This is a genomic window from Pseudomonas karstica, from assembly GCF_009707515.1.
GTDB lineage: Bacteria > Pseudomonadota > Gammaproteobacteria > Pseudomonadales > Pseudomonadaceae > Aquipseudomonas > Aquipseudomonas karstica.
Genome location: NZ_WLYI01000013.1, coordinates 57,672 through 139,312, shown reverse-complemented (window position 1 = coordinate 139,312; position 81,641 = coordinate 57,672). Strand labels below are relative to the sequence as shown.

The 81,641-nt window shown below is 59.3% G+C and carries 79 protein-coding genes, 1 tRNA gene and 1 pseudogene (1 of these 81 only partly in view); 42 read left to right on the top strand and 39 right to left on the bottom strand.

Features of this window, described 5'->3' with window-relative positions; genetic code table 11:
* Positions 1-135: 135 nt before the first annotated feature.
* Positions 136-1,683 (bottom strand): phosphoenolpyruvate carboxykinase, encoded by a 1,548-nt coding sequence (locus tag GIR22_RS11700; RefSeq protein WP_154743475.1) that lies wholly within the window; start codon positions 1,681-1,683, stop codon positions 136-138.
* Between the two features lie 179 nt (positions 1,684-1,862).
* Positions 1,863-2,765: an Hsp33 family molecular chaperone HslO gene (gene hslO, locus GIR22_RS11695; RefSeq protein WP_154743474.1), complete on the bottom strand. Its 903-nt coding sequence runs from the start codon at positions 2,763-2,765 to the stop codon at positions 1,863-1,865.
* A gap of 126 nt (positions 2,766-2,891) precedes the next feature.
* Between hslO and GIR22_RS26400 the strand changes: the two are divergent.
* Positions 2,892-3,056: pseudogene (locus tag GIR22_RS26400) on the top strand (phosphatase PAP2 family protein); the annotation flags it as partial.
* A 19-nt stretch (positions 3,057-3,075) separates the two neighbouring features.
* Here the strand turns inward: GIR22_RS26400 and GIR22_RS11690 are convergent.
* A complete protein-coding gene (locus GIR22_RS11690; RefSeq protein WP_246208253.1) occupies positions 3,076-3,435 on the bottom strand; it encodes an RNA-binding S4 domain-containing protein in 360 nt (119 codons plus the stop codon).
* Positions 3,436-3,780: 345 nt separating this feature from the next.
* Between GIR22_RS11690 and rimB the strand changes: the two genes are divergently transcribed.
* The gene (gene rimB / locus GIR22_RS11685) at positions 3,781-4,263 is read left to right on the top strand and encodes a retropepsin-like aspartic endopeptidase RimB (protein ID WP_154743473.1); all 483 of its coding nucleotides are present in this window, start codon (positions 3,781-3,783) and stop codon (positions 4,261-4,263) included.
* Positions 4,260-5,165, top strand: coding sequence for a 30S ribosomal protein S6--L-glutamate ligase (gene rimK, locus GIR22_RS11680; RefSeq protein ID WP_154743472.1), 906 nt, complete (start codon positions 4,260-4,262; stop codon positions 5,163-5,165). Before rimB ends, rimK begins: the two co-directional genes overlap by 4 nt.
* 82 nt (positions 5,166-5,247) lie before the next feature.
* Here rimK and GIR22_RS11675 read toward each other — a convergent pair whose 3' ends face one another.
* Positions 5,248-6,561, bottom strand: a complete 1,314-nt coding sequence (locus GIR22_RS11675; protein WP_154743471.1) for an ATP-binding protein — start codon at positions 6,559-6,561, stop codon at positions 5,248-5,250.
* A 117-nt stretch (positions 6,562-6,678) separates the two neighbouring features.
* Positions 6,679-7,419 (bottom strand): osmolarity response regulator transcription factor OmpR, encoded by a 741-nt coding sequence (ompR, locus tag GIR22_RS11670; RefSeq protein WP_154743470.1) that lies wholly within the window; start codon positions 7,417-7,419, stop codon positions 6,679-6,681.
* Positions 7,420-7,777: 358 nt separating this feature from the next.
* On the opposite strand from ompR, the gene GIR22_RS11665 reads away from it, so the two are divergent.
* From GIR22_RS11665 to tauD, 7 genes are all read left to right on the top strand, one after another.
* Positions 7,778-10,111, top strand: coding sequence for a Tex family protein (locus tag GIR22_RS11665; protein WP_154743469.1), 2,334 nt, complete (start codon positions 7,778-7,780; stop codon positions 10,109-10,111).
* Positions 10,111-10,494, top strand: coding sequence for a PaaI family thioesterase (locus GIR22_RS11660; RefSeq protein ID WP_154743468.1), 384 nt, complete (start codon positions 10,111-10,113; stop codon positions 10,492-10,494). Before GIR22_RS11665 ends, GIR22_RS11660 begins: the two co-directional genes overlap by 1 nt.
* 215 nt (positions 10,495-10,709) lie before the next feature.
* Complete coding sequence (gshA, locus tag GIR22_RS11655) at positions 10,710-12,293, top strand: glutamate--cysteine ligase (protein ID WP_154743467.1); 1,584 nt, start codon at positions 10,710-10,712, stop codon at positions 12,291-12,293.
* Between the two features lie 208 nt (positions 12,294-12,501).
* Positions 12,502-13,479, top strand: coding sequence for a taurine ABC transporter substrate-binding protein (gene tauA / locus GIR22_RS11650; protein WP_154743466.1), 978 nt, complete (start codon positions 12,502-12,504; stop codon positions 13,477-13,479).
* Between the two features lie 18 nt (positions 13,480-13,497).
* The gene (tauB, locus tag GIR22_RS11645) at positions 13,498-14,277 is read left to right on the top strand and encodes a taurine ABC transporter ATP-binding subunit (protein WP_154743465.1); all 780 of its coding nucleotides are present in this window, start codon (positions 13,498-13,500) and stop codon (positions 14,275-14,277) included.
* Positions 14,274-15,110, top strand: a complete 837-nt coding sequence (gene tauC, locus GIR22_RS11640) for a taurine ABC transporter permease TauC (RefSeq protein WP_154743464.1) — start codon at positions 14,274-14,276, stop codon at positions 15,108-15,110. Before tauB ends, tauC begins: the two co-directional genes overlap by 4 nt.
* Positions 15,111-15,165: 55 nt before the next feature.
* Positions 15,166-16,002: a taurine dioxygenase gene (gene tauD / locus GIR22_RS11635; RefSeq protein WP_154743463.1), complete on the top strand. Its 837-nt coding sequence runs from the start codon at positions 15,166-15,168 to the stop codon at positions 16,000-16,002.
* A 49-nt stretch (positions 16,003-16,051) separates the two neighbouring features.
* Here tauD and mgrA read toward each other — a convergent pair whose 3' ends face one another.
* The 3 genes from mgrA to epsC form a co-directional block, all read right to left on the bottom strand.
* Positions 16,052-17,089, bottom strand: a complete 1,038-nt coding sequence (mgrA, locus tag GIR22_RS11630; RefSeq protein ID WP_154743462.1) for an L-glyceraldehyde 3-phosphate reductase — start codon at positions 17,087-17,089, stop codon at positions 16,052-16,054.
* Between the two features lie 128 nt (positions 17,090-17,217).
* Complete coding sequence (gene betT / locus GIR22_RS11625; protein ID WP_178122212.1) at positions 17,218-19,179, bottom strand: choline transporter BetT; 1,962 nt, start codon at positions 19,177-19,179, stop codon at positions 17,218-17,220.
* Between the two features lie 300 nt (positions 19,180-19,479).
* Complete coding sequence (gene epsC / locus GIR22_RS11620; RefSeq protein WP_154743460.1) at positions 19,480-20,403, bottom strand: serine O-acetyltransferase EpsC; 924 nt, start codon at positions 20,401-20,403, stop codon at positions 19,480-19,482.
* Positions 20,404-20,633: 230 nt separating this feature from the next.
* On the opposite strand from epsC, the gene GIR22_RS11615 reads away from it, so the two are divergent.
* The 12 genes from GIR22_RS11615 (at position 20,634) to GIR22_RS11560 (ending at position 32,689) form a co-directional block, all read left to right on the top strand.
* The gene (locus GIR22_RS11615) at positions 20,634-21,626 is read left to right on the top strand and encodes a D-cysteine desulfhydrase (protein ID WP_154743459.1); all 993 of its coding nucleotides are present in this window, start codon (positions 20,634-20,636) and stop codon (positions 21,624-21,626) included.
* Positions 21,627-21,791: 165 nt separating this feature from the next.
* Positions 21,792-22,592 carry a cystine ABC transporter substrate-binding protein gene (gene tcyJ, locus GIR22_RS11610; RefSeq protein WP_154743458.1) on the top strand — a complete coding sequence of 267 codons (801 nt, stop codon included), beginning with the start codon at positions 21,792-21,794 and terminating at the stop codon, positions 22,590-22,592.
* On the top strand, positions 22,592-23,257 hold the full coding sequence (gene tcyL, locus GIR22_RS11605; protein WP_154743457.1) for a cystine ABC transporter permease: 666 nt from the start codon (positions 22,592-22,594) through the stop codon (positions 23,255-23,257). The genes tcyJ and tcyL overlap by 1 nt, the downstream gene beginning before the upstream one ends.
* A 3-nt stretch (positions 23,258-23,260) precedes the next feature.
* A complete protein-coding gene (gene tcyN / locus GIR22_RS11600; RefSeq protein ID WP_154743456.1) occupies positions 23,261-24,010 on the top strand; it encodes an L-cystine ABC transporter ATP-binding protein TcyN in 750 nt (249 codons plus the stop codon).
* Positions 24,011-24,386: 376 nt separating this feature from the next.
* On the top strand, positions 24,387-25,163 hold the full coding sequence (locus GIR22_RS11595; protein WP_154743455.1) for a hypothetical protein: 777 nt from the start codon (positions 24,387-24,389) through the stop codon (positions 25,161-25,163).
* A 180-nt stretch (positions 25,164-25,343) separates the two neighbouring features.
* The gene (locus tag GIR22_RS11590) at positions 25,344-26,585 is read left to right on the top strand and encodes an SfnB family sulfur acquisition oxidoreductase (RefSeq protein WP_154743454.1); all 1,242 of its coding nucleotides are present in this window, start codon (positions 25,344-25,346) and stop codon (positions 26,583-26,585) included.
* A 41-nt stretch (positions 26,586-26,626) separates the two neighbouring features.
* Positions 26,627-27,820 carry an SfnB family sulfur acquisition oxidoreductase gene (locus GIR22_RS11585; RefSeq protein WP_154743453.1) on the top strand — a complete coding sequence of 398 codons (1,194 nt, stop codon included), beginning with the start codon at positions 26,627-26,629 and terminating at the stop codon, positions 27,818-27,820.
* A complete protein-coding gene (locus GIR22_RS11580) occupies positions 27,820-29,187 on the top strand; it encodes an LLM class flavin-dependent oxidoreductase (protein WP_154743484.1) in 1,368 nt (455 codons plus the stop codon). Before GIR22_RS11585 ends, GIR22_RS11580 begins: the two co-directional genes overlap by 1 nt.
* A gap of 228 nt (positions 29,188-29,415) precedes the next feature.
* On the top strand, positions 29,416-30,225 hold the full coding sequence (locus GIR22_RS11575) for a MetQ/NlpA family ABC transporter substrate-binding protein (RefSeq protein ID WP_154743452.1): 810 nt from the start codon (positions 29,416-29,418) through the stop codon (positions 30,223-30,225).
* Between the two features lies 1 nt (position 30,226).
* The gene (locus tag GIR22_RS11570; protein WP_154743451.1) at positions 30,227-31,345 is read left to right on the top strand and encodes a methionine ABC transporter ATP-binding protein; all 1,119 of its coding nucleotides are present in this window, start codon (positions 30,227-30,229) and stop codon (positions 31,343-31,345) included.
* Positions 31,335-31,979 (top strand): methionine ABC transporter permease, encoded by a 645-nt coding sequence (locus GIR22_RS11565; RefSeq protein WP_154743450.1) that lies wholly within the window; start codon positions 31,335-31,337, stop codon positions 31,977-31,979. Before GIR22_RS11570 ends, GIR22_RS11565 begins: the two co-directional genes overlap by 11 nt.
* A gap of 83 nt (positions 31,980-32,062) precedes the next feature.
* Positions 32,063-32,689, top strand: coding sequence for a class I SAM-dependent methyltransferase (locus GIR22_RS11560; protein ID WP_154743449.1), 627 nt, complete (start codon positions 32,063-32,065; stop codon positions 32,687-32,689).
* A gap of 30 nt (positions 32,690-32,719) precedes the next feature.
* Here GIR22_RS11560 and GIR22_RS11555 read toward each other — a convergent pair whose 3' ends face one another.
* Genes GIR22_RS11555 through GIR22_RS11545 form a run of 3 tightly spaced genes read right to left on the bottom strand, consistent with a single transcriptional unit; the run spans position 32,720 to position 37,934 of the window.
* Positions 32,720-35,767 carry an efflux RND transporter permease subunit gene (locus tag GIR22_RS11555; RefSeq protein WP_154743448.1) on the bottom strand — a complete coding sequence of 1,016 codons (3,048 nt, stop codon included), beginning with the start codon at positions 35,765-35,767 and terminating at the stop codon, positions 32,720-32,722.
* Complete coding sequence (locus GIR22_RS11550) at positions 35,764-36,834, bottom strand: efflux RND transporter periplasmic adaptor subunit (protein WP_154743447.1); 1,071 nt, start codon at positions 36,832-36,834, stop codon at positions 35,764-35,766. Before GIR22_RS11550 ends, GIR22_RS11555 begins: the two co-directional genes overlap by 4 nt.
* On the bottom strand, positions 36,831-37,934 hold the full coding sequence (locus GIR22_RS11545) for an efflux RND transporter periplasmic adaptor subunit (RefSeq protein WP_154743446.1): 1,104 nt from the start codon (positions 37,932-37,934) through the stop codon (positions 36,831-36,833). The genes GIR22_RS11550 and GIR22_RS11545 overlap by 4 nt, the downstream gene beginning before the upstream one ends.
* 135 nt (positions 37,935-38,069) lie before the next feature.
* Here GIR22_RS11545 and GIR22_RS11540 point away from each other — a divergent pair, with 135 nt between their 5' ends.
* A complete protein-coding gene (locus GIR22_RS11540; RefSeq protein ID WP_154743445.1) occupies positions 38,070-39,230 on the top strand; it encodes an AAA family ATPase in 1,161 nt (386 codons plus the stop codon).
* Positions 39,231-39,274: 44 nt separating this feature from the next.
* On the opposite strand, the gene GIR22_RS11535 is transcribed toward GIR22_RS11540, so the two are convergent.
* From GIR22_RS11535 to GIR22_RS11500, 8 genes are all read right to left on the bottom strand, one after another.
* Entirely contained in the window at positions 39,275-40,141 is an 867-nt protein-coding gene (locus GIR22_RS11535; RefSeq protein ID WP_154743444.1) for a transporter substrate-binding domain-containing protein, read from the bottom strand.
* A complete protein-coding gene (locus GIR22_RS11530) occupies positions 40,138-40,914 on the bottom strand; it encodes an amino acid ABC transporter ATP-binding protein (protein ID WP_154743443.1) in 777 nt (258 codons plus the stop codon). The genes GIR22_RS11535 and GIR22_RS11530 overlap by 4 nt, the downstream gene beginning before the upstream one ends.
* On the bottom strand, positions 40,911-41,570 hold the full coding sequence (locus tag GIR22_RS11525; protein ID WP_154743442.1) for an amino acid ABC transporter permease: 660 nt from the start codon (positions 41,568-41,570) through the stop codon (positions 40,911-40,913). The genes GIR22_RS11530 and GIR22_RS11525 overlap by 4 nt, the downstream gene beginning before the upstream one ends.
* On the bottom strand, positions 41,551-42,216 hold the full coding sequence (locus tag GIR22_RS11520) for an amino acid ABC transporter permease (protein ID WP_154743441.1): 666 nt from the start codon (positions 42,214-42,216) through the stop codon (positions 41,551-41,553). Before GIR22_RS11520 ends, GIR22_RS11525 begins: the two co-directional genes overlap by 20 nt.
* A gap of 829 nt (positions 42,217-43,045) precedes the next feature.
* On the bottom strand, positions 43,046-43,828 hold the full coding sequence (locus tag GIR22_RS11515; protein ID WP_154743440.1) for a MetQ/NlpA family ABC transporter substrate-binding protein: 783 nt from the start codon (positions 43,826-43,828) through the stop codon (positions 43,046-43,048).
* 150 nt (positions 43,829-43,978) lie between these two features.
* Complete coding sequence (locus GIR22_RS11510; protein ID WP_154743439.1) at positions 43,979-44,911, bottom strand: sigma 54-interacting transcriptional regulator; 933 nt, start codon at positions 44,909-44,911, stop codon at positions 43,979-43,981.
* Between the two features lie 48 nt (positions 44,912-44,959).
* A complete protein-coding gene (locus GIR22_RS11505; protein ID WP_154743438.1) occupies positions 44,960-45,541 on the bottom strand; it encodes an alpha/beta hydrolase in 582 nt (193 codons plus the stop codon).
* Positions 45,542-45,661: 120 nt separating this feature from the next.
* Positions 45,662-46,513, bottom strand: a complete 852-nt coding sequence (locus GIR22_RS11500; RefSeq protein WP_154743437.1) for a LysR family transcriptional regulator — start codon at positions 46,511-46,513, stop codon at positions 45,662-45,664.
* 106 nt (positions 46,514-46,619) lie between these two features.
* Here GIR22_RS11500 and GIR22_RS11495 point away from each other — a divergent pair, with 106 nt between their 5' ends.
* A complete protein-coding gene (locus GIR22_RS11495; RefSeq protein WP_154743436.1) occupies positions 46,620-47,081 on the top strand; it encodes a nucleoside deaminase in 462 nt (153 codons plus the stop codon).
* The gene (locus GIR22_RS11490) at positions 47,068-48,270 is read left to right on the top strand and encodes a CynX/NimT family MFS transporter (protein ID WP_154743435.1); all 1,203 of its coding nucleotides are present in this window, start codon (positions 47,068-47,070) and stop codon (positions 48,268-48,270) included. Before GIR22_RS11495 ends, GIR22_RS11490 begins: the two co-directional genes overlap by 14 nt.
* A gap of 100 nt (positions 48,271-48,370) precedes the next feature.
* On the opposite strand, the gene GIR22_RS11485 is transcribed toward GIR22_RS11490, so the two are convergent.
* The gene (locus GIR22_RS11485) at positions 48,371-48,565 is read right to left on the bottom strand and encodes a hypothetical protein (RefSeq protein WP_154743434.1); all 195 of its coding nucleotides are present in this window, start codon (positions 48,563-48,565) and stop codon (positions 48,371-48,373) included.
* Positions 48,566-48,679: 114 nt separating this feature from the next.
* Here GIR22_RS11485 and GIR22_RS11480 point away from each other — a divergent pair, with 114 nt between their 5' ends.
* Positions 48,680-49,684 carry an AraC family transcriptional regulator gene (locus GIR22_RS11480; protein WP_154743433.1) on the top strand — a complete coding sequence of 335 codons (1,005 nt, stop codon included), beginning with the start codon at positions 48,680-48,682 and terminating at the stop codon, positions 49,682-49,684.
* Here GIR22_RS11480 and GIR22_RS11475 read toward each other — a convergent pair whose 3' ends face one another.
* Together GIR22_RS11475 and GIR22_RS11470 are read right to left on the bottom strand one after the other, a co-directional pair.
* Complete coding sequence (locus tag GIR22_RS11475) at positions 49,685-50,050, bottom strand: response regulator (RefSeq protein WP_154743432.1); 366 nt, start codon at positions 50,048-50,050, stop codon at positions 49,685-49,687.
* A 37-nt stretch (positions 50,051-50,087) separates the two neighbouring features.
* Positions 50,088-50,774, bottom strand: coding sequence for a Crp/Fnr family transcriptional regulator (locus GIR22_RS11470; RefSeq protein ID WP_154743431.1), 687 nt, complete (start codon positions 50,772-50,774; stop codon positions 50,088-50,090).
* 83 nt (positions 50,775-50,857) lie between these two features.
* Here GIR22_RS11470 and GIR22_RS11465 point away from each other — a divergent pair, with 83 nt between their 5' ends.
* The gene (locus GIR22_RS11465; RefSeq protein ID WP_154743430.1) at positions 50,858-51,382 is read left to right on the top strand and encodes an Mpo1 family 2-hydroxy fatty acid dioxygenase; all 525 of its coding nucleotides are present in this window, start codon (positions 50,858-50,860) and stop codon (positions 51,380-51,382) included.
* Positions 51,383-51,421: 39 nt separating this feature from the next.
* Here GIR22_RS11465 and GIR22_RS11460 read toward each other — a convergent pair whose 3' ends face one another.
* The 5 genes from GIR22_RS11460 to oscA all read right to left on the bottom strand — a co-directional run bounded on the left by GIR22_RS11460 (position 51,422) and on the right by oscA (position 55,557).
* On the bottom strand, positions 51,422-52,402 hold the full coding sequence (locus GIR22_RS11460) for a sulfate/molybdate ABC transporter ATP-binding protein (protein ID WP_154743429.1): 981 nt from the start codon (positions 52,400-52,402) through the stop codon (positions 51,422-51,424).
* 3 nt (positions 52,403-52,405) lie between these two features.
* Complete coding sequence (cysW, locus tag GIR22_RS11455; RefSeq protein WP_154743428.1) at positions 52,406-53,278, bottom strand: sulfate ABC transporter permease subunit CysW; 873 nt, start codon at positions 53,276-53,278, stop codon at positions 52,406-52,408.
* A 13-nt stretch (positions 53,279-53,291) separates the two neighbouring features.
* Positions 53,292-54,110, bottom strand: a complete 819-nt coding sequence (gene cysT, locus GIR22_RS11450; protein ID WP_154743427.1) for a sulfate ABC transporter permease subunit CysT — start codon at positions 54,108-54,110, stop codon at positions 53,292-53,294.
* A gap of 176 nt (positions 54,111-54,286) precedes the next feature.
* Complete coding sequence (locus tag GIR22_RS11445) at positions 54,287-55,297, bottom strand: sulfate ABC transporter substrate-binding protein (RefSeq protein WP_154743426.1); 1,011 nt, start codon at positions 55,295-55,297, stop codon at positions 54,287-54,289.
* Positions 55,298-55,374: 77 nt separating this feature from the next.
* On the bottom strand, positions 55,375-55,557 hold the full coding sequence (gene oscA / locus GIR22_RS11440; RefSeq protein WP_029299482.1) for a sulfur starvation response protein OscA: 183 nt from the start codon (positions 55,555-55,557) through the stop codon (positions 55,375-55,377).
* Positions 55,558-56,025: 468 nt separating this feature from the next.
* Between oscA and desA the strand changes: the two genes are divergently transcribed.
* Complete coding sequence (desA, locus tag GIR22_RS11435) at positions 56,026-57,210, top strand: delta-9 fatty acid desaturase DesA (RefSeq protein ID WP_154743425.1); 1,185 nt, start codon at positions 56,026-56,028, stop codon at positions 57,208-57,210.
* Positions 57,211-57,425: 215 nt separating this feature from the next.
* Here the strand turns inward: desA and GIR22_RS11430 are convergent, their stop codons facing one another.
* Both GIR22_RS11430 and GIR22_RS11425 read right to left on the bottom strand, forming a co-directional pair.
* Positions 57,426-60,557 carry an efflux RND transporter permease subunit gene (locus tag GIR22_RS11430; protein WP_154743424.1) on the bottom strand — a complete coding sequence of 1,044 codons (3,132 nt, stop codon included), beginning with the start codon at positions 60,555-60,557 and terminating at the stop codon, positions 57,426-57,428.
* Between the two features lie 2 nt (positions 60,558-60,559).
* On the bottom strand, positions 60,560-61,723 hold the full coding sequence (locus GIR22_RS11425; protein WP_154743423.1) for an efflux RND transporter periplasmic adaptor subunit: 1,164 nt from the start codon (positions 61,721-61,723) through the stop codon (positions 60,560-60,562).
* Between the two features lie 115 nt (positions 61,724-61,838).
* Here GIR22_RS11425 and GIR22_RS11420 point away from each other — a divergent pair, with 115 nt between their 5' ends.
* Complete coding sequence (locus GIR22_RS11420) at positions 61,839-63,260, top strand: ATP-binding protein (protein WP_246208228.1); 1,422 nt, start codon at positions 61,839-61,841, stop codon at positions 63,258-63,260.
* A 4-nt stretch (positions 63,261-63,264) separates the two neighbouring features.
* Positions 63,265-63,939, top strand: a complete 675-nt coding sequence (locus tag GIR22_RS11415) for a response regulator (protein ID WP_154743422.1) — start codon at positions 63,265-63,267, stop codon at positions 63,937-63,939.
* 122 nt (positions 63,940-64,061) lie between these two features.
* On the opposite strand, the gene gabT is transcribed toward GIR22_RS11415, so the two are convergent.
* The 10 genes from gabT to GIR22_RS11365 form a co-directional block, all read right to left on the bottom strand.
* Positions 64,062-65,342: a 4-aminobutyrate--2-oxoglutarate transaminase gene (gene gabT / locus GIR22_RS11410; RefSeq protein WP_154743421.1), complete on the bottom strand. Its 1,281-nt coding sequence runs from the start codon at positions 65,340-65,342 to the stop codon at positions 64,062-64,064.
* Between the two features lie 184 nt (positions 65,343-65,526).
* Positions 65,527-66,969, bottom strand: coding sequence for an NADP-dependent succinate-semialdehyde dehydrogenase (gene gabD / locus GIR22_RS11405; RefSeq protein ID WP_154743420.1), 1,443 nt, complete (start codon positions 66,967-66,969; stop codon positions 65,527-65,529).
* A 290-nt stretch (positions 66,970-67,259) separates the two neighbouring features.
* Positions 67,260-67,574: a RebB family R body protein gene (locus tag GIR22_RS11400; protein ID WP_154743419.1), complete on the bottom strand. Its 315-nt coding sequence runs from the start codon at positions 67,572-67,574 to the stop codon at positions 67,260-67,262.
* A 54-nt stretch (positions 67,575-67,628) separates the two neighbouring features.
* Positions 67,629-67,943 (bottom strand): RebB family R body protein, encoded by a 315-nt coding sequence (locus GIR22_RS11395; RefSeq protein WP_154743418.1) that lies wholly within the window; start codon positions 67,941-67,943, stop codon positions 67,629-67,631.
* Between the two features lie 82 nt (positions 67,944-68,025).
* On the bottom strand, positions 68,026-68,496 hold the full coding sequence (locus tag GIR22_RS11390; protein WP_246208226.1) for a hypothetical protein: 471 nt from the start codon (positions 68,494-68,496) through the stop codon (positions 68,026-68,028).
* Positions 68,497-68,524: 28 nt separating this feature from the next.
* On the bottom strand, positions 68,525-69,163 hold the full coding sequence (locus GIR22_RS11385) for a hypothetical protein (protein ID WP_154743417.1): 639 nt from the start codon (positions 69,161-69,163) through the stop codon (positions 68,525-68,527).
* A gap of 82 nt (positions 69,164-69,245) precedes the next feature.
* Positions 69,246-69,818 (bottom strand): hypothetical protein, encoded by a 573-nt coding sequence (locus GIR22_RS11380; protein WP_154743416.1) that lies wholly within the window; start codon positions 69,816-69,818, stop codon positions 69,246-69,248.
* 18 nt (positions 69,819-69,836) lie between these two features.
* Positions 69,837-70,064 carry a RebB family R body protein gene (locus GIR22_RS11375; RefSeq protein WP_003187543.1) on the bottom strand — a complete coding sequence of 76 codons (228 nt, stop codon included), beginning with the start codon at positions 70,062-70,064 and terminating at the stop codon, positions 69,837-69,839.
* Between the two features lie 109 nt (positions 70,065-70,173).
* Positions 70,174-70,716, bottom strand: coding sequence for an RNA polymerase sigma factor (locus GIR22_RS11370; protein ID WP_154743415.1), 543 nt, complete (start codon positions 70,714-70,716; stop codon positions 70,174-70,176).
* An 88-nt stretch (positions 70,717-70,804) separates the two neighbouring features.
* Entirely contained in the window at positions 70,805-71,521 is a 717-nt protein-coding gene (locus GIR22_RS11365; RefSeq protein ID WP_154743414.1) for a Crp/Fnr family transcriptional regulator, read from the bottom strand.
* A 212-nt stretch (positions 71,522-71,733) separates the two neighbouring features.
* On the opposite strand from GIR22_RS11365, the gene GIR22_RS11360 reads away from it, so the two are divergent.
* From GIR22_RS11360 to GIR22_RS11305, 12 genes are all read left to right on the top strand, one after another.
* A tRNA-Arg gene (locus GIR22_RS11360) sits at positions 71,734-71,810 on the top strand.
* A gap of 167 nt (positions 71,811-71,977) precedes the next feature.
* Positions 71,978-73,213, top strand: coding sequence for a tyrosine-type recombinase/integrase (locus GIR22_RS11355; protein WP_178122209.1), 1,236 nt, complete (start codon positions 71,978-71,980; stop codon positions 73,211-73,213).
* A 489-nt stretch (positions 73,214-73,702) separates the two neighbouring features.
* Positions 73,703-73,951, top strand: a complete 249-nt coding sequence (locus tag GIR22_RS11350) for a helix-turn-helix domain-containing protein (RefSeq protein ID WP_083217929.1) — start codon at positions 73,703-73,705, stop codon at positions 73,949-73,951.
* Positions 73,952-74,043: 92 nt separating this feature from the next.
* Positions 74,044-74,304 carry a helix-turn-helix transcriptional regulator gene (locus GIR22_RS11345; protein WP_154743412.1) on the top strand — a complete coding sequence of 87 codons (261 nt, stop codon included), beginning with the start codon at positions 74,044-74,046 and terminating at the stop codon, positions 74,302-74,304.
* Positions 74,301-74,606, top strand: a complete 306-nt coding sequence (locus GIR22_RS11340; protein ID WP_154743411.1) for a hypothetical protein — start codon at positions 74,301-74,303, stop codon at positions 74,604-74,606. Before GIR22_RS11345 ends, GIR22_RS11340 begins: the two co-directional genes overlap by 4 nt.
* 47 nt (positions 74,607-74,653) lie before the next feature.
* On the top strand, positions 74,654-75,139 hold the full coding sequence (locus GIR22_RS11335) for a hypothetical protein (protein ID WP_154743410.1): 486 nt from the start codon (positions 74,654-74,656) through the stop codon (positions 75,137-75,139).
* A complete protein-coding gene (locus GIR22_RS11330) occupies positions 75,136-75,420 on the top strand; it encodes a hypothetical protein (RefSeq protein WP_048363503.1) in 285 nt (94 codons plus the stop codon). The genes GIR22_RS11335 and GIR22_RS11330 overlap by 4 nt, the downstream gene beginning before the upstream one ends.
* Positions 75,417-75,689, top strand: a complete 273-nt coding sequence (locus GIR22_RS11325; RefSeq protein WP_154743409.1) for a DUF3077 domain-containing protein — start codon at positions 75,417-75,419, stop codon at positions 75,687-75,689. The genes GIR22_RS11330 and GIR22_RS11325 overlap by 4 nt, the downstream gene beginning before the upstream one ends.
* The gene (locus GIR22_RS11320; RefSeq protein WP_154743408.1) at positions 75,686-78,574 is read left to right on the top strand and encodes a DUF927 domain-containing protein; all 2,889 of its coding nucleotides are present in this window, start codon (positions 75,686-75,688) and stop codon (positions 78,572-78,574) included. The genes GIR22_RS11325 and GIR22_RS11320 overlap by 4 nt, the downstream gene beginning before the upstream one ends.
* A gap of 98 nt (positions 78,575-78,672) precedes the next feature.
* Positions 78,673-79,515 (top strand): chromosome segregation protein SMC, encoded by an 843-nt coding sequence (locus GIR22_RS11315; RefSeq protein WP_154743407.1) that lies wholly within the window; start codon positions 78,673-78,675, stop codon positions 79,513-79,515.
* A 63-nt stretch (positions 79,516-79,578) separates the two neighbouring features.
* The gene (locus tag GIR22_RS11310; protein ID WP_154743406.1) at positions 79,579-79,779 is read left to right on the top strand and encodes a hypothetical protein; all 201 of its coding nucleotides are present in this window, start codon (positions 79,579-79,581) and stop codon (positions 79,777-79,779) included.
* Positions 79,780-80,181: 402 nt separating this feature from the next.
* Positions 80,182-81,641, top strand: the 5' end (the start) of a protein-coding gene (locus GIR22_RS11305) for a type ISP restriction/modification enzyme (protein WP_154743405.1). Its footprint extends 1,669 nt past the window's final position; only the first 1,460 of its 3,129 coding nucleotides appear in the window; it begins with the start codon at positions 80,182-80,184; the stop codon falls past the right edge of the window.

Sequence of the window (81,641 nt, the reverse complement as noted above, 5' to 3'; positions counted from 1 at the left end):
AGGACCTTCAGCGGTTTCAAGGCCCCCAGGCTGCGCCAGCGGCTACAAATGATCCCTGTAACCGCTGTCGACTAACCTTTCGCCTACAAAAAAGCCGCCCATAAAGGGCGGCTTTTTCAAACAGCTACCGAAATCTTACAACTTCGGACCAGCCGCCTTGATCGCATCGCTCACTTCAAACTTCTTGAAGTTCTCGATGAACAGACCCGCCAGCGCTTTCGCCGCTTCATCGTAGGCAGCCTTGTCAGCCCAGGTGTTACGTGGGTTCAACAGACCAGTCTCAACGCCCGGTACGGCCAATGGCACGTCGAGGTTAACGGTGTCCAGGTGCTCGGTCTCAGCACCAATCAGCGCGCCGCTCTGGATCGCTGCAATCACGCCACGGGTGGTCGGGATGTTGAAGCGCTTGCCAACGCCGTAGCCGCCGCCGGTCCAACCGGTGTTGACCAGGTAGACCTTGGAGCCGAAACCGCGGATGCGCTTGATCAGCAGCTCTGCGTATTCGCCAGCCGGGCGCGGGAAGAACGGGGCGCCGAAGCAGGTGGAGAAGGTCGACTTGATGCCGCTGCCGGAACCCATTTCAGTCGAGCCTACCAATGCGGTGTAGCCGGACAGGAAGTGGTAGGCCGCTTGTTCTTCGCTGAGGATGGACACTGGCGGCAGTACGCCGGTCAGGTCGCAGGTCAGGAAGATCACCGCGTTTGGCTCGCCACCGAGGTTTTTCGGTGCGCGTTTTTCGATCAGTTCACGGGGGTAAGCGGCGCGGCTGTTCTGGGTCAGGCTGTCGTCGGCGTAGTCGGCCTTTTTGTCGGCATCAAGTACGACGTTTTCTAACACTGCACCATGTTGGATGGCTTTCCAGATGACCGGCTCGTTTTTCTCGGACAGGTCGATGCACTTGGCATAGCAACCGCCTTCGATGTTGAAGACCACGCCCACGCCCCAGCCGTGTTCGTCGTCGCCGATCAGGTAGCGGCTTTCGTCGGCAGACAGGGTGGTTTTACCAGTACCCGACAGGCCGAAGAACAACGTCACGTCGCCTTCTTCGCCCATGTTGGCGGCACAGTGCATTGGCAACACGTCTACCGCAGGCAATAGGAAGTTCTGCACGGAGAACAGGGCTTTTTTCATTTCGCCGGCGTAACGCATGCCAGCAATCAGCACTTTCCTGGCCGCGAAGTTGATGATCACGGTGCCGTCGGAGTTGGTCCCGTCACGCTCAGGTTCGCAGACGAACTCTGGAACGTTGAGGATCTGCCACTCGCCCTTGTCGCCGGCGTTGTACTGGCCTGCTTCAGGGTTGATGAACAGGCAACGGCCGAACAGGTTGTGCCAGGCGGTACCCGTGGTCATTTTGACCGGCAGGTAGTGCGCAGGGTCGGAACCTACGTGAACGTGGGATACAAAACGCTCACGCTCGCCGATGAAGGCTTCAACGCGGTTCCACAGTGCGTCGAACTTGTCGGCCGGGAACTTGCGGTTGATCGGGCCCCAGGCAATAGCGTCCTGGGTGGAAGGCTCTTCAACGATGAAACGGTCGACCGGCGAACGGCCGGTCCGGTGACCGGTACGTACGACCAGCGCGCCAGTATCGGCAAGCTCGCCTTCACCGCGCTGCAGGGCTTCTTTGACCAGATCGTCAACACTCAGATCGGTGTATACGGCGTTATTGGCTTGCGTCATGAGGTTCCCCGTCGGCCAATGGCCGAGTGCTCCAAACGTTTTGTAGTAGAAAGTTGCGCACTACTACCGCGAAAAAAGTGGGCCGGATTATGCCAGAAAAGTCCAAAAAGAGTAGGGCCCTCCCGTCAGAACTGCGCTAATCCGGCATTTTTCAGGTGAATTACCTGTGCTTAAACGTTTTAGTGGCGGGTGCCTGAGGGGCTGTCGACACCCGCCCCGGCGAACAGTTGAACGATATCCGCAGCATCGAACAGATAGCGCTGGTTACAGAACTGGCAGTCGATTTCGATGTGACCGCCGTGTTCCACCACCAGGCTCTGGGCATCCTCCAGGCCCAGGCTCACCAAGGCGTTGGCCGAACGCTCGCGGGAGCAACTGCAGCGGAAACACAGGGGCTGCACGTCAAACATCCGCACGGCCTCTTCGTGGTACAGGCGGTGCAGAATGGTTTCGTTGCCCAGGCCCAACAACTCTTCGGCGGTCAAGGTGCCGGCCAGTGCAGTGATGTTACGCCAGCTTTCGACGCGATCATCGTCGTCCTTGATGCGATCGGCCGGCAACTGCTGCAACAGCAAGCCACGAGCGCGCTTGCCGTCGGCGTTGAGCCAGAAGCGGGTGCCCACTTGCTGGGACATCACGAAATAGTTGGTGAAACAGTCGGACAGTGTTTCGCCATCAAGATCGACGATGCCCTGATAGCGCTGGCCCTCGGTCGGGTCGACGGTGAGCGCCAGTACGCCGTTGGGCATGAGGTCGGCCAGGGTGGCGTCCGGTGCGATCTGGTCGGCTTCATAACGGGCCAGGCCACGGATTTCACGTTCGCTGGAACATTCGATCATCAACAACGGGATCGGGCCTTCGGAACGGGCCTGGAGGATCAGTAATCCATCGAACTTCATGGTGCCAACCAACAGCGCGGCGGCAGCCATCAGCTCACCGAGCAATTGCGCGACCGGCTCCGGATAGGGGTGCTTGGCGAGGACTTCGGCATAACTGCGCTCCAGGGCGACCAGTTCGCCACGGGCGTCGTTGTCGTCGAAGATGAAGCGTTGGGTGAAGTCGGTATCCGGTAAATCAGTCATAGGTCTGGGTATCTGAATTGATGACAAAATGATGGCAAACTTTATAGAGCTACGTGCGCTGGCACCATTTTGGTGCAACTTTTTACGGAGAAACGAAAAGCTTTCAGGGCAAAGAGCAAACAGTTTATGAACAATCCGGGTTTGTTCCAAGCCAAGTGGAACTTCAGGCGGTTGGCCTTGCGCAATTTACTTGTTCTGGGGTTGCTGTGTTTTTGGCTGTGGCCAGCGGGCCAGATGCTTTGTGTGATTTTCGACGAGTGGCTGTTTCATCTGTTCAACGAGCCTCTTGCGGCTCCGGTCAGTGAACCCATCAATCATCGTTGCCGCTGCCGCGAAATTTAAACAAGTCGCGCCGCTGCTTCTTACTCGGCTTGCCATCGGTACTGACACCGATGGATCCCGCCTTACGCATCGCCGCCGCTTTTTCGCGCTTGGCAATGCTGGCTTCGGTCTCGGCGTACAACGCCTGGGCTTCTGGTGCCCCGCGACGAACGATGGACAGTGCCTGGACCACTACGCTCCTCTCATCAAAACCGATGCGGATCTGGAACTCATCGCCAATGCGCGGCTCCTTACCCGGCTTGCAGCGTTCCCCACGGCAATGCACCTTGCCACTCTCGATGGCCGCCTTGGCCAAGGCACGAGTCTTGTAGAAACGCGCCGCCCACAGCTACTTGTCCAAACGGACTTTTTCGTCCTCTTCCTGCTTTTGAGCCACTTGAATTCCTCGCTCTGAAAAATGCCGCAACTTTACCGTTGAACCCCTTCGACGCATAAACCCTTGGGCTCACTTAAGATACGCCAGGTGTCACGCTGTTTCTGTGAGTTTGCAATGAACCACCTGTTTTCTGAAACCCGATAGATAACGGTCGCCATTTGCCGAATATTCTGCGTGAATACCGCGAATTCGGCGCGTCACCCACAGTGACGGTTTGGGGATTGTCACAATCCGTGAGCAGTTGAACGTTACTGTCCTCAAGGACAACGAAATATTTCTGATTGCCGGTTATCCATATTGAAGACATTTGACCATTTGACCGTTGTCGGTCTGCGTGAGTGGGTGGCCCTTCCCGAGCTGGGAGTAGCGGGCCTGCGCGCCAAAATCGACACCGGTGCCAGTACCTCAAGCCTGCACGCCACCGAGATCGAACCGTTCGAGCGCGACGGTGAAAAGTGGGTGCGCTTCACCGCACACCTGGGAAGTGTGGTGCAACTGCGTCACCGACGCTGCGAAGCACCACTGGTGGCGATGAAAACCATCAAGAGCTCCAACGGCCAGGCGCAGGTGCGCTATGTCATCAGCACAACCCTGGCCTTGGGTGATCGGGTGTGGCGAGTAGAGTTCACCCTCGCCTGCCGAAAAGCCATGCGCTATCGCCTGTTGCTCGGTTCCAAAGCCCTGATTGACGGCCAACTGGTAGTCAACCCAGGGCTCAAATACGTTCAAGACAAGCCGGTGTTCCCGGTCTCGAGTATCTCTGCCACAGGTGTTGCATGAAGATCGCTGTGCTGTCGCGTAACCCGCGTCTGTATTCCACCCGTCGCTTGGTCGAGGCCGGCACCGAACGCGGCCATGAAATGGTGGTGATCGATACATTGCGCGCCTATATGAACATTGCCAGTCATAAGCCGCAGATCCACTACCGGGGCAAGCCACTGGAAGGCTTCGACGCGGTCATCCCGCGGATCGGCGCCTCGGTGACCTTTTATGGCTGTGCGGTGTTGCGCCAGTTTGAAATGATGGGGGTGTTTCCGCTCAACGAATCAGTGGCCATCGCCCGCTCCCGGGACAAGCTGCGCTCGCTGCAGTTATTGTCACGGCGCGGTATTGGCTTGCCTGTGACCGGCTTTGCCCACTCCCCCGATGACATTCCCGACTTGATCGAGATGGTCAACGGCGCACCACTGGTGATCAAGGTGCTGGAAGGCACCCAGGGCATCGGCGTGGTGCTCTGTGAAACCGCCACGGCGGCAGAGTCGGTGATCGAGGCATTCATGGGCCTCAAGCAGAACATCATGGTCCAGGAATACATCAAGGAAGCCGGTGGCGCGGATATCCGTTGCTTCGTGGTCGGCGACAAGGTGATTGCAGCGATGAAACGCCAGGCCAGGCCCGGAGAGTTTCGCTCCAACCTGCACCGAGGCGGTAGCGCCAGCCTGATCAAGATCACCCCGGAAGAGCGCATGACGGCGCTGCGAGCGGCCAAGGTCATGGGGTTGAGTGTCGCAGGGGTGGATATCTTGCGCTCCAATCACGGACCATTGGTGATGGAGGTAAACTCTTCACCTGGCCTGGAAGGAATCGAGACCACCACCGGCAAGGATGTGGCGGGAATCATCATCCAGCATCTGGAGAAGAATGGTGGGCCGAACATGACGCGCACCAAAGGCAAGGGTTAGGGGAACAGCTACAAGCTGCAAGTTAAAAGCTACAAGAGAAGAGAGTCCCCGCTTTTTTCTTGTAGCTTGTGGCTTGCTTCTGCTACACCGCATCTCTGGGCAACATCAGCCCCAGCGGCAAGCGCACCCGCGCTTCCAGGCCACCGTCAACCCGGTTGCGTAGCTCAACATTGCCACCATGCATCGAGGCAATCCGCCGCACAATCGCCAACCCCAGGCCGGTACCCTTGCCGCCACGGGCACGGTCGCCACGGGTGAAGGGGTTGAAGATGCCTTCCAACTCTTGCGGATCGATGCCGGCACCACGGTCCATGACACTCAGCACCACATAAGGGGCGCTAGGGTCTCCCGATACGTAAGCGGCCACCTCCACATCAGAGCCGGCGTGATGCAAGGCATTGCCGATCAGGTTGTTCAGCAACCGCTTCATCGACACCCGGCGCAACGCAAACGGCTGGATCGGCTCCAGCCGCATTCGCACCTGCTCACCGTTCTGGTTATAGGGCGCCACCACTTCACGCACCAGGTCCGTCAGGTCAAGCTCCTCCACCACCTCGTCACGGCCATCACGGATAAACGCCAGGAACTGGTCGAGAATCGCATCCATGTCTTCGATGTCACGAACCATGTCATCGGTGAGGTCGGTATGGTTGCCCATTAGCTCCAGGGAGAGCCGCAAGCGCGTCAACGGTGTGCGCAAGTCATGGGATACACCCGCGAGCATCAACTCGCGCTCCCGACCGGCCTGTTCCACATCCTCGGCCATCTGGTTGAAGGCGCTGTACACCTCGGTCATTTCACTCGGTGTGTCGCTGATCGGCAAGCGCACACTACGCCCTTGCCCCAGTTGGCGAGCGGCAAAAACCAGGCGTTTAAGCGGTTGGTTGAGTTGGCGCACAAAAATCCACGCCGATGCAGTGGACAGCAAGCCGATAGCAAGGAACCAGCCCAGCACGTTCCAGATTTTCTGTCCTCGCAGCGGATGCGGATACAGTGGCACTTTCAGCCAGCCATCCCCCAGGCTCGGTGCCCGCACCCACAGTGCCGGCGACACATGCATGCGCAGCCGCACTTCGGTGTCTTCACCCAGTTCAGCCTGCATCTGGCGTTGGTAAATCTCACTGTAGGGCCAATGCTGTTCGCCTTCTGGCACACCAGCCCCCACAACTCGAGTCAGCGTTGCCGCCTTTGCGATCGTCTCGCGGTTCTCGGGGTCTGCAGCCCAGTAGGCACGCAAGGTCAAGGCCACGCCGTGGCTGTACTGCCGATCCACCAGCACGTCTTCGTTCATCAGCAGATAAACAAGGGTCAGCGCCTTGGAAAACAGAACAACAATCAGCACCAGCCAAAGGGTGCGAGAGAAAAAACTTTGCGGGAACCACAGCGGGGTTTTCATAGAAGACAGCTAGACACCTTGCAGGAGCGAGCGGTACTCGCAGAAATACAGATGCCGGGCATCCAGTCGCCCCTCAAGGGGACGAACTCCGGGATGCCCGCACCTGCAAATCATCGATCACTTGGTCGCAGTGCCGTCCGGCACGAATACATAACCCACGCCCCACACCGTCTGGATATAGCGCGGCTTGGATGGGTCCGGCTCGATCATCCGGCGCAGACGAGAGATCTGCACGTCGATGGAGCGCTCCAGGGCGTCCCATTCGCGACCACGGGCCAGGTTCATCAGCTTGTCACGGGTCAGTGGCTGGCGAGCGTTCATCACCAGGGCCTTGAGCACCGCGAATTCGCCGGTGGTGAGCATGTGGACTTCATCGCCACGCTTCAGCTCGCGGGTGGCCAGCGACAACTCATAGTCGCCAAAGGTCACGCTTTCGTCTTCGCTGCCCGGGGCTCCCGGCACCGGAGCGGCCTGGCGACGCAACACCGCCTTGACCCGCGCCATCAGTTCATCGGGATTGAACGGCTTGGCCAGGTAATCGTCGGCACCCAGTTCGAGCCCCTTGATACGGCTCAGCTCATCGCCCTTGGCGGTCAGCATGATGATCGGAATCTGGTTGTTCATGCCGCGTAGGCGCTTGCAGGCGGTCAGGCCGTCTTCGCCGGGCAGCATCAGGTCGAGTATGACCAGGTTGAATACTTCGCGCCCCAGGAGACGGTCCATTTGCTCGGTGTTTGGCACCGCCCGGGCACGATAGCCCTTGGAGTTGAAAAAACGCTCCAGCAGGCTACTCAGCCCAGGATCGTCATCAACGATGAGAATTTTTTCGCCTTCAGCAGTTGGTGCAGTGCTGCTCATTGGATGCTCCTCTTAGCTCGGTGCGCATTATGGCGTAGCTGCCGTTATACGCACCGTGTGCATTGTTAGCAGATTTTTCCTCTACCGCCAGCGAACCCTAGCCCTACAACTACCGGCTCAATCCCCCATAGGGCAGAACGCTGGTTATAATGCGCCGCCTTTGTGCAGGGCAACGTCAGATCATTACTGTTTACTGCAGGGCGTCTTTTTTCGCGGCCTTGCAGTGATTTTCCGATTTCGAGGGTCAATAGGCAGCCTCTTGACCCAGGCAGCGGCGCCAGTCGGGCCGCTCAACCAGCCTCGCAGGGCCTCGTTTTTCCGAGCCCACGAGCCTGCTTTCAGAATTTCAGGTGGTTTTATGGACAGCATCAACAGCCGCATCGCCGAGGAACTCGGTGTACGCCCACAGCAGGTCGAAGCGGCCGTCGCTCTACTGGATGAGGGCTCCACGGTGCCTTTCATCGCCCGTTACCGTAAAGAAGTGACCGGCAGCCTCGATGATATCCAGTTGCGGCATCTGGAAGAACGCCTGCGCTACTTGCGAGAACTCGACGAGCGGCGCATCAGCATCCTCGCCAGCATCGAGGAACAGGGCAAGCTGACCCCTGCACTTGAACGCGACATCAAGCTCGCCGACACCAAGACCCGCCTCGAAGACTTGTACCTGCCGTACAAGCAAAAGCGCCGCACAAAAGGCCAGATAGCCCTGGAAGCCGGCCTTGGCGAACTGGCCGACGGCCTGTTCAACGACCCGTCCCTGGCCCCGGAAAGCGAAGCTGCGCGCTTCATCGATGCTGAAAAAGGCGTCGCCGATGTCAAGGCCGCTCTCGAAGGCGCCAAGTACATCCTCATGGAGCGTTTCGCCGAAGACGCCAACCTGCTGGCAAAATTGCGCAACTACCTCAAGCAGGAGGCCACCCTCAGTGCCCGCGTCATCGCCGGCAAGGAAGAAGAAGGCGCCAAGTTCCGCGACTACTTCGAGCACGACGAACCGCTCAAGAGCATGCCATCCCACCGCGCCCTGGCGATTTTCCGTGGTCGCAACGAGGGTATTCTCAGCTCCTCGCTGAAAATTGGCGACGAGTTGCCAGGCACCATGCACCCGTGCGAAGGCATGATCGGTCAACAATTCGGCATCCAGAATCAGAATCGTCCTGCGGATAAGTGGCTCGGTGAAGTCGTGCGCTGGACCTGGAAGGTCAAGCTCTACACCCACCTGGAAACCGATCTGCTGGGCGAGTTGCGCGACGGCGCCGAAACCGAGGCGATCAATGTATTCGCCCACAACCTGCACGACCTGCTGCTGGCCGCCCCGGCCGGCCCGCGCGCCACCCTGGGCCTGGACCCGGGCCTGCGTACCGGGTGCAAGGTTGCAGTGGTGGACGCCACGGGCAAGTTGCTGGATCACGCCACCGTTTACCCTCACGTTCCTCACAACAAATGGGACCAGACCATCGCCATCCTCGCCGCCCTGTGCGCCAAGCATGCCGTGGACCTGATCGCCATCGGCAATGGCACCGCCAGCCGCGAAACCGACAAGCTGGCTGCCGAGCTGATCAAAAAGTACCCAGGCATGAAAATGACCAAGGTCATGGTCTCCGAAGCTGGCGCTTCGGTGTATTCGGCTTCGGAGCTGGCTTCCAAGGAGTTCCCGGACCTCGACGTGTCGATCCGTGGCGCCGTGTCCATCGCCCGTCGTCTTCAGGACCCGCTGGCCGAACTGGTGAAGATCGACCCGAAATCCATCGGTGTCGGCCAGTACCAGCACGATGTGTCGCAACTGAAACTGGCCCGCGGCCTGGACGCAGTGGTGGAAGACTGTGTGAACGCCGTCGGCGTCGATGTAAACACCGCCTCTGTCGCGCTGCTGGCGCGTATTTCCGGCCTCAACGCCACTCTGGCGCAGAATATCGTCAACCACCGTGATGAAAACGGCGCGTTCAAGACCCGTGCCGCGCTGAAAAAAGTGGCGCGCCTGGGTGAAAAAACCTTCGAGCAAGCCGCCGGTTTCCTGCGCGTCATGGCTGGCGACAACCCGCTCGACGCCTCGGCGGTTCACCCGGAAGCCTACCCGCTGGTGCAGCGCATTGCCGCTGAAACCGACCGTGACATCCGCTCGCTGATCGGGGACGCCGCGTTCCTCAAGCGCCTGGATCCGAAAAAGTACACCGACGAAACCTTCGGCGTGCCAACCATTACCGACATCCTGCAAGAGCTGGAAAAACCTGGCCGCGACCCGCGTCCGGGGTTCAAGACCGCCGAGTTCCAGGAAGGCGTCGAAGACCTCAAGGACCTGCAACTGGGGATGATCCTCGAAGGCGTGGTCACCAACGTGACCAACTTCGGCGCATTTGTGGACATCGGCGTGCATCAGGACGGTTTGGTGCACATCTCTGCGCTTTCCGAGAAGTTCATCAAGGACCCACGCGAGGCGGTGAAAGCCGGCGACGTGGTCAAGGTCAAGGTCATGGAAATCGACATCCCGCGCAAGCGTGTCGGCCTGTCGATGCGTATGAGCGACACCCCCGGCGAGAAAATCGACGGAGCCCGCGGCGCACGCCCAGGCTCGGCACCACGCCAGTCGCAAAACCGCTCTGAAAACAGCACGCCGCGCAAGGAAACCACTGCAGTCCCGGCCAATAACGCCATGGCTTCGCTGTTTGCCAACGCCAAACAACTGAAGAAGCGCTAATGGAACTGTCAGCCAGCTTGACCCAAAGTGCTTTCAGCAACTTAATCGGTTGCCGCCTGCAACGCCTTGAGCAGGGCGTTGCCGAGGTTGCCCTGACCCTGGAGCCAAACCTGCGCAATCGGTCTGGCAAGCTCCACGGCGGAGCGATTTTCAGCCTGGTGGACATTGCCATGGGGCTGGCCTGCTCCAGTTCCCATGGTTTCGACCAGAAGAGTGCGACCATCGAGTGCAAAATCAACTACATCCGCGCCGTGTCTGACGGCGACGTGCTGTGTACCGCCCGGGTAATTCATCCGGGCCGACGCACCCTGGTGGTCGAAGCCGATGTGTACCAGGACGAAAAATTGGTCGCAAAAGCGCAAGGCACCTTCGCTGTCCTATAGCCCCCTGTCATCGATTTGAGTTAGTTTCGGCGCTGCGAAAGTTGCGCCGAACTTTAACTTCGTGCGCGATAGCCAGATTCAAGGATGGAGCGGCGCTTTCAGAGTGGGGGGACTCCTGCTCAAAAACCAGGCGATAACGCCAGTTTCCACTTCACCCTTGTAGACCGTCCTGCCCACCCCCATATTGGGGCGACTGACGCGTGAAGGAATCCAACTTGAGCGAACTTCTCAACCGCCGCCTGGCACTGCTTGGCAAGCACGAACACCTCTCTTTGCTCGAGCAATGCCTGCACGGCATCGAGCGTGAATGCCTGCGCGTTACCGCTGAAGGGCGACTGGCTCAAACGCCACATCCCGAGGCATTGGGCGCCGCGCTAACCCACGGGCAGATCACCACGGACTATTCCGAGTCGCTGCTGGAGTTCATCACGCCGGCGCTGCCCAAGCCGGCCGACACCCTGAGCAGCCTCGACAAGATTCACCGTTTTGCCTACAGCAAACTTGGCAACGAGTACCTGTGGAGTCCATCGATGCCGTGCCCGTTGCCGGCCGAGGAAGATATCCCGATCGCCTATTACGGCACCTCCAACATCGGTCAGCTCAAGTACGTGTACCGCAAGGGCCTGGCCCTGCGCTACGGCAAGACCATGCAGTGCATCGCCGGGATCCACTACAACTTTTCCCTGCCGGAAGAGCTCTGGCCGCTGCTCAAGGAAGCCGAAGGCTTTGTCGGTACCGACCGTGACTACCAGTCCACGGCCTATATCGCGCTGATCCGCAACTTCCGCCGCTATAGCTGGTTGTTGATGTACCTGTTTGGCGCCTCTCCAGCCCTGGACGCGGGCTTCCTGCGCGGCCGCGCTCATCAGTTGGATGTGCTGGATGCCGACACCCTGTACCTGCCCTACGCCACCAGCCTGCGCATGAGCGACCTGGGCTACCAGAGCAACGCCCAGGCCGGCCTGACCCCGTGCTACAACGATCTGGCCAGCTACACCGACAGCCTGCGCACAGCGGTGGCAACGCCCTACGCGCCGTATGCCGAAGTCGGTACCCACAAGGACGGTGAATGGGTACAGCTCAACACCAACATCCTGCAGATCGAAAACGAGTACTACTCCAACATCCGTCCCAAGCGCGTGACCTACACCGGCGAACGGCCGATCCAGGCGCTGATGGCCCGAGGCATCCAGTACATCGAAGTACGCTGCCTGGACATCAACCCGTTCCTGCCGATGGGCATCGACTTGCAAACGTCGCGTTTCCTCGACGCGTTCCTGCTGTATTGCGCACTGAATGATAGCCCGCTGTTCGAGAACAACGAATGCAGCAACGCCACGTCCAACTTCCTCAGCGTGGTCAAGGAAGGTCGTCGTCCGGGCCTGCAACTGCAGCACAAAGGCCAGTCGGTGGACATGAAGGAATGGGCCACCGAGTTGCTGGAGAAGATTGCTCCGCTGGCGGCGTTGCTGGACCAGAGCCAGGGCGTTGACGAACACAGCCAGGCGCTGGACGCCCAGTGGGCGAAGATCAAGGACCCGTCCCTGACGCCGTCAGCCCAGGTGTTGGCGGCCATGAGCGAGCACAAGGAGAGCTTTGCGCAGTTCTCTCTGCGTCAGAGTCAGGCACACGCCGAATTCTTCCGCAATGAGCCACTGCCAGCTGACGAGCAAGCCCGCTTTGAAGAGTTGGCGCGCGACTCGCTGGTGCAACAGGCAGAGCTTGAACAGAACGAAGTGGGGGATTTCGACGTGTTTGTCGGGGCGTACCAGGCGAGTATCCTGGCGATCAGTAACTGACAGGCTACAGCCCACTGTAGGAGCGAGCTTGCTCGCGAAGAACGTCAACGATAACCCGTACTGTCTGGATGGGCGCGTTGTTTTCAGGTTTTCGCGAGCAAGCTCGCTCCTACATAAGCTAATGCGAAAAAGTTATTTATTTTCTTGTTCTTAGATCATTTAGTCTCATTACACGCCGATTTTCGGCCGCCTGATGAGGATCTTCCCCTTGAAAATGTTTCCCCCCCTACGCCTCCTGGCGGCACTTTCCCTGGCCGGTGCCAGCCTGTTTGCCCATGCAGCCGATGTCACCATTGCCTACCAGACCACCGTGGACCCGGCGAAAGTCGCCCAGGCCGACGGTGCTTATGAAAAAGCCACCAATGCCAAGATCGACTGGCGCAAATTTGACAACGGTTCCGACGTCATCACCGCCATCGCGTCCGGTGATGTGCAGATCGGCTACCTAGGTTCCAGCCCACTGACCGCTGCCATCACCCGCAAAGTCCCGGTGCAAACCTTCCTGATCGCCACCCAGATCGGTGGCGCCGAAGCCCTGGTGGCGCGTAACGGTTCCGGGATCAGCAGCCCGCAGGATCTGATCGGCAAGAAAATCGCCGTGCCTTTTGTTTCAACCGGCCACTACAGCCTGTTGGCGGCATTGAAGCACTGGAACATCGACCCCGCGAAAGTCACCATCCTCAACCTCGCGCCACCGGCGATCATCGCCGCCTGGAAACGCGGTGATATCGACGCCACCTACGTCTGGGACCCTGCCTTGGGCGTGGCCAAGGAAAACGGCAAGGTGCTGATCACCTCTGGCGAACTGGCGAAGTTCGGTGCGCCGACCTTCGATGCATGGATCGTGCGTAAAGACTTCGCCGAGAAGCATCCGCAAATCGTCACCGCCTTCGCCAAGGTCACGCTGGATGCCTACGCCGCTTACCGCAAAGACCCGCAAGCCTGGCTCGCCGACAAAGGCAACGTCGACAAACTGGTGAAGCTCTCCGGCGCCAAGGCCAGCGACATTCCCTTGCTGCTGCAAGGCAACGTCTACCCGCTGGCAGCTGACCAGATCGTCCTCCTCGGCGCGCCGACTACCAAGGCTGTCACCGACACCGCCGCGTTCCTCAAGGAGCAAGGCAAGGTCGACGCCGTACTGCCGGACTACGCCCCCTACGTCAGCCCGAAGTTCATCACTAACTGATATCAGGAGTTAACCGCGATGGCCTTGCTACAACTGGAGCGCATCAGCGCACAGTATCCAGGCGCCACGGCGCCTGTGCTGGCGGACATTTCCCTGAGCCTGGGGCCACAGCAATTGCTGGTCGCCCTTGGCCCTTCCGGCAGTGGCAAGACTTCGCTGTTGAACCTGATTGCCGGCTTCGTCGAACCCAGTGCCGGGCGTATCACCCTCGACGGCGTGCCCGTAAAGGGACCCAGTGCCGAACGTGGGGTCGTGTTCCAGGACGATGCCCTGCTGCCTTGGCAAGATGTGTTGGCCAATGTCGGCTTCGGCCTGGCGTTGGCTGGCGTGCCCAAGGCCCAGCGTGAAGTTCGTGCCCGTGAAATGCTCGCCCTGGTGGACCTGGCAGGTTTTGACAGCCGCCGTATCTGGCAACTGTCCGGCGGCCAGAAGCAGCGCGTCGGCCTGGCCCGGGCATTGGCCGCAGACCCTCGGGTGCTGCTGATGGACGAGCCTTTCGGCGCCCTCGATGCGTTCACCCGCGAACAGATGCAGGAGTTGCTGCTGCAGGTCTGGCGGCGCACGGCCAAGCCGGTGTTCCTGATTACCCACGACATCGAAGAAGCCGTGTTCCTCGCTACCGATTTGATTCTGCTGGCGCCCAACCCGGGCCAGATTGTCGAGCGCCTGAGCCTGGACTTCGGCCAGCGCTACGCCGCCGGAGAGTCCGCACGGGCGATCAAGTCCGACCCACACTTTATCGAAACCCGCGAACACGTGCTGGGCAAGGTGTTCTCCCAACGGCAGGTGTGTGCATGAGCAGCTATGAATTACCGGCCACGGCCACCAACCCTGTGCATAAAGCCGCCGCCCCCGTGCGCCGCAGCTTGAGTACCCGCTGGATCAGTGTGCTGACCCTGGTTGCCTTGTTGGCCATCTGGTGGGCCGTAACCGCCAGTGAATGGATCGAACCGCTATTCCTGCCACCTCCGTCTGCCGTGCTGCAAAAAGGCTGGTTGCTGGCGACCACCGGCTACATGGATTCCACCCTGTGGCAGCACCTGGGTGCGAGCCTCAGCCGCATCGGCCTGGGCCTGGGCTTCGCGGTGCTGACGGCGGTGCCGGTAGGCATCGCTATCGGCGCCAATCGCATCGCCCGCGGCATTCTTGATCCACTGATCGAGTTCTACCGGCCAATCCCTCCGCTGGCCTATTTGCCGCTGATCGTCATCTGGTGTGGCATCGGCGAGCTGTCCAAGGTGCTGCTGATCTACCTGGCGATTTTTGCCCCGATTGCCATCGCCACCGCAACTGGTGTGCGCACAGTCGACCCGGCCAAATTGCGTGCTGCGCAGTCTTTGGGCGCGACCCGGGCCCAGTTGATTCGCCATGTGATTTTGCCGAGCGCCCTGCCCGACATTCTCACCGGTGTGCGGATTGGCCTGGGGGTCGGCTGGTCGACCCTGGTGGCTGCCGAACTGATCGCCGCCACCAGCGGCCTGGGCTTCATGGTGCAGTCCGCGGCGCAGTTCCTGGTCACCGATGTGGTGGTGCTGGGGATCCTGGTCATCGCCATGATCGCCTTCGCCATGGAAATGGGCCTGCGTGCCCTGCAGCGCAAACTGGTGCCGTGGCACGGCCAGGCACATTAAGCACAACAGCACTGACTACGCCGACAGATCGGCGCCCAATATTCAAGAGAACCCCATGAGCAGCCTGACCGTAACTCCCCTCAGCACCGCCCTTGGCGCCCAGATCAGTGGCGTCGACATTGCCCAACCGCTGAACACCGGGCAGCGCGACGCCATCGAACAGGCGCTGCTCAAACACTCGGTGCTGTTCTTTCGCGATCAGCCGATCACCCCGCAACAGCAAGCACGATTTGCGGCCAATTTCGGCGACCTGCACATTCACCCGATCTACCCAAACGTACCGCAGCAACCCGAAGTACTGATCCTCGACACTGCCGTCACTGACGTGCGCGACAATGCCATCTGGCACACCGACGTGACCTTTTTGCCCACCCCGGCCCTCGGCGCAGTACTCAGCGCCAAGCTGCTACCGGAATTTGGCGGCGACACCTTGTGGGCCAGCGGCATCGCCGTCTATGAGGCGTTATCGGAACCGATGAAGGGGCTATTGAGCGGCTTGACCGCGACCCACGATTTCACCCGCTCCTTTCCTCTGGAGCGGTACGGCAACACGCCCGAGGACCTGGCGCGCTGGGAGGAAACCCGCAGAAAGAACCCGCCGCTGTCCCACCCAGTCATCCGCACCCACCCGGTGAGCGGGCGTAAATCACTGTTCGTCAGTGAAGGTTTCACCAGCAAGATCAACGAACTGGAACCTGCCGAAAGCGAAGCCATCCTCAAGCTGTTGTTTGCCCACGCCACCCGTCCGGAATTCACCATTCGCTGGCGCTGGCAGGCAAACGACGTGGCGTTCTGGGACAACCGCGTGACCCAGCACTATGCCGTCGACGATTACCGGCCACAGCGGCGGGTGATGCATCGGGCGACAATTCTGGGGGATGTGCCGTTCTAGATTGAGCCGCTGATCGCTCCCACGCTCTGCATGGGAACGATCCATTAGCTTATTGCGCCGTGGACGGCTTTTCCCACAAGTTGATCCCACCCTCCTGGGCAAACCGATCAATCTCCGCCAGCTCATCCGCACTGAAGCTCAAGTTCTTCAACGCCCCGACGTTTTCAATGATCTGCTCCGGCCGGCTCGCACCGATCAATGCACTGGTTACCCGAGGATCGCGCAGGGTCCAGGCCAGGGCCAGTTGGGCCAGGCTTTGCCCACGACGCTGGGCAATTTCATTGAGGGCGCGTACATGGGCGATGTTGGCATCGGACAAGTGCGAAGCCTGCAATGAACCACCTCCCGGTCGATTTACCCGCGCATCGGCCGGCACACCGTTGAGATATTTATCGGTCAACAAGCCCTGGGCCAGCGGCGTGAACGCAATCACCCCGGCACCGAGTTCGTCGGTGGCGTCCAGCAGGTCTTTTTCCACCCAACGGTTGAGCAGGTTGTAGGCCGGTTGGTGGATCAATAGCGGGACTTTCCACTCCTTGAGGAGCGCCGCCATTTCCCGGGTTTTCGCCCCCGAGTAAGACGAGATACCAATGTACAACGCCTTGCCCTGTTGCACGGCGGTGGCCAGGGCGCTGGCGGTTTCTTCCAGCGGGGTATCGGCATCAAAGCGGTGAGAGTAGAAAATATCCACATAGTCGACACCCAGGCGTTGCAGGCTCTGGTCCAGGCTCGCCAATACGTATTTGCGCGAACCACCGCCCTGGCCATAAGGGCCGGGCCACATATCCCAGCCAGCCTTGCTGGAGATGATCAGTTCGTCGCGGTAGTGCTTGAAATCTTCACGCAGCAAGCGACCGAAATTGATCTCGGCGCTGCCATAGGGCGGGCCGTAGTTGTTGGCCAGGTCGAAGTGGTTGATCCCCAGGTCGAACGCGGTACGCAGCAAAGCGCGCTGGGTGTCGATGGGAGTGCTGTCGCCAAAGTTGTGCCACAACCCCAGGGACAGTGCCGGCAGCACCAACCCACTGCGGCCTACGCGGCGATAGGGAATAGATTCATAGCGGTTTTGGGCAGCAATGTAAGTCATCGAATCCTCTCTGGTCTAAACAAGCAGGGCGCGAAGATAACCATACCTTCGCGCCCTTCAAGGACAGCTGAAACGCTTAAGTGTGCCGGTCCTTTTTACAGCAAAGAGCTACCCGCTCGCCATGTGCCTTAGCGAACCAGGTGCAGGAACTGCAGGTGGCGCTCGTACTGATCAAGGATGTCGTTGATGATCTGCTCCTTGGTGTAGCCCACCAGGTCGTAATCCTGGCTACCTTCACTCAAATGCACTTCCGCCCGGTAATAGCGACGGTTGTTGATCTCTTTGGAGCCCATGCCACCCCGGGCAAACGACGGCGTGAAGTAGCCGCGCATCTGCACCTGATAGACAAACGGATGCTCTTCGCCATGGCCGATCTCCAGGCTGACACTGTCGTTGACCGGATCGGGCTGGGTGACCACGCTCAGCCCCTTCTCGACGAAGACTGCCGTCACTTCTTCAATCGCCGGACGCACGGTGGTCTCGAGGAAACGGTACACCTCATCCCGCGACGGGAAGTGCACGGCCTGGGTCAAACGCTGGCGCCAACCACCACGGCCCTTGCGCGATCCCGAGACCGGCGCCAGGGAGTGCAGTTGCGCAATCTGCTTCTGGGATTCGAGGTAGAAAGCCTTGTGCAGCCCCCACATCATCAGCAGCAGGATCATCGAGAATGGTAATGAGGTCAGCACCACCGCCGATTTCAACGAATCGATACTGCCGGCAAACAGTAAGGCACTGGTCACCAGCGCGGTCATCGCGCCCCAGAACACCCGCAGCCATTTCGGCCCGTCTTCATCGGCGTTGCCACCTTTGGCTGACAGGGTCGACAGCACGACGGTGCCGGAGTCGGCGGAGGTAACGAAGAACACGAAGCTGATAAACACCGTGACCGTAATGACGACCTTGCTCCACGGGTAGGTTTCCAGCAACAGGTAGAGGCTCATCGACGGGTCATCGATAGCCGATGCACCCAAGGCGGTCATGCCGTGGTTGAGCACCTGATCGATGGCGCTATTGCCGAAAATCGACATCCACGCCAGGGTGAAACCCAGCGGGATCAACAGCACACCGAAGACGAACTCGCGAATGGTGCGGCCACGGGAAATACGCGCGATAAACAGGCCCACGAACGGCGACCATGCGATCCACCAGGCCCAATAGAACACGGTCCAGCCGCCGAGCCAGTCATTGGGCTTGTCATAGGCGTAAAGGTCGAAACTTTTGGTCGGCAAGGCGCCGAGGTAATCACCGATGTTCTGGATCAGGGTGTTGAGCAAGTGCTGGGTGGGCCCGGCGAACAGCACGAACAGCAGCAGCGCACAGGCCAGCAGCATGTTGATGTCGGACATTACTCGCACGCCCTTGTCGACGCCCGCCACGGCCACCAGGATCGCCGCCCCCATCATCAAGGTGATCAGGCCGACCTGGACCCACTGGGTGTGGGCCACGCCGAACAGGTAGTCGAGCCCGGAGTTGAGGTGCAATACGCCAAACCCCATATCGGCGCCGAGGCCAAACACTGTAGCGATAATGCCGAAGCCATCCACCGCGTAGCCAATAGGGCCGTTGATGCGCTTGCCGATCAGCGGATACAGCGCCGAGCGCAACGCCAGCGGCAGGTTATGCCGGTAGGCGAAATACGCCAGGGCCATGCCAACAAAGGCGAACACGCCCCAGCCGTGCAGGCCCCAGTGCAGAAACAGGATCTGCATGGCTTGGCGCGCGGCCTCGGCGGTACCGGCTTCGCCCTGGGGCGGTTGCACCAGGTGAGTCAAAGGCTCCGAGACGCAGAAGAAAAACAACGTGATGCTGATCCCGGCGGCGAACAGCATGCCGGCCCAGGACAGGTAACTGAATTCGGGCTCGTCGTGGTCGGCACCGAGCTTGATCTTGCCGTAGCCAGATAGCGCGGTGACCACCACGAAGACCAGATACAGGGTCATCGCCAGCATGTAGTACCAGCCGACCGTATTGGCCGCCCAGTTTTGCGCCGCCAGCAGCCAGGCCCCAGCTTGTTCAGGAATGGCGATAACCGTCAGGCCGAACAGCAGGATGAAGCTCGCGGCAAAGTAAAACACCGGCGGATTCATGCGGATCAGACCGCTTGAAGGGGTGGACGATCCACTCATGAAAGGTGCACCTCAAGGGTGTGGGATGTGGCTGTAAAAAACGGACTCGGCAAAGGTAAGCCTCCTGTTGTGAGCGGGCAGCGAACCACCTATTTAACTTGAACGAACAGTCAAGTTAAACATGAATAGGCGTTTTGAGACTAATCCCAGGGCCGAGCGGTAGGTCATTCCTACACTAGCTCAAGAATTGGTATGACGAGCGGGGATGGCAAATCGTTGATCGTTCCCACGCCCTGCGTGGGAGTTCAGCCTGGACGAGTCCTACTTCTGCGTCCCATCATCATGCTGCAAATTCGCCTGGGTCAGGTTGACACCCGCCGGCACGCTGCGAGTCAGCCAGACATTGCCGCCAATGGTCGAGCCCTGGCCAATGGTGATCCGGCCCAGGATCGTCGCCCCGGCATAGATCACCACGTCATCCTCGACAATCGGGTGACGCGGATGACCTTTCTGCAATTGCCCGTCCTCGTCCGCTGGAAACCGTTTGGCGCCCAAGGTTACGGCCTGGTAGATACGCACCCGCTCACCGATGATTGCAGTCTCGCCAATCACCACACCCGTGCCATGGTCGATAAAGAAGCTCTGGCCGATCTGTGCGCCAGGGTGGATGTCGATGCCGGTGGCCGAATGGGCGATTTCCGCGCTGATCCGCGCCAGCAGCGGCAACCCGGCACGATAAAGATGATGAGCCAGGCGATGGTGAATCACCGCCAGGATGCCGGGGTAGCACAGCAATACTTCATCGACGCTGCGGGCAGCCGGGTCACCGTGGTAGGCGGCCAGTACATCGGTGTCCAACAGGCTGCGCAAGGCCGGCAACGCCAGGGCGAAGTCCTGGATCAGGCGGATAGCGGTGGCATTGATCTCGCTGTCCTCTTGCCCGCCCTGGCGCGCCGCGTAACGCAGCTCCAACCGCGCCTGGGCCAACAGGGCATTCAAGGCTACATCCAGGGTGTGGCCAACGTAGAAGTCTTCACTTTCTTCACGCAAATCCACGGGCCCCAGGCGCATCGGGAACAATGCCCCACACAACGCTTCGAGAATCTGCGCCATAGCGTCCCGCGAAGGCAACTCGCGTCCGCCTTGCTCACCACTGACCCGCCCATTGCGCGTGCGCCACTGGTCCCGGGCGCTGCGCAACTGGCTGACGATGGTCTGTAACTGCCAATGAGAGCGCTCAGTCAATGTGGAAACTCCTGAAAAAAGGGGGTCGATGCTGCTGCAAGCCTCATCGACTTGAAGCTTATAGCTTGCAGCTTGCAGCTAAAACGGCCACTACTCTACGATATGCCACAGCATCCACCTTAAGAACCAATCATGCCAAGCACATAACCAAGCGACCTAAGCGATTGACGGTTGCTCGATGAAAAGTGCCTGCCTATAGTCGCTCAATCACTGGCCCTCTGTGCGTAACCATGATCAAACAACAGCTCGACCGTTTTAACCGCCTGGAACTGCTGGGCGGCGCCACTGCTCTGGAAAAACTCGAGCGACTGTCGGCCTGGCTGGGTCGCGATATCTACGTTAAACGCGATGACACCACGCCGTTGGCCATGGGTGGCAATAAGTTGCGCAAACTAGAATACCTCGCAGCCGATGCCCTTGCCCAAGGTGCCGACACCTTGGTGACTGCCGGCGCCATCCAATCCAACCATGTGCGGCAAACTGCGGCTTTGGCGGCCAAGCTGGGCCTGGATTGCGTGGCCCTGCTGGAAAACCCTGTCGGTACCGAAGACCCCAACTACCTGGGCAATGGTAATCGCCTGCTGCTGGAACTGTTCAATGCCAAGGTTGAGTTGGTGGAGAACCTGGATAACGCCGATGAGCTACTCAACGCCCTCGGCGATCGTTTGCGCAGTAATGGCAAGAAGCCGTACCTGGTGCCCATCGGTGGCTCCAACGCCCTCGGCGCCCTGGGTTATGTGCGGGCCGGGCTGGAATTGGCCGGGCAAATTGAAGACAGCGGCATTCAATTCGCCGCCGTGCTCCTGGCCTCCGGCAGCGCAGGCACTCACAGCGGCCTGGCTCTGGCGTTGAGTGAAGTGCTGCCGGACTTGCCGGTAATTGGCGTCACCGTATCGCGCACTGACGAAGCCCAGCGCCCCAAGGTGCAAGGGCTGGCCGAACGCACGGCTGAGCTGCTCGACATAGCGATCCCAAACAGCTTCAAGGTGACCTTGTGGGACGAATATTTTGCCCCCCGTTATGGTGAGCCAAACGCCGGCACCCTGGCGGCGATCAAACTGCTGGCGAGCCAGGAAGGCCTCTTGCTGGACCCGGTCTACACCGGCAAGGCCATGGCCGGCCTGTTGGATGGCATTGGCCGCCAGCGTTTCGAGGCCGGCCCGATCATATTCCTGCACACCGGCGGAGCGCCGGCGTTGTTTGCTTATGATTCGATATTCTGAACAATACCAATATTCAAATAACGAATAAAAAAATCAATTTATATTATTTTCAAGTCTTATAAGCTCGTTTTATAGTCACTCCGCAGACGCACACGGTGCTTTTAAGGCAGGATACGTTTACTGCTGTCACCTGCTTCGCTCACATAAAAAACACAGGGGCTTGTCATGACTATTTCTGTATTACGTCGCACGTTACTGGTTGGCACATTGGGGTTGGCACTCGGCGCTGGTTGGCTGGGCCAGGCGGTTGCCGGCGAGCAACTGGCGGCCATAAAAAAAGCCGGCGAGCTCAAAGTCGGCGTGGAAGGGACCTACCCGCCGTTCAGCTTCGTCGACGAGAGCGGCAAGCTGAGCGGTTTTGAAGTGGAGTTCTCAGAAGCCCTGGCCAAAGAGCTGGGCGTGAAGGTCAAGCTGCAAGCCACCAAATGGGATGGCATCCTTGCGTCGCTGGACTCCAAGCGCCTGGACGCGGTGATCAACCAGGTGACTATTTCCGAAGAGCGTAAGAAGAAATATGATTTCTCGCAGCCCTACACCGTTTCCGGGATCCAGGCCCTGGTACTGAAAAAGAACCAGGAAAAACTCAATATCAAGACTGCTGCCGACCTGGAAGGCAAGAAAGTCGGGGTAGGCCTGGGCACCAACTACGAACAATGGCTCAAGGACAACGTGCCAAAAGCCATCATCAGAACCTATGACGATGACCCAACCAAATACCAGGACCTGCGTGTAGGCCGTATCGATGCGATTCTGGTAGACCGCCTGGCCGCCCTTGAGCTGGCAAAGAAAGCCCCTGACACCGCCGTTGCCGGCGACGCCTTCTCCCGCCAGGAAGCCGGCGTGACCCTGCGCAAGGGCGAACCTGAACTGCTTGACGCGGTGAACAAGGCCATCGACAAATTGCGCGCTGATGGCACCTTGAAGAAATTGTCTGAAAAATACTTCAACGCTGACGTTACTCAATAATGGAAGCAGCTTTCCAACTCGCACTGAGCTCCGCGCCCTTTCTGCTCAAGGGCGCGTACTACACAGTGATTCTCAGCCTGGGCGGGATGTTCTTCGGTTTGCTGCTGGGCTTCGGCCTGGCCTTGATGCGCCTGTCGCGCCTCAAGCTGGTGAGCTGGATCGCCCGGGTCTACGTGTCGTTCTTTCGCGGCACGCCGCTGTTGGTGCAACTGTTCGTGATCTATTACGGCTTGCCGCAACTGGGCATCGAACTGGACCCGCTGCCGGCGGCACTGATCGGCTTCTCGCTGAACATGGCCGCTTATGCCTGTGAAATCCTGCGCGCCGCCATCGGTTCCATCGAGCGTGGCCAGTGGGAAGCCGCTGCCAGTATCGGCATGACCCGCGCGCAAACCTTGCGCCGGGCCATCCTGCCGCAGGCTATGCGTACGGCACTGCCACCACTGGGCAACAGTTTTATTTCGCTGGTCAAGGACACTGCCCTGGCCGCCACCATTCAGGTGCCCGAACTGTTCCGCCAGGCGCAACTGATCACTGCCCGCACCTTCGAAATTTTCACCATGTATCTTGCCGCCGCCTTGATCTACTGGGTTCTCGCAAGTGCCCTGGCGCACCTGCAGAACCGTCTGGAAGCGCGGGTCAATCGGCATGACCAGGAGTCTTGAAGCATGATCGTGGTTGAAAAACTGACCAAACAATTCAAGGGTCAGGTGGTGCTTGACGGTATCGACCTGGAGGTCAAGGAAGGCGAAGTCATCGCCATCATCGGCCCCAGCGGTTCCGGCAAGACCACCTTCCTGCGCTGTCTGAACTTCCTCGAAGAACCCACCAGTGGCCGGATCAAGGTCGGGGATATCGAGATCGACGGCAGTCGCCCGCTCAACCAGCAACAGAACCTGGTGCGGCGCCTGCGCCAACATGTGGGTTTTGTATTCCAGAACTTCAACCTGTTCCCTCATCGCACCGCCCTGGAAAATGTCATTGAAGGGCCCATGGTGGTCAAGAAGATGCCCAAGGACGCGGCTGATGCCCTGGGACGCAAGCTGTTGGCCAAGGTCGGCCTGGTGGGCAAGGAAGACGCTTACCCGCGTCGGCTGTCCGGAGGGCAGCAACAGCGGGTGGCGATTGCACGGGCCCTGGCCATGGAACCGGAAGTGATCCTGTTCGATGAGCCGACTTCGGCCCTGGACCCGGAACTGGTGGGTGAAGTACTGGAAACCATCCGCAGCCTGGCGCAAGAAAACCGCACCATGGTTATCGTCACCCACGAGATGAGTTTTGCTCGGGATGTGGCCAACCGAGTGATCTTTTTCGACAAGGGCATCATTGTCGAACAGGGTGAAGCCAAAGCATTGTTTGCCAACCCCAAGAAAGAACGCACGCAACAGTTTCTCAGCAAGTTCCTTAATAAAGACTGACTCCCTTTAAGAGCGAGGGCCTCCCCCTCGCTCTTACAACGGGCAATCGAACCGCCAATAAACCGTAAGAAACTTCGCTATATAACCCCTCTTCCACAATGTACCGAGTTTCGGAAAACCCCAATAATCATTGGGTAAAAGTCACCGCCGCCCTCCCCCTTTAAAGTGCACTCGCAGTAAGACCCTTCTGAATAATCCATAACTTCCTGTTTAGCCCGTACCCCCCCTTGACGCCAACTAACCAACCCTCTTATCTAACGCTCAGAGGATTGGATCCTATTCTGGCTTTTCATTAAATCGTTCCTTTCGGACTACGGCGCCCACCCGCGCTTAACGTTCGGAACGATCGCTGCTGGCTGCCTCAAGGAGAATACTAATGAAGTGTATTTCAAACCTGCCCATGCTCACCGCCCCGACCCTGCCCCAGGCACATCGACACGGCATCAACGCCCTCGCTGCCACGCAGTTGCAAGTTGATATTGCGCCTTACCCTGGCATGGACGAAGGAGACCTGATCGAGTTGTTCTGGAACGACTGTTTTATCGCTTCCCGGTGCATCACCGCCGGTAAAGTCGGCACATCCACCCGCCTGCGGATTCCGGAAAGTTTTATCCAAAGCGGTGCGGTGCGTATTCATTATCAAGTCATGCAGGTGGGCCATGGTCCGGCGCAATCGGCGGCCACTTGTGTACAGGTCAAGGTCGACTATCCCGGCGGCAGGCCCAAGGCTTTATGCAACGATGAGAACCAGAACCTGGCACCGGTAAACCTGCCCGAGATGATCCGCCGTTACGGCGTGAACAGTCGCCAGGTGTTGCGCGGTGTGCCACTGATCATCGAGCCCTACCTGAACATGGCCGCCGACGATGAAATCACCCTGCGTTGGGGAGACGCGCGCCTGGACCTGTCGCCCATCCAGGCGTGCGACATCGCAAAACCGATACAGGTCTGGGTACCTTCGGCGCTGATCCAGGAGGCCGGGGACGATCATCGGCTGGAAGTCACTTATTGCATTCTCGACTGGGTCGGCAACAACTCACGCTGGGCGCCCGCCCGAACCTTGCGCATCGCCGCCGCCCATCCGCACCCGTTGATCCAGACCGTATCGGCCTACCAACCACGTCGCCCCGGCTCTCCCTGTGAGGCTGGGTGACAGACCTTCTATGCATATTCCTAAAAGTTAGTTTATTTAAAAAATAAACATGTTTAGGGTATATAAACCGGACCACCGGACATTCCTGTTTTTTACTTTCAACGGATGCGAGGTCGGTATGGTCAGAATTACCCCGGTGTGCAACGCCAGGGCATTGCGTGCAGCCAAGGAGCGGCACTGATGTCTAACTTGGCAGAAACCCCCTTACAGAGTGATCTGGACATTGCCCCGCTGTTGTTGCCCGCCAAAGTGCTGCGCAACGACGCCGAGGCCCTTGATGCAGCCCGAGCCCTGGCTCAGGCTGCTCGCCTGCAAGCGGCGAGGCGCGATCAGCAACGTAAATTGCCTTGGGCCGAAATCGAACAGTTCACCGCCAGCGGCCTGGGCAGTATGTCCATTGCCCGAGAATACGGTGGCCCCCAGGTGTCCTTCGAGACCCTGGCCGAGGTGTTCGCAATCATCAGCGCCGCAGACCCGGCACTGGGGCAAATCCCTCAGAATCATTTCGGCATCCTGCACCTGCTGCAAGGAGTCGCCAGCGACCAGCAGAAAAAGCAGCTGTTCCAGAGCGTGCTGGACGGCTGGCGCATCGGCAATGGCGGCCCGGAACGTGGCACCAAAAACACCCTGGAACTCAAGGCCCGCATCACCGCCCAGGGTGACGGCTTCACCATCAGCGGCCAGAAGTTTTACTCCACTGGTGCACTGTTTGCCCATTGGGTAGCGGTCAAGGCGTTGAACGATCAAGGCCAGCAGGTCATGGCGTTCGTGCGTCGTGGCACGCAGGGACTGCGCATCGTCGATGACTGGTCGGGTTTCGGCCAGCGCACTACCGCCAGTGGCACGCTACTGTTGAACCAAGTCCCGGTGGAGGCCGAACTGGTGGTGGAAAACTGGCGCCTGGGCGAAACCCCGAATATCCAGGGTGCCGTCTCACAGTTGATCCAGGCAGCCATCGATGCGGGCATCGCCCGTGGCGCGCTCGACGACACCATCAGCTTTGTGCGCGAACGCTCCCGACCCTGGATCGATGCCAAGGTGGAACGGGCCAGCGATGACCTCTACGTCATCGCCGATATCGGCAAGCTGAAAATCGAACTGCACGCGGCTGAGGCGCTGCTGCGCAAAGCCGGCCAGGTGCTGGACCAGGTCAGCGCCGCGCCCATAACCGCCCAGTCTGCCGCACGGGCTTCAATTGCCGTGGCCGAAGCCAAGGTGCTGACCACTGAGATTTCATTGCTGGCCAGCGAGAAGCTGTTCGAACTGGCCGGCAGCCGCGCCACCCTCGCCGAATTCAACCTCGACCGCCACTGGCGCAACGCCCGGGTGCACACCCTGCACGATCCGGTGCGTTGGAAGTATCACGCCGTGGGCGACTACCACCTCAACGGTACGTTACCGGCCCGGCATTCCTGGATTTGACCGACCAGAACACTTTCTCGAACAAGCTTCTGGAGAAACACATGACGCTTTCTCACCACGTCGCAGTTATCGCCAGCGATGAACAAGCCCTTTTGGTCGCCAGCGATCTGGCTGAAGATTTTCGCCGTGACAGTGCACTACGCGACCGCGAGCGCCGTCTGCCCCTGCCTGAGCTCGATGCGTTTTCCCGATCCGGTTTGTGGGGCATCAGCGTGCCCAAGGAATATGGTGGCGCCGGGGTTTCCAACGTCACCCTGGCCAAAGTCACGGCACTGATTGCCCAGGCTGACGCCTCGCTGGGGCAAATCCCGCAGAACCACTTTTATGCCTTGCAAGTGCTGCGAGTGAACGGCAGCCCAGAGCAGCAAAAACGCTTGTACGCCGAAGTGCTCGCCGGCCAGCGCTTCGGCAATGCCCTGGCAGAACTGGGGACCAAGACCGCTCACGATCGCATCACCCAACTGACCCGCGATGGTGATGGTTTTCGTATTACTGGCCGCAAGTTCTACTCCACCGGCGCGATCTACGCCCAACGCATCCCCACCTCCGTGGTGGATGAAAACGGCATCCAGCAACTGGCCTTCGTCCCCCGGGACAGCCAAGGCCTGAGCGTGATCGACGACTGGAGCGGCTTCGGCCAGCGCACCACCGGCAGCGGCTCGGTAGTGTTCGACAACGTGTGGGTGGCCGCGGGCGACGTGGTTGCGTTTCAAAGCGCCTTCGAGCGCCCCACCACCGTTGGCCCGCTGGCGCAGATCCTTCATGCCGCTATCGACACCGGTATCGCGCGTGCCGCCCTGGAAGATGCATTGCATTTTGTGCGCACCAAGACCCGGCCGTGGATCGATTCCGGCAGTGACAAGGCCACCGAAGATCCGCTGACCCTGAAAAGCTTCGGCCACCTGAGCATCCGCCTGCACGCCACCGAGGCGTTGCTGGAAAGATCCGCTGGGTTCCTCGACCGCGCCCAGGCCGATAGCACTGCCGAGACCGTCGCGGCAGCCTCCATTGCCGTCGCCGAGGCCCGTGCCCTGAGTAGCGAAATTTCCCTCGCCGCCAGCAGTGTTCTGTTTGAACTTGCCGGCAGCCAGGCGACCCTGGCCGAGCATGGCCTGGACCGCCACTGGCGCAACGCCCGGGTGCACACCCTGCACGACCCGGTGCGCTGGAAGTACCACGCGGTGGGCAATTACTACCTCAACGATGAAAACCCACCATTGCGGGGCACCCTATGATGCCCGCGCGTGAAAAAGCCAGGAAAAAGATCCTGCTCAATGCCTTCAACATGAATTGCATCGGGCACATCAACCATGGCCTGTGGACCCACCCACGAGACAACTCGACCCACTACAAAACCATCGAGTACTGGACTGAACTGGCGCAACTACTGGAGCGCGGACTGTTCGATGGTTTGTTCATCGCCGACATCGTCGGGGTGTATGACGTCTATCAGAATTCGGTGGACGTCCCGCTCAAGGAGTCGATCCAGTTGCCGGTCAACGACCCGTTGTTGCTGGTCTCGGCCATGGCCGCCGTCACCCGCAACCTTGGCTTCGGCCTGACAGCCAACCTCACCTACGAGGCTCCGTACTTGTTCGCCCGGCGCATGTCCACACTCGACCACCTGAGCCGTGGCCGAGTGGGTTGGAACATCGTCACCGGCTATCTGGACAGCGCCGCCAAGGCCATGGGCCTGCACGAACAAGTCGAGCATGACCGCCGCTACGACCAGGCCGACGAGTACCTGGAGGTGCTTTACAAACTCTGGGAAGGCAGTTGGGAAGACGATGCGGTGATCAATGACCCCCAGGCGCGGGTTTATGCCCAGCCGGGCAAAGTGCACAAGATCGAACACCAGGGCGAGTTTTATCAAGTCGAGGGTTATCACCTCTGCGAGCCGTCGCCGCAACGCACCCCGGTGTTATTCCAGGCCGGCAGTTCGGATCGCGGCTTGCTGTTTGCCGGGCGCCATGCCGAATGCGTATTTATCAGTGGTCAGAGCAAGGCGACGACCAAGGTCCAGGTCGACAAGGTACGCAGCAGCGCGGTCAAGGCCGGGCGCAACCCGGATGACATCAAGGTGTTCATGGGGCTCAACGTGATCGTCGCCGCCACCGAAGAGCTGGCCTGGGCCAAGCATGCCGAGTACTTGAGCTACGCCAGCGCTGAAGCTGGCGTCGCGCATTTTTCCGCGTCCACGGCGATCGATTTTTCCCAGTACGAATTGGACGAGCCGATCCAGTACGTGAAGAGCAACGCCATTCAGTCCGCCACCAAAACCCTGCAAAACAACGATTGGACCCGGCGCAAATTGCTTGAGCAACACGCACTCGGTGGTCGCTACATCACCCTGGTCGGCTCGCCTGAGCAGGTGGCCGATGCGCTGGAGTCCTGGATCGACGAAACCGGCCTGGATGGCTTCAACCTGACGCGCATTGTTACGCCGGAAAGCTATGTGGATTTTATCGAGTTGGTGATTCCGCAGTTGCAGCGACGAGGGTCGTACAAGACCGCGTACGAGGCCGGGACTCTTAGGGAAAAGGTTTTCAACCGCTCGGCGCATCTGCCCAAGCAACACACCGGCTCTACCTACCGCCACTAACCCCCTGTAGGTGCGAGGGGGACGCCTGGTTCTTGCTCGCGAAGAACTCATAGTCGACGCGTTTATCCAGGATGCACACGTTATCGTTGACGTTTTTCGCGAGCAAGCTCGCTCCTACAGTGGATTGTGTTGTTCACAAAAATTGATCGGACGCACAGCGTCCATTGATGCATGCCTTTGTCGCGCATGGGAACGATTTTTTTAGCAATCAATGACTGGAAATCCATTATGAAAAATACCCTGCTCTCCCACCCAGTCAAAGCGCTGGCCCTGGCCCTCGGGCTTTTCAGTTCGGTGGTATTTGCCACCGACGCACCACTGAAAGTCGGCACCACCGCCGCCTTCGCGATTCCCCTGGAAGCCGCCGTCGAGGAGGCCGGTAAGCAAGGCCTAAAAGTCGAGTTGGTGGAGTTCACCGACTGGATCGCCCCGAACGTCAGCCTGGCCGCCGGCGATATCGACGTGAATTACTTCCAGCACATTCCCTTCCTGGAAAACGCCAAGGCAGCTGCCGGTTTTGATCTGGTGCCGTTCGCGCCAGGCATCATCAATAACGTCGGCCTGTACTCGAAAAACTACAAAAGCTTCGCCGAGCTGCCTGAGGGTGCCAGCGTGGCGATTGCCAACGACCCGATCAACAGCGGTCGCGGCCTGCAACTGCTGGCCAAGGCCGGCTTGATCACCCTCAAGCCTGGCGTCGGCTACAAGGCCACCGAAGAAGACATCATCACCAACCCGAAGCATCTGAAGATCCTGCAAGTGGAAGCGGTGCAACTGGTGCGAGCCTATGATGACGCCGACCTGGTGCAGGGCTACCCCTCCTATATCCGCCTGTCCAAGACCTTCGATGCCACATCCGCGCTGCTGTTCGACGGCCTCGACCACAAGGAATACGTGATCCAGTTCGTGATTCAGCCAAAAAGCAAAACCGACCCGCGGCTGATCAAATTCGTCGACATCTACCAACACTCGCCAGCCGTGCGCGCGGCCCTGGATAAAGCCCACGGCAAGCTCTATCAAGCCGGCTGGGAGAGCTGAAATGAGTGCCGCCAATGCCCAATTGCGCGCCCTGCACACGCGGCCCCGGGACGCCGAACACACCGAGCTGCATCCGGACCTCAATCGTGCCCATGTGCGCTTCATCAACCTGGGCAAAACCTACGACGGGCAATCGATACCGGCCCTGCAAGGCATCGACCTGGCCATTCAGCGCGGCGAAGTGTTCGGCATCATCGGTCGCAGCGGCGCCGGCAAGTCGTCGCTGATCCGCACCATCAACCGCCTGGAACAACCCAGCAGCGGCCGGGTATTGATTGATCAGGTGGACATCAGTGGCTTCGATGAAGACCGCCTGGTGGAGCTGCGCCGACGCATCGGCATGATCTTCCAGCACTTCAACCTGATGTCGGCCAAGACCGTGTGGCAAAACGTCGAGCTGCCGTTGAAGGTGGCCGGCGTACCCAAGGCCCAGCGCGAGGACAAGGTGCGTGAATTGCTGGACCTGGTGGGCCTGCAAGACAAGCACAAAGCCTACCCGGCGCAGTTGTCCGGGGGGCAAAAGCAAAGGGTGGGCATTGCCCGCTCGCTGGCGCACGACCCACAGATCCTACTGTGCGATGAGGCCACTTCGGCCCTCGACCCGCAGACCACACAATCGATCCTCGGCCTGCTGCGAGAAATCAACAAACGTCTGGGCCTGACCATCGTTCTGATTACCCATGAAATGGCAGTGATCCGCGAGATCTGCGACCGGGTGGTGGTACTGGAACACGGCAGGGTCGTCGAACAAGGCCCGGTGTGGGAAGTGTTTGGCAACCCTCAGCACGAGGTCAGCAAAACCCTGCTGGCGCCGTTGCAACACCGGTTGCCGGAGGAGCTTCAGGGCCGTTTGCAGGCCAAGCCATTCTCCACAGGCGCGGCCGTGGTACTGCGCTTGCAATTTACCGGCGCCAGCCACCACGAGCCGGACCTGGCCGCGCTGTTCAGCGCCCTCGGCGGGCGGGTTCGGTTACTGCAAGGCGGGGTCGAAAGAATCCAGGGGCATGCCCTGGGGCAATTGCTGCTGGCGGTGAGCGATTCATCCCTGGGCGTTGATGAACTGCGCACCCGTGCCGGGCTCTGGGCACAACAGGTGGAGGTGCTGGGTTATGTGGTTTGATCGTTTACTACAGGGCGCCATCGACACCTTGCTGATGGTCGGCGTGTCGTCGTTGATCGCGTTGCTGGTGGGGATTCCGCTGGCGGTGTTCCTGGTCACCAGCGACAAGGGTGGTATCTACCAGGCCCCAGCCTTGAATCGGGTGCTGGGGGCATTCGTCAATCTGTTCCGCTCCATTCCCTTTCTGATTTTGATGGTGGCGTTGATTCCTTTCACCCGGCTGATTGTCGGCACCACGTATGGGGTGTGGGCCGCCGTGGTACCGCTGACCATCGCCGCCACGCCGTTTTTTGCACGGATCGCCGAGGTCAGCCTGCGGGAAGTCGATCATGGGCTGATCGAGGCGGCGCAGGCCATGGGTTGCCGACGCTGGCATATTGTCCGGCATGTGCTGTTGCCGGAGGCGCTGCCTGGAATTGTCGGTGGGTTCACTATTACTCTGGTGACGATGATCAACTCCTCGGCCATGGCCGGGGCGATTGGCGCGGGCGGGCTGGGGGATATTGCCTATCGGTATGGGTATCAGCGCTTTGACAGCCAGATCATGCTGACGGTAATTGTGCTGTTGGTGATACTGGTGGCGGTGATTCAGTTGGGCGGGGACCGGTTGGCACAGGTTCTGAATAAGCGTTGAACTTGATCGAGAACGGAGGCGGAGCGTGGGAGCGATCGGTGTGAGGTATAGTCGGGCAATCTCTTTTCCCGGTGCCGCCCGCCATGAAACTCGCCCCCGACGATCTCCACCAGATCACTGCTACCACCCTCGGCCACTACAACAAAGTGGCCGAGGATTTTCGTGAAGGCACCCGCGATCACGATGTGAGCCAGAATATTGATGCGCTGTTACGGCATATCCAGGGCGCAGCGCCCTTCACCGTACTGGATTTCGGATGCGGGCCGGGGCGGGATTTGCAGGTCTTTACTCGCATGGGTCATATCGCGGTGGGGCTCGACGGCTCGGAGCGCTTCGCCCAGATGGCTCGCCAAGACAGCGGCTGCGAGGTATTGCAGCAGGATTTTCTGAAGCTCGACCTACCCACCGAACGCTTTGACGGGATCTTTGCCAATGCGGTGCTGTTTCATATTCCCAAGCAGGAATTGCCGCGCATTCTCGGGCAGATGCATGGCGCGTTGAAGTCCGGCGGCGTGCTATTCAGCTCCAATCCACGGGGTGAAAACCAGGAAGGCTGGAATGGCCCGCGATATGGCGCCTACCACGACCTTGAGACTTGGCAGGCATTGCTGACAGCGGCAGGTTTTGTGGAACTGGAGCATTACTATCGCCCGACGGGGCTGCCACGGGAGCAGCAGCCCTGGTTAGCAAGTGTGTGGCGCAAGGTTTAGTGCCACACACTCTAACCTGCGGCGTCAGGCTTACTCTTTCTTCGGCTCGCGAATCTTGTACCAGGCCACATACAGCGCCGGCAGAAACAGCAGCGTCAGCAAGGTGGCGATGATGATGCCGCCAATCATCGCGTAGGCCATAGGCCCCCAGAACACTTCGCGCGCGATGGGAATCATGCCCAGGCTGGCCGCGGCCGCCGTGAGCAGGATCGGCCGGCGCCGGTGTTCGGTGGCTTCCACCACCGCGTCCCACGGCGCATAGCCGTCGCGCTCGTAAGCGTCGATCTGCGTCACCAGGATCACCGAGTTGCGGATGATGATGCCGATCAACGCGAGAATCCCCAGGATCGCCACAAAGCCCATGGGCGTGCCGGTGGGTATCAGCGCCAGCACCACACCGATCAACCCCAGCGGCGCGACGCTGGCTACCAGGAACATCTTCTGCACGCTGTGCAGCTGGATCATCAGGAAGGTCGCCATCAAGAACAGCATCAACGGCACCACCTTGGCAATCGGGCCCTGGGCCTTGCCGCTTTCCTCCACGGTGCCACCCGTTGCGACCTTGTAACCCACCGGCAGGGTGGCGCTGAACGCGTCGATATCCGGTTGCAGCTGCTTGACCAGATCCGTCGGCTGCATCTCATCGCGCACCGCCGCCTTGATGGTAATGGTCGGCTTGCGGTCCCGACGCCACACCAAGGGTTGCTCAAGCTCATACCGCACCGTGGCAAACGCCAGCAGCGGAATCGAGGTGCCACTGGGCGTGACGATCTGCAGGTTCTGCAAGGTCTCGGGCGTACCGCGTTCGGCGTCCTCGGCGCGACCGACCACGTTGATCAGGTAGATATCGTCATGCACCTGGGTGACCGCCGCACCGCTGACCACGCTGTTCATCAACTGCGCTACGTCTTCGGAAGACAGGCCCAATTGCCGCGCCTTGTCCTGGGCGATGTCGATACGCAGGACTTTGCCCGGTTCGTTCCAGTCGTAGATGATCTCGCCCAAGTGGCTGTTTTTATCCAGCATCGTCGCCAGATCGATAGCGTGTTTGCGCACCTGGTCGATGTCCTTGCCAGACACTCGGTACTGAATCGGCCGGCCGACGGGCGGGCCCATTTCCAATGGTTGGACGAAACTGCCGACGCCGACAAAATCTTCCCGCAGGCGCTTTTGCAACCGCGCAATCAACGCGCTTCGCTCTTCCAGGCCCTTGCTGACAATCACCAACTGCGCGTAATACGGGTTCTCCAACTGTTGATCCAGCGGCAGGTAAAAACGAACGGCACCCTGGCCGATATAGGTGCTCCAGCGCGCGATGTCCGGGTCGTCCTTGATGATCGACTCCAGACGGTCCACTGCCTTGCGGGTTTCGTTTATCGAGGCGTTTTGCGGCAGGTTGAGGTCGACGAGGATTTCCGGACGGTCCGAGGACGGGAAGAACTGGTTCTGCACAAACTGCATGGAAAACACCGAGGCCACGAACAACAACACCGTGATGCCAATGGCCCACCAACGGTTGCGCATGGCCCAGAGCATGCCGCCATTGAAGGCCCGGCCAACTCGGCCTGGCTCGGCATTGTGGGGCTTGATATTGCTACTGAGGATATGCACGCCGATCACCGGCGCGAACAGCACCGCCACCACCCACGACACCAGCATCGCCACGGCAATCACTGCGAACAGGGTGAAGGTGTATTCGCCCGCCGAACTGGCGTTGAGGCCAATGGGCACGAAGCCGGCCACGGTTACCAGGGTACCGGTCAACATCGGGAACGCCGTGGAGGTGTAGGCGTAGGTCGCTGCCTGCTCCTTGGTTTCACCCTTTTCCAGCCGGGTGATCATCATCTCCACGGTGATCATCGCGTCATCCACCAGCAGGCCGAGGGCGATAATCAGCGCGCCCAACGACACCCGCTGCATGGTAATGCCGCTGTATTCCATGAATACAAAGACCAGCGCCAACACCAGCGGAATCGAGCACGCCACCACCAACCCGGCGCGCATGCCCAGGCTGATAAAACTCACCACCAGCACGATGATCACCGCTTCGAACAGGGCGCTGGTGAAGCCACCCACGGCCTCCTCCACCACTTCGGCCTGGTCGGAGACTTTGTGCACGCCCACACCCACCGGCAGGTCGGCGGTCAAATCGTCCATGCGCTGGTGCAGGGCCTTGCCGAAGGCCTGGATATTGCCGCCTTTCTGCATCGCGATGGCCAACCCAATGGCCGGCTGGCCATTGAAGCGAAACATCGGTCGGGCCGGGTCGACATAACCACGGCTGATGTCTGCGATATCCGCCAGCCGATAAAAACGGTCGTTGAGCCGCAGATTGACGTTGGCCAAGTCCTTTTCCGAAGCAAACTGCCCGGAAGTACGTACCGAAATCCGTTCCGGCCCCGCCTCGATCACCCCGGCCGGCGTCACCGCATTCTGCGATTGCAGGCTCTGTACCACTTGCCGCTGATCAATCCCCAGGGCCGCCAGTTTGCGGGTGGAGAAATTCAGGTAAATCACTTCGTCCTGCTGGCCGATCATCTCGACCTTGCCCAACCCTGGCACGGAACGAATCTCGGCCCGCGCCTGCTCGACGTAATCGCGCAGTTGGCGCATCGACAGGCCATCGGCAGTAAAGGCATACACCGAACCGAACACATCACCAAACTCGTCGTTAAACGCCGGCCCCTGTAACCCCTGGGGGAAGTTGCCACGAATGTCGTCGATCTTCTTGCGCACCTGGTACCAGATCTCGGGAATGTCCTTGGCGCTGGTGGTGTCGCGCAGGAACACAAACACCGTGGACTCACCGGGTCGGGTGTAGCTTTTTACGTAGTCGAGGGAATCCAGCTCTTCGAGTTTTTTCTCGATGCGGTCGGTGACCTGCTTGAGGGTTTCTTCCTGGGTCGCGCCGGGCCAACGGGTCTGGATGACCATGGTCTTGATGGTGAAGGACGGGTCTTCCTCACGGCCCAGGTTCATGTAGGAAAACACGCCCATCAGCAGCGCGACGAACATCAGGTACCAGACGAAAGACTGATGCTTGAGGGCCCAGTCGGATAAATTGAAACTCCCTTTCATCGCGGGCTGTCCTCGTCGACTTTGACTTTTTGCCCAGGCTTCAGGCTGTTGACGCCGGCGCTGACCACCCGTTCGCCGGGTTTGACGCCGCCGTGGAGCAACACGGTGTTCGCGTCACGGCTGATGATCGCCACATCTCGCGGTTGCACGGTCTGGTTCTGGGTGTCGATGACCCAGATGCGGGTTTTGCCGTCGGTTTCCTGCAGGGCGCTCAAGGGCAGTTCGATACGTGGCGCGATGGCCGAACTCAAGGTCACGCTGATCGCCGTGCCCAGGCGAAAGGCCGCAGGCGTCTGGGCCAGGGTCAGGCGCGCACGACGGGTACGGGTAGCGCTTTGGGCCTGGGGTTCGATCTCGCGGACGCTAGCGGTGGTGCTGACCTGCTCGTCCATTTGCCCGGCCACCCGGAACACCACATCCGGCGGCAAACGCTCGGCCAGGCCGGCGGGCAGGTCGATCACCGCTTCCTTGATGTCGGGCCGCGCCAGGGTCACCACTTGCTGGCCGACGCTGACCACCTGGCCGGCCTCGGCATTCCAGGCGGTGACGATGCCGGCGTGGTCGGTGTGCAATTCGCTGTAGTTGAGTTGGTCCTTGGCCTGGTTGACCGAAGCCCTGGCCTGGTCGAGAGAAGCCTGGGTGGTTTTCAGGTCGGTCTGGGCAATATCCAGCTGTGCCTGGGCACCGACACCCCGGTTGAACAACTCCTGCTGGCGCCGGGCGTTGGCCTGGGCGTTGATCCACTGGGCCTGGACCCGGGCCAAATCGCCTTGGGCGGCGCGCAATTGGTTCTGTTGATCGGTGGGGTCGAGAACGGCCAGCAGTGCGCCCTTCTCCACTTCGGCGCCCACATCGACGACGCGCCGGGCAATGCGACCGGGCACGCGAAACCCCAGGTTGCTTTCATAGCGGGCCTGAATGGTGCCGGCGAAACGGCCGAGGCTTTCGTGGTCCTCGGATTTCACTTCAATCGACAGCACCGGGCGCACCGGTTCAGGAGCGGGGTCTTCCTTGGAGCACGCCATCAGCAATAAACAGGCTGCCAGCACAACACTCGAGCGCTTCATGGTTGAGCGCCTTGTGCTTGCGCCTGGTCCGGCGGCTGGGCAACTTCCACAGCCATGCCAGGGTGTAGCAGTTGCCCGCCAGCCACCACGACTTTTTCGCCACCCTTGAGGCCGTCGCGGATGATCACCTTGCCGGTCAGGTAGCGGGCGACAGTGACCTTGTGCAACTGCGCCTTGCCATCGCCGTCCACCAGCCAGACGGCCGGCTCGTGGAGGTCTTTGGTCAACGCGGCCCAAGGCAATTCGACACTGGCCTTGGCTGGCGCATTGGCCGTGGCGCTGACCACCGAGCCCAACTGCATACCCTCTGGCAAGGCGCTCAGGGCGATCTTCACTTGCACTGTGCCGCTATTGGCGGCCACGGCAGGAGTGACTTCACGGACTTTGCCCATGGCCTTGATGTTCGGGTTATCCAGCAAGCGGACGGTGATCGGCGCATCGGGCTGCGGCTCCACCAGCAAGGACTCATAGACGTTGAACACCGCATCGCGCTCGCCATCCCGGGCCAGGCTGAATATCGGCATCGTGGCTTGTACCACCTGGCCAACTTCGGCCTGGCGAGCGGTAATCACCCCCGGCGCATCGGCAATCAACGCGGTATAGCCTAGTTGTTCACGAGCATTGGCCAACTGCGCCTGGGCGGCGGCCAGTGCGCTCTGACTGCTGCGCAAGGCGGCCTGGGCCGAATCGAATTCGCTGCGGCTGGTGTAGCCCTTAGGCAGGAGTTTTTCCTGGCGTACAAAGGCGGCGGCGGTCTGTTTGACCCGGGCCTGTTCGGCCACCACCTGGGCCTGGGCGGAATCGACGTTGGTTTGCAGGTCCTTGGGGTCAAGCTTGGCCAACACCTGCTTGGCCGTCACCCGGTCACCGACATCCACCCTGCGCTGGATAATCTTGCCACCGACACGGAACGACAGGTCGGTCTGCACCCGAGCCTGGATATCACCGGTCAAGGTCACCGCGGCGGCGAAATCGACGGGCTTGACGGTTTGCACGAATACCCGGGAATGTTCCTTGGGCTCGGCTTTTTCCTGGCCGCAACCGGTCAGAATCGCCAACAAGGCAAGGCTGAAAATGAATATCGAGGTGGGACCGCCCATGCAGGCTCCTTTTGCGTGACGCGCTGTATCAGTGTGTATGCGACTGTGAGCTTAGATCAGGGTTCCTTATCTGCATGGAGGATCCCATACTCATGAGCGTTTCCATGTGGGAACGCTCATGCAGACAAAATAACCATGCTCAAGACCCTCGCGGTGGCTAATTACCGCTCGATCAATAAATTGGTAGTACCGCTGGGTCGGTTGAACCTGATCACCGGCCCCAACGGCAGTGGCAAATCCAACCTGTACCGCGCCTTGCGCCTGCTGGCGGAAACCGCCCAGGGCGGGGTGATCAACGCACTGGCCCGTGAGGGTGGGCTGGATTCGACCTTCTGGGCCGGGCCGGAGCACATCAGTCGACGCATGCGCAACGGTGAAGTGGCAGTAGAGGCGACGGTGCGCCAGGGCGCCAAGCGCTTGCGCCTGGGGTTTGCCGGGGAGGATTTCAGCTATGCGATTTCCCTGGGGTTGCCAGAGCCAAGTCAATCGTTTTTCTCCCTGGACCCGGAAGTCAAAAAGGAATGCATCTGGGCCGGTCATATCTATCGCCCGGCGAGCTTGCTGGTGCAACGCTCAGGGCCGATGGTCCGCGCCCGGGATGGCCGCGCCTGGGATGTCCTGGCCCAGCACACGCCAAACTACAACAGCCTGTTCGATCAGGTCGGCAGCCTGCGGGGTTCGCCCGAAGTATTGCTGCTGCGGGAAAGCATCCGTGGCTGGCGTTTTTACGATCACTTTCGCAGCGACGTTGATGCGCCGGTGCGTCAGCCGCAACTGGGCACACGCACGCCAGTGTTACATCACGATGGCCGCGACCTGGCGGCGGCGTTGCAGACCATTCGCGAGATCGGCGATCCAGAAGCGTTGCGCAGCGCCGTCAGCGATGCGTTTCCCGGCGCACGGTTGAATATCGAACCGCTGCAGGGCGGGCGCTTTGCCATTGAGTTTTACCAGGAAGGTTTACTGCGCCCGTTATCGGCTGCGGAGTTGTCGGACGGGACCTTGCGTTACTTACTGCTGGTTGCAGCGCTGCTGACGCCACGCCCGCCAACCATGATGGTGCTGAACGAGCCGGAAACCAGCTTGCATCCAGACCTGTTACCGGCGCTCGCGAGGTTGATCATCAAGGCATCGGCGCAGTGCCAGGTGTGGGTGGTGTCCCATGCCAGCCGCTTGATTGCGGCGTTGCAACAGGATGAAGAGTGCAACTCCATTGTGCTGGAGAAGGTGATGGGGCAGACGCAGGTTGTCGGCCAGCGGGTGCTGGATGAGCCGGCCTGGCATTGGCCGAGTTGACGAGCGTTCCCACGCGGAGCATGGGAACGCTCGTCCGAGGGGACTCAACCCTGCCACTTACCGCCCTCGACAATCACGCTTTCCGGCTTGGTGTCATCACTCAGCTCCTTGCGAACATACTGGTCATACAGCTTGAGCAAGTACTTTTCTTCACCCAGCTTGGCCAACTCGGCATTCACCCAATCACGCAGCTCGATATTGCCCTTCTTCACTGCCGGGGCAATCGGCGCTTCATCACCCAACTTCTGCTCCAGCACGCGGTAGCCCGGGTTCTGCTTGGCCCAACTGAGCAGCACCAGATTATCCTGGGCATAAGCATCACCACGACCACTGGCCAGCGCTTGCAGGGACTCGGAATTTTTCTCGAACTTGAGCAGTTTCCAGTCCGGGTGGTTCTTGGTCAGCCATATGTCAGCGGTAGTGCCGGTGGTCACGATGGTGGTGCGGGTGGCCAGGTCATCCAGGCTGTTCACCGCACTACCGTCAGGCACCAGCGCCTGCACCGCGACTTTCAGGTTGGGGTTGGTGAACTCCACTGCCTCCTTGCGCTCCGAGGTCACGGTCATATTGGCGAGGATCAAGTCAACCTTGTCGCTTTGCAGAAACGGAATACGGCTCGCCGGTTCCACGGCAACAAATTCGACCTTGCTTTCGTCGCCCAGCAGGTCCTTGGCAAAACGCCGGCCGATGTCAGTATCAAAACCGACGTAGCGACCGGCTTCGTCGACAAAGCCGAACGGCGGCTTGTCGGTAAACACGCCGACAATCAGCTTGTCCCGTGCCTTGATCTTGTCGATGTAGCTCACCGTAGCAGCCGCAGGCTTGGCAGGTTCTTCGGTCTTGTTGCAGCCGGCAAGCAGTGCGAGGCCGAACAGTGGCAGTAACAGCAGTGAAGGCTTGGCAGTTTTCATAACAGCGACAGTTCCTTAGGTTGTTTGGGCAGTGTTGAAACGAAGGAGAACTTCTCCAGGAACTGCTGCGCACGTGCGGTTTGCGGGTTCGTAAAGAATGCTTCAGGGGTGTTTTGTTCGAGAATACGGCCGGCCTCCATGAACACCACACGGTCGGCGACGGCGCGGGCGAAGGCCATTTCGTGGGTAACGATCAGCAGGGTCATGCCGTCCCGGGCCAGGCCCTGGATCACCTCCAGCACTTCCTTGACCATTTCTGGATCGAGGGCAGCGGTGACTTCATCAAACAGCATGACCTGAGGGTTCATGCACAACGAGCGGACGATGGCGATGCGTTGCTGCTGGCCGCCCGAGAGCTGGCGCGGATAAGCGTCGCGCTTATCGGCAAGGCCCACCCGCGCCAGCAGTTGTTCTGCCTGGGCACGGGCTTCCCGGGGCTGGCGCTTCTGCACTTTGAGCGGGCCGAGCAAGATGTTGTCGAGCACACTCATATGGGGAAACAGGTGATAGCTCTGGAACACCATGCCCACGTCCTGGCGCACCTGGCGCCAGTCAGTGGCCTTGTCCAGCAGCTCTTTACCTGCGAAACGCAAATGCCCGCCATGGGCCACTTCCAGGCCATTGAGGCAACGTAGCAAAGTGCTTTTTCCGCAACCGCTGGGGCCAAGGATCACCACCACTTCGCCGCGTTCGACGCTCAGGTCAATGCCCTTGAGCACCTGTTGCTCACCGAAGAATTTATTGAAACCCTGGAACTCGATCAATGCGCTCATGTTTGGGCCCAGCGCCGTTCCAGCACCTTGGAGGCGGCCGACAACGGGTAGCAGATAAAGAAGAAAAACAGGAACAGCGCGCCGTAGATCAATACCGACTCGTAGGTACGCTCAATAATTTGCTGGCCGACCTTGATCACATCCACCACGCCGATCAGCACTGCCAGCGAACTGGTCTTGATGATGCGGGTGTAGACGTTGATGGTCGGCGGCGTCATGCGCTTCAAGGCTTGGGGCAACAGCACATAGCCATAAAGTTGCGGATCGGAAAGGCCAATCGACAAACCCGCCTCCCGCTGCCCGCGCGGCAGGGAATGCAAGGCGCCTCGTACTACTTCGCCGACTTCACTGGCACCCCACAACGACAACACCAGCACCGCGCACCAGAAGCTGGGAATGCTCAGGCCAAAGAAAATCGGCAGCCCGAAAAACAGCAGGTATAGCCACACCAGCACCGGAATCGCGCGAAACAGCTCCAGGTAAATCCGCAGTACCAGGTTGATCGTCTTTGAATTCAGTGTGCGCAGCACGCCATACAACACCCCTCCGACGGTGCTGAAGGCGATGCTCAAAAATGAGATCGACAGCGTTTGCGCAGCACCTTTGCCCAATTGCGGCAACGACACCCAGAGTAATTCAAGACCCGAACTGGCCATGCTGGAGCCTCCTTTCCAGGCGGCTGAGCAACAGTGACAGCGGCAGGAATAACAGCACGCAGATCAACGTCAGCACCGCGAGCATTTCGTAGGTTTTGTAGTAGAGGGCGATGTAGCTTTTGGTGGTGTAGAGAATCTCTGGCACCGCTACCGCCGAGACCACGGTGGTTTCCTTGAGCAGGAAGATGAAGTTGGCGAACAGCGCTGGCAGGCTGAGGATCCCGGCCTGGGGCAAGATCACGTAGCGCAGCAATTGCCAGCGGGACAAGCCGATGGATTTGCCCGACTCCAACTGCGCCTGTGGCACTGCCTCGACGCCGGCGCGCAGTACTTCGGTGAGGTAGGCGCCGCCGAGGAATGTCATGGTAATAATCGCCGCCCAGAACCCGGAGATATTCACCCCCAGTGCCGGCAAGGCGAAGTAGACGAAGAATAGCTGGATCAATAGCGGCGTGTTGCGGGCCAGTTCCACATACAACGCCACCAGGCGCCACAGGTACGGCGTGCGAAACACCAACAAAGTCGCGTTGATCAGCGCCACCAGCAGCGAAGTGCCGATGGCGATCAGGCCCACTTGCAGAGTCACACCCACGGCCTTGAGAAACGCCGGCAGGGTGCTGAAGATAAATGCGTAATCGAAGGTCATCTGAAAATCCCTGGCGCCGCGGGGGTAATGCGGCGTTGGTGCAGTCCGAATCGACGTGGGTAACGCCGAATAGCGATGACTTTAAAGGCATAAAAAATAAAATTTAAATACCCAAATAGAATATAGATATCACCCAAACAGCTAACCTGCGGATTCGTTGGATAAGCGGGTGACAGCTATGGTTTACGAGGTTGTAGGACGCTTCTTTTTATCCACGCTGCGCTACAGAGATGGCCAGTGTTTGGCCAGACTGAGGGCCATTTAACAGGCGAGGGAATGACCGATGGCCGAGACAAAACCGATTGATCCACAGGAACTGGTGAAGTGGCTGGTGGCCTTGCGCAGGGCGATCAATAGCCGAGATCTCTGAAACGCTGGAGATCACCTGTACGATCGGCTGCGTAGCAGTCGCTGGGGTCTTGAAATCGCTGAAGGTCCTGCGGCCCTTATCGCAGCCTCGTGCCTCGACAGCGGCTACAGGGACCGTCGATCACCGATCACCTGTAGCCGCTGGCGCAGCCTGCGATCGGCTGCGTAGCAGTCGCCTGGGCCTTGAAATCGCTGAAGGTCCTGCGGCCCTTATCGCAGCCTCGTGCCTCGACAGCGGCTACAGGGACCGTCGATCACCGATCACCTGTAGCCGCTGGCGCAGCCTGCGATCGGCTGCGTAGCAGTCGCCTGGGTCTTGAAATCGCTGAAGGTCCTGCGGCCCTTATCGCAGCCTCGTGCCTCGACAGCGGCTACAGGGACCGTCGATCACCGATCACCTGTAGCCGCTGGCGCAGCCTGCGATCGGCTGCGCAGCAGTCGCCTGGGTTTTGGAGTTCGATCAGAACGCCGGCACGACCGCGCCGTTGTACTTCTTCTCGATAAACGCTTTAACTTCCGGGCTGGTCAGGGCCTTGGCCAGTTTCTGGATAGCGTCGCTGTCCTTGTTGTCTGGGCGGGCCACCAGGAAGTTCACGTACGGCGACTTGGCGTCTTCGATGATCAGCGCATCCTTGGCTGGGTTCAGGCCGGCTTCCAGTGCGTAGTTAGTGTTGATCATGTCCAGGTCAACCTGGTCCAGCACCCGTGGCAGCAGTGCGGATTCAAGTTCTTTGAACTTCAGGTTCTTCGGGTTGCTCACGATGTCTTTTGGTGTGGCCAGGGCATTGTTTGGATCTTTCAGGGTGATCAAGCCCGCCTTTTGCAGCAGCAGGAGCGCGCGGCCACTGTTGCTACCTTCGTTCGGGATGGCCACGGTGGCGCCATCTTTCAAATCTTCCAGCTTGGTGACTTTCTTCGAGTAACCACCGAAGGGTTCAACGTGCACACCGATCACGGTGACCAGGTTGGTGCCCTTGCCCTTGTTGAAGTTTTCCAGGTACGGCAGGGTCTGGAAGTAGTTCGCGTCCAGACGTTTCTCGGCCACTTGCACGTTGGGTTGTACGTAGTCGGTGAAGACCTTGATTTCCAGGTCTACACCTTCCTTGGCCAGGGCCGGTTTGATCAACTCGAGGATCTCGGCGTGCGGGACCGGGGTGGCCGCGACGATCAACTTCTCGTTGGCCTGGGCGATGCCGGCAGTCAGGGCAGCCGCCAGTGCGGTAAACAACAGAACCTTTTTCATGCAGTGTCCTTATCGAAAAATCCGGGTCGTCAGCGACGGCCGCTTCTTATGTGATGTGCCAGCGAAATGCTATCGCGGTATGGCGTGGACAATACCGAGATTTTTTATTCCCGAACAATATCTTTTATTCACGTTGATATTCCATTTTATTCATACAGGCACCAACCCCTCCAGCAGACGCTTCAACGCACTTCGCTCGGTCTCGGTGCCGTGGTTCAGGATCTGCCGGGCCTGGTGTTCGATCTGCGCCAGCGACGGTGGGCTCACCGGTAAATTCAAATGCTCCGGCAAAATTTCATCGCCACTGCTGACCAGCAACGCAAAGTGAATGACGTTTTCCAACTCCCGGGTATTGCCCGGCCAACTGTGATGTTCCAACACCCGCTGGGCCGCGTCGCTGATCAACGGCACGGGCAGCTCCAGGCGCTGGCTATAGATGCCGAGGAAGTATTCGGCCAGGGCCAGGATGTCGCCCACCCGCTCGCGCAAGGCGGGCAATTCAAGCGGGCCTTCATTGAGGTAATGAAACAGGCGCTGGTGAAACTTACCAGCGGCCACAGCCTGGGCCAGGTCGATGCTGGTAGCCGCCACCAGGCGCACATCCACCGGGCTCGGCCGATGGGCGCCGACCCGGGTGACTTCATGATTCTCCAGGGCGGTCAGCAACTTGGCCTGGATCGGCAACGGCAAATCGCCGATTTCATCCAGGTACAAAGTGCCGCCGTTGGCCGAGCCGAACCAGCCGGCGCGACTGCTGGCAGCGCCGCTGTGGGCACCTGCGGCATACCCGAACAACTCGGCGTCGGCATAGGTGGGGCTGATGGCGCCGCAATTGACCGAAACGAACAAGCCGGTACGGTCGCTGCCACGGTGGATATGCCGGGCCAACAACTCCTTGCCGCTGCCGGTTTCCCCCCGAATCAGTACAGGCAAGGCACGCGGGGCAAGGCTTTCCAGGTCTTCGCGCAACTGTCGGGAACGGGGGTCGACGAACACCAGGGCCTTGGCGCGGATGCTCAGGGGGCTTTTATCGGCGTCGGGAAAGGTCAGCAGCGGCTGACCGTAGGTTTCATGCAGGCTCATGGCAGGCTCCCGCCCACATCCATGCAGGGACGGGGCGTTGAAAAAATGTTATGCACGCCGCCGGAGGTGCTGCTCCAGGCGACTTTGCAGGCGGTAAAGGTAGGCGAAACCCTGCTCCCAACGCTGGTGGCCAGACTTCACATTGATGTGCCCGGCACCTGCCAGGATCCCGGCTTCGGCGCCCCAGTGGCGCGCCAGCTCCATGGCCCGAGGAGCGCTGACAGCGCTGTCGTTGTCGGAACTGACGACCTGGCTGGGGAACGGCAACAGGTCGGTGGGAATCGGGGCAAAGTTACGCAGGGCGGGCGCACAGGCAGGCCGTTCGACATCGGCTGGCGCCACCAGCAAGGCACCGCGCACCTGACGCACAAACTGCACGGGCGCGCTGGCAGCCCAGTGGGCAACGGTGATGCAACCCAAGCTATGGGCGATCAGGATCACCGGCGTGCTATCGGCAGCAATGGCTTCGGCCAAGGCCGCCACCCAGTCTTCGCGGCGCGGGGTCAGCCAGTCGGCCTGTTCCACGCGGGCGCTGTTGGGCAAGCTGTTCTGCCAGTGACTTTGCCAATGGTTTTCTGGCGATCCTTGCCAGCCCGGCACGATCAAATAACGAATCGACTCGCTGTGCATGGGTGTGCCCTCCTGCAGCGTTTAACGTTGCTGATCAGTATAGGGACGGGTTATATATTCGTTAAGGAATAAGAAGATATTTATTAATAACTAAAAACTCAATTTTACGAAGGCATCGACTCAGCGCGGATTACTCCCGCACAAACCCAACAACTGACGCAGCAACGTCTGCCCTGCCGCCCCCAAGCCACTGCGCCCATACAGTGCCAGTCGCACACCCTGCACCGCAGGCAAACCGCTGTCTGGTCCAAGCATCACATGCCCCGCTTGCACCACTCGCACCGGCAGCAGGCTAATCCCAAGCCCTGCTGCCACGGCCGAGCAAACGCTGGCCAGGCTGGCGCTGGAATACCCGATGCGCCAACGCCAACCGCCAACCTCCAGGTGATGGAGCATTTCATTGCGATACAAGCCACCTACCGGAAACGCCACCAATGGCAACGGATCCCGCCCCAAAGCCGATGTACTGCGGCTGTCGACCCAACACAACGGCTCTGGCCATGACGCCAGGCAGTCATCGCTGTCGCCCATCTGCTTGACCAGCAATACGTCGAATTCACCACCGCGATACTGGCGCAGCAACTCGGGGCCCAGGCCACTGGTGACCTCCAGGCGCACCCGTGGATAAGCCACGACAAAGGCCGAGAGCAATGGCATCAGTCGCTCGGCCGCAAAGTCCTCGGGAACACCCAGGCGCAGCACGCCGTCACTTTGCTGATTGACCATGACATCGGCAGCTTCTTCATTCAGCGCCAGGATCCGCCGCGCATAGGCCAACAGGCGCTCACCCTCGGCGGTGGCGACCACGCGGCGCTGATCGCGGTCCAGCAGTACACAACCAAGGCCCGCCTCCAGGCGCCGAATCTGTTGACTGACGGTGGACTGGGTCAGGTGCAGGCGCTCGGCCGCGCGGGTGAAATTGCCGCAATCGGCGACGGCGACAAAACTGCGTAACAGCACGGAATCAAACATGAGCACCACCATTGCGCTTGCCACTGGTTTGCATGGTTATATTTAATTTCAGAATACTCCGCAGACTGCCCATACTTCACGCTTCATTGTGCCGTGAGGACTTTCCATGACTGACGATCAGCGCCATTTGCAGCGTGCCGTACAACTGGCCCAACACAATGTCGCCCATGGTGGCCGGCCGTTTGGTGCGGTGTTGACCCACAACGGCAACGTGTTGGTTGAAGCGGTCAACGAAATTCACGTGAGCCAGGACCCCACCGCCCACGCCGAAATGCTCGCGATCCGCACGGCCAGCCAGCGCTTGGGCGCCCGCCTGCAAGACTGCGTGATCTACGCCAGCGGCCAGCCCTGCCCGATGTGCTTGAGCGCGATGTACCTGAGCGGCATATCCCGGGTGGTGTTCGCCGCCAGCAATGAAGTAGCGGCGCCGTTTGGCCTGTCGACCGCAGCCATCTATCAGCAGGTCGCACTGCCCCTGGCCGGCCAACACCTGGCCATCGAACATTTGCCACAGGCCGCCATGGTCACCCTTTATCACGACTGGCAGGCCTTGCATGACGCTGAATAATTCATTCACAGGCAAACTCGCCGGCTGGGGTTTGCTGGTGGTGCTGGGGCTCAATCTGCGACCGATCCTCAGTTCCATCAGCCCATTGCTGGGGGAAATTCGCCTGGCCACCGGCCTGAGTTTCCAGAGCAGTGCCATGCTCACCAGCTTGCCGGTGATCTGCATGGGCCTGGTGGCACTGGTGGGTGTTCGACTGGAGGCACGGCTGGGCGAGCGTCGAGGCATTGCCCTGGGCTTGATGATGATTCTGCTGGCGTGCCTGGCGCGCTGGCTGTTTGGCCAGGCGTCGGCACTACTGGCGACAGCGTTGCTGGGGGGTGCCGGTGTGGCGTTGATTCAGGCGTTGGTGCCGGCGATGATCAAGCGCCAGTTTCATCAGCGTGTGCCGTTGGCAATGGGCGTGTATTCGGCTTCGTTGATGGCCGGTGGCGGGTTGGCGGCGTTGCTTAGCCCGCTGTTTGCCAGCCATTTCCAGGACTGGCAGGCCGGGCTCGGTATCTGGCTGCTGCCAGCACTGGGGGCTTTGTTGCTGTGGGCCTGGCTACCGCTGGGCGCAGCGAAAAGCCAGCAGGTGACGACACCCTTCAAAGGCCTGCGCAATCGTCGGGCCTGGTTGCTCGCGCTGTACTTCGGCCTGGTCAATTGCGGCTATATGAGCATGGTGGCGTGGCTGCCGGCCTACTATCAGCAACTGGGTTGGGGCGTGTTGCCCAGCGGTTCGCTGCTGGCGTTCATGACGATTTTCCAGGTAATTGCCGCGCTGCTGATGCCAGCCCTGGCCCAGCGAGGCATCGACCGTCGGCCATTGCTGGGCATCAGCCTGCTGGCCCAGGCCGTGGGTTATCTCGGCTTGCTGCTGGCGCCGTTGCAACAGCCACACCTGTGGGTGGCACTGATCGGTTTTGGCCTCGCCGCCTGTTTTGCCCTGAGCCTGTTGCTGACCCTCGACCATCGCCGCGACGCCCGGGAAGCTGGGCAACTGGCCGCGTTTGTGCAAGGCGTGGGGTTTTTGATCAACGCAATCTCACCGTGGCTGAGCGGCTGGTTGCGGGCACTGACCGGCAGCTTCGCCAGCGCCTGGGTGGTGCTGCTGGTAACCGTGTTGGCGATGCTGATGATGACACGGGTGTTCAGCCCCGCGACCTACCGTCCTGTGGATAGCGACCCAACGCTGAGAACAGCGTTGTAGCCGCTGCCGAGGCACGAGAATGCGATAAGAGCCGCAGGACCTTCGGCCATTTCAAGACCCAAACGACTGCTGCGCAGCCGATCGCAGGCTGCGCCAGCGGCTACAGGTGATCGACAGGCCTCTGTAACCGCGACAATCCATTGCCGCCTAGTGCCTCGGTAACGGCTATTGGCCGCTCAAACCGATTGGCCCGGGCAAAGGTCCCGAAATCGTTGAAGTACACGCCCATCTCGGCCATTACCTTGTGCGTCGCATTGGCGTTCATCTGCCGGGGGCTTGCAGAAGTACCGTTCATGCTTCCATTCTCTTGTTTATCAGTGCGTGGTTATCAATCTGTACATCCTGCCCTATGCGATCTGGTGGGACGCTAGCCCGGACGTCAACCTGTTGACCGCAAGCGCCAATTCACATGACTGAACCCACTTCCCTCGCCAGTTGGACTCGCGCCTTGCGCAAGCAGCTCGATGCCCTGGGCCTCGACAGCGCAGCCCTGTGCGTGGAAGCCGGGCTTGATCCACAGCAGATGGACGATCCCAACGCTCGTTATCCACTGTGGGCCACCACCCGCCTTTGGGAGCTGGCAGTGCAGGCCAGTGGCGATCCGGCCATTGGTTTGCGGGTGTCGCGTTTCGTCAGCCCCACCACCTTCCACGCCCTGGGCTATGCGCTGGTGGCCAGCGGCAGCCTGCGGGAAGTGTTCGAGCGGATCGTGCGTTATCACCCGGTGGTCAGCGACGCACTGACCCTGGAGCTTAGCCGGGACGGCGAGCGTTATCGTTTCCGCTTGCAACAGCCCAGCGGCAGCCAGGCGCCTGCGTTCGAAGCCATTGATGCTTTCGCAGCGATTTACGTGCGCACCTGCCGTAACCGCCTGGGTCGCGACTATGCGCCATTGGCGGTGTATCTGAGGCGACCGGAACCGGCTGATCCCGAGCCGTGGCACAGGGTGTTCCGCTCGCCGGTGTTTTTCGGCGCCGAGGAAGATCGCCTGGAGTTCGCTGCCCGTGACTTCGACAGACACCTGGACGATGCCAACCCGGAACTGGCCGAACACAACGAAACCGTGCTCAAGCGCAGCCTCGCCCAACTGCAACCGCTGACCTGGGAACGCAAGGTGCGCACCGCCATCGAAGCACAGCTGCCGGAAGGCGAACCGAGCGCCGAGCGCATTGCCCAGGCTTTGCACCTGAGCTTGCGCAGCCTGCAGCGACACCTGGCCGATGAGGGCTGTCGGTTTGATACGTTGCTCAATGAATGCCGGGAGAATTTGGCGCTGGTGCACCTGCGGGACCCGCAGCACTCATTGGCCCAGATCAGTCATTTGCTGGGGTTTGCCGATACCAACAGCTTCAACCGGGCGTTCAAGCGCTGGACGGGAATAACGCCGGGGCAGTTTCGGGATGGGCTGCGATAATCAGCGCCCGCGATCGCGCCGCAACAGCTTCCTCACCCGCGCCACCAGAGCCTTGGCCTCGAATGGCTTGAGCAAATAGTCATCCTCATGCAGCTCCAACCCACGCAGACGGTCTTCAATACCATCGGGAGTGGTCAGGAATAGCACCGGCGTCTCGCCCTTCTGGCGGATCGCCTGCTGCAACTTCCAGGCATTGAGCCCCGGCAGCATCACATCGAGGATCACCAGGTCGTACTCGGTGCTTTCGACAAAACGCAGGGCCGCCATGCCATTGGCCGCCACCTCTACCGTATAACTGGCCTCCTCCAGGCTCCGGCCCATCCACTCTGCCATTTGCGACTCGTGTTCCACTAACAGCACACGCATAACACACCTCGAATAATGTGATCGCAGGCTAACACCCTCAGGCGTGCGCCGCCTCGCGTAACCGTTGCACATCGAGAATTTCAATCTCGCCGTAGCCCAGGCGCACGATGCCCTGGCCTTGCAGGTCCTTGAGCAAGGCATTGGTGGTCTGGCGCGACAGGCTCAGCATCGCCGCCAGGTCCTCCTGGGGCAGTTGCAGCGTGCGCCGCGCCTGTTCGGTCTCCCCGTAGCCTTCGGCGATCATCAGCAGGCGGTGGGCCACGCGCACCGCCGCCGGCATCAGGCTCAGTTGTTCGATATTGATAAAGGTCAGGCGCAGCTTCTGGCTCATCAACAGAGCCATGTCGCGCCAATAAGCCGGGGTTTCTTCCAGTATGTGCAGCATCGCTGGCTGTGGCACCCGCAACAAGGTGCAAGGCCCGACGGCGCAGGCGTCATGGGTGCGCGGCAAACCGTCGAACAAGGAGATCTCGCCAAACCAGTGAGGCAGCTCCACCAGGCTCAGCACCGCTTCCTTGCCCTGCTCGCTCACCGCGCTGATCCGTATGGAGCCTTCCAGCACCGCATACAGACCACAGGGCGGGTCGCCACGCTTGAACAGATACTGGCCCGTGGTCAGTTGTCGCAGCCGTCCCTGTCGACACAAACTATCCTGAAAGACAGCGGGCAAGTGGCTGTACCAGTGACCGGTCGATAGCCGCTCGTGCCATTTCTCTAGGTCCATGAGAACTCCGAAGATTGTCGCCCAACTGACAGTTCGCCACAGGCATACAGGACATGATCAAACATTCTACAGGAGCAATAACAATGAAAAGCCTCGTCGACCATCTCAGCCAGTATGCCGCCTACCACCGCGACCCGCGCAATATCGCCAGCCACTTCATTGGCATTCCGCTGATCGTGGTGGCCGTGGCCGTCTTGCTCTCACGCCCCGAATGGTCGGTGGCCGGGCTCTGGTTGTCGCCGGCGGTGATGCTGGGGTTATTTTCAGCCTGGTTCTACCTGCGCCTGGAACTGGCTCTTGGCGTGCTGATGAGCGTGTTGATGGGCTTGTCGGTGTGGCTGGGTCATGTATTGGCGGCGCAAAGCACCCTGGTATGGCTCAGCAGCGGCATCGGGATGTTTGTGGTGGGCTGGGTAATTCAGTTTGTCGGCCATTACTACGAGGGTAGAAAGCCTGCATTTGTCGATGACGTTTCCGGACTAATTGTCGGGCCGTTGTTTGTGGTGGCGGAGTTGGCATTTCTGGTGGGGCTGCGGCACGACCTCAAGCAGCAGATTGAGGAGCGTTCGGGGCCGGTGCGCTTAAATCAAAAAAATATCGCGGCCTGATGAGCGTTCCCACACAGAGCGTGGGAACGCTCAGGAACGTCAGGGTTTTTGCCAGACTTTGGGTTTGAAGAACAAGGTCTGGCCTCGGTCTAAACCGGTGAGGCTGTCGTGGTCTTTCACCACTTCGGCTTCGATCAGTTCGCTCTGGCCTTCGACCTTCAGGGTGATCCGAGTCGTGGCGCCCAGCGGGCGAATATCCCGTACTTGCGCAGCATGGTGATCTTCCAGTTCATGGCGCGACAGCGACACTTCATGGGGGCGGAACAACACGTGCTTGTCCTCCCCCAGGTGCAGGCGGTTGGAATCGCCAAGGAAGTGGTAAACAAAATCACTGGCCGGGTTTTCGTAAACGTCCCCCGGCGAACCGATCTGCTCGATCACGCCTTTGTTCATCACCACAATGCGGTCGGCCACTTCCATGGCCTCTTCCTGGTCGTGAGTGACGAATACCGAAGTCAGGTTGATATCTTCGTGCAGACGCGCCAGCCAGCGGCGCAGTTCCTTGCGGACCTTGGCGTCGAGGGCGCCGAAGGGCTCATCCAGCAGCAGCACTTTGGGCTCCACCGCCAAGGCGCGAGCCAGGGCGATACGCTGGCGTTGACCACCGGAGAGTTGCTCCGGGTAGCGGTCGGCCAACCAGTCCAACTGCACCATGTTTAATAGCTCGTGGACCTTTGCCGCGATCTGGCTTTCGCTCGGGCGCTGGTTTTTCGGTTTCATGCGCAGGCCAAACGCGACGTTGTCGAACACGGTCATGTGGCGGAACAACGCGTAGTGCTGGAACACAAAGCCGACGTTGCGATCACGCACATCGTGGCCGGAGACGTCTTCGCCGTGGAACACGATGCTGCCGGCGTCCGGGGTTTCCAGCCCGGCGATGATGCGCAGCAAGGTGGTCTTGCCGCAGCCGGAAGGCCCAAGCAAAGCCACCAGCTCGCCACTCTGGATATCCAGGTTGATGCTGTCCAGGGCCTTGAAGGCGTTGAAATTCTTACTAACGTTACGGACTTCGATCGACATGACTTATTCCTCACCGCTACTGGCGCGCAGGCGGTTGATACGGTTCTCGCTCCACTGCTTGAGCAGCAGGATGAAGAGCGCCAGGATCAGCAACAGGCTGGCCACCGCAAACGCGGCAACGTGGTTGTATTCGTTATAGAGAATCTCGACGTGCAGCGGCAGGGTGTTGGTGACACCGCGAATGTGCCCGGACACCACCGACACCGCACCGAACTCACCCATGGCCCGCGCGGTACACAGCACCACGCCGTAGATCAAGCCCCACTTGATGTTCGGCACGGTGACGTGCCAGAACATCTGCCAGCCGTTGGCGCCCAGCAGGCGCGCGGCCTCTTCTTCCTGGGTGCCCTGCTCCTGCATCAGCGGGATCAGCTCACGGGCAACAAAAGGCACGGTGACGAAGATCGTCGCCAGCACGATGCCTGGCAAAGCGAAGACGATCTGGATGTCGTGATCCTGCAACCATGGGCCAAAGAACCCCTGGGCGCCGAACATCAGCACGTAGACCAGGCCTGCGATCACCGGCGAGACCGAGAACGGCAGGTCGATCAGCGTCACCAGCATGCTCTTGCCGCGGAACGAATACTTGCTCACGCACCAGGCGGCGCTGACGCCGAAGACGACGTTGAGTGGTACCGAAATCAGCACGGCAAACAGCGTGAGTTTCAGCGCCGACAACGCGTCGGGTTCGAAGATCGCGGCAAAAAACGCTCCCAGGCCCAGCTTCAGGCCCTGGGACACCACGATAAACAGCGGCAGCAATAGGAACAGGGCAAAGATCAGCCAGCCAAGGCCAATCAGAATGCGCCGGGACACCGCACTGCCACGCCGGGCAGCGTTGGCCGAAGACGCGGCGGTAATAGACGATTGGGACATGTTCCGCGCCTCCTTATGGGGTTTCGATGCGCCGCTGCAACAAGTTGATCAGCAGCAACAGGACAAAGGAAACCACCAGCATCAGCACGCCGATGGACGTAGCGCCGGTGTAGTCGTATTGGTCGAGCTTGACCATGATCAGCAACGGCAGGATCTCGGTTTTCATCGGCATGTTGCCGGCGATGAAGATCACCGAACCGTACTCACCGACGCCTCGGGCAAAGGCCAGGGCAAAGCCGGTGAGCCAGGCGGGCAGTAGCGCCGGCACCAGGATGTAGCGGAACACTTGCAGTGGCTTGGCGCCAAGGCAGGCGGCGGCTTCTTCGATTTCCCGGGGGATATCGGCCAGTACCGGCTGCACGGTGCGCACCACGAATGGCAGCGTGACAAAGGTCAACGCCAGGGTGATGCCCAGCGGGGTGTAGGCGATCTTGAAGCCCATGTCAGCAGCGAACTGGCCCACCAGGCCATTCGGCGCATACAAGGCGGTGAGCGCGATACCGGCCACGGCGGTGGGCAGGGCGAACGGCAGGTCGATCATCGCATCGATGATCTTGCGGCCTGGGAACGTGTAGCGCACCAGCACCCAGGCCAGCAACGTACCGATCACGCCGTTGATCAGCGCGGCGTACAAGGCAGTACTGAAGCTCAACTTCAACGCCGCCAACACGCGTGGCGCCGAGATGATGGCCCAGAATTGATCCCAAGTGAGTTGCGCAGCATGGACGAACATTGCCGCCAGCGGTATGAGCACAATCAGGCTGAGGTACACCAAGGTGTAGCCCAGCGTCAGCCCGAAGCCGGGTATGACGGGGGAGATACGACGCGACATAAAAGTCCTTGGTTAGCGGAACAGACATGCAAAACCCGCAAACGAATGCGGGCTCTCTACCCACTGCAGGAGCAGGCTTGCCCGCGAAGATCGTCAACGATAGCGCGGGCAGTCTGGATGCGCGCGGTGTCTTGAAGTTTTTCGCGAGCAAGCTCGCTCCTACAGTGATGGGGGTGTTACTGCGCCGTGTAGATCTGGTCGAACACGCCACCATCATTGAAGAATTTCGGTTGTGCAGTTTTCCAGCCGCCGAAGTCTTTGTCGATAGTCACCAGGTCCAGTTTCGGGAACTGCTGGGCGTATTTGGCGGCGACGTTTTCATCCCGTGGACGGTAAAAGTTCTTCGCTGCGATCTCTTGGCCTGCCGGGCTGTACAGGTGGTTTAGGTACGCAGTGGCGATCTCTGTGTTGCCCTTTTTCTCGGCGTTCTTGTCGACCACGGCCACAGGCGGCTCGGCGAGAATCGACAAGGACGGCACGATGATGTCGAACTTGTCGGTGCCACCGTCTTCCTTGAGGGCCAGGAACGCTTCGTTTTCCCAGGCCAGCAATACGTCGCCCTGACCGTTGTTGACGAAAGTAATGGTCGAACCACGAGCACCGGTGTCAAGGATCGGTACGTGCTTGAACAACTCTTTCACATATTCCTGGGCCTTGGCTTCGCTGCCACCGGCTTTCAGGCCATAGGCCCAGGCGGCGAGGAAGTTCCAGCGGGCGCCGCCGGAGGTTTTCGGGTTTGGCGTGATCACGGAAACGTCTTCCTTGATCAGGTCGCCCCAGTCCTTGATGCCCTTGGGGTTGCCCTTGCGCACCAGGAATACGATGGTCGAGGTATACGGGGTGCTGGCTTCAGGCAGGCGGGTCTGCCAGTTTTCAGGCAGGGTCTTGCCCAGCTTGGCGATTTCGTCGATGTCACCGGCCAGGGCCAGGGTTACCACATCGGCGCGTAGGCCATCGATCACCGCCCGGCCTTGCTTGCCCGAGCCCCCGTGGGATTGCTGGATCTTGACGTTGTCGCCAGGGTGCGCTTTCTTCCAGAAACTGGTGAACTCGGCGTTGTATTCCTGGTACAGCTCACGGGTCGGATCGTAGGAAACGTTGAGCAGTTCGTAGTCCTTGGCAACAGCGGAACCGGCAAACACAGCGCTGGCCAGCGCGGCCAGGGCATAACGGCGAATCGACGACATAGACAAGCTCCTGAAATTCTTGGGTGTTGGCTTTTTCTTATTAAGTGCTGGTCACACAACCGAATCGCCGATCTTGCTTAGCTCGGTTTGTTGCCCGGGCTCTGCAGACGAAATTTCTCTTTGCGTTCGATCTGTACCACTTGGGCGTTGTGTACCGTGATTTCCACCGCGCCAAACCGCAGATCGCGCAAGGCGCTCTGGATCTCGCGCAAAATGGCTGCTTCGTCCTGGCCGTCAACGCTACGTAGAGAGGCGCTCATGGTCGTGCTCCTGAAATGAGAAGTGCCTGGCAGTGGCGGCACTGCTTGCGGCGTGAGAGCAATAGTAGATAAGCGCAGATATTCTTAAAAATACTATTTAAGAATGTTTATATAACTAAAAATAATTTTCTGCCGGGACAGGGCCGCGAGGCAATCAGCACCGGCCCGCGCGTCCGAAGCCTGTGACCCAACTCCACCGGTTCATCGATAAAGTTGATCAATCTCGGCGGCTGAGCTGGATCCACACCCTCGAATTCAGCAGGTACATCAGCCCGCACACAGGGCGCTGGATATGAAAACAACAATGCTCCATAGGCCCTACTCTAAAACCAGATTCGCCCTACAAAGGCTACGAACCATAGAATAGGAAACATCCAGTCACTCCTATCTGAAAGGGTGGCTGGTTTTATCTGTTGGCTTAGTGATAATGCGTGAGCTGCTTTTCTTTATCTGAGGGCCATACAGCCTATGTGGTACAACGGTTTTCTTGACTTGTCAGCCTGGCAACTGGTAGCAGTCACCCTGTTGATGACCCACGTGACCATTGTTGGTGTCACGGTTTATCTGCACCGCTATTCAGCCCACCGCTCCCTGGAGCTCAATGCTGGCCTGAAACATTTCTTTCGCTTCTGGCTGTGGCTGACCACGGCGCAGAACACCCGCGAGTGGACCGCCATCCACCGTAAACACCACGCCAAGTGCGAAACCGTCGATGATCCCCATAGCCCGGTGATCAAGGGCCTGTCCACGGTCCTGCGCAAAGGCGCCGAGTTGTACCGCGCCGAAGCGGAGAACCCCGAGACCCTGCGTATCTATGGCAAGAATTGCCCGGACGACTGGGTCGAACGCAACCTCTACACCCGCTACCCGTTGCTGGGTATCATCCTCATGGGCGTCATTGACCTGCTGCTGTTCGGCACCATCGGCATCACCATCTGGGCCATCCAGATGATGTGGATTCCGTTCTGGGCCGCCGGCGTGATCAACGGCTTGGGCCATGCGATCGGCTATCGCAACTTCGAATGCCGTGACGCGGCGACCAACCTGATTCCCTGGGGCATCATCGTCGGTGGCGAAGAGCTGCATAATAACCATCACACCTACCCCAACTCCGCCAAGCTGTCGGTGAAGAAGTGGGAGTTCGACCTGGGCTGGGCCTGGATCAAGGTGTTCAGCTTCCTGCGCCTGGCCAAGGTCCAGCGGGTTGCGCCGATCGCCCACCGGGTCGAAGGCAAGGGGCATCTGGATATGGACACCGCCATGGCGATCCTCAACAACCGCTTCCAGATCATGGCCCAATACCGCAAGTTGGTGATCGCGCCGCTGGTCAAGCAGGAACTGGAGAAGGTCGATCACTCGGTCCGTCACCAGTTCCATCGCGCAAAGCGCCTGCTGTCGCGGGAAACCAGCCTGCTGGATGACCGCCATCACCTGCGCATCCAAAACATGCTGGAACACAGCCAGGCCTTGAGAGTGATCTACGAGAAGCGCCTGGCGCTGCAACAGATCTGGCTCAAGACCAGCACCAACGGGCATGACATGCTGGCGGCCATCAAGGAATGGGTCCACGAGGCCGAGGCCAGTGGGATTCAATCCCTGCGTGATTTTGCCCATCAGTTGAAAACCTATTCGTTGCGACCAGCAACGACCTGACTGATCGTCCCGCAGCAAAGGAATGCTGCCTCGGACGCTCCGTTATCCCGCTCATTCGCCCCCGATAACGCAACTAACCTGCACACTCCCCCTGTCAGCCCCTGCGGTACGCCAGGCAGGCGTCGGTTCCCTGTCCAATAAGTCCTCCCCGCCCTCACTGTAACTACCGATCAGCAGCCCGCCCATCAACAGCCAGATAACAAACCAGCGCCGATTCATTGCTCTGACTCCAAAGACACCGCAGTCGCCGGCTTGCGCGTAAAACGCCCGCGAATCAACACAAAAAACAGCGGCACAAAAAACACCCCCAACACCGTCGCACTGAGCATCCCGCCCAACACCCCGGTGCCGATGGCCTGCCGGCCTGCCGATCCTGCGCCGCTGCTCATGGCCAGCGGCAAGACACCGAACATAAACGCCAACGATGTCATCAAAATCGGCCGTAAACGCAGGCGTGCGGCGGTCAACGTGGCATCTACCAAGCTCTGGCCCTGCTCCTGTAAATGCTTGGCAAACTCGACGATCAAGATCGCGTTCTTGGCCGCCAACCCCACCGTGGTCAGCAGGCCGACCTGGAAATACACGTCGTTCGACAATCCCGTTACCCGCGTCGCCAACACCGTGCCAATCACTCCCAACGGCACCACCAGCATCACTGAGAACGGCACCGACCAACTCTCGTACAACGCCGCCAGGCACAAAAACACAAAGACGATGGACACCGCGTACAACAACGGCGCCTGAGTCCCCGCCTGACGTTCCTGATAGGACTGCCCGCTCCACTCGTAACCGATACCCTCGGGCAGTTGCTTGATGATTACTTCCACTGCCGCCATCGCCTCACCCGAGCTGACACCCGGCGCCGGATCACCCACCAGCCCCAGCGAAGCGCTACCGTTGTAACGTTCCAGTTGCGGCGAACCGTAACTCCAGGCCGCGCTGGCAAAGGAGGAAAACGGCACCATATTGCCCAGGCTGTTGCGCACAAACCAACGGTCCAGGTCCGCGACCTGCATGCGGGCCTCGGCCTCGCCCTGGATGTACACCCGCTTGACCCGGCCTTGATTAAGGTAATCATTGATGTAGTTGCCGCCCAGCGCCGCCGACAAGGTGCTGTTGATGTCGCTGGTGGACAGGCCCAGGGCTCCGGCCTTGCGATCATCAATATTGACCCGCAGTTCCGGGGTGTCATTCAACCCGTTGCTGCGTACCCGTTGCAGCAGCGGGTTCTGGTTGGCCTGGCGAATGAACTCGTCACGAGCCTTGACCAGTGCGTCGTGCCCCAAGCCGCCGAGGTCTTTGAGCTGTACATCAAAACCCGAGCTCTGCCCCAGCCCGCGGATCGCCGGGGGCAAACTGACAAAAATACTCGCATCGCGCACGCTATCCAGTGCCTGGCTGGCGCGCCGGGCAATCGAAGCCGAGTCCTGGCCGGGGCCTGTGCGCTCGCTCCAGTCCTTGAGTTTGATGAATGCCCGTCCGGTGCTTTGCCCATTACCGCCGATGCCCAGGCCGGCAATGCCGATCAGCGCCTCGACCTCCGGTTGCGCCAACATATAGTCCTCGAACTGACGCATGGCTGCATCCATACGGGTATTGGTCCCGCCCTCCGGCAGCTTGATTTGCGCCATCAGCGTGCCCTGATCCTCATCCGGCAAAAAGCCCGTGGGCAACTGCACGTAGACCAGGCCCATGGCACCGGCTATCAGCCCGTACCCCAGCAGCCCCATACGCTTGCGCTTGAGCATCTGCCCCACACCGACCTGGTAGCGCTCGGTATTGCGCGCAAACATGCGATTGAACCAACCGAAGAAGCCGCCACGGTTACCATGATTGACGTCGCCAGGCCGCAACAGCGTCGCGCATAAGGCTGGGGTCAGGGTCATCGCGACAAACACCGACAACAGCATGGCGACGACGATGGTCACCGAAAACTGCCGGTAAATGATCCCCGTAGAGCCGCTGAAAAACGCCATGGGAATAAACACCGCCGACAATACCAAGGCAATGCCCACCAGGGCGCCGGTGATCTCATCCATCGACTCGCGCGTCGCCTCCAACGCCGACAGGGCTTTCTCGGCCATGACCCGTTCAACGTTCTCCACTACCACAATCGCATCGTCCACCAGCAAACCAATGGCCAATACCATGGCAAACATGGTCAGGGTATTGATCGAATACCCCAGCAACGCCAGTACTCCGAAGGTTCCCAGCAACACCACCGGCACGGTCAGGGTGGGGATCAGCGTGGCCCGCAGGTTTTGCAGGAACAGGTACATGATCAGCACCACCAGCACGATGGCTTCGCCCAGGGATTTCACCACTTCATTGATCGACAGGCTGACAAAGGGTGTGGTGTCGTAAGCCACCACGGCCTCCAGTCGTAGCTCACTGGGAAAAAACTGCGCCAGCTCGTCCAGTTTGGCCTTCACTGCATCGCCCACCGATAAGGCGTTGGCGCCGGTCGCCAGGGTCACACCCATGGACGCCGCTGGCTGGCCATTGAGGGTGGTGATCACATCATAGCTCTCGGCGCCGACCTCAATCCGCGCCACATCGCTGAGCAGAACCAGGGCGCCGTCACTGGCCGACTTGACCACCACACCGCGAAACTCTTCCAGGGTCTGCAGCTTGTTGCGCGCAGTGATGGTGGCATTCAATTGTTGCCCCGCTACCGCCGGCAAGGCGCCCAATTGCCCGGCCGAGACTTCGGTATTCTGCGCTTGCAACGCAGCGCTGATGTCCGAGGGCATCAGTGCGTATTTGGCCAGCTTGGCCGGGTCGAGCCAGATACGCATGGCAAAGCCAGACCCGAGCAACTGCACCTCGCCCACGCCGTTGACCCGACTGAGCTGGTCGAGCAGAGTGCTGTCGATGTAGTCGCCGATCTCGTTGCTGGTGACCTGACTGTTCGCCGACTTCAGTGCCACCAGCATCAGGTAGTCAGAACTGCCCTTGGTCACCGTCACCCCTTGGCTCTGTACGGTTTGCGGCAAGCGCGACTGGGCCTGCTGAAGCTTGTTCTGCACCTGCATCTGTGCCACATCAGGGTCCGTGCCAGGGGCAAAAGTCAGGGTGATCGTCGCGGTGCCCGCCGAACTGCTGGAGGCGGACATGTACAGCAGGTTATCCAGGCCGGTCATTTGCTGTTCGATGATTTGCGTCACCGAGTCCTCCACGGTCTTGGCCGAGGCGCCGGTGTAGATGGCAGAAATGCGTACGCTGGGCGGCGCAATGTCCGGGTACTGCTCCAAGGGCAGTTGGCTGATAGACAGAGCACCGCCCAGCATGATGACAATGGCGATAACCCAGGCAAAAATCGGTCGATCAATGAAGAAGTGGGCCATGCTCAACCCTCCTTCTTCAGGACCGGGTTATCCACGATCGACACCGCTACGCCGGGCCTGACCTTCTGCCCCCCTTCAACGATCACCTGCTCACCGGCCACCAGCCCCGAGGCCACCCACCATTGATGGTCCACGGCCCTGTCAACCGTGATTTGCCGCTGCTCAACCTTGCCCTCGACCACCAGCAACACCGAGGTGGCACCACCGGCCGCACGGGTGACCGCTTGCTGTGGCACCAAAATCGCCTGGTCATCACGCGCCTGCTCCAATACACCGCGCACGTACATGCCTGGCAGCAACTGGCGATCGGGGTTGGCGATCTCTGCACGCAAGGTCACGGTGCCGGTGCCTTCGCTGACCTTGGCGCCGCTGAACTTCAGATGCCCAGTCTGGTTGTAAAGGCTGCCGTCCTCCAGGCGCAGTAACATGTCCGCTTCGCCCTCGGCGGCGCTGCGCAGGTTGCCAGCGGCCAGTTCACGGCGCAGTCGCAACAGCTCGGTAGTGGACTGGGTGACATCCACGTACAGCGGGTCAAGCTGCTGAATGGTGGTCAGCGCCGTTTCCTGATTGGCGACAACCAAGGCTCCAGGAGTGACAGTGGAGATTTCAATGCGTCCGGAAATCGGCGCGACAATGCGCGTGTAGGTCAGGTTAATCAGTGCGGTCTCAAGGGCCGCCTCGGCGAGTTTCACGTCCGCTGCTGCCGTATCCACACTGGCTTGGGCGTCGTCGTTGTCCTGATGGCTGACGGCCTCGATGCGCACCAATTCGGCCGTACGCTTGGCCGTGACTCGGGTCGCCTTGAGGCTCGCGCGCGACCTGGCCAGCGACGCTTCGGATTGCGCCACGGCGGCGCGATAGGGCGCTGCATCCAGCTCGTACAGCACCTGCCCGGCCTTGACCTCACTGCCTTCGACAAACAGGCGCCGCATCACCACACCCCCCACCTGCGGGCGTACTTGGGCCACCAAAAAGGCCTGGGCACGCCCCGTCAGCTCGGTGCGCAACACCTGGCTTTTCGGCTTAAGGATGACCACGCTGACCTGCGGCACAGCCGGTGCTGCTGGCGGCTTATCCGAGGAACAACCGTTCAGCTGTGAAAGCACCAGCAGTGCCATTACGAACGCGCACGTCACCAGGAATTTGGCGAGCAGTTTTGTCGACATAGATGCCTCAACAACAAAGGGGAAAGCTAGAGCGAGGCATCAGGATGAGAGGCAAATGTGCAGGAAAATTGAAGATTGGCGCACACCCTTGAAACCTGCACGCCAGGGGGCCTAAATGGACAGACATTCCGCGACTTGCCCGTACCCCATGAAGCTGAGTATTTCCACCAAACTGTTCGCCGCTGTCTTCGCCAGCGTGCTGCTGGTGATCCTGGCGATGAGTGCTGCCACAGGCTGGAGCTTTCAGCGCGGATTTATTGGCTACCTCAACGACCAGGGGATTACACGACTGGAGAAAGCCTTGCCAAGGCTGGCCGAGTTCTATGTCCAGGAGGGCAGTTGGGAACGCTTTCGCAATGACCCACGCCAACTGTTTGAACTGATGCTGCCCATTCCAGGTGTGGATTTCCCGCTGGATATTCCACCGGAGGAAGCCATGATGCCCGACTCCACCGGCGCGCTGTTTCGTACTGCCCTGCTGGATGCCCAACAACAGCGGGTGGCCGGCTACAGGAAGCCCGGAGCTGAAGCGATCTTGCGTCCCATCCTGCTGGATGGAAACACAGTGGGCTGGCTGGCCCTTGCACCTTTTCAGAGCGTTTCAGAAGGCGGTGGCGAAATCTTTCGACGCTACCATCTCAACACTAGCCTGATCGTCGGCCTCGGCTCGTTGCTGCTGGCCACACTGATCGCCTGGTGGATCTCCCGTACGCTGCTCGGGCCAGTCAAACGTATAGCCGCCGCTACCCATCGACTGGCAGCCGGTGAGTACAATTGCCGGGTGTCGGTGGCGTCCCAAGATGAAGTCGGGCAACTGGCCCGGGACTTCAATCAACTGGCCCTGACCCTTGAGCGCAACGAGCGCATGCGCCGCGACTTCATGGCCGACGTCTCCCATGAACTGCGTACGCCACTGGCAATCCTGCGTGGGGAGCTTGAAGCCCTCGAGGACGGTGTGCGCCCCCTGAACCGCACAGCCCTGTGGTCACTGCAAACCGAAGTAGGCCTGCTGGGAAAGCTGATCGAAGACCTTTATGAGTTGTCCCTGGCGGACGTCGGTGCCCTGACCTATCGCAAAAGCAAAGCCGACGTGGGCGCGCTGCTGAGCCAGAGCGTCGAGCTGTTTCGCGAGCGTAGCCTGGCTTGTTGCCTGAGCCTGGAGTTGAAACTTCCAGCCAGGCCCTATGTGCTTGAGGTGGACACCAGCCGCATGCAACAACTGTTCAGTAATCTGCTGGAAAATTCGATGCGCTACACCACCGCGGGCGGTGGTGTACACGTCAGCCTCAGGCCCGATCCCCACACGTTGATCATTGATATTTTCGACTCCGCTCCCGGGGTGAGCGCCGAGCAACTGCCACGGCTGTTCGAACGCTTCTATCGTGGCGACATTTCACGCAATCGAGCCAATGGCGGCGCGGGCCTGGGCCTGTCGATTTGTCGGAACATCGTCGAAGCGCATGGCGGCCAGATCAACGCAGCCCACTCGCCTGAGGGTGGGCTGTGGCTGAGCATCCAACTACCTTGGGAGAACTGAACCAATGTCAGGCGAAGCACCCATTCTGGTGGTTGAAGACGAGCCCAAACTGGCGGCGTTACTGCGTGATTACCTGATCAACAACGGTTACAAAGTGAAGTGCCTGAATAACGGTCTGGATGTCGTGCCCGCCGTGTCGGTGTACAACCCACGGCTGATCCTGCTGGACTTGATGCTGCCTGGGCGCGATGGCCTGGAGATCTGCCGTGAGCTGCGTACCTTCAGCGCGGTACCGGTGATCATGATCACTGCCAGGGTTGAGGAAATCGACCGCCTGCTGGGGCTTGAGCTGGGTGCCGACGACTATATATGCAAGCCTTTCAGCCCTCGGGAGGTCATGGCCCGAGTCAAGGCTATCCTGCGCCGCGGGACGCTGTTGGAGCCGCTCCACGCGCCACGCCTGTTCATCGATGAAGAACGCTACTGTGCTCAATTCGACGGTATCGCCCTGGACCTGACACCGATTGAGGTGCGCTTGCTCAAGACCCTCGCGAATACCCCGGGCCGGGTGTTTTCTCGTGATCAACTATTGGACAGGCTGTACTTCGATCACCGGGTCGTCACCGACCGCACGGTGGACAGCCACATCCGCAACCTGCGCCGCAAACTGGAACACGCTTGCCCCGGGCAGGATCCGATTCGCTCCATCTACGGCGTAGGCTACAAGCTGGAACTGTGAGGCGGGTCAGTGCCCCCGACGCAGGGCTTGCCACTTCCGACCGCGGCGCCGCCGCCAACAACGAAAAAGCCGCTGAGCGTTAGCATCAGCGGCTTGTTCGAACGAGCCTCACGGCTCAGGCATTACACCAGTTCAGCGAAGCACTCTTCGATGATCGCCAGGCCTTTGTCCAATTGCTCGTCCGGCGAGGTCAGCGGAACCAGCACCCGCAATACGTTGCCGTAGGTGCCGCAGGACAGCAGGATCAAGCCCTTGTCGCGTGCCTTGGCAATGACCGACGCCACGGCAGCGGCGTTCGGCTTGTGGCTGTCGCCATCCTCGAACAGCTCGAGCGCGATCATCGCGCCCAGGGCACGCACTTCACCGATCACCGGGTGCTTGGCCTGGATAGCTTTCAGGCCAGTGACCAGACGCTCGCCCACGGCCTTGCAGCGATCCAGCAAGTGCTCTTCTTCAAACACTTCCATCACCGCCAGGGCAGCGGCGCAAGCGATCGGGCTACCGGCGTAGGTGCCGCCCAGCCCGCCTGGCGCGATGGCGTCCATGTACTCAGACTTGCCACACACACCGGCCAACGGGAAACCGCCCGCGATGGATTTAGCGAAAGTGGTCAGGTCAGCCGCAACGCCCATTTGTTCCATGGCAAAGAAGGTGCCGGTACGGCCAGCGCCGGTCTGCACTTCGTCGGCGATCAGCAGGATGCCATGCTTGTCGCACAGTTCACGCAGGCGCTTCATGAAGGCTTTGGGCGCGACGTAGAAACCGCCTTCGCCCTGGACTGGCTCGATGATGATGGCGGCGATATCACGCGGCTCGGCATCGTTCTTGAAGATGCGTTCGATGCTGGCGATGGAATCATCCACGCTCACACCGTGCAGTTCGTTCGGGTATATCGCGCGGAAGATGCCGCCTGGCATCAAGCCCATGCCGGCCGAGTAAGGCACGACTTTACCGGTCAGGCCCAAGGTCATCATGGTGCGGCCGTGGTAGGCGCCGGTGAAGGCGATCACACCGGCACGGCCAGTGGCGGCGCGGGCGATCTTCACGGCGTTTTCCACCGCTTCGGAACCAGTGGTCACCAGCAGGGTTTTCTTGGCGAAATCACCCGGCACCTTGGCGTTGATTTTTTCACACAACTCCACGTAAGGCTCGTAGGCCAGGACCTGGAAGCAGGTGTGGGTCAGCTTGTTCAACTGCTCGGTCACCGCCGCGATGATTTTCGGGTGCAGGTGGCCGGTGTTCAGCACCGCGATACCGCCGGCGAAGTCGATAAACTCGCGGCCTTCAACATCGGTTACGGTGGCGTTCTTCGCCGACTCGGCGAAGATCGGGTGAATCTGGCCAACACCGCGGGGTACAGCGGCTTCGCGGCGTTTCATCAGGGAAGCGTTGGTCTTGCTCATCAAAAAAGTCCTCATGCACCGCTCATCGGGCGGCGTGGTCCAAGGAGTACGTGGCGGGAGGCAGCTACGGCAGCATGCGATGATCGACTGCCAGAGCTTTCCCGGCCACTCTGAAATAACCGGTAAACACGCAAAGGGACAGCGCTCTCGTGCCCTCTGCGTTTAACGCAATGCCTTGCCGGGCTCAGATGCCCAGGCAGAGGTATTTGATTTCCAGGTAATCCTCGATCCCATACTTGGAGCCTTCACGGCCAAGGCCCGAAGCCTTGATGCCGCCAAACGGCGCCACTTCGTTGGAGATCAACCCGGTGTTGACGCCGACCATGCCGTATTCCAGGGCTTCGGCCACGCGGAACACACGGCCCAGGTCGCGGGCGTAGAAGTAGGACGCCAGGCCGAACTCGGTGTCGTTGGACATGGCGATCACTTCGGCTTCGTCTTTGAAGCGGAACAGCGGCGCCAATGGGCCGAAGGTTTCTTCCTTGGCCACGGCCGCATTTTTCGGCACGTTGACCAGGATGGTCGGCTCGAAGAAGTTGCCTTCCATGACCTTGCCACCCGCCAGCAGAGTTGCGCCTTTGCTCAGGGCATCAGCGATGTGTTCCTGAACCTTGGCCACGGCTTTTTCGTCGATCAACGGGCCTGTGGTGGTGCCGTCTTCCAGACCGTTGCCGATCTTGAGCTTGGCCACCGCCACTTTGAGTTTCTCGGCGAAAGCGTCGTACACCGAGTCCTGGATATACAGGCGGTTGGCGCAGACGCAGGTCTGGCCGTTGTTGCGGTACTTGGAGATGATCGCGCCTTCGACGGCCTTATCCAGGTCGGCATCGTCAAACACGATGAACGGTGCGTTGCCGCCCAGTTCCAGTGAGACTTTCTTGATGTCCTTGGCGCACTCAGCCATCAGTTGGCGACCGATTTCGGTGGAGCCGGTAAAAGACAACTTGCGCACGATCGGGTTGCTGGTCAACTCGCCGCCGATGTCGCCGGCGCTACCGGTCACTACGCTCAGCACGCCTTTCGGAATGCCGGCACGGTGCGCCAGTTCAACCAGGGCCAGGGCCGAGAACGGGGTTTGCGACGCCGGCTTGATCACCATGGTGCAACCGGCCGCCAGGGCCGGGCCGGCTTTACGGGTGATCATCGCGGCCGGGAAGTTCCACGGGGTAATCGCTGCGGTCACGCCGATCGGCTGCTTGATCACGATCAGGCGTTTGTCGGGCTGGTGACCGGGGATCACATCACCGTAGATGCGCTTGGCTTCTTCGGCGAACCACTCGATAAAGGAAGCGGCGTAGACGATTTCGCCCTTGGCTTCGGCCAGTGGCTTGCCTTGTTCGAGGGTCATCAGGCGAGCCAGGTCGTCCTGGTTTTCGATCAGCAGTTCAAACCAGCGGCGCAGCTTGTTGGCGCGTTCCTTGGCGGTCAACGAGCGCCAGGCCGGCAAGGCCTTGTCAGCGGCTTCGATGGCGCGTCGGGTTTCGGCAGCGCCCATTTTCGGCACGCTGCCCAGGATTTCGCCGGTAGCCGGGTTGTTGACCTTGATGGTTTGACCGTTGTCGGCATCGACCCAAGCGCCATCAATGAAGGCTTGCTGGCGGAACAACTGGGTGTCTTTAAGCTGCATGTCGGCTTTCCTTAACAGCACCGCGTGCACGCGGGGCAAATTAGAGTTGTTGAAAGGCGCCTTGAAGGCTGCCGTCAGGGAAATCAGTCACTGGGCGCAAGCAAGTAATGAGCGCTCGGGAGACAGGGCGTTTGAAATCTCAAACGAATCCTAGGATCAATGGGGGTAAAGGACAATAGGATGTTCGAAAAAAAGAACGAAAACGGCGTCGCTTTCCAAGTTTTCCGATCAGCGCCTACAAAAAACCCCCGCGACCCTGAGGGCGGCGGAGGCTTCGTTTGCCGGCCGGCTTAAGGCTGGAATGACTTGAGCACGGACAGCAAGCTGGTGAGGTTGTCCGAAACGCCGCCTTGGGCGACCTTCTCGGTGGCGGCCGCGCCAGCAGTGGTGTCGACGCTGTAGATCTGCATCACGCCCTGGTTGGTGGCCGCCTGGGCCAGAGTGTTTTGCTGTTGCTGGGCCGAGACAGAGTTTTGGAACAGAATCGCGGTGGCCTGGCCCATGGATTGGTAAATGGTACCCATGGCCATTGCGGGTGCTTCAGCGACCACTTTGACGTTGGACTGGGTGACGGCATCGGTGATTTGCGGACTGACTGTACTCATGGTTGGAACTCCTGTTTTTCTGAAAAGAAACAACATCCGTCAACGCTCAGCCAATCAAGGCTGGAACGACTTCATCACGCTCAACAAGCTGGTGAGGTTATCCGCCACTCCGCCCTGGGCGACCTTCTCGGTGGCGGCGGCGCCAGCAGTGGTGTCGACGCTGTAGATCTGCATCACGCCCTGGTTGGTGGCGGCCTGGGCCAGGGTGTTTTGCTGCTGCTGGGCCGATACCGCGTTTTGGAACAGGATCGCCGTGGCCTGGGCCATGGACTGGTAGATAGTGCTCATTGCCATCGCTGGCGACTCGGCCACTACCTTGACGTTGGTCTGGGTGACCGCGTCGGTGATTTGCTCATTTACAAATGCCATGATCAATTTCCTTATTTAGAACACGGAGCATTCCGTGTTAATCAATGAACGTTGCAAAACAGCGGGTGTGAATGGGTCGACATCAACCGTTCGAGCCCTTGTCATTACCGCCGCCCAACTGCCCCAGGGCTCCTTCGATCTGCGCGATCAGACCTTTAAGTTGCTCATCGATGGCAGTTTTCACTTCCTGCTGGATCAGCGCCTTCAGGTCAGCATCCGCCGGTTTTTCCGTACCCGGTGAAGGTTGCGGTTGCTGCGCCTTGAGCCATTGCTGGATCAACGCTTCACGCTGCTCGGCGGTCTGGCGAAGCGTTTGCTCATTGGCCTTGGCCTGGTCGAGGATTTCGCCGGCACGGGCCCGCTCGACGTCGATCAACTGGCTGGTCTGTGCCCGGGCCTGCTCGATGACCGCTTGGGTGGTGCCGTCCAGGGTCTGCGGCTTGCTGCGCAGCAGGGCCTCCAGCACTTGCCGGTCGCCGGGAGACAGCGGCAGGTTGAGGGCCTCGGCCAGGCGGTAGATGTCGGCCACGGGGTTTTGTTGGGATTGCGTCATGTCAGCCTCCTGGACCGCGCCCGGCCCGCTAAAGTCGCACTTCGGTGTTGTCCTGCCAGAAGCCGGCGAAGTAGAAATCTTCGTCGTTGTCACAACTGGAGGCCAACTCCCACGGTGTCATGACGGTGGGCCGCGTGTCGAAAATCGGCGCGGGTACCGGCAGCAGGTTGGCATTGCTGTAGAGGTTGCCCACCTCATAGGTATTGGCGACAAACTGCGAACAGAATGCGGCATTGCTGATGGACACCGACTCGTTGATACGGCTCATGATGCCGGGCTCATAAGCTGACAGCTTGAAGATCGACAGCATCGCGTTCCACTTGCTGTAGCGCCCACTGATGTCCTTGTTGACCACGTCACCGTAGAACTGGCCAGCAGCATAGGCGGCCGCACGGGCCAGGTCGGGGTCGGTGCAAGTGAACACCATTGCCCCACGGGGCGGGGTTTCGGTGGTCAGGTCGGTCAGTTGAATGCCGTCGCCGACACTTTCGATCACCCGGTTGGCATCCACCGCAATGGCCGCATGCACCACCGGCACATTGGGATCGCCCGTGCCAAAGATTTTGGCTTTGAGCCACTGCCCTGCACGAATAAACGCACGGGGAATACTGGTGGACACTTTGTCATCCACTTGTGCCACTGAAAAAACAATATCTCCAGGCTGCATGATGTCGCTCCTCATTTAAGAAAAGTTGCTTGCAGGTTGCTGTTGCACCGTTCCAGAAGGGCTCTGAAACGCCGTGCTCGATTCAGGCCGCTGGCGCAGCCCGATTAGCCAAGGTGTTGGCGTACTTGGCGATGCTCTGGTCGATCTTGTCGATGGCCACGCTGGCGGCCTCGGCTTCCATCGCGCCGGCGGCGGCAGCCACGGCAGCGGCCGCACCCACCAGCAGATCGGTGGCCAGCGCGCCCAACGCATCCTCGGCGGCGGCCGGGAGGTTGTCCTTGACGATGTTTTCGGTCATTTGCTGGAGCAGCACGGCCTGGGCCGCCAGGGCGATTTTGCTGACCCCATCGAAATACCCCGCTGCCGACTGCGCGACCAACCCGGCGGCCTGGCTGATCATCATGTCGGCCGGCACCGCGATTTGCGCCGGCGCATAGGCGAAATTCTGCGCATTGGTGAACTGCACAGCCTGAACGATCTGGCTATTGAGTGCCGCCGTACTGTCCGCAGACGGCGTGCTCGCCTGGTTGAGCAGGTGCTCGTTCATGCGTTCCATGATTGAGCGTGTGGCCTTCGCCGGCGAGTCTGGTGCAGGTGCATCAGCGGCGGGCGGTGCTTGTGGAGTGGCGGGTTGCTTTCTGCTGAACCACGACATAATCAGTCCCCCCAGGGCTCAGCCCTTCTCGCCAATCTGCATGATCAACGCGACAGCCTTGGAGATCACCGCATTGGAAATCTGGTTCATCGCCTGTTGGCTGTTGACTGCGTTCTGCAACGACAGGCCCGCCGCACTGCTCGCCACTTGATACAACGACGCAATGGCCTGGGCCGGTGCCTCCGCGACCACCTTGACGTTGGTTTGAGTGACAGCATCGGTAATCTGGCTGTTGACCTCTGTCATACATCTCTCCTTGATGGAATCGGCCCGGCGAAAGTGCCGGTGGTTATCGCGTGAGGCGAAACGTGCTCATTGAACTAGAACGCCTCATCTCGTCAGCTGTGAAAAAGCCTTAGCGCAAGACCGCACGCAGCAGTTGCACGCGCTTGCGCACCAGAGGCATAGCGATGTGCAACTCCTCGGCGATTTGCAGGTACGGCAGGTCATCGACAAAGCGCATCTCGAACAACCGCCGCTGGAGGAGTGGCAGGTGCGCTACCTGCTCCTTCACCTGCTCCAGGCGCTCGACACACTCCGCTTGCTCCGTGACCGATGCGCAAGGAGCGGCAAGTAACGCCTGGTGATCGTGTTCAATATCGACCGAATAGTCGAACAACCGCCCCTCGCGCTTACTGCGCCGCAAGCTGTCGAGAAACACGTGGTCCAGTACCAGGAACAGAAACCCCTGAGGGTCGCGAATACGCTCCGGCGAGCGCCTGAAGAACACCAGGGCCTTGATGGCCGTGGCCGACAACCACTCCTGTCCCAGGTCCTGGTTACCCCGTGCGCGGCGGATGGCCCTGCGCTTGAGCTCATCTTGTACTGCCCGCCAACTGGCCTCGAATAACCGATCATCCGGGGCCACTTGATCCTTGTAGTGAATGGTCGCTTCCATCGCCTGCACTCCCTGTGCCTCTTTGGTGAGAGCCCAGTCTGTGGCGGGCTGGCAGGAGACGCTGTTACCTGGGTAACAGGGGCGACAATTAATTCAATACATAGGCCTTGCGGCGCAAATGGTCGAGATCGTTGATCACCATCTGCTCCAGATTGCCGCTGATCAGGCCGCTGCGGCGCCACAGCTGTAACTGCACATTGAGCTTGGGACGGCTGGTATTGAGCATCGCAGCCAACAAGCCTTGATTGGACGGTAATGACACACTGGGCAGGACCATGGCCAAGTCGATTTCATCCATGTTTGCCAACAGAAACCGTGCCAGGCGCGACTCCAGGCGATGCAGGCACACCAACTCCAGCAGCTCGATCACCTTGAGCAGGCGCGCCATGGTCAGCATCAGCAAACGTCTTAGAAACAGCGGCTCTTCATACAACGGGGCAAAATGCCGACGTCCCAGTTGCAACAGCCGCGTGGCGCCACTGGCAAAGGTAGAAGCCTCTCGGCCCAGCACCTCGATCATCGCCGACTCCCCCACCACCTGGCCCGCTCCGACACTGCCGATAATCTGTTCACGCCCATCCGGCCCGTGGATTACCGAATAGATCCGGCCTTCCACCACCAGCGCGACAAACTCGAGAGGGTCGTCCTTGAAATACAACAACTCTCGATCACTGAGGGTACGTTCCACCATATGGCCGGCAATATGGTTCAACAATGGTTCGGGTAAGCCTCGAAATAAATCGGAGCGAGCCAGCAGTTTTTGTCGCAACGAGCGATCGAACATCACGGTTCCTTTGGAATGCATGCGTTCACCTGATCTGACGGGAAAGGCCGCTTACACGGCGCAGAGGGGCTTGAAAGCCAACAGAGCAAAGCAAACAAAGGGACGTATGGCGCGAGGACTTGTGAATGAGGGGCCAGGATTGCCCTACGTGGCACCGCAACAGCCAGTAATCGCCACGGCAAAAACCGGCATGGACGCATCTAGCGGACATGGGTATGATGTCGCCCGCACAAGCATCCGTAGCTCAGCTGGATAGAGTACTGCCCTCCGAAGGCAGGGGTCGTGGGTTCGAATCCCGCCGGGTGCACCATATAGCAGTCTCAGGCTGTCTCAGACAGTCTACGAAACACCCCAAGAAGCCCGCCCCGTGCGGGCTTTCTTGTTTCTGGCTATCCGTCCCTGTCTACCCCTATAACTTCCCGCCGTGTATGCCCACGTGTATGCTTTGTTATTTTTATAACTGGAGGCATACAGGAAGTGAAGCGCACTGAAATCAAACGCCGCCCCTTAGCAGACACCACGCTTGCAGGCCTGGAGCCAGAGAACGCGACGTATCGGGAGCAGGATGGGAATGGCCTGTACTTCCGGGTGAAACCTAACGGGCAGAAATCATGGGAGCTGCGGTACAAAAAGCCAGACGGCAAATGGTCTTGGCTGGGGCTCGGCGGCTACCCGGAAATCAGTGGCTCATTGGCGAGACAGAAAGCAGCTCAACTGCGGGAGGACTCATCGACCGGCAAAAATCCATTGGTGAGCAAGCAAGCTCGGAAGGTTGCAGACCAGGCTGCTGCCAACAACACCTTTGAAGCGTTAGGCCGAGAGTGGTTTGAGGCCAGACGCACAAGTTGGGAAGCAGGTACATCGCGACGAGTGCTGGGCGCACTGGAGCTTCACGTGTTCCCTGTCTTCGGCAAGCGCGTGTACACAGAAATATTACCCCTGGAATGGATGGAGTTCCTACGCGGCATGGAGCAGAAGGGGATCATTGAACAAATGGGCCGAGTTCGTGCCTTTTGCAAAGAGATCTATGACCTGGCACGCGTAACAGGACGAGCCGTCCATAACCCCCTTGAAGGTCTCAGCAAATTCCTGCAATCACGTAGCGCTGAAAACTATGCACACGTTTCGATTGAAGAACTGCCTGCGCTACTTCGAGCGATCAACTCCTACCCTCACGCAAAGGACGTTCGTATTGGGCTTCGCTTGCTTTCTTTATTAGCATCGCGCCCGAGCGAGATCCGCGAAGCACGCTGGTCAGAAATCGACCTCTCCAAAAAGCTATGGACGATCCCAGCCGAGCGAATGAAACGTCGTCGCGAACATGTGGTGCCTCTCTCTCGACAGGCAATTGAAGCGCTCACTGAGTTACGAACACTGACAGGTGCGTACCCTCTCCTATTTCCAGGCAGGAAAGACAGGACAATCCCCCGTAGCAATACAGTCTTTCTAATGGCGCTCCGCAGACTGGGATATGCCGGTCGGCAAACAGGTCACGGCTTTCGTCACATCGCGAGCACCATACTCAATGAGCAGGGTTTCGATGAGAATCACATTGAGGCCCAGCTCTCTCACGCGAAGGAAGGAATTGCAGGGGTGTACAACAAGGCGGTTTACCTGCCTCAGCGCAGAGTGATGATGCAGTGGTACGCAGATCATCTGGATGAGCTAGTAGATGGCAACATTATTCAGGGACAGTTTGGAAAGGCGGGTTGAATACGCCAACCCCACACCCATCAAAAATCGGTGTTACTGGTGTTACGCGTGTTACGTATCTGACCAACCAATTGATTTTATTGAATAATAATCGTGTAACACGTATTCGAAGACGTTCGTACACCACGTGTTACGCGTCAAAAGCGTGTTACGCCTAAGGCGCCCGAAACCTCTGGCGGCCATCTCTTATTGGTCGCCCCACACTGAGGAGGCGCCGCTGTCATCGGACTACCAGAGGGGGCTCGGGGAGCTACCGTTCGTCTGATACAGACAGTTCGCAATCTTCTATTTTCGATTTTTTACTGTATGAAAAACCAGTAGGACAGGTGGGACAAATCCCATAAAGTTATAAACTTTGCAGCGATCCTGCCTAGTTTATTTGGGTTAATCGAGAAAACTGCGTCGAACAACGTAAAAATATAACTTTAAAAAAATAGAAAATCGTTTACATAGCTGGGGCCTGTACGAACTACGACAGGAAACTCCCCTATGACGCGCCACGACACTTTAGAACCTTCTGCCACCTCTCTTAACCCCGTCGATTTACTGACTACCGACCAAGTCGCTACCGCCCTAGGTCTATCCAGCCGAACGCTCGCCGCCTGGCGAAGTTCTCGCAGCAACTCACTTCCCTACGTCAAAACCGGGTCTCGGGTTCGTTATCGCTCCCAAGACGTGGTCGCGTGGCTTGAAAGCCAAGTGTGCTCACCTGCAAAAACCGCTGGAGACAGGACCTGATGAGCGCCCCAAAGCAATCTGCAAAAGTCGTGGGGCTTGCTCGCTCCACTCCACGAGAAAGTCACCAAATAGCCCCTAGCGGATCCGCATGCATGCCGATCATCGCGCCTCATACGGAAATGGGACAGTTCGATCCGGCCGCCACGCTGATACGCATCAATCAAGTCATGGCCCTGACAGGTATCGGCCGCGCAACGGTTTACAAACTTATGAGCCAGCCAGAGAGCGGCTTTCCGCAAGCCGTGAAGCTCACCGATAGCAATGCACGTGGTGCTCCGGTCGCTTGGGTATTAGCCGAAATTTTGAATTGGACTCGTGCGCGTATCGCGGCCCGCGACCGGGTGGCGGCATGACGAACCGTGTCGCTAATAACGCCATTTTGCAGCCCTTCTCTGTACTCAGAAAAGTCGGTTTCTCGTCGCGGTGGATGCAACGTTTTGAGCTTCACAGAACGCAACAAAAACGCCTGAATCGAGTAGTTGTAGTCATGCAATGGGCAGACGGCACTTGGTGTGCACTTTCAGTACCCAGCGAAGCTCCGCGTGCCGTGATCGTGGATGAAGGGCAACAAATCGACGCTTACGAAGATGCACGATCTTGCCTCGACGGCGACTTCCTCCCACTGCTCTCCCTGCTCTGGGAAGCCAATGCCTGAAACGAAAACGCCCCCGGCGGCAACCGGAGGCGTTGAGGTAAATCTACATGCCTGAGCAATTTATTCCCCACCGAAAAAATCCGCAAGTGATCCGCACGGTTGCGCTTTCAAAAAACGGACGTTACTCTCTGGTAGTCGCTGCAAATTCAGCGGACGGGCTTGGTAACCCGACGAAATCAAGGCGCAACAGCGCCCCCATTACGATTGCAGGCGCTTTTTTTGTGCCCGCAGTTACGTGTTATGGCGGCTGTGCGTGGGAGGCATTCGTGCCTGCCGGGTTCCTTGATTCCCGGTTTACCAACCTGCGCACAGCTGCCACCCATTCGCTTGGTAACGAACGTGGCAGCTCCTCAAATCAAGGAGCTACACAGATGAAACACGCCCTCAATCCGTCCAAAATTCGCGCCGCTGCTCATCGAGCTATGGCTCTCGCCGCTTTACACGCCAACTCCAGCCTCGCTACACGCCTCTCCCGTTACAACGCCCACATGTCCAAAGCGCGAGCTCTGGAAGCGGCAGGGGGTGCCCAATGAGCATGCTCCCAGGCTTTGCACTGCCCGAGGATCTGCTCTGCGTAAGCCAAGACGCTGAAGCCGGTCTGCCTATCGACGCCATCACCTGTGCGCTCGACCGTGCCGACTCCGTTCTCATGCTGCTGGAAGACCACTTAGACGGGGATAAACCCCTGCTCTCCAACCGCGTGCTGTCGTCAGTTATTTGGGACGTGCGCGGCACCTTGGGCTTAATCAAAACACTCGCCATGTACGGTGATGCCTCATCTGTGCCGATGGGCCAGAAAGGCGGTGCGCTTTGACCAACTCCAACACGCTTGGACGCTCCGAGTTTTCCCCTGCCAACGGTAATGGCCAAAACCTGTTTCGGGTGAATGCCGGTATCCCGCTGGAGGACGCACTTGAAGCCGTCTCCCAAATTTTGCACCACGCCAATCAACTGATCCTCGACTCCACCATCAGCGATGCGGGCGAGCGTTTTAGTTGGCCTGCGTTCTACCTCGGCGAGATGGCCAAGGCGCTGATCGACGACGTGAACGAGGCGCTGCTTGAGTCGAGGACCACACCATGACTCAGCGCACTGGCAACAACTCAAAACGTCCGAGCTTTGCCGACGTAAAAAATGCCGCCCTGAAGAACATCGACCGAGTTCTTACTCACTGGCTGCCGAACGGCAAACGCATCGACGGGGGCAAGGAATACACCGCACCTAATCCGACACGCACTGACAAACGCGCTGGCTCACTCAAGGTCAATTTGAGCAAAGGCACCTGGGCGGATTTCGCCACCGGCGATAAAGGCGGTGACCTGATCGACCTGGTGCGCTACATCGACGGTGGCACGGACGTTGAGGCCTGCAAAAAGCTGGCGGATCTGCTCAACGTTTCCGCAGGATTTGCGACCACCATAAGCGCAACGACCAAGAGCGCAGCACCGCAGTGGATCGCGATTCAGCCGATCCCGGCCGAGGCCATGAACAAGTGCCCTGCCAAGCACCGACAACACGGCACCCCGTCCAAGGTGTGGATCTATCGCGATGCTCAGGGCCAGCCGATCATGGTGCTGTATCGCTTCGACCTGGGCCCCGATGAAGACGGCAAGCCGCGAAAAGTCTTTGCGCCGTTGACCTGGTGCAAACGCTCCGATGGACAAACCACACAATGGCGCTGGCAAGGGTTGCCGGAACCTCGGCCCTTGCTGCGCCTGGACGAGCTGGCACAGCGCGCCGATGCGCCTGTGGTGTTGTGTGAAGGCGAAAAGGCTGCTGACGCCGCCGCCGAACTGATGCCGGACTACGTAGCCACCTGCTGGCCGAACGGCTCAAACTCTTGGCACAAGGTCGACCTAACACCACTCAAAGGGCGCACGGTGGTGCTCTGGCCGGATAACGATGCCAGCGGCAAGGCGTGCATGGACTCCATCGAGCTCAAGCTGATTGAGCTGGGCGCCGCTTCCGTACAGCGAATCTCGCTCGACGTGTTCAAGCTCAAGCCCAGCAGCAAAGGCGGCAAGCCGACGCTCGTCAAAGGTGGAAAATGGGCGGACGGCGACGATGCAGCGGACGCGTTAGCCAAAGGCTGGACCGCTGGCCACGTCGCCGAGCTGGTGCGCGACGGTGAGTTTTTCGGCAGCGTCGCTGAGACCACTGTTCCTCAACAACCGAAGGCTAAGGCGCCGGCCAAGCGCCCTGCGAAATTGAAAAATGACCTGCTGCCGGGTGGCTTTCGCCTGACGCCTGAAGGGGTGTTTTATTCCGGCGATGATGGTGAGGCGCGCCCCGTGTGCTCGCCTCTCGAAATCATCGCTCGCACTCGCGACGACAAGGGCCACAACTGGGGTTTGTTGGTCGAGTTCGATGACCCGGACGGCGCCAAAAAACGCTGGAACATTCCGGCCCGAACCATGACCGGCGACTTCGGCAAGGATGTACTCGGCCCCCTGGTAGACATGGGCTTGCGCCTAGCCGGAAGCCGATCAGGGCGCAACGCACGCAATGACCTGCAAAGTTACCTTGGCGGCTTCGATAGCGCCCAGCGCGCACGATTGGTGACGCGCTTGGGCTGGCACGACAATGCGTTCCTATTGCCCGAACAACAGATCGGCTCGCACGCAGAACACCTGCATTTTTACGAGGCCGGTGCGCAGTTGCCGCCGATCAGCGAGGCGGGTTCTCTGGAGCAATGGCAGCAGCAAATCGGCGCGCTGTGCGTTGGCAATCACCGCTTGGCGTTTGTCGTCTCTGTGGCCTTTGCAGGGCCTCTGCTGAACCTACTGGGGCATGAGTCAGGCGGCTTCCACCTGTATGGCGACAGCTCCGGTGGCAAGACCACTCATCTACAAGTCGCCGCCTCGGTTTATGGCGGGCCGCGCCTAGTGCGTTCATGGCGCTCGACAGACAACGCCCTGGAGTCCATCGCAGCCGCTCACTCAGACGGCCTCCTGGTGCTGGATGAAATCGGCATGTGCGACCCGCGCATTATCGGCGAGACGGTCTACATGCTCGGCAACGGCACCGGCAAGGCACGGGCGAATGATCGAGGACAAGCGGGCCGACAGGTGCAGGAGTGGCGTTTGCTGTTTCTCTCGACCGGCGAGAAGACGTTGGCGCAGCACATGGCAGATGCCAACAAGGAGCTGAAAGCCGGTATGGAGGTGCGCATGCTCGCCGTGCCTGCGGATGCCAGCAAAGGCCTCGGCATGTTCGATGTGCTGAACGGGTTTGAAGACGCAGCCGCCCTCTCCGATGCGCTCAAGGCCCGTGTCGCCAAATACTACGGCACACCCCTCACCGCCTTCCTGCACGCACTGTGTGCGCCTGGAGAAATGCTCAGGTGGTCGGTGATCGTTCGCCGTACGGTGGAGCAGTTCATCACCCAAAACTTGCCCGTTTCGGCCAGTGGTCAGGCGCAGCGCGCCGCCCTTCGCTTTGGCCTCTCAGCAGCGGCCGGAGAGTTGGCCACCGCCTTCGGCGTTACTGGATGGCCCGATGGTACGGCCACGACCGCCGCACGTGTGTGTCTGCATGCGTGGCTAGCAGAACGCGGCGGCGCCGGAAACTTCGAGGGCGATGCGATTTTGGCGCGGCTGAGGCAGGTCATCGAGCGATTTGGAGAAAGCCGCTTTACCCGCTGGGAATCTGCCGCCGCCAAGATCGATGAGCACGGCCCACGCACGATTGATCGGTTGGGCTTTCGCAAGACGATGGAACACGGCATGGGTGATGCCCTGCACACCACCAACACCTACTACGTGCTGCCGGAAGCCTGGAGGGCCGAAATCTTCAAGGGCATGAATATCAGTGCGGTGAACAAGGAACTGCTGCAACGGGGCGTGCTCGAGCCGGGAAGCGACGGAAAGGCGTACAGCTTGATTCGCTTGCCCGGGTTAGGGCCTCAACGCTGCTACGTGGTGAAGACCGTTCCAGGAACGAATGAAGGCGAGGCCAAGGCCGCCTGACGGCATGGCTGCTGATAGAGGTAGCGCCGGCTCATTCCCGGCCTCGCCAGCCGCTCGACAACCATCCCTATTAACCGCAGTACCCAGAGAAAATACAGATGAACACTATCCAAGACCTGAAAGACCGCCGTGCCAAACTGACCTTCGAAATGGAGAGCCTTCAACTTGAACTAGGCCCCCTCGAGGCAGAGTTGGAGAATCCCGAAGGTATGGCGAGAGGCCGAGAAAGCACCGTTCGCAGTGAAATCAGCACTCGCAACATCCGCATCAACTCTCTCGAACGTCAAATCGAGGCGCTGGATCGTGGAGTTAATCGTCAAGAAACTCTCGCGGATCGTGAAAACATAGCAGCAGGCTATATCAGTGCTATGGCGAACCGGAAAGCCGACGAGATGGAACTCAACGAAAAACGCAACAGCATTGAGACCAGGTTGCAGCAAGTCCGCCAGAGCGATCAGGAAGACATGGCAAAAGCTCGACAAGCTGAAACGGACGCGGCCACTGCTTACGCACAGGCTGTCGCCTGGGGCGATGTGGAGGGCGAGAAAGCCGCCAACGCGGAAGCTCAAAAGGCCGCAAAAAACCTCACGGCTGCGGTTGAGCATCACCGCCGCCAACAACTGCTGGTCACCGCGCTGGAACAAGAGCTGGTGACGATTGATCTGCACATTAAGGAGGCACAAACAGAACGCGCCAAGATCGAGAACAAAGCGGCTCACCTGGCGAACACTGTGCTGGAAGAACAGTGGAACGAGGCTGCGAAAGCACTACTGGAGACCGGCGGCAAACTGTGGGCTGCGCGAAGACTGATTAATCGGGATCCGGTTGCGCTGATGAAGCTGGAAATCCCTGAGCAAGGTGAAAACTTCGGAAGCTGGACCTCTCGAGAACTTGCAGACCGCTCACACCAACACAGCCTGCTTGACCTATTGGCGGCCTAACCTAAACCCTCCCCGAAGCAATCGGCGAGGGTCGGCTGCTTCGGGCCAACCATCGGTCTAACCATGAATAAACCACCACAGAACAGTGCTCAGATGCCTGATTACCTAAAGGCGCGAAAGCTGCATTTGAACGGGATAATTGTCGGCATGGCTGGCATGAAAAAGCTCAATGCAAAAGCAAACAAAAGCACTCGAGTCGAGACACTCACGATTGATGCAATCAAGGCAGAGCTTGATTTCATTGACCTTCAACTCAAAAAGTGACTGATAAAGAAGCGGAAGCTTAAGCCGCTTCCGCCTCGTTAGATCCATCCATTACAAAGAAGGCTCCATATTTTTCGGTTTCTGATCTGTGGAGGTTGTGAGCTTATAAAAGGTTTCGGCCGAGGCTGTGTAAAAACGGTTCTCAGCGCGATTGGAGCCCTATGCTGGACTGAAAATCGCGTTCCTGCGCAAAATTCAGCTCCGCTGAGCAGCCGATAATTTTCAGATTTCGCATAGCCCCGCGAGCTTCTGTTTTGACGAAGAGTTTTTAAACCCCTGGGCCAAAAGCAGTTTGTCAGATTCGACCAGTAAATCAGGGTACCACTGCAGATTCAGATCGCTTGTTAATAGAGGAAGCATCCGGTAAGAAGGAGGCCACAAATCCAGGAAACGGACCCTAAGATGTCACCTATAACACAATTTATGGAACAGCTAGCTTTCATATTCGGAACCGGACAGGCGACGGAACACTCATATAGATCAGCGTTTGAGAAATTGTTTTCAGGACTAGGATCTGGTATCCATGCTCTAAACGAGCCCAAAAGAGTTGAATGTGGAGCTCCAGACTTCATCATTAGTAAAAATGGCCTAACTATCGGTCACGTAGAAACAAAAGATATAGATGTTAGTCTGAGAAATTTTAAAGGGGCTAACAAAGACCAGCTCATTCGGTATCGTAAAGCCCTTCCTAACCTAATCTATACTAACGGCTTAGATTGGGACTTTTATAGGGACGGAGTTCTAGTAGAATCAGTCAGAATCGGGGAACTTGACGAGAAAGTTTTGCAGCGCCCTCATGATTATGAAAAACTGCTAGGCGTTCTGGATTCTTTCCTAACACATAAAGGCCAGAAAATTACCTCACCTAAAGTTTTAGCCGAGATAATGGCAGGTAAAGCCGCACTAATAAAAGATGTGCTGACCAAGGCAGTTTCGGATGAGGAAGGAGGAGATGGCGGAGATCTCTCTGGGCAATATTTAGCATTCAAGCAGCATCTCATACATGATGTGACGCCCAGCGATTTTTCTGATATTTATGCTGAAACTATAGCTTACGGAATGTTCGCCGCCCGTCTTCACGATCACACTCTCGAGACCTTCAGTCGGGCCGAGGCTCTTGAGTTGCTGCCTAAATCTAACCCTTTTTTAAAAAGTTTATTCGGATATATTGCCGGCCCGGAATTGGATGACCGACTTAAGTGGATTATTGATGATCTGGCTGACGTTTTTGCATCAACTGATATTAATAGGTTGATGAGGGGATTCGGAAGTCTGACAGGACGGCAAGATCCATTCTTACATTTCTACGAAACTTTTCTCGCCGCATATAATCCAGATAAACGTAAAGCCCGTGGCGTATGGTATACGCCCGAGCCGGTAGTAAACTTTATCGTAAGAGCAGTCGACTCTGTACTCCAGACCGAATTTGGTCTAGAAGACGGCATAGCAGATCTGTCAAAAATCACAGTTGATTGGGACTCTGGACAGAACGATAAAAAAGGCAAACCAATCAAGTTTAAGAAAGAGGTGCATAGGGTACAAATACTTGACCCAGCCACGGGAACTGGAACCTTTTTGGCTGAGGCTATTAAGCAAATTGCGCCGAAGGTTAAAGCAACCGGAGCTGGTGCATGGTCAAAATACATTGAACAAGACCTTATCCCGCGATTACACGGCTTTGAGCTGCTAATGGCTTCATATGCCATGTGCCATACTAAACTTGACATGGTTCTGACGGAGCTTGGTTACAAACCAACCGACAATCCGCCGCGGCTGAGCGTGTTTCTAACAAACAGCCTTGAGGAAGGAGAGCGGGATGTACGCGACCTCTTTATGGCTCAGTGGCTGACCAGAGAAGCACG

Bases quoted from the DNA above. Each gene is read 5' to 3' on its own strand.
- GIR22_RS11700 (WP_154743475.1), bottom strand. From the start codon at position 1,683: ATGACGCAAGCCAATAACGCCGTATACACCGATCTGAGTGTTGACGAT.
- hslO (WP_154743474.1), bottom strand. From the start codon at position 2,765: ATGACTGATTTACCGGATACCGACTTCACCCAACGCTTCATCTTCGAC.
- rimK (WP_154743472.1), top strand. From the start codon at position 4,260: ATGAAGATCGCTGTGCTGTCGCGTAACCCGCGTCTGTATTCCACCCGT.
- GIR22_RS11675 (WP_154743471.1), bottom strand. From the start codon at position 6,561: ATGAAAACCCCGCTGTGGTTCCCGCAAAGTTTTTTCTCTCGCACCCTT.
- ompR (WP_154743470.1), bottom strand. From the start codon at position 7,419: ATGAGCAGCACTGCACCAACTGCTGAAGGCGAAAAAATTCTCATCGTT.
- GIR22_RS11665 (WP_154743469.1), top strand. From the start codon at position 7,778: ATGGACAGCATCAACAGCCGCATCGCCGAGGAACTCGGTGTACGCCCA.
- GIR22_RS11660 (WP_154743468.1), top strand. From the start codon at position 10,111: ATGGAACTGTCAGCCAGCTTGACCCAAAGTGCTTTCAGCAACTTAATC.
- tauB (WP_154743465.1), top strand. From the start codon at position 13,498: ATGGCCTTGCTACAACTGGAGCGCATCAGCGCACAGTATCCAGGCGCC.
- tauC (WP_154743464.1), top strand. From the start codon at position 14,274: ATGAGCAGCTATGAATTACCGGCCACGGCCACCAACCCTGTGCATAAA.
- tauD (WP_154743463.1), top strand. From the start codon at position 15,166: ATGAGCAGCCTGACCGTAACTCCCCTCAGCACCGCCCTTGGCGCCCAG.
- mgrA (WP_154743462.1), bottom strand. From the start codon at position 17,089: ATGACTTACATTGCTGCCCAAAACCGCTATGAATCTATTCCCTATCGC.
- betT (WP_178122212.1), bottom strand. From the start codon at position 19,179: ATGAATCCGCCGGTGTTTTACTTTGCCGCGAGCTTCATCCTGCTGTTC.
- GIR22_RS11615 (WP_154743459.1), top strand. From the start codon at position 20,634: ATGATCAAACAACAGCTCGACCGTTTTAACCGCCTGGAACTGCTGGGC.
- tcyJ (WP_154743458.1), top strand. From the start codon at position 21,792: ATGACTATTTCTGTATTACGTCGCACGTTACTGGTTGGCACATTGGGG.
- tcyL (WP_154743457.1), top strand. From the start codon at position 22,592: ATGGAAGCAGCTTTCCAACTCGCACTGAGCTCCGCGCCCTTTCTGCTC.
- tcyN (WP_154743456.1), top strand. From the start codon at position 23,261: ATGATCGTGGTTGAAAAACTGACCAAACAATTCAAGGGTCAGGTGGTG.
- GIR22_RS11595 (WP_154743455.1), top strand. From the start codon at position 24,387: ATGAAGTGTATTTCAAACCTGCCCATGCTCACCGCCCCGACCCTGCCC.
- GIR22_RS11590 (WP_154743454.1), top strand. From the start codon at position 25,344: ATGTCTAACTTGGCAGAAACCCCCTTACAGAGTGATCTGGACATTGCC.
- GIR22_RS11585 (WP_154743453.1), top strand. From the start codon at position 26,627: ATGACGCTTTCTCACCACGTCGCAGTTATCGCCAGCGATGAACAAGCC.
- GIR22_RS11580 (WP_154743484.1), top strand. From the start codon at position 27,820: ATGCCCGCGCGTGAAAAAGCCAGGAAAAAGATCCTGCTCAATGCCTTC.
- GIR22_RS11575 (WP_154743452.1), top strand. From the start codon at position 29,416: ATGAAAAATACCCTGCTCTCCCACCCAGTCAAAGCGCTGGCCCTGGCC.
- GIR22_RS11570 (WP_154743451.1), top strand. From the start codon at position 30,227: ATGAGTGCCGCCAATGCCCAATTGCGCGCCCTGCACACGCGGCCCCGG.
- GIR22_RS11565 (WP_154743450.1), top strand. From the start codon at position 31,335: ATGTGGTTTGATCGTTTACTACAGGGCGCCATCGACACCTTGCTGATG.
- GIR22_RS11560 (WP_154743449.1), top strand. From the start codon at position 32,063: ATGAAACTCGCCCCCGACGATCTCCACCAGATCACTGCTACCACCCTC.
- GIR22_RS11555 (WP_154743448.1), bottom strand. From the start codon at position 35,767: ATGAAAGGGAGTTTCAATTTATCCGACTGGGCCCTCAAGCATCAGTCT.
- GIR22_RS11550 (WP_154743447.1), bottom strand. From the start codon at position 36,834: ATGAAGCGCTCGAGTGTTGTGCTGGCAGCCTGTTTATTGCTGATGGCG.
- GIR22_RS11545 (WP_154743446.1), bottom strand. From the start codon at position 37,934: ATGGGCGGTCCCACCTCGATATTCATTTTCAGCCTTGCCTTGTTGGCG.
- GIR22_RS11540 (WP_154743445.1), top strand. From the start codon at position 38,070: ATGCTCAAGACCCTCGCGGTGGCTAATTACCGCTCGATCAATAAATTG.
- GIR22_RS11535 (WP_154743444.1), bottom strand. From the start codon at position 40,141: ATGAAAACTGCCAAGCCTTCACTGCTGTTACTGCCACTGTTCGGCCTC.
- GIR22_RS11530 (WP_154743443.1), bottom strand. From the start codon at position 40,914: ATGAGCGCATTGATCGAGTTCCAGGGTTTCAATAAATTCTTCGGTGAG.
- GIR22_RS11525 (WP_154743442.1), bottom strand. From the start codon at position 41,570: ATGGCCAGTTCGGGTCTTGAATTACTCTGGGTGTCGTTGCCGCAATTG.
- GIR22_RS11520 (WP_154743441.1), bottom strand. From the start codon at position 42,216: ATGACCTTCGATTACGCATTTATCTTCAGCACCCTGCCGGCGTTTCTC.
- GIR22_RS11515 (WP_154743440.1), bottom strand. From the start codon at position 43,828: ATGAAAAAGGTTCTGTTGTTTACCGCACTGGCGGCTGCCCTGACTGCC.
- GIR22_RS11510 (WP_154743439.1), bottom strand. From the start codon at position 44,911: ATGAGCCTGCATGAAACCTACGGTCAGCCGCTGCTGACCTTTCCCGAC.
- GIR22_RS11505 (WP_154743438.1), bottom strand. From the start codon at position 45,541: ATGCACAGCGAGTCGATTCGTTATTTGATCGTGCCGGGCTGGCAAGGA.
- GIR22_RS11500 (WP_154743437.1), bottom strand. From the start codon at position 46,513: ATGTTTGATTCCGTGCTGTTACGCAGTTTTGTCGCCGTCGCCGATTGC.
- GIR22_RS11495 (WP_154743436.1), top strand. From the start codon at position 46,620: ATGACTGACGATCAGCGCCATTTGCAGCGTGCCGTACAACTGGCCCAA.
- GIR22_RS11490 (WP_154743435.1), top strand. From the start codon at position 47,068: ATGACGCTGAATAATTCATTCACAGGCAAACTCGCCGGCTGGGGTTTG.
- GIR22_RS11485 (WP_154743434.1), bottom strand. From the start codon at position 48,565: ATGAACGGTACTTCTGCAAGCCCCCGGCAGATGAACGCCAATGCGACG.
- GIR22_RS11480 (WP_154743433.1), top strand. From the start codon at position 48,680: ATGACTGAACCCACTTCCCTCGCCAGTTGGACTCGCGCCTTGCGCAAG.
- GIR22_RS11475 (WP_154743432.1), bottom strand. From the start codon at position 50,050: ATGCGTGTGCTGTTAGTGGAACACGAGTCGCAAATGGCAGAGTGGATG.
- GIR22_RS11470 (WP_154743431.1), bottom strand. From the start codon at position 50,774: ATGGACCTAGAGAAATGGCACGAGCGGCTATCGACCGGTCACTGGTAC.
- GIR22_RS11465 (WP_154743430.1), top strand. From the start codon at position 50,858: ATGAAAAGCCTCGTCGACCATCTCAGCCAGTATGCCGCCTACCACCGC.
- GIR22_RS11460 (WP_154743429.1), bottom strand. From the start codon at position 52,402: ATGTCGATCGAAGTCCGTAACGTTAGTAAGAATTTCAACGCCTTCAAG.
- cysW (WP_154743428.1), bottom strand. From the start codon at position 53,278: ATGTCCCAATCGTCTATTACCGCCGCGTCTTCGGCCAACGCTGCCCGG.
- cysT (WP_154743427.1), bottom strand. From the start codon at position 54,110: ATGTCGCGTCGTATCTCCCCCGTCATACCCGGCTTCGGGCTGACGCTG.
- GIR22_RS11445 (WP_154743426.1), bottom strand. From the start codon at position 55,297: ATGTCGTCGATTCGCCGTTATGCCCTGGCCGCGCTGGCCAGCGCTGTG.
- oscA (WP_029299482.1), bottom strand. From the start codon at position 55,557: ATGAGCGCCTCTCTACGTAGCGTTGACGGCCAGGACGAAGCAGCCATT.
- desA (WP_154743425.1), top strand. From the start codon at position 56,026: ATGTGGTACAACGGTTTTCTTGACTTGTCAGCCTGGCAACTGGTAGCA.
- GIR22_RS11430 (WP_154743424.1), bottom strand. From the start codon at position 60,557: ATGGCCCACTTCTTCATTGATCGACCGATTTTTGCCTGGGTTATCGCC.
- GIR22_RS11425 (WP_154743423.1), bottom strand. From the start codon at position 61,723: ATGTCGACAAAACTGCTCGCCAAATTCCTGGTGACGTGCGCGTTCGTA.
- GIR22_RS11420 (WP_246208228.1), top strand. From the start codon at position 61,839: ATGGACAGACATTCCGCGACTTGCCCGTACCCCATGAAGCTGAGTATT.
- GIR22_RS11415 (WP_154743422.1), top strand. From the start codon at position 63,265: ATGTCAGGCGAAGCACCCATTCTGGTGGTTGAAGACGAGCCCAAACTG.
- gabT (WP_154743421.1), bottom strand. From the start codon at position 65,342: ATGAGCAAGACCAACGCTTCCCTGATGAAACGCCGCGAAGCCGCTGTA.
- gabD (WP_154743420.1), bottom strand. From the start codon at position 66,969: ATGCAGCTTAAAGACACCCAGTTGTTCCGCCAGCAAGCCTTCATTGAT.
- GIR22_RS11400 (WP_154743419.1), bottom strand. From the start codon at position 67,574: ATGAGTACAGTCAGTCCGCAAATCACCGATGCCGTCACCCAGTCCAAC.
- GIR22_RS11395 (WP_154743418.1), bottom strand. From the start codon at position 67,943: ATGGCATTTGTAAATGAGCAAATCACCGACGCGGTCACCCAGACCAAC.
- GIR22_RS11390 (WP_246208226.1), bottom strand. From the start codon at position 68,496: ATGACGCAATCCCAACAAAACCCCGTGGCCGACATCTACCGCCTGGCC.
- GIR22_RS11385 (WP_154743417.1), bottom strand. From the start codon at position 69,163: ATGCAGCCTGGAGATATTGTTTTTTCAGTGGCACAAGTGGATGACAAA.
- GIR22_RS11380 (WP_154743416.1), bottom strand. From the start codon at position 69,818: ATGTCGTGGTTCAGCAGAAAGCAACCCGCCACTCCACAAGCACCGCCC.
- GIR22_RS11375 (WP_003187543.1), bottom strand. From the start codon at position 70,064: ATGACAGAGGTCAACAGCCAGATTACCGATGCTGTCACTCAAACCAAC.
- GIR22_RS11370 (WP_154743415.1), bottom strand. From the start codon at position 70,716: ATGGAAGCGACCATTCACTACAAGGATCAAGTGGCCCCGGATGATCGG.
- GIR22_RS11365 (WP_154743414.1), bottom strand. From the start codon at position 71,521: ATGCATTCCAAAGGAACCGTGATGTTCGATCGCTCGTTGCGACAAAAA.
- GIR22_RS11350 (WP_083217929.1), top strand. From the start codon at position 73,703: ATGACGCGCCACGACACTTTAGAACCTTCTGCCACCTCTCTTAACCCC.
- GIR22_RS11345 (WP_154743412.1), top strand. From the start codon at position 74,044: ATGCCGATCATCGCGCCTCATACGGAAATGGGACAGTTCGATCCGGCC.
- GIR22_RS11340 (WP_154743411.1), top strand. From the start codon at position 74,301: ATGACGAACCGTGTCGCTAATAACGCCATTTTGCAGCCCTTCTCTGTA.
- GIR22_RS11335 (WP_154743410.1), top strand. From the start codon at position 74,654: ATGCCTGAGCAATTTATTCCCCACCGAAAAAATCCGCAAGTGATCCGC.
- GIR22_RS11330 (WP_048363503.1), top strand. From the start codon at position 75,136: ATGAGCATGCTCCCAGGCTTTGCACTGCCCGAGGATCTGCTCTGCGTA.
- GIR22_RS11320 (WP_154743408.1), top strand. From the start codon at position 75,686: ATGACTCAGCGCACTGGCAACAACTCAAAACGTCCGAGCTTTGCCGAC.
- GIR22_RS11315 (WP_154743407.1), top strand. From the start codon at position 78,673: ATGAACACTATCCAAGACCTGAAAGACCGCCGTGCCAAACTGACCTTC.
- GIR22_RS11310 (WP_154743406.1), top strand. From the start codon at position 79,579: ATGAATAAACCACCACAGAACAGTGCTCAGATGCCTGATTACCTAAAG.